The organism is Streptomyces sp. NPDC048671 (assembly GCF_055587045.1).
Genome location: NZ_JBVJHB010000021.1, coordinates 4930 through 116089, shown reverse-complemented (window position 1 = coordinate 116089; position 111160 = coordinate 4930). Strand labels below are relative to the sequence as shown.

Here is a 111160-nt window from a genome sequence, read left to right as displayed (position 1 = left end):
TTCGAGATCGACGTGCTGGAGATCCGCGACCCGGACCCGATCCTGGGCCTGTCGGAGGACGCGCTGCGTGGCCGGCGCATGGCCCTGCTCCAGGCAGCGCTGCTGGAGCACACAGCGCAGCAGAATCTGCACACCACCATGGTGTTCCACCAGCGGGTCGAGGAAGCCGCCGCGTTCGCCGAGCAGATGCCACGCACCGCCGGTGAGCTGTATACCGCCAGTGCCTCCGCGGCGGCACTGGCCGGTGCGCAGGAGCTGCCGGCGTCGTCGATCGCCGCCGAGCTGTACGAGCTAGAGGAAGGCCGTCACGTGCCCCCGGACCGGGTGTGGGCAGACTGGCTGTGCGGCGACCATCCCATCGCGCACCGGCGTGAGGTGATCCACCGGTTCGCCAACGGCATCAACGCGCAGAACCGGCGGGTGCACCGGGCGTTCCTCTCCTCCGTGCGGGCACTCGGGGTCGGGGTCGACATCACCGGACTACGCGGAGTCGAAGCCGTGTGCATCGTCGGCTCGCGCAGCTCCCAGGTCGACGTCGTCCAGAACATCGGACGCGCCCTGCGCCCCAACCCGGACGGCACGACCAAGACCGCGCGGATCATCATCCCCGTCTTCCTCCAGCCCGGGGAGGACCCGAAGGACATGGTCGCCTCGGCCAGCTACCAACCCCTCGTCGACATCCTCCAAGCCCTGCGCTCGCACTCAGAACGCATGGTCGACCAGCTCGCTTCCCACGCCCTGACCCGCGGCACCGGACGGCGGCGCATCCACGTCCGCCCCTCCCCCTCGGCCGGGGCCGGCGAGGAGAACGGGGACATGCCCGCAGAGGCCGGCGAGGAGCAGCAGGAGGTCGACCGGGTCACCTCGGTCGTGGTCAACTTCGCCTCCCCCCGCGACGCCGCCGACATCGCCGCCCTGACCCGCTGCCGCGTCATCCGGCCCGAATCCCTCGTCTGGCTGGAGGGCTACCAGGCCCTGATCCGCTGGCACACCGAGAACGAGATCACGGGCCTGTACGCCGTGCCGTACGACACCGAGACCACCGTCGGCGCGACGAAGGACTATCCCCTGGGCCGGTGGGTCCACCAGCAGCGCAAGGCGCTGCGCGCAGGTGAACTCGACCACCACCGCAAAGAGCTCCTCGACGACGCCGGGATGGTGTGGGAACCAGGCGACGAAGCATGGGAGAACAAACTCGCCGCGCTCCGCTCCTACCGACGGGCCAACGGGCACCTCGCGCCCCGCCAGGACGCCGTCTGGGGCGAGAGCGAAGCCGAGGGCCTAGTACCCATCGGGCAACACATGGCCAACCTCCGACGCAAAGGAGGGCTCGGCAAGGACCCGCAGCGAGCGGCGGAACGCGCGCAGCAGCTGGCCGCGATCGACCCGGACTGGGACTGCCCCTGGCCACTCGACTGGCAACGCCACCACCGCCACCTCGCCGACCTCACCGAGGACGAGCCCGGTGGGGTGCTGCCCGACATCCAGCCCGGCGTGCTGATGGACGGCGACGACATCGGGCGATGGTTGGAGCGGCAGAAGAACCCGAGCACCTGGAAGCTCCTGTCCACCGAACAGCAGGAACGGCTGGCGAAGCTGGGCGTACAGCCCACTGAAGCACCCTCCCCCGCCCCGACGGCAGCGCCCGCGGTGAAGGGGCAGGGCAAAGCGCAGCAGGCATTCCAACGCGGCCTCGCGGCCCTCACGCAGTGGGTCGAGCGGGAAGGCGCAGGCCGGCCGGTACCCCGCAGCCACGCTGAGGAGATCTCGGTCGACGGCGAGACGGAGCCAGTGATCGTGAAGCTGGGCGTATGGGTTTCCAACACCCGCGCGAGGCGGGACAAGCTCGACCAGGAGCAGCGCGACGCGCTCGCGGCGCTGGGCATCGACTGGATCTAACGGTCGTCGGCAAGGTTCGGTGATGATCCGAGACTGGGTCAGGGGCGCGGGGGCGGGATGGTGAGGTACGGGGCGAGTTGGGCTTCGAGGTCGGCGATGCGTTTGTCCATGAAGCGGTTGTTCTGGCGGGCGCTGGTCAGTCGTTCTTGCAGCTGCTGGTTGTCCTGGGTGAGCTGTCGTACGTGCTGCTTCAGTGTGGTGTTCTCCGTGACGATGCGCTGAAGTGAGCCTTCGGGGAGGTCGTGTTCGAGGTCGCGGATCTTGCCGAGGAGCTCTGCGATGCGGGTGCGCTGGGTGCGGATTTCGCGCTGGGCTTGGGCGAGTGCGTCTTCGGCGTTGAGTGCGCGTTCCTTCCAGGCGGGCTGTGCGCGGCTGCCGTTGTTGGAGACTCCGGGGTGGGGTCTGCTTGCTCGATTGGCCCGCTCGATCAGGGCTCTGGCCTGCTGGTTTTGATAGAGGAAGGTGCGTGAGACGCGGGCGGTACGGGCAAGGGCTGCGACGGTGACAGGCGTGTGGTCGCGTGTCATGGCTGCCAGGGCAGTCTGCAGGCGTTGAAGCATCTCTTGGGTGGCTTGGCGGCGGGCTCGTACGGCTGCGTCTGTGCGGGGAGTGCTCATGGCTGCCCTGTGGCGTCGTCGGGGTCCTGCAGTGCTGCGAGGTCGCGGGCGCGGAAGGCGGTGCTCCAGGTGCGGTGGAAGTAGTCCTGGGGGCGCCGCAGGTCGATGGCCAGGGCTTCGTCGAGGATGCCGAGGGCGGCCAGGGCCTGCTCGAGTCCTTTGATGGCCTTGGCGGTGGGTTCGAAGACGGTGTGGAGGTAGTCGGCGGTGGCGTCGTCGGGGGCGTTCTCGGCGATGGAGCGCCACTGTTCGGCTTTGCGTCGCCAGTAGAGGAGGTCTGCGCCGGAGAGGACGAAGTTGTCGCAGTTCTCGCAGTCGAGTTTCCAGGGGCAGGCTCCGCCGTTGACGACGGGTTGGTAGGTGCAGAATCCTCCGTCGGCGGGGGTGCTGCGGCGGGAGAGGTCCAGTGCCAGGGCGAGAGCTGTCTCGCGCTCCATGGGGGTGGTGTCGCCGGAGAGGAGTTCGCCGGGGTTGAGGGCGCCGGGCCCGGCTACCCAGATGGTGTTCAGGACGTCTTCGAGGTCGCTGTTGGTGATCTTCACGTAGTGCTCGGCCATGCGTTCGGAGAGCTGGCCGAGGTAGCGGCGGATGTGGGTGAGTGTGGCGCCGGCGCGCAGCAGGTTGGTGGCCAGGGTGTGGCGGGCCTGGTGGGCGACGTACGCGCCGCCGAGGTCGAGGTCGGAGATCCAGGTCCTGAAGCGCTCGTTGAAGTGTCCGTAGGAGATCGGCTGGCGGCCGTTGGGGTTGCGGATGCGGGACGGGAAGAGGGCCAGGCCGGGGCGTTCAGCGGCTGCTGGGGTGTGGCCGTAGCGCTTTTCGAAGATCTGGAGTGTCTTGGTGCGCCGTGCATCGAGGCGCTGGTACACGGGCTCGGGGATGCGGATGCCCTCGTTGTAGTTGCCGACTTTGGTCTGGTCGTGCCACAGCATGGCCAGGCCGCGGTAGCGGCCGATGCAGTCCAGGCGCAGTCCGACGACCTCGCTGCAGCGGCGCCCGGTGGCGACGATGGTCTCCCAGATGTCCCGCAGGCCCCGGTCGTTGAGGTCGAGTTCCTCCAGGCGGCGTAGGTTGGTCTCGTCCATCAGCGCGCGGGCGACGTCGTCGCTGAAGGGGTTGCGGGAGCGCTGTTTGATGCCGGTGCCGCCGAAGGGGATGGCGGTCAGGAAGCCGGTGTCGATGCCGAGGCGTTCGGCGTGGCCGGCGGTGATGGCGCTGTAGAGCAGCTTGCGGGCTTGGTTGAACACGAACTGGCAGCTCAGATCGGTGACGGTGGGGGATCGTCCGTCGACCAGGAGCATGCCCAGAGATGGCAGGCCGTGGCGGGCGCGGTGGCGCTGGTCGGCGACGAACCGCTCGGCGTGCTCACGGCGCAGCACGGTGGGGTCGTGGCCGGCGTCAGGGGCGTCGGTTTCGAGGAAGACGCCCAGTTCGACGGCGGCGCGGCGCATCTGGTCGAAGGGGCCTCTGGTGCGGGGGCACTGCGGGGAACGGAGCAACTCGGCGAGATAGTCCCAGAGCAGGTCGCGCAGCCACCGCTGGGAGACGGTGGTGATGTCGAAGTTGCTCTGGGCGTTCTTGAAGCGTCGTCCGAAGTGATCGGTCTCCAGGAAGCCGGCGTCCTTGGTGTCCGAGGGGCTGTAGTAGACGCAGCGCAGACCGTTGATGACTTCCCAGATGATCTTGCGGACTTCGGAGTCCATCTGTTTACGGGACAGGTCTTTGTAGCCCTCGTCGTGCAGGTCCATCAGGGACGTGATGCCGCCTCGTCGGCAATGCCTGACGAGATTCCTGATGCCGTTGGTGCTCCACTCGGAGTGCTGCGCGGACTGGGCATGGGTGTGCAGGCCCCACTGGATCTCGGCCCGCAACAGCGGGGACAGGCCATGAAGGTTGACCAGCCCTGGCTGCGTAACCGGCTCCGCAGTGGCGCACCAGGCTCGGAATGCCTTCTCGTCGCCGTATGTCACCGGGAGCGGCTGGCCGTCCTTGAGGGGGCCGCGTGAGTTTTGCGACCGGGCCTCTCCCGGACGGTTGTCGATCTTGTACCGGTTCAGGTGCTGCAGGCACAGCCCCAGTGAGGTACAGGCCAAAAACGGGCAACGGGCCGTGCACAGGCCGTAGCCGGGAAGCGGGTGCTGTGTACGGGCCCAGGATTCGAACCGGGTGCGGTCCATGCCGGCGGCCTCGCCGTACTGCCACCTGGTCTGGTGCTGCAGGCACAGCCGGGTGGTGGGACTGATCGCCGGGCGGTCGGGACAGATCAGGCACCGGCCGTAGTCCACTCCCCGCGCGGCGGGCAGAGCGGTGGCCGCGTCCATGAAGGCGCGCTTGGTCTGCCCCGTCCGCTCGGCCTGCTCCCACTCCAGGTTGTGCGTGTTGCACAGGTTGTGGCTGACCCGGCGGATGCGCAGGCAGCCGTCAACGGCGCACTGCCAGGCGAAGACCGGGTGCTGAGGCGGGATGAAGATCAACGTGTCGCGGAAGAGCGGATCGAATGAAGGGGCCTCTATGAGGGCCGTGAGCAGTTCGAGCCGGTCGCGGCCGACGCGGGTGGTGTCGGTGCGGCCGGGCAACAGCGTCAGAGGGATCACGGCCGTGTCCCCCACACCTGCTCCAGAGCCGCGGTGAACACCGGGTCGTGGACGTCTACGTGGCCGTAGACCTGCTCGACGGTCGCGGCCGAGGCCCAGCCGCCAGCATCCCGCGCGATCACCGCATTGCCCTGTGCGGCGTCCAGCACCGCGGTGGCGAAGCTGTGCCGGAAAGCGTGCGGGACCACCCGGCCGATCTCCACACGGGCCGCGGCCCGGCGCAGCATGCCGCGGGCCGCGGCCGTGGTCCACGGCTGGCCTCGGGAGGGGCCGTGCAGGCTGACCAGGAGCATGCCGTGAGCGGTCTGGGCGGGGTACTGGGTGGTGATGTACTCGAAGTAGGTGTGAACCATCGCCGGACTCACCCGGCGCACCGTCCCACCGCACACAGTGCCGTCCTGCGACGTCCAGGGGGACTTGGTCTTCACCCGGGCCCGGTTGGCGTTGTCCTCACGGTGGCAGATGTGCACGTGCGGCCCCCGGCACTGACCGCACGCGGCCTGCTCGCGCAGGTGCAGGTCGACCAGACGCAGCCCGCACAGCTCACCGATGCGGAAACCGCCGTCGGCCAGCCACGTGACCACCATCCGGTCCCGCGCGCACGAGACCGCCCCCAGCAGCAGATCCCGGGCACCTTCCGGCAGCATCTTCGGGTGCCGTCGCATCCGCTCCGCCGGAGCCAGAGGATTCGCGGGCATGCTGTGCAGGACGTGCCCGAGCATCGCCCGCCGACGGTCCGCCCGCGTCGGCAAACGGGTCACGCGCAGTGCCTCCGCCAGTGCCGGGTTCACGCCGTGGGTGCCCAGGCGGAGGTAGAAGCCCTTGAGGCAGGCCGCGGCGGTCTTCAGTGCGCTGTGCCCGTAGGGGCGTTTCCCTTCGCGCCACGGCATACCGAACGGCCCCGGGTAGTCCGCTCCCAAGGCCGCCATGTAGTGCCGCAGGTCCTCCAGCGACACCGCGCCTGTGTCCAGGCCCGCGAACCGCAGCCACCGCAGATGATCCACCAGCACATATGCGTACGTGCGGTCCGTACCCGCCCGGCAGGAACGCAGGAACCCGTCTGCCTCCGCCACAAGCGTGCAGTCCGTGTCCACGACCGTGTAGGACACCCGACCGTCCCCGCGGACGATCTCCTGCACCCGTAAGTCGCCCACCACCAATCGGCCATCCACCATGTGCCGCCCCTCCGAACCTGGAACCGCCCCGGTGGCAGCACTCCCGCCCCGCGAGTCCACACCCCTCCCCCGCCCCGGCGGACCACTCCACACGAACGTCCCACACACCCAGGTGACAGTTGGTAAAGTCCGTCACCCTCACACGCCAGAACGTTCCCTTGGGTCGCGGTGGGCGGCGATGACGGCGGGCAGGGACGCGTAGGTCGCCACCACCGCCGTCGGCCCGCCGCTCACCTGGGCCGCGATGGCGGCCGGGTCGCTGGTCATGGTGAGTTCCGGGGGCGACACGCCACTATCTTTCTGGGATAGGGAGCACACGCCGATCAGCAGGCCGCGATACCCGGCTTCGCGCCACTTGCGAGCGGTCTGCACCACCAGCACCTTGGTCGGCACCAGCACCAGCGTCGCTCCTTGGGGGCGAGTTCGGCGGATACGCGCTGGGCAGTGAGGATCTTGCCGCTGGCGGAGACCACCGTCATCCGCCGCAGGCTCTCCCCACGGCCGCCCGGATCGCGGCCAGGGCCTCTTGCTGGTGGGGGCGTAACCGCATCGCGCTCCTTCACACGGGTGGCCGTGTTGTGCGGCGGCTGGCATGCCGCAGGACACGGTCGGACCGGCGGGAACAGGCTATATCCCTCGGGCCGCGCCGGGTTACTGGTTCATCTGCGGTCCTGGGCGAGGAGCCTTCAGTTTCCTGGGTGTGTGAGTACGATCCGAGCGGCGGCCGCCTTCTCCGCGTCAGGAGCGATCTTGTACAGCTTCATGAGTTGACTTGCGGCCGCCACGTGACCGAATCGGGCGACCAGGGCGGCGTAGAACTGGGCGAGCGCCTCCTCCAGCGGTAGCCCAGCGTCGTCGCGGACCGCGATGCCGCAGCGGAGCCCGGTCAGGATGAACGGGAGCGAGGAAGTGTTGACCCACGGTTGGGTCAGGACCTGCCAGACCAGAGCTTTGAGGTTCTGGTTCGCCGCCCCGGGCACCGAGGCTCGGGCCAGACCGGTGGAGGCCGCAGCCAGCCACAGGTTGATGTCGTGCGGGCGCTGCTCACTGATGCGGGAGATGCAATCCAGCACGAACGATGCCGCGGACTGCGGCTGCGTCCATGCCAGCGGGCGGGACAGGGCGTTCGCGACGGCTTTGGCCTGCCAGCCGTCGGCAAGGGCCGCGGCCTCATACAGGTCGGTGGAGAAGTCGATGTCAACGTAGTGATTGCGCAAGAGGTCAGCCTTGATGAGCAGAGCCTCGTGGGCACTGAACTGGCCGGCAGCGGTCGTGGCGTCCAGGAGGTCGAGGGTTCCGAAGGCGGGGATGTGCTCAGCACGGGCGATCGCGCGCAGGACCCGGTCGTCGCTCCACAGGACCAGCCCGTGCTCCTTGGCGTAGTCGGGCGCGGTAAGCCACTCCTTACCGCGCGTGCCAGGGAGCGGAAAGCGGCGCAGTTCCGGACGTGGAACACGGGCGACCGATCTGAGGACGTCCACGACACGGACTGACGTGGAGCGCAGCCGCTCCAGGTTCGCCACTTCGTCGCTGCGGACCTCTGCCCGCTGTCCTGCCTCGTCCCAGCCCAGCGTCAGCTCCGTCTGCAGCGCGAGGGACTCCTTCGCGTAAAGGGCGTCTTGGAACAGCTGGTCGGTAGTAACCACTTCCTCCAAGCTGCCGATCAGCCGCTCGGCATGGCCCGGATCCAGCAGTGCCAAGGTGTGGGCAGCGGTTGGATCGATGACCGTGCGCACGGAGCGGGCTGCGGCCACCGCTTCGGCTCCCACGCCGGCGGCCAGGGCATTGCCCGCATAGACGAAACCGGCCCCCCGGCGCAGGCTCAGCTCCGTGTAGCCCCGACCGGTTACCCACGTCAGGGTGCCCAAGGGGAGGTCGCCAGCAGCGACTTTGCTCTGGACTCCCTTGACGTTCTCGTGCGCCTGACGCAATTCGTCAGCAACGTTGACGAGCGGATCATCGTCTGGGCCTAGTGTCACGGCGCGGAACTGGGAGCTGTCGGGAAACCGTTCCAGGTACTCGGCGGTGGCTTCGTTGAGCTGGTCGGCGTCGTTTTCGGACCACCGCTCGGGGGTGCCGGCGGCGCTCAGGTGCAGGGTAGCGATGAACGCGCCGAGGAGTTCCTCGTCATCGGGCCAGCGCTGCATCAGGGCCAGAGCCTGGCCGGCGAAGTTGGCTTCGCTGGAGTGCCTCGCCCCCAACTTCACCCACAGCAGGGCCTCGTGTCCGGTGCGGGGTTCGATGGGCGTGCCTTGGTAGGCCAGGACATTCCAAGCATCCTCGAACAGGCTGCGGGCTACGTGGCAGCGGACCAGCGCCCAACGGGCGTTGTGGTCGTGCGGATCGAGGGCAAGCATGTTCCGCGCCGCGTCGGTGGCCCGGTCGGTGTTGCCTTCCGCTAGCTCCGCCTCGACCAGCAACGCATACATCTCACCCTGTGCAGCCCAGTCCGGACCGGCTAGCGTCAGGGCCTCCCGCGCGCACACTTTCGTCTGCGCGAGCATGTCGGCATGCCGGTAGGCGTCTGCCGCCATGGCCATCAGGAAGGCGTCACGCCAATGCTCCGCACCCGAGCGCAGCGTACGTGCCCGAAGCTCTCGTTCCCCGCTGATCTGGTACCTCTGTGCCAGTGCTAGCACGATGATCCGACTCTTGGTGACGTTGGCGCGCAGCACGGAGAGGTCGCCGGCTGAGCTTGCGGTCAGTGCTCGGGCGATAAGTCTGATCTCGGCGACAATCTCAGGATGGGAGCCTTCGAGGCGGTCCAGGTCGGCCGGTTGCGTCCCGCATTCCGCCATTCCCATTGCGGCCTGGAGTTGTTCCTGCTCGGTGGTGGCCGCGTCCCACACGGCCTGCCAGGCGGCTTGAATCTGCGAGGGCTCGATCTGGCCGTCGGTTTCCCGCTCCAAGATCACGGCGGTGATCTGCGCACGGGCGTAGGCGCTCTCGACCTGGCTCTGGAGGCGTCGAGCCTCATCCACCCGGCCGGTAAGCGCGGCGAGCACTGCGCGGTGCTCGATCAGTCGGGGGTCGCGCGCCTCGCGGGCGAGTGCCTGGCCCTCGGACTGTTCCTGTGCCAGGCCCCAGGCTGTGGCGGCATCTCCGCAGGTCTGGGCTGCCTGCACCGCCACCACTGCGGGTGCCACGCTGTCGCCGAACCATGTCCGGCGGCCGTCGCGGGCTTTGATCGCCAGCGCGAGGGCTTCGCGCGCATCCGCGAGCCGGTGCTCGCTCCGGCCGCGGACAGCACGGTTAAGGAGGATGAGAGCGGACAGATGCTGGATGCCGGACATGATGCCGTCCGGGTCTGCGGCACGCAGCCGGGCCAGGGCGGCGGCGTCCTGGCCCGTGCTGGTGAGGGCGTGGGCTTCCAGGCCGGCTTTGAATGCCCGGGCAGTCCGGGTTTCCGGCTCCCAGGATGCGAGATGGCCCAGAGCCTTCTTCCAGTCGTTGTCGAACAGTGCCAGCATTCCGAGCAGGAGAGGTGAGCTGGGATTGTTGTTCGTGACGAGAAAATCGCGCGCGTCCTGGTCCGTTCCGGCCGCGCTGAGCTGCTGGGCTGCCCGCGCGACCCGCAGATCCCGCGGGAAGCCGCCATCATCGATGCAGCGCTGGAAGAACGTGACCGAAGCCCGGTGGGCCTCGTAGTCCGAGGCGAGTTCGGCCAGCCAGGCGAACGCCTGCGGGGGCGCCTTCTCCATCCAACTCGGAAACCGGTGGGCCCACTGCCTCAAGAGCGCCTTGCGCTCCGTCGGGCAGCTCTGCAAAAGCCCGACTGCCTGCTCCACGGCCGGCCACGCTCCCGTCAGGGCCTGTGCCTCTTCCTGTGCCCGCAGGCTCAAGGTCCGCAGCCCCGTCTGGAAGTCCGTCCGTGCATCTAGACGGCGGAGGATTTCGTGGCTGCTGCCGGCAATTTGCTCAAGCACCGCTACGAGTTCGTCGCGCAGGGCGGTGCACATGCCCAGCAGGTCTTCCTCGCTGAGATCCCGCAGGCCCGCCAATGCGTCCTGACCTTCAGCCTCACGATCGTGTTTCCATCCCTCCAGCAACTCGACCGGGTAGGTGGCGTTGTTGGGGCCGTCGACCGTCTTGTGGTGAGGAGTACACAGCAGCATCAGGTTGCCGAAGCTGTTGCGCTGCTTGACCGTCCAGGACGGATCGAACCGCGGACCACCGCTCTCGAAGGCGCGGATGTGGGCGATCTCCAGGTTGAGCATCGGCTCAGCACCGACCATCCGGATGACTGGCTCGCCACAACCGGGCCAATAGCACGCGCCGCGGGCCAACGTCATCAGCCCGGCGATCGTCGCGTTGGTGTAACTACGACGCGGTTGCGAAGTCACGGCGCCCCCACTCATGTCAAGACGGCCAATCTATCGGCCAGCACTGACAGCACACCTGCACACAGGGCGACAGGCCATGAGGGCGGCCAGCGCGGCAGGTCCCGGTCCGGGCGCTCAGGTTGGAGTTGACCGCGGACGTACCGACGGGCGCGATGGTGATCCTGGCCGCTTCGACCAAGGTGTCGACTACGGGCAGGGCGTTGCAGTGCCTGGTGCGGTAGCACGCGACCGGCGGCGCCGGTCGCGCGGAATCCCGGTAGCCGCTCAGCTGGCCCCGCTCCACCCGCGTGGCGTGACCGGCTGCGCCTCGAACACTCGGCGAGCGGGGCACAACTACAACCCCGAAGGACGAATACCCCCCGCAAGGCCCTCGGGCGGCAGCCCCTCACGGCCACTCCGCATCCGCGGACGCACCTCCCGAGCGAAGCGTCTTCGACGACATCGACGACGACTGAGGACCGCTCGACCGTCGCCAACACCACACACATGTTCATCGCGAAGAACACCAGGCCAACCTCGCCCCGCACATCTCAACGATCGGTAAAACGGACGAGGCACACGGAACCGCCGGTGATCTTGGTCGGCCGTGGGCGGCGATCCACGACAACCAGCGGATCCCGGCAGACTTCCGGCTCTACCTCACCGCGACCCCGCGCATCCTCGCCGCCGCCCGGCCCCAGAAGGGCGCGGACGGCCAGGAGGCGGAGATCGCGACCATGTCGGACGACCCGGAGGGCACCTACGGCGCGTGGCTCGCAGAGCTCGGTCTGAGCGAGGCCATCGAGCGCGAGATCCTCGCAGGATTCGAGATCGACGTCCTGGAGATCCGCGACCCCTCGCCGGTCCTCGGGGAGTCGGAGGAGGCGCAGCGGGGCCGGCGCCTGGCCCTGTTGCAGACCGCCCTGTTGGAGCACGCGGCGGCGTACAACCTGCGTACGGTCATGACGTTCCACCAGAAGGTCGAGGAAGCCGCAGCGTTCGCTGACAAGCTTCCCGAGACGGCGGCCGCGCTGTACATGAACGACGCGTCCGACGCCGACCTGGCGGCTGCGGACCGGCTGCCGAAGTCGTCGATCGACGCGGAGTTCTACGAGCTGGAGGCCGGCCGCCACGTCCCGCCGGACCGGGTGTGGTCGGCGTGGCTGTGCGGCGACCACCTCGTCTCCGAGCGGCGCGAGGCTCTGCGCCAGTTCGCCAACGGCATCGACGCGGCCGGACGCCGGGTCCACCGTGCCTTCCTCGCCAGCGTTCGCGTGCTCGGAGAGGGCGTAGACATCACGGGTGAGCGGGGAGTCGAGGCGATCTGCTTCGCGGACACCCGCGGCTCCCAGGTGGAGATCGTGCAGAACATCGGCCGGGCGCTCCGGCTCAACAAGGATGGCAGCACCAAGGTGGCCAGGATCATCGTGCCGGTGTTCCTGGAGCCGAATGAGGACCCGACCGACATGGTCGCCAGTGCCTCGTTCCGCCCCCTTGTCGCCATCCTCCAGGGGCTCCGCAGTCATGATGATCGACTTGTCGAGCAGCTCGCCTCCCGTGCGCTCACGAGCGGCAAGCGCAAGATCCACGTCCGGCGGGACGATAACGGGCAGATCGTCGGGGCCGGCGGGGAGGGTGACGGCGAGGACCAGGAGGACCACGACACCCAGGCCGCCGCCGAAGCGGCCCTGCTCCACTTCTCCAGCCCCCGCGACGCAGCGACGATCGCAGCGTTCCTCCGTACTCGGGTCTACCGGCCGGAGTCCCTGGTGTGGCTGGAAGGACTCCAGGCCCTGATCCGCTGGCGGAAGGAGAACGAGATCACCGGCGTGCACGCCGTTGCCTACGACGTCGAGGTCGAAGTGGGGGTCACGAAGGACTTCCCGCTGGGCCGCTGGGTCCACCAGCAGCGGAAAGCGCTGCGGGCGGGTGAGCTGGAGGAGCGGCGCAAGACCCTGCTGGACGCCGCGGAAGCCGGGATGGTCTGGGAGCCCGGCGAGGAGGCGTGGGAGAAGAAGCTCGCCGCGCTCCGCTCCTACCGGCGGGCCACCGGGCACCTCGCACCCCGTCAGGACGCCGTCTGGGGTGAGGGCGAGGCGATGGTGCCCGTCGGGCAGCACATGGCCAACCTCCGCCGGAAGGGCGGTCTCGGGAAGGACCCGAAGCGGGCGGAGCAGCGCGCACAGCAGCTGGCCGCGGTCGACCCGGACTGGGACTGCCCGTGGCCGCTGGACTGGCAGCGGCACTACCGCGTCCTCGCCGACCTCGTCGACGCCGACGGCGCCCTGCCGCCCATCGAACCCGGAGTGCTGTTCGAGGGCGACGACCTGGGCAAGTGGCTGGAGCGCCAGAAGAATCCTGGCACCTGGGCACAGCTGTCGACTAAGCAGCAGGAGCGGTTGTCGAAGCTGGGCGTGCAGCCCGCTGACGCTTCGGCCCCCGCCCCGGCAGCCGCTCGTACGACGAAGAGCCCAAGCAAGGCGCAGGCGGCGTTCCAACGGGCTCTGATGGCCCTCACGCAGTGGGTAGAACGGGAAGGCGTGGACCGGCCCGTGCCCCGGGGTGCAGTCGTTGAGGTCGCCATCGACGGCGAGATCGAGCCGGTGATCGTCAAACTGGGCGTATGGATTTCGAACACAAAATCGAGGAGGGATCGGCTGGACGCCGAACAGCTCGCCGCATTCGCGACGCTGGGCATGCAGTGGGCAGAGTCAGTGACGATCCCCCAGGCCGCCCCGGTTCAGCCCGCCGCCGTACAGCCCGCACCCTCGAAGCACCTGGCGCAGCGTGATCACCACGACGAGTGCGACAAGGCCTCCTACGAGGGCGGTACGTGCACCTGCGACCTCATCGAGCAGTACGGGCCGCCCTCCGAACGCGACGACTACTGATTACGCCCGCCCCTGCCGTGCCCCGGACATTGTCAGATGTCCGGGGCACGGCAGGTGGATGGTCGTGCTACGCGACTGCCGTGGCGAATTCCACCGCCGGGATGCCGCAGCCTTCGGGGAGCTCGGCGAGCGGGTGGCGGGGAAGGCCAGAGACGATCCACAGCCGCATGATGTCGTGGGAGACCAGCTGGCCGGAGCCCGTTCCGTCCTCGTTGAGGATGCCGATCTTCAGCAGCATCCGTTGCCCGCACTCCCCCAGCGTCCAGAGGTCTAGGAAGCACGGGCGCCGGCACGTACGGAGGTTGCGGCGCTGGTTCTTCCACCGGAAACTCACGATGCCGTTGGCGAAGGCGGTCAGCGAGAGGGCACCGGAGGCGTAGGCGGAGCGGCCGTCCCAGATCCACACCATGTGGCCGTGGTCCAGTTCGCGTCCCATGATCTTCGTCGGGGACATGCTCGCGTGCTGGATCTCCACCACGCATCCGTCGGCCGCGATCACATCGGCGATGTGGTCTCCGCGCCGCTGTTCACGTTGGGTCGCCGGCACCATGGACTTCCAGTAGTCGTGCCACTGGGTCGAGGAGTAGGAAACGCCGTTCATACCGCTCCTGCCAGAGCCACCAGGTCGGCATCGCTCATGCCGAGTTCCGCGGCGCCGATACCCAGGGCAGCCAGCGCGTCCAGTCCGATCTCGGGGTTCTCCTTGATGCGCTCCTGCGCCCGCCGCAGGGCGCGGAGCTGAGTTTCCAGCTCCGCGTACTGGCCGTCGAGGAGCTTGCGGAACGCCCGACTGTCCTTCTCCTGCTCGCGCAGGTGCTTCTGGTTGCCCTTGATAGCGAGGAGCTGCTTGGTCACCTCCACGATGCGGGCGTGGACCAGGTCGGCGGGCAGGAACGAGCGCTGGCCGGGGATGGTGATCCCCATGTCGGTCCCAGTGCCGCACCCGCCGGGAGCGGGCCCGGAGGATGCTCCGCCGTTGCCGAGACCGGGGATCGGCGGTGTCGTGCCGCCGGGTGCCTTCGTCCCGCCCTCCTTCCCCGGTCCTGCGGGCGGCGGCGTTTCGGTGCCGCTGTGCGCGAATCGAAGCATCAGGTCGTTGTCCAGCGCACCAAGGACGGGGCCGAGGACGACCTTGAAGTACTCAATCGCCGGCAGCTCGCCCGCCTGGACCCCTTCGATCATGAGGTCCATGAACTCGCCGGTCCGCCGGTTCTTGTCACCGTGCTGGGCGAACAGCGGGCCGTAGTTGTCCGTGATCCACTGCCGGGTCGCAGCGGACAGGGAGGTGTAGCGCGAGGCGGTCACCGCACACCCGCCTGTCCGCAGCTGCGGGCCGAGTGCAGCCGCTGCGCCCAGTGCACAACGCCCTCGCACGCCTTCTCCAGCTCGTTGAGCATGGCCTCGTCGGCGATGTTGATGATCTGCTCGGGGTGCATCTCGACCAGGCCGTAGAGCAAGTTCACCTGGCGCCGGAACTGCAGGACCAGCCGGTCGTCGGTCGCCTCAGGGACGGAAGTACTCTCCCTGCTGCCTGTCGCCTGGGTGATCTGGGCGAGGCTGTCGCGGATCTTGAGCTCCGCCATCGGATCGGCCGCGAACGCCTCTACGAGGAACGCCGGGTCCATCACGCTCGCCATCACCGCCGACCTGACATCGGGGCGGTCGAGCTGTTCCACGATCTTCTCGGCGGTCATCGCGGAGGCCGAGTTCGGAATCGGCCGCGCGCCGATCGCTGCGCGGAACTCCTGCGCCGTCACCCGGCGGCGGCCGGGCTCCTGCAGCATCTGCAGCAGGATCTCCCAGCGGTCCTGGCGCCGGCGCTCATGGTCCGCCTTCGCCAGAGCGTTCTCAGCCTCCCGGGTCCCCTGCGGGAGGGAAAACCGCGCAGCCTCGCGAACGACTGAGTAGGACACCGTGACGGCGGACTCGGCCAGGACCTGCCTGAGCGCACGGTCACAGCCTGCGGACACGCACCGGTATTCACGGGCCATGTCGGCAGTGATGCCGATGTCTGCGGCGAACGCCCTGATCAACTCGTGGGCGTCGTTGGAGGGCTTGTCGTTGTCCATCGGCGCGACTTCCAGCAGGAGATCTCCGATCTCCAGGCGCGTCCGTTGCCTCTCGCCCGTCAAGAGGTCATCACGAGCTACGTGCTTCCGGCCGAGTTCCACCTGCTCAGGGGAGTACGCCGTATCTGCTTCACGAGCACTGGGCTCGATCCAATCGGTCATGGCTCGGAACGTAGAGCGAGGCTCTGACAATTCCGGGGGCCGCACCACACGAATGGCCTACCCGATCCCCCGTGGTACTGAAGAAAGTGCACCGAACGGGTTGCGGGGCCGGTGTCGAGTGGACGCTGCTATGGATCGAGAACACCGCCACCCAACTGGGGTTCACCCAGGTCAGAACGAAACACGGTCTCCGTTTCGCCAAGGCTCAACTACGCGGCCTTGGCCGTTTCACTCCCGTGTCCAAGGCGGTTGACCTCGCGGCAGCCTGCCGGAGATCCAGCTCCTGCGGCTTTGTGCTGTCGGTGTCAGTCACCCCAGCCCGTGAGGTGGTGACGGTAATCGCCAAGCCGCGCCAGCACGATGTCCCCATCGGACGTCAGGACGTGGGGCTGGTGTGCACCCATGTCGGCCAGCAGGTCGGATGCGAGGGCGCAGGCGGCGACGACGGCCTCTCGTTTGTCGTTGATGATGGCTGCGAGGTTCGCTGTGGTCTGCGCAGGAGTTGGCGGGAGCGGCGCAGGGGGACCGTCGTGGAAGGCGTCCTCCGATACCCGCAAGTGCACCGGCGCGTCGCTGTCGTCGAAGCGGTGGAGTGCAGTCGAGATCATGAGGTCGCCTGCCGCTCCGGACTCCGCCGCCCAGGCCGCCGATACCTGCACCAGGGCTACGAGGTCGAGCTCCAAGCCGCGGTAGTACATAATCCTGGGGCCTTCGGGGTCGTGCTGACTGCTTCGGATGTTGATCGGCCGTGCCGCGAAGAAGCTGCCGTCCTGGTGGAGCTGGCCGGTGGGGACGCCTTCAAATCGGACTTGCCGTCGGCCGACCAGTACGGGGCGGTGCGGTCGCGCGTTGGTGGTGATCGCTTTTTGGGCGAGCGCGGCGAACCGGTCGAACGCTGCTTCCCGTTCGGTTTGGGTGATCAGGGGGTAGGCGCCTCGGACAGCTGGTACCGCGGCCAGAGTGAGCCAGCCCGGATAGTCGTTCGCCCGGGGGCGGCGCCCGTGCTCTGTGCTGCTCAGGTAGGCCGACAGGTAGCCCAGCCCGGAGGTGCCAACCTGTTGCAGGCGGTCGACGTCGTCGGAGGCGGCCTGGAAGCGGTCGCGGTAGCGCTGGGCGATCTCGGATTCGGCGAGCGTTCGCGTGGTGGTGCCGTGTCGGACGTGCACTCGGAAGTTGTAGTCGTTGCCCGGGGCCGCGACAGCGTGCGGAGTCTGCGTGCTCGGGGGCACGGTGAGGAGCCAGTAGACCTTGCCGACCGCGATGCTCGACTTCACGGAACGCACGCCTACGTGGGGCACGACAGGCTGGACCCAGTTCGCGAGAACCGAGCGGATCCACTCCTCACCCCGCCCCGGGGACGGCTCGGAAGGGGCGAGGGCGTGCGCATGGTCCTGCTTACCGTCGTCGACACCGATGACGACCATGCCGCCGGCGGTGTTGGCCATGGCGCACACATCCTTGGCAAGTTCCTTCTTGCCCGCGTCGGTGCCCTGGTAGAAGTCCTTCTTCCAGTCCAGATCGACGCCTTCGGGTATCTGGCTGTCGACCGCCCGCTGGAGATCGTCCTCGGTGAGGTCGTCGGGGTGTCGTCCCAGGGTGGCAATGAGCCGGGCGGGCAGAGCCATCGGTACTCCAGTGCGTATCCACCATCGTGCTGACGGTTGCCAGCCTGATCACGCTAAGCGGGTCGGCCAGCTGCCACTATGCATTTTCCCGAAGTGCATCAGAGAGCCGCCCATGAGATCGCCCTTGCGGTCTCCCCCGAGAGCCGGGGCGGATGGGCGGATTGCGCCGAACGTTGAATCGATTGAGTGGGCAGGCCACGACCGTCTTCGTCCGTACTCGCCCCCCAGATCTGAAGTCACGCTCATGCCGCCTCAGGACCGGATGTCGTCCCGTGTCGTCGTTTCCTGGAAGAAAGCGCGCAGAGGCTCGTCAATGGCCTGTTCACAGCTGCCGCAGTCGGCAGCGGCGTCGAGACGTGGTGCGAGGTCCTGGCTGTCGTGGGGGGTGAGGATGAGCCAGCGCAGAACAACTTGCCGCACGATCAGCCTCAGCTCACGTAGCTCAGTCTGCCTTTCACTCTCCTCCTGCTCTTTGAGTAGGTCTCCGTGTACATACAGGGATCGCGCGTTGTACGCGTCCCGTACTGCCTTCCTGACGAGCTCGCGCAGGGCTGAGGGGAACAGAGCGGCCGTGCGAGTCTGCATCTTCTTGCTGATGCCGTCGTGCTTATCGTTTGGGCTGGCTATCAGGGCTTCCAGAGCGATGACGTAGTCCAGGTGCAGCTCGTCTATTTCTTGCTCCCACACTTCGTTGTCGCTGGTGGTGCGCTGGTAGGCCTGCAGCAGGTGTCGGGCGGCCCGTTCAAGCCGTCGGGCACGTTTCCTGGGCAGCTTGCGGCCACTGGTTGCGCCGGCCATCACGGCATCGATCCTCGCTGTTACTGCGGAGCAGAAGGCCTGCATCCGCGGCAGATCAGCCGGGGCGAGGTAGAAGCTCCCCGTCTTGCGGTCTTCGAATTCGACTTTCCCGTAGCGGCTCGCAACGGTGTCAATGGTGGTCGGTACGTCGTTTCGGTTCAGTTCGAAGTACCGGCCACGCTCGACTCTGAACACGGCATCGATGTGCAACAGGTCCTCGCTCCACAGGATGAGGGGGAGCAGAGCTCTCCAGTGGCGGGCTTCCGGCCGAGGACCAGCGCTCTCGAACCAGTGGGTTCCTCTGCGATCCGGCGTACGCTCAGGGTTCGGAGCATGGACGAAGGGCGCGCCGCTTAGAAGACCGAGGTCGAGCCCGCCCGGCTGCAAGCCGTGGAGCGCGGGCATGGGGCCCAGCTGCTTCAGTTCGTCGGTGGTGAAGGTCTGCAGGGTGTAATGGCCCAGCGGAACTCGTGCGCCTTCAGGAAGATCGCCGGTCAGCAGCAGCCAGTCCTCGACACCCGTTGCCGACGCCGTACAGAAGGCAACGAAACTATCCACGACCTCTTCCACCGGTACCGCCGCCCCTTGAGCGATCAGACGGGTCGCGTCGCCCAGCCCGGATGCACCCAGAACTACGGGCCATCTGGGCAGCCAGTCACCGGTGAGCTTTCCGTACAGGTCACGGTGCTCCGATATCGGCGCTGTCATGACCACCGCGTTGCTCAGGTCATCCCACTCCGGCCGCTCTGCAAGCGCTGCGTCGGTGACATCCTGGGGGATGGAGGGGAGATGACGTGCCTGCTCAAGCCAGACGAGGGCGGCTTGACGTAGCTGGGAGGTGTCTTCCATGCGGCACGAAACTAGCGCACCCCCACCGCCGGCCACGCTCCTGGCCACATCGCAGCACGCCGACCAGCTCGCCGCACTCGGACGCTGAGCGTGGACGATGCGGGCAGGTGAGGCCGCAGCCGTACGGCATTAGCTTGATCCGCCAGTATGCGGGGACACTGACGTCGCCCTGGGGATGTCACGGTTCCGAACTCTGACGGTAGGCCGGGTGCCGCTGACAGAGCGAGGGGACTCAGGTGCCGAGCTGACAGGAGCGCCACCCGCGCCCGGTGCGGCTGATCAGTCCCAGGTCTTCCAGGCGACCGAGTTGGTAGGCGACCGAGCTACTGCTGGTGAGGCCGACCCGTTCTCCGATCTGGCGGATCGAGGGCCCCTCGCCGTGATCCGCAATCCAGTTTCTGATCACCCGCAGAATCTGGACCTGCCGATCGGTCGGGGCGTCGGCTCTCATGCCGCCCTCGCTGCGCGACGGTCACCGCGGGCCTGACGGCGCAGCTCGGTCCGGTCTGCCGGCCTGCCGGGCGGTTGGGTGTTCCAGAAGGGGTGCCACCAGATGCGGGCGGACAGGAGGAGCAGTCGGCGGCGCAGTGCGGTGTTGCCGTGCTGGCGGAGTGTGGCGAGGGCGTCGTACGTGGTGTTGAGGTCGCGCTGGGCCTGGATCAGGTCGGCGGGGAAGGTGGGGGCATCCATTCCCGTATTAGATCGTGTGTTCGATTTTCTTGTCACGTCTGGACACGCGTGTCCGTGCTCGCTGCCCGATCATCCGCACGACCCTACCGGCGACACCGAACATGGCGGGGCCTGCAACGCACGGCCCTGCACCGGATCCACCCACCTCCATCCAGGGCATCGGCGCAGGTCAGGGGTGAAACGCGCAGGAGCGTTTCACTCGCGTTTCACCGGTGGCGTTTCACTGCCACAGGCTGGTGTTGCACCTGTATGGGCTGCGCAGCGGGCAGGGACTCTTCGAGGTGAAGGCGCACCGATTCCCGTCCTGGTGGACCCCGTGTCACACCAGACTGGTCGCATGACACAGGGACCGAGGGTGTACGGCAGCGAGCGTGATGACCCGGAGCACGGGCCACAGCCCGGCCGCGACTACCGCGAGCTGACCGGTGGGCCGCTGGACGGACAGCTGATCGAGGTGACCGGCTGGACTGAAGAGGAGATCACCACCGGCGCGCACTTGATCACCCCTCATAGCGCATACGGACCGGGCGGGCGGGCCTCCTACGGGCCTGCCTTCAGCCGTCCTGGTGGTCCGTGGGTATGGGAGGGTGACACGCCCTGATCGGCTGAGGGCGCAGTAGACGGACCGGTTGCGGTCTCCAGGCGGTCCAGGCGTGCGTAGAGGGCGCGAACAAGCCGTGCACGGCTCTGGGTGCAGCGGACGGTGCCCTCGATCGTCGTGGACAGCTGGTCTTCTGCCTCGCGCAGGACGACGTCGGCGAGTGCCTTCGGCCCGCTGTCCTTGGGCAGCTGGTCGGCGCGGCGGCGGACGTCGGCGGCGACTGCGCGTGCGTGGCCGGTGAGCTGGAGGGCGATCTGCTCCAGGTCGCGGGTGGTGAGCGTGTCCTGGCCGGTCCATGCGAGGACGGCCGTGACGAGGCACTCGTACGGTTCGCGGTCGAGCGGGAGCTCGGCTTCGATGAGGCCGTCGGGGTCGTACAGGACCGTGTGGGTGCTGGTGTGCATGGTGGGGCCTTGCTGCTGGGGCGTCTTTGCGCGGGTGGCCGGCGGTCACCGCTGGGGGGCCTCGCCGACTCCGTTGTCCTGGTCCTCGCTGTGCTGGCCGAGGAACCGGGCGAAGCCGCGGTCGGCGCGGGCCAGCAGGGCCGGGGAGGGGATTCCGTAGGCGGGCGGCTGGAGGCTGCGGCCCTCCGGGGCCGGGGCGGTGGAGTCGGTGTGTACGCGCATGAGCCCCGCCTCTCCGGCTGGTGGTCCGTCGGTGCCGTCGACGCTACGCACCTACGGTCCGCGCGTTCAACGAAGTTGCGGAGTATTGCGGAGGTTCACTCCAGGGCGTCGATCGCGGCCCGGATGAGCGTGCGGGCGGCGTCGCCGTAGACGGCCATCTCCGCGAGGCCGGCAAACGCCTTGGCGTAGTCGGCGAGCTCGCGTGGCTGCGTCACCTTGATCTCCGCTGTCAGCGTTTCCACCACGGCCATGGTGTCGTCGTGGACGTAGAACGCTTCCAGGGGCCAGACGGTGCGCTGCGCGGTGAACGGGATGATTCCGAGCGAGACGGAGGCGAGCGGCATCACGGCCAAGAGGTGGCGCAGCTGTCCGCGCATTGCCTCGGGGTCGGCGGTGCGGAAGCGCAGGACGGATTCCTCGAGGAGGACGACGTAGCGGTGGCCGCCTTCGTAGAGGAAGCGGGAGCGGGCGATGCGGGCGGCGACCGCTTCGGCGACGTCGTTGGGGGTGCCCTGGAAGCGGGTGATCTGCTCCATGAGGGCGGTGGCGAAGCCGGGCGTCTGGAAGAAGCCCGGCGGGACGTTGGAGACGTAGACCCGGCAGACGCGGGTCCGCTCGTGCAGGGTGTTCCAGTCCTGCTGGACCTTGCGCATGCCGCCCTGGTGCAGGCGGCGCCACTCCAGGTACATGGAGTCGACGGCGCGGGCGGTGGCGACGAGGTCGTCGGCCTGGCCGTCGGCGCCGCACGCCGCACACCATGTACGGATGTCGGTGTCCGAGGGCGCGGCGTCGCCCTTCTGGATGCGGGTGGTCTTCGCGGGATGCCAGCCGCACCGGGCGGAGAGTTCCTTCCCGGTGAGGCCGGCGTCCTTGCGTAGGTGCTGCAGGCGTACCGCGAGTGCTACGCGGGCTCCTTGGGCGCTGGACGAGGGAGAGGCGGGCATCGGCAGATCGAGTCCTAGACGGTGTACTTCTCGTGCGGGATGCCGCGCTCCCACACGGTCTCGAACGCCGTGGCGCACAACACGGTCGCGGCTGAGTCCCTGGTGCGTTCCTTGCCGTCCGATGTCCAGTCGCCGGTGCCGGTGAAGTGGTGGAACTGCACGAGCGTCCCGTCCAGGAGCCAGAAGTCGTTGCCGGGCAGCGGGATGTCGGACGTACGACGGCGGGGCAGCCAGCGCACGTCCTCTCCGGCCTGGAGGTTGAGCGGGGTGATGGCGTGCTCGTAGCGGATGTAGTCGGTGACCGGCTCGGACACGATCCGCGCGCGGCGCATCACCACGCCGCGGGTGACCGCGTCCTTGACGAGCGGCATCCACTGCGGCCAGAACGAGCGGGCCGGATCGAGGTTCGGGACACCGGTGCGCAGGAAGGTCTCGAAGTCGTCCGTCTCGTCGCCGACGGCGTAGACGTCGCGCATCTCCAGGTGGACCGCCGTGTGATGGGTGTCGGCGAGCAGCTCAGCGAACGTCGCGGTGTTCAGCTGCTGCGCGTTCAGCGGCATCGCACGCCTCCTTGAGAATCTGCACCATGCGGAACGGGATCCGGATCACCCGCTCGTGTGCGGGGATTCCGGTCTTGTGGCCAGCTACCCACTCGGTGGAGCCGACCAGGGACTTGAGGAGGGCGTCGGCTTCCTCGCCCTGGACGATCAGGTCCGCGCTCTCCTTTTCCACCCACACCGTCGGCGAGCCCTCTCCGCCGGTATTGGGGTCGATCCCGACAAACCGTAACGTCATCGTGTACTCCCGTGTCGAGTGTTGCGCACAGTTGCGCGCAACGACCGTCCCGCTGCGCCCCTGGCCAAGTCAAGGCTTCGACGCGAGGGCTGCGGGAGACCCGTTCCGTTTCGCTTCGGAGATCTGTGCCAGGACCGCTAACCGGCTAACGCCGCGAGGCTGCGTACACGAACACGGCCACTACGACGGCCACTCCCCCGGTGGCCACGGTCAACGGGTTGGCGAGGCTTGGATGCTCGTGTGTCACGTAGACCAGGATGAAGAAGATAACCGCGAGTAGTAGGCCCAGGATGAGCCCGCTCTCCCTCGGCTCTTGTGGAGATCCGCTCACCGAAGAGCCTCAACGATCCGCCTGTCGAGGACTTCAGCAAGCTCACGCAATGTTTCCTCGCTGCGGAGCTGCTCGAAGATCTGCTGGGCATCGGCCTCGCCCTGGGCACGCATCCTTTCCAGAGCCGACTCCACTTCAGCGAGGGAGCCGCTGCGGTTCTCGCCGTACAACTCACCGATCCGTGCGTAAGAGGTCATCAGGAACGCGCCCATACCAGCCGCCGGATCGGAAATAGCGAGTTTCCCGCTCTTCAGGAGCATCTCCTCGAACGGCGCCAGAGCGCTCTCAACGAGCGCGCGAGTGAGTGAGGACGGGGTGTAGTACGCGGCCTTCGTCGGCTGCGGTGCTGCCGAGCGGACGGTGACGGGTGTTCCGGGCTGAACATCAACGATCACGCTGCCGTCCGCTTCGACGGTCAGCACAGCGTCCCCGACGCGGGCCCGTAGAGCAGGAGCTTCTCCGGTGGGAACGGTCTCGACGTCGGCGTAGAGCTCCCGCAATTGCTTAAGTGCCAGCGTCTTTACGGGGTTGCGCTCCCCTCGTGCCCAGGTCACAGGCGATGGCTGGCCGACCAGATGGGCAAATTCCTCGGAGGGCTGACCGCGGAACCGGACTCGCTGACGGCCAGCCACCAAGTCGTCCTTCACGTATGACCAGTGCCTCCCGTCCGGGGCGCCTGTCACGGTGTCGTAGGCGCCGATCACCTTGCCGAACGCGGTTCCCACAACAACGGCGACACGGGTCGGGTCAAAGTTCGTGAACTTCAATCCGTCCCCGCGCCCGGCAAGCCATGCGCCGAGCACTCCGTGGGCGAGCTCCTCCGGCTCGGCGCCCCGCACGTGCTTGGAGTTGGTGAACAAGGCAAGGTCTCGCTTCACGGCTGCCCCAGCTTTTCGTTGTCAGTGTCACGCCAACGCTAGCGCAGTTATCGCCTATAGATCAGGGAATTACAAAGCGATATACGGAACAGTGTCCTGACAGGCCGACGCACCGCCGAACGGATGTGGGTTATGGCTCCGGGCCCTTGCGCTGGCACGCCGGCAAAGGCCGCGCGGGCTCTTCCCGGTGAAGTCGCGCCGATTCCGCCCCGGTGGGCGCAGCGTCGCTTCAGACTGGCCAGATGTCACAGTTGCCGAGGGTGTGCGGCAGCGAGCGTGATGACCCAGCACCGGGGCCGCAGCCCGGGCTCGACTACCGCGAGTTGACCAGTGGGCCGCTGGACGGGCAGCTGATCGAGGTGACCGACTGGACGGAAGAGGAGATCACCATCGGCGCGTACCTGATCACCCCTCACAGCACATACGGACCGGGCGGCCGGACCTCATACGCGCCTACCTTCAGCCGTCCTGACGGCCCGTGGGTGTGGGAGGGCGACGCGCCCTGACCCCCTAGCCGCCTGCGGTGCCCCAGCCCGGACCGCGTCCTACCCGTCCGTCAGCGTCTCGGGCCGACGGATCTCGCACGTCACGATGTACGACTCCCCCCAACGCAACCACGCCTCCACCCGCCCTCAGAAGCATCGGGTGTAGCGCATGACGAGGGCGCGGGCCTCCGGTTCGGTGAACCCGAGGGCGGTGGCGACCATGCCCCAGGACTTCTCGTCGGTCTCGACCTCGTAGGCGGCGGCCCTGGCGGTATCGGCGCTGATGCCCTCAAGGGTGCCGATGACCTTCAGCGCCGCGAGCGGAGCGTCCGCGGCCAGGGTGTCCAGACGGGTGCGTAGCTGGGTGAGGAGGGCGGTGATGTCGTCGGGAACGGGGATGGTGCGGGCTTCGATGTCGTCGATGTGCTGGTCCCAGTCGGCTTCCGGGCCGGTGGTGTCGTACAGGTCAGGGCCTCCGGCTTCGGTGACCTGCTGCCAGTCCAGGGGGTGCAGATCCGTACCGCGCCAGCCGCACGAGCACGACCCGCGCAGCGCGGTCGCGAGCGGGGCGCGCCGGGTCCCGTCGTAGACCCACCAATCGCTGATCTTGTGGATCTCCGCACCGCTGCCGGTGTCGACGTACACCGGCTTTGGCTCTGCGCCGCCAGCCAGCACCGCTCCCAGGCGCCCCTCATGCGACGCGCCGAACTCCTCGGTCTCCCACATATCCCCTACCCCACTGCCCGATCGTCGGTCCCACTGCTCCGACCCTGCCCGACCCCGGGCGCCGACGAACCCTGAATACCCGAACCGGTGAACCCCAGCCCGGCGGGAAACACAGAACCATCCCCGAGCTTCCGCCGGCCCCGCCCTTCGACCGCTTCGTCGCTCCGGGCCGCCAGGCGCGCCTCGGGCTCGATGCGCTCGGCCGCCAGCAGACGCGGCTGCTCCCTCCCCGGCTGAGCTGTTGCAGGGGTGACCGGTCCGGTGCCGAGACGGCGACGCATCGTGCTCATGAGCACATAGTCCATGATCGCCTCGGGCTCGGCTCCCCGACCCCGGAACTCCTTTTCGAGTCCGGTGCCGTCATGAGCCGGCAGCGTCGTCAGGGGGATCCGGCTCCACCTCGTCTGGGCTGAACGCACAGAACAGGGCGGCCAGGTCCGCGTCCGCGAACGGCCCGGCCCGTTCCTCGATCATCGCGAGGACCTGGGCGCGGGCGATCTTCACCGGTGAGGTCAGGGTGCCCCGGTCACCACGAGCGACCCGTCGCTGATCCGCCGGATCCCGCTGATCCTCAGCGGCGGTGAGGAGTAGAGCAGCGCGCCGCCCCGGTAGAGGTCGTACTGGTAGCTCTTGGCGTACTCCAGGGTCCGGCGCTGCTCGGGGTCAGCATCGGGCAGGGTGAGTTCCACGAAGCCGCGGCCCTCGCGCAGGATCCCCTGGCAGGTGATGGCCCCGGTGATCGTCGTCGTGGTGGTGGTGGTGTCGGTCGTGAGGTGCAGGGTGTCGCCGTGGATCGGCCGTGTCCCGGGGAAGGTCATGCGGGCACCACCGCTTGTGCGAGGCGGACTTCGGCGATCGGCTCCCACCTGATGTGGGCGCCGTCGTGCCACTGCTCCACCAGGTGCAGCCGGTCCACGGCCACCGTCGCGGACAGCGGCTCCTCGATGGCGGCCAGCGCGGCGCGCAGGGTGACGGCGTCGACGTCCTGGGCGCCGTCGGAGGTGTAGGCGAGGGACAGGTGGGGGTAGCGGCTCGGGGCCGGGGTGAAGGCGGCTCCGGTGCGGGCCATCGCCTGGATGAGCATCTCCACGACCGCGGTGAACGGAGTCCCCGGCCACCCACTGATCTCCACCGCTATCGCACCGATGGCGGGCCGGTCGAACGTCAGGGTGAAGGGCTCCACGGTCCGCGCGCGGTCTTCGACGTCCTTCACGAGCGCGTCCAGGTCGACGTCGTCGCGGTGCAGCCCGACCGCGTGCAGGAGCGTGCAGTGGATTCCCTCCAACGGCACACTCCGCAATCCCGGGGCCGGCGGAGCGAAGCCGTCGTACGGGGCAGCAAGAGCAGCGGCCTCCTCCTGCGTCGGCAGGATGTGCCAGTGCAGGTCCCGGCGGCCCACCGGCCAGACGCGCCCCACCCGCTCGAAAAAGCATCCCCCTGTCCGGGCGGCCTTCGCCCCCGCCGCAGAGCCTGCCACGCCCCGGCCGTCGGCGCGGTCGCTTCTCTGCCGGGCTTCATCGCCTCTCAGGACAAGCGCGGCGCGGGCCAGGCCGGCTCCCAGCGCCAGGACGCCCACCGGTCGGCGTCCGCGAACGGGCCGGTGCGCTCCTCGAGCATCGCGAGGACCTGGGCACGGGCGAGGTCCACCGCCTGGTGCTCGGTGTCGGTCACGATGCCCAGCCGCCGAACATGGGCGTACTCGTCCTCATCCTTCCACCGCCAGCTGCTGAGGTCGGGATCGATGACGAGGTCGACGGTCAGATCGAGCGTGTCGAACCCGGTCTCGGTACGGCGGGTGGGGTGCTCAAAGTTGACGTACCAGTTCCTCAGCCCGCCCGCGGTGAAGAACGCGTTGACGCTGAACCACGCCGCCGGCGGCTTCCACAGCAGCAGCTCCGTCTCCTGCCACACCCCGGGCTCGAGCTCCCACTCCCCCGCCGCCATCGCCTCGAACGCCTCGATGCGCACCGTACGGTCGTCCTCGTCGCGGGCCTTGGCGTACAGGGCCGGCCACCGCGCTTGAGCGCCGGGCGCACACGCGCACACCAGCACCTCGCCGGAGTCGTCGACCACCCGAAGCGCCTGCTCGCTCCACACCCGGCCGCTGCGGTGCACATCGCTCCGCACGACCGTCTCCCCCGTCGTGAAGGTCTTCACCAGTGCCTCCCTCGCGAGCCCGGCCGGGATATCCGGCCACGCGGCCACCACCTCAGCGCGCCAGGGCCGGGATGGGCAAGCCCCGTTCGGGGCGGCTTGCCCAGGGGACCTCGCTCAGGCGTCCTCGGCCACCGGCTCCCACAGGGAGCGGGCGCGCCCGCTCCCGTCGCAGTGGAAGCACGAGCCGCCTCCGGGCCTGCTGCGGGCCCAGATTGTGTCGGCGGCGTCCCGGAAGAGCTGGGTGAGCCCGATGGTGTGCTGCGTGTGGATCGGGAGCTCCTGCCGTCTGCTGAGCGTGACCTCCAGCGCGACGCCGGGGCCGGTGAAGTGGGCGCGGGGGAGGTCGGCGGTCATCGCGCGGAGCGTGTCGTTCACCTGCTCCATCGTCTGCGCGCCGGTCAGCTGCACCCGGGCGGCGAGAATGGAGTCGGCGGCCGCGGTGAAGGTCAGCAGCCCGGCCGGACGGGCGAGCGGCCCGACGCGGCCCACCGGGTCGGGGTGGGTGTGCTGGAGCTGGGCCAGGGCGTGCCACAGGTCGCCCGGCAGATCCTGGGGCGGGTTCTCTTCTCTGCTGCGTCTCATGAGACCTGTCTACGGTCTGGCACCGGCGTACAGCCGGGCCCGGGTTGGTCCCTCCCATACGGCGGCGCCGCGACTTCGCGGGCCGTCCCGCCGGGCGGACGCTCACGCCCGGCGGTGGCTTGCCCGGGTCAGTTCCCGCCGACGGGGCGGGCTTCCAGCGCCGTGCGCAGGCGCCTGGCGATGGGCTGGTACTGCCGGACGAAGTCGGGGTCCTTCAGCTGGTCGGGCTCGGGCAGCTGCCTGTGGGAGGCAGGCCGGCGTCCGGCGAACGACCAGCCCAGGGGGCGCAGTCCGGCACGGTCCATGTCCTGGTCGATGCCCGCCAGGTAGGCCGCGTCGACAGGCTCCCCGTTCGACTGCCAGATCACCCCGTCCAAGACGATGGGCAGGTGTGGGAATCCGAAGAGGAAACCCAGACAGCGCTCGCGCAGCACCGCCGCGCTCTGCTCGGGGCTCAGCGGCACACCCTTCTCTTCGCCCCCAGGACCGGGGAGCGCGGTCCTGCAGTCGACGTCCGGGAAGATGTCGATCTCCCCGAGCACGACGTGCGCCGTCGCGTGCTCACGGTCGGGGTAGGACCAGTGCTTCGGCACGAGAACGATCGCGTCATAGGCGTCGAGGGCGTCGGCCACCGCCGCCGTGAGCGGGCTGCGGTCGGGGCGCGGGACGCCGCGGTTGTCTTCCTGGACGGCGCGGCGGGCTTCCCACATACAGGTGTGGCGGGTCAGCAGGCCGGGGCCGTCCGGCGAGGACCACAGCGTGCTGGTCACCGGCTCCGGCGGGATAGCCGGACCGATCTCCTTTTTACGGCGGCCGCGGCTGCGGCCCGCCCCGCTCATGGTCCAGCGCCAGTAGTCCTCGGCTTCCTCGAGGAGCAGAACCCGCTGTCCGCTGTGTGCCCAGGCCGCCGCGATCCCGCCAGCCAGGTGGTAGAGGTTCCCCGAGCGCTCCGCCAGGAACCGCAGGACGTGCGGTGCGCGCGGTGCATCGCCGGTTGTCGCGCTGCGCAGGGCCTCGGTGTACTTGGCTCCGCTCCGGCTCGCCCGGCGGGCCAACTGCGCGGCCGTGGACTGGTTCTTCGGCATGACGTACTCCTCTGCCGGGCCGGGCCACGCCCCCGACTCCGGCTCGTACGACTGCCGTGGACACGACGGAACGCAAGAACGGGAAGGAGCGGGCCCCGCAGGACCTTGACCCCCTCCTCCGGCGGCGTGGCTCCGGAAGCGGGCGGTGATCGGCAGTACGCACTAGCCGGGCAGGACGCTACCCGGCGCAGCCGCACCGACCGAGGCCACAAGCCGCCGGTTCCCTCGAATGGGCGAGGTCCCCGGCGGCCGCGCGCGTGCCGGGCAAGCGAGCAGGCTGCGCAATCACCGGCCGACGGGCTCGCGGTAGCGGTCGCGGCGCCGGGACGGATTGTCGACGCCGATCTCGTACCAGGGCTCGCCGCGCTTCAGCCGGGGCAGGGTGTTCACCCACACCGCCACAGTGATGCCCTTCACCGCGGCGGTGAGCGCCTGGCGGCGGTTGTCGAGCAGGTGCTCCGCCTTCCCCGCCAGGACGACATACAGCAGCGGGAACTGCTCGGAGCGGGTGTAGCGGTGGCGCTGCCAGAAGGGGTACGTGCTCCCGTTGGTGCCGCGGGCTCCCTCCCAGACGCGGTGCCCGGCGTAGCGCTCGTAGTCCCAGACCTCCTTGGCGAGGCGGGAGCGGGACATGGTGCCGTTGTCGAGCTCGAAGAGGCGCACCTCGCTGGTCTGGGTCGGCACGGCGAGGACGGCGTCGGTGTTGAAGCTCAGGCCGGTCTCCTTGATGGCGTGGTTCACCTCCACCTGCCAGTCGGTCAGGTACTCACGGTCTCCGGCCAGGACCGTGTCGGTGTAGGCGAGGATCATCTCGGTGACCGCGACAGCGTGAGGACCGAACCCGGCGCGTACGGCCTTCGCTCCGGTGCCGGCCCTCGGACGCGGCGGCAGCTCATTGCCTTCAGCCAGAGCCTTCTGCCCTGCCACCGTCAGGTTCCAGATCTGCTCTTTGCCCACCTTGCCGTTCGTCTCCGCCAGCCCGAGCTCCGCCAACTTCTTCATCGCCCTGCGCACGTACGACCGGCCATCCGCCTTCTCCCCCGTGATCACCTCCGCTATCTGCCGCACCGTCGCCACCCGCACGCACCCCAGCAACCGCAGCGCATCAGCCCGCACCTTCCTGGCTGTGGGAGTGGACTTCTTCTCCTTCGCTGGTGTCTCAGATGAAGAGAGAGAGGTGTCAGCAGGCCGGGCGGCCCCCTGACGGGCGGTGTGAGCTGCGGTGATGGGCACGACGTTCGAATCGTTCACGGCACTGGACGCGGCACCGGATTCCCGGCCGCCCGACGGGCGCTCAGCACCCCTTGTCCAGGCCGGGCGCGGCTTCGGGTCGGGTTGTGCGGGCGGGGTGAGAGCGGGCATCGGATCCTCGGTTCTCCGGCCGGCGGCCGGTTCGGTGAGCTGGACCAGCTCGCGCGCCGCTGCGCACGAGCTGGTGGCCACCGTGGGGAAGACCCCCTTGTCCGCCGTCTGATCGCCCCGCCCCACCGGCGTCTCCTATGCCCCAAAAACGCCTTGCGCGACCGATCCGTCCGTGACTGACACCACATCTGCGCCCTGGGATTGCCGGTCCTGGTGGGGAGGGAGACCTTTCCCTCCCGAGCGCGGACTCTGTCCACAGGGCCGCAATTGCAGGCTCCTCTTGAAGCCACTGCGATCAGCGCGGCGGCCCGCCAATGAGGAGTTGTCATGCCGCAGAGCCCCGCCAATGCATTGTCCGAACCGCTGACCGAGGAAGCAGTGGCAAGCGCCTTCCGCTACCTCCGGGCGATCCAGACCGGAGACGCCCGGACGGTCGGCGAGCTCGTCGTCGCCGAACCGCGGATGGCGGCCTTCCTCACCGGCATCGCCGAAGGGATCGTCGAGGTAGGCACCTCGCTGCCCGGCCCGGACGACGACGCACCGACATGGGACTCCTTCAGCCTGGAGGCTCTCGGCAAGGTCTTCCTGCGCGCCCTGCGCACCTGGCAGCAGGCCGGACCGGACGCCGCCCCGGGCATCGCCCAGACGGTCATCAACTTCGTCAAGGTGATCCTCTGCGAAGAGCACGACGACATCGCCCACGCCCTGCACCTCTACGAGTCGTGCGCGAGGGGCCACCTGCTCCAGGACGCGCGGGCCGCATCGGCCGCGGCCTGCCCGGTGAACACCACCGCCCCGTAGCGCCCACCAGGTGAGCCGCGCTCATCGCCGCGCACATCCCCTCGCCGCCCCGCCAGTTGTCACGTCCTGCGGCCCTCCGACCAGCGCGAGGGCCCGTACATGAGGAGCCCCCTATGCCCGAGACCACCATGCCGCTCGCCCCGATGACCCCGCACGCGGTGATGAGCGCCTTCAACTACCTCCGGGCGATCGAGGCCGACGACATAGAGGCCGCTGCCGAGTTCGCCGGCGCCGAGCCGCAGATGGCCGCGCTGCTCGTACAGGTCACGGAACGCGTCGTCATCCCGGTCACCACCCTGTCGCACCAGGAACAGGAGGACGTGCCGTGCGACGACTCGTTCGCGCTGTTCGAGCTGGGGCTCTGCTTCCTGGCCACCCTGCGGTCCTGGCACGAGCAGGCCGGCGCCGACGCGGCCCCGGGCATCGCCCTCGCCCTCATCCGCTTCGCCACGCAGATCCTCACCGAGAACCACGAGAACGTCGCCGACATCCTGCACCAGCTCAATGCCGTCGCCCTGGGCCAGGCGATGGAAGCGCACCCGGTGCACCGCACCACTGCGTAGAGCGCACCACCCGATGCCGGTGGCGCGCATCGTGCGCGCGCCACCGGTGGGAGGTGCGGTCCATGGTGCGCACCGTGGACCGCGCCGCGCGCACCGGGTGCGCGCACCTCCCCAGAGGTGCGGTGCTCCGTACGCACCGTGCATCGCGTCGCGCGCATCCGGTGCGCGCACCTCCTGGAAGGTGCGGTGCGGTGCGCGCGCCGCGCGTATCGAGTGCGCGCACCACATCACCGTTCGCCGTCTCGCAGGCGAGGCGGACTCCCATATCACACACCCCCTTGTCCGCGATCTGATCGGCGGCCGGGACTGGCTCTGACAAGGGGAAACGTCCCGGTAGCGAATGTGGTCAAGGAGGAACATGCGGCCTCCCAGAGCTGGACAAGGGGTCTGCGGCCGGCCGAGTCCGACCTGGACAAGGGGTAGGCGACCCGCCGCCCGGAGCTGGACAAGGATTAGGCGAACAGCCGGTGCGCTCGATCCGGGAGGGCTCTCCGCTTCGCGTGCGGTGCGGAACATCGGATGCCGGACATCGGGGTGCGCGCGTGAGTGCCGGACATCGTGGTGCGCACGGTGCGGTGCGAAACATCGAGTGCCGGGCATCGTCATCGGAGGTGCGCACCGGGTGCGGTGCGGAACATCGTGGTGCGCACGGGAGTGGAGTCCACCCGGTGCGGTCCACCCGGTGGAGGCCACTCTCCACTCGGTGGAGTCCCCCGATGCTCTGCATCGGATGCCGGGCATCGTCCACTGGATGCTGAGCATCGTGGGTTCCACTCGGTGGACGATGCCCGGCATCGTCACCACAGCCAGGCGCTGGAGTGCCGCACCCGGGACAGGGCGCGGGCATCGCGTCGCGCGGCGGCGTTGCCGAGCCGGTTCTGCCGGGACCGGGGCCGACGCGACTCCCCTGCGGCGAGGCGGCGCTTCCCGGCGTCCTGGAGCCGCCGCCGCTGCTTGTGCAGCTGCAGCTTCTTCGCCGCTTTCGGCTTCGGCGTCCGGGGCCGCTTCCAGACCGGCTGCCACCCTGCGGGCTCATCGGGCTCGGGCTCCTGGTCCTCGTCGAGCGCGGCGGCCATCTTGGCGCGGGCCGCGCGGGCGCGGGCGACGGCGTCCTGGGGATTGGGGAGTTCTTCCGGGGTGCTCACGCGACTCCTCCTGTGGTTCGGCCCGGCGTGTGCTCGATGCCGGGCTGCTGGTTGTGCGGCGTCGGGGCCGGCGCCGGGGTGGGCTGTGGACGCAGGCCGTGGGCTGCTTCGCGTGCCCGCTTGCTGTCCTGGATCGTGGCGGCCACCTTCGCGGCGGCGGCTTCCATGGTCTGGCGGGTCTGCTCCACCGCGTCGATGCCGGTCTCCGCCTCCAGGAGGCGGCCGGTCTTCGGGCCGGTGTGGAACGGCCGCGGGTGCGACCTCGAGGCAGCGGGCACAGCGACGGCGTACGGCAAGGGGCGGGAGCCCAGGCGCTCCGCACGCCGCGCGGCGCGGACCCGGGCGGCCAGGGCGCCGGCGGCGAGGCGGGCCCGCTCGTACGGGGGCGCGGTGCGCTTGCGGGTCAGCGGGCGCAGCACGGCCTGGTCGTCGGTGTCGTTCGGGTACAGGGCGGACAGGTCGGCGGTCCTCGTCCGGCCCCGGCCGACGGGGCGGGTGTAGTCGTCGACGGCTGTCTGCACGATCTGTTCGTCCAGGCCCGGCTGGTGGGGTCGGCCGCGCAGGACGTAGGAGAGGTGACGGCGGACTTCGGCGAGCAGGTGGTGACGCTTGAACGCCCCGCGCATGACGTACACCACGGCGACGGCGTCGACGGCGGCCAGCACTATGTCGACCACCGGCCGTACCCGCGCCCACACCGCCGCGGCTGCCGCCCGCGCCCGCTCCGCCAGCCGGTCGATGACGTCGGCGCCGAACGCGGCGACCGCCGACTCCCGCCATCGCTCGCGGAGCTCGGACAGCGACCGCAAGTCCTTGCGCTTCGGGGGGCGCGTCCGGTCGGCGGCCTTACAGGCCAGCGCGTACCCGGCCCGCTCCCCGGGCGTATGCCCGTGAGCGTCTTCGTAGTCGGCCACCAGGACGGACAGTGCGTCCTCGATCTGCTGGCGGCGGGTCGACTGCCAGCCGATGAGCCGCTGATCAATCCCCGCAATCTCCATCACGGGCCGGTAGCCGGGCGTCACCTCGCGGGGCTCCCACGCCCACCCGAGCCGGGCGGACACCTCCTCCATGAAGAACAGGAGGTACAGGGTGTCCGCGACGACGATGTTGGCCAGCAGCGAGTCCGCCGACAGATTCCCCCACGTCCCCGCCTCGTCCGGCCGCCGGACGCGAATCGAGATCACCGCATGATCGTGGAGCAGCGGCCTCGATTCCGTGGCTCTGGACTCGTAGTGCCGGAACACGGCGACGATCAGCCCATCCCGGATGGGCTTGCGGTGCTTGCCGTCGCTCCCCCATCGGATCTGCGCGACCGACTCCCCCACCCACGCCAGCGTCTTGTCCACGGAGATGTCCTGGCACAGCTCCAGCACCCGGCGGATTTCGTCTTCGCCGAACGCCCACGCGATGTGTGCCGTCGGCGGCGGCCGGAACGTGAAGTCCATGCCCAGCCAGGGCCTGCGCTCCTTGGCCTTCTCGGTCTTCGGCGACCGATTGTGCTCGATGGGCCTGCCCAGCACGGTCGCCCGCCGGGCCTTCGCGGGATCGTCGCCCGCCTCCAGGCGCTCGCGCTCGATCCGGTCGCCGTCCGGGTGCCGGCCCTCCCCCAGGAGCAGTTCGGCCTGCCGCTCGCTCACCACGTCCCCCGCCGCGAGGCCGACCGCGGCAAGTCCCCGGCCCCGCCAGATCCCGGGCGGGACACCTGCTTCGTCTTGGGCGTCGCGCAGCGCCGTGCCCGCGGGGCGGTGGCCGTCGCCGACCATCACGCCGCGAAAGAGATAACGCACCCCGTCACCCGGACGGAGCTCCGATTTGCTGATCATCGGCACATGAAACACCCGGTTTGACCTGCGCAAAAGCATGATCGGGGGTGCTTCCCGCCGGGCGGGAGGCCATCACCAGATCTTCACCGTGGCGCCCGCCAGGCGGGCCGCCGCAGCAGCCAGAGACGGTAAGCCGCCGACGTGTGCACAGTGCGCCGCATGAACACGAACCGGCTTCACGGGGACCTCTGCCCGCTGTGCCGTCGCCCGCTCACGCGGCGCCCACGGGTCGTCGTGCGCTCGGCTGGCGTGCCGTACCCCACACGAGCCGACCACCTGCCCAACTGCGCCCGCTGACCCGGTCATCGAGCAGAAGTGGAACGACCTGATGAACGACTCCGACGGGAGCTGACGGCGGCCGTGCGATTACTGCGCCCCGACCACACGAGCATCACCAGCCACGAAAACACACGACAACCGACTCCACCGTCATCGAGCACGCACCAGCGCACCGCACCCCCGACAACCCACCGCCCATGACCGCGCAACGTCACCGACGCCCTTCAACACGAGCAGCCACCACCGCCCTCGGCCACCGGTCGGGGGCTTCGTGCTTCCCGGAGGAGTTCGCCGTGCCCACGTACGAGACCCTGCCGCGCTTCACCGCCGACTTGGACCGCCTCACCCCGGAACAACGCCGCAAGTTCCACCAGACCGTGGCGGCCTTCGTCGAGGACCTGCGCGCCGGAGGGCGCTTCCGCGCCGGCCTCCGCATCAAGCGGGTCCAACGGGCGACCGGGATCTACGAGCTCACCTGGTCCATGGGCACCGGCCCCGCAGGGCGCGCCACATGGCAATACGGACCAGCACATCGCCCCGACACCCCGCACGTGATCTGGCGTCGCATCGGCACCCACGACATCCTCACCGGCCCTTGACGCGAAGGCTCCCAGCTACTTTCCCGCGTGAAACCAAGACGGTCCAGCTGAGGCCAGGGGGCTGGCCGCTAGGGTTCGGCCCGCCAGGTTGCACCACCCCGGAGGAAGAGATGACGACGCCGCTGCCTCGGCCGAAGCGTAAGAAGAAGGGCGAGGGCAGCGGGTCCGACGTGATGGTCACTATGGGCTGCAGTGACACCTGCCCTGTCTTCCCCGGCAAGCGTTACTCGACTGGATCTACCGAGATGGTTCAGCACGACTTCGGCATGCGGGCAGGAGACGGGCTGAGCCCTCGTCCGACTCGCGGGGCCCCGGGTGAGGGGGTCCCGCGCTCACGGAGTCGGCGGGCTGCCGGTCAGTAGGCCACGATCGACAGGTTCTCGGCCCATCCGCCCGAGCCGCAGTCCCAGATGGACGCCTGCTCGGTGCTGCCGTTGCGGTGCCCCAAGGTTCCGGTGAACGGTGCGCTGCCCTGGAGCGCGGCGCAGACGCCGTAGACCCGGAACGTCCCGCTGCCGCTCTGGCAGAGGCCAACGGCCCGGTGTCCGTTGTCCGCGGTCCAGGTGACGCAGTTTCCCGCTGCCTGGGCCTGGGGTGCCAGAGCGACGGTTGTTCCCAGCATCGCGGCCACCACGAGTCCTGACGTGCCGAACCACTTCTTCGCCTTGTTCATGGATCTCCCCGGATCGGTGGACTTCGAGCTGGTCGTGGTTCGGCGGGAGGCCAAACCGTCGCGCAAAGCTAGCAATCGGTGGTTCGGGCGTGTATCCGTTCGTGGGATGCTCCGGAAATCCACACAACCGGAGTCTGGAGGTCGGGGCACGGGGCGTGGGACGCCAGGCGGCCCGGACGGCTGCTGGCCCCTGGCGTCGGGCCGTACGTTGATGCGGGCCAATGCAGTCATCACGCCGCTGAAGACGTGATTGACGGCGCGTTTCACTCGGCTCCGGGCAGTCCTTCAGTCCTCTGCGGGGCGGGCGCGGCCTCCAGCCGGTCCAGGCGTTCGTAGAGGACACGGACAGGGCGCGCGGTTCTGGACACAGCGCACGGTGCCCTCGATTGTCGCGGACAGCTGGTTTTCCGCCTCGCGCAGGATGACGTCGGCGAGTGCCTTCGGCCCGCTGTCCTTGGGCAGCTGGTCGGCATGGCGGCGGACGTCGGCGGCGACTGCGCGGGCGTGGCCGGTGAGCTGGAGGGCGATCTGCTCCAGGTCGCGGGGGGGGTGAGCGTGTCCTGGCCGGTCCACGCGAGGACGGCCGTGACGAGACACTCGTACGGCTCACGGTCGAGCGGGAGCTCCGCCTCGATGAGGCCGTCGGGGTCGTACAGGACCGTGTGGGCGCTGGTGTGCATGGTGGGTCCCTGCTGCTGGGGCGTCTTCGCGTGGGTGGTCGGCGGTCACCGCTGGGGGTCCTCGCCGCCGTCGGCTCCGTCGTCCTGGTCCTCGCTGTGCTGACCGAGGAACCGGGCGAAGCCTTCACCGGAACACGGAGTTCCCGTGGAGCAACAACCTGCCGTTCATCGTGGACAATGCGCAAGCGTGCATCGTGTACGCGCCCCTGCACGCGTCGGAGCGCATCCTGGGGGAGTCGCTCACCCCACGAGAGGCTGCCGCGTTGGTGGTGGCCACCCTGCCCGATGACTGCGGCCCGGCCTTCGAAGGGCCGTGGCCCCCACCGAGGAACCCCACCGACTGAACCGGCCGCGGAGGGCTCCTGCCGTTCCCGTCAAACGGCGCTGATGCCGCCCCGAGACGGGTCACGAGCCCTCAGCGAGTAGTCACGTGTCGACCGACGCCGTTGGCGGGCCCCACATCGGTGGGGCCCGCCAACGGCGATGCGCTGAGTGCTTCGCCGTTGGCGGCGGCTACGCCCCTGCGCGCAGGCCTGTGGCGACCTGCTGGAGGATATCTGCGAGCGAGTTTCGCGCGTCGGCGGGAAGGTCTCCTCGCATATCCGCTGTGACGGCATCGACCCCAGCGCTCCGCTGGAAGTAGCGGAGGATGAATGCACTCCGCTGCTCGGCGTCGAGCTCGGTGAACGCGGCATCCATGAGGGCCTCTCCCTGCTGCCGGGACGGAACCCGTACCTCCTGGCGGGCCCCTGCATTCGGTTCTGAGGGTGCAACTGCGGGGCTCCCTACCTCCAGGGCGTCATCGCTTCCCGATGCGGGCGCCATTACGGCGTAATGATCCTGGGCTGGAGGAGCGGGAGCCGGGATGGCTGGGGGCTTGGAGGCTGCGCTCCTCCGTGGAGACTTCTGTTCCTTCTCCTTGAGCTGGTGAAGGTGTGCTTCCTGCTCTTGGGGCTTCTTGTTTCCCACACGCCTCAGCAGCGCTGCGGATTCCTCGCCGGACCGCAGCTTCTCCTTCAGCTCCGGCGTCAAGCTCAGGAGTGCGAGGCGCTGTGACACCCACCCTTGTGAGCGGTGAAGGCGGGCGGCGAGAGCCTCTTGCGTCTTGTGGATCTCGAGGAGTTGCTGGAGGACCTTCGCTTCGTCGAGGGGGTCGAGGTCTTGGCGGTGGATGTTCGCGACGAATGCGGATTCGAGGATCTCGTCCGGACTACTGCCAAGTTCGTCGTCCAGCATCACCTTGATCTCGGTGAGGCCTGCTTCGCGGGCGGCGGCGAGGCGCGTGTTGCCGTCGATGACGACGTACTTGGCCCCCTCCTCAAGATCGTTCTTCCGGTCGGGGTTGCCTTCCAGGTAGGCGAACCGGCTCATGATGCTGATGGCGGTCTTCTGCCCGTGGTCGCGGAGACTCGCTCCGAGATCGGTCAGGTCACCCAGCTCCTCCCGGGGGTTGGCCGGGTTGAGGCTGATGACGTCCACAGGAAGCTTGAGCGGCGGAGGAGCGCCGTCAGTGGGAGCGGCTGCGGCGGCTTCGATCGCGGCGCGGCGGGCGCTGATACCGCCCCTGGCCTGGCCGAATGAAGCACTCGCGCGCAGGGTGTCTGCCTTGCTCATGAGATCTCCCTGGTGAGTGCACGCATGCCGACGGCCTGGTCGCAGCGTGGTGCGTAGGCGAGGAGGGGCCGCTTCAGGCGGACGGCTTCCTTCTGCTCCTTGAGGTCTCCGATGACGCCGACGACCCGGGGATCCTTTATGTCGATCCAGGACTGGAGAGAAGAGGTCGCGATGTAGCCACGGCGTGCGTCGTAGTGGTTGACGACGATGCCGAGGTAGTCGAGCTCGAGGTGCATGTCGGCCCGGAGGTCCTCGATCTGGTTGGTGAGGAGCCCGTAGGCGTCGGCGGAGCTGTCTTCGGCCTGGACGATGATGAGGATGCCAGAGTTGCCGGGGGCTTCGCCGTCGCGGCGCCGTCCGTAGTAGGCGGCGGCGTCCATGCTGAGGCCGAGGCTCGGGGGGCAGTCGATGATGATGACGTCGTAGTCGCCTTCGACCGTTCCGAGGACGCGTTCGAGGGCTGCTTCGCGGGCGCGGACGCTGGAGAGCTTTACGTCGAGCAGGAAAGCGTCTGTGCACGCGGGCAGTAGATGCAGCCGGTCGCCGAAGCGTGGGTCCTCGATGGGGACGATGAGGTTCTTGAGGTCGCTCTTCGCTTCTCCTGCCATGTGCTTGGTGAGGGAGTCGCCCTCGATGGGCAGCGGGTCGTGACCGAGCTGGTTGGTGAGGTGGCACTGCGGATCGAAGTCGACGAGGAGAACGCGGAGTCCGAGTCCGGGAAGATCCTCGTAGTCGAGGGGAGAAGCCGGTTGCGTGTCGGGCTCGACGAGAGCGGCGGCGAAGTGCTTGGAGATGCGTACGGGGTGCAGCTGGTCGCTGTCTTCCGCGAAGGCTTCACCGACGCCGGCGGCGAGCGCGGTCTTGCCTACGCCGCCTTTCTGGTTGCAGATGATGATCCGCTTGGGGTGCTCCGGGCGGACGACGCCTGGGGCGGGGTTGGTGTCGAGCCAGAAGAGTACGGACTGCGTGAGCCCTTGGATGAGCGAGACTCCTCGGGAGGCGCAGGCCTCACGGAACTCGTCCCACTGGCCTGTCGGGAGGAAGGTGGCGAACGGTTTGGCACCCCCCGTGTCGGCAGTGGGGAGGTTCGCTCCGAGCCGGCGCCATGCGGTGATTCCTGCTTCGACAGCATGCTGGATGTCGGTGCCGTGTTGGGCTGCGCGGACCTTCAGGTCTTGCTGCAGGGCGGAGGGCAGCTTGGAAACGACCTTTTCGCGGTCGGCTGCGTCAGGCGAAGTCATGCGCATACCTTACTAACGACACAGATCATCTTCACCGGAGGCGCGTTAGCTAATACCATGAGTGCCCATCAGGGGGCGGTATTACGGCGTAATACCGCGGCCCCGCGCACTCGTTGACCGGGCGCCCGGTCAACGAAAACGGCTCTGCGCCCCTCTGGCGGCCGCGCAACTGACCCCACGTCCGATCACACCACGACTTCCGAGTTCACCCGCGAGAACCCCCATTCTGCAGGTCGCTTTTTTCCCATAAGCGTGCTTCAGCCACCTTGAGCCTCCGCTGGGCGTGAGAACAAGCGCCACGGCGTTGACCAGGAGCACAGACGTGTCGGTGCCATTGGGGGCAGCGAACAGATGGTGGTCACTGGCGTTGAACGGCCCGAACCTCGCAGCGAGACGGTAGCCAGGCATGAGGGTGGTCTCCTGCCCATCCAGTGCGCGGTGACTCGGTCGTGGTCCTGCTGGGCGCGCCAGGTCTGGCTCCATGCCAACGTCGTCGGGTAGGGACAGGCCGACGGCGGCGTGCGGTGTGTCGAGGTGGACCAGGGTGACGACGATCATGTCGGGCCCGTGGTCGCCTCCGGGGCGGGTGTGCGCGCGCTCGGTGAACGGGCCGATCCGTACGGCGATGTCCTGGGCAGTGCCGGGTGCCCAGGGCTGCGGGTTTCGTACGGCGGTGCGCATCGCGCGGAACTGGTCGACGGCGGCTTGGTCCTCGGGGGAGTGGGCGCCGGGCGCGTGCCCGCAGCGGCGGAAGGAGGGCGCTTCATCGGGTGGACTCCTGCTCGGGGGTGCGGTGGGCCCGCCCGGGGGACAGCGTCGGGCTGAGGTAGCGGGCGGCGGTGTCGACGAACTGGTCGTGCGCGTCCTTCGCGGCCTCGCGGGCGGCGGTCAGGTCCTCGGTGGTGGCAAACGCGTCCCGGATCGCGTAGGTCAGCGTGATCATGCGGTCGGCGGCGGCGCGCACGGTCTGGTTCTCGAAGAGGACGCGCAGGGCGACCAGCGGGCGGGTGACGGCGCTGCGGGTCATGTGGCTCGCGCCGCGCAGGGCCTCGATCCGGTCGGGTCCAGCGCCGTTGAGGATGGCGTCGCCGCGCATCCACATCGCCGTGCGGTGGTCGGAGGCGGCGCAGGCCAGTGCGGTGACGGCTTCCAGGCGGTCGCGGCGGATCGCCTCGCCGTGGCTGACTCGTACGGAACGTTCGGCGGCGCGTTCCTGGAACCGGCCGGACACGATGGCGCCCAGCAGGGTGGCGATGACGGCGAGGCCGGCGGTGATGAGGGTGGCTACCATGCGTGGCTCTCCAGAGTGCTCGTGAGGGTGGAGTGCTGGGGGAGTGGCGCTTGCGGCTCGGGGCGCAGCGCGGTGTCCGGCGGCAGCCACCGGTGGGTGCAGTGCCGGCAGCAGTGGACGTGGCTCCATCCGGGGTGGTCGGGTCGCTTGGTGAAGCGGGTGGAGCGGCTGATGCGGGTGCAGGCCGGGCACCGGGACGGGATCGCCATGTCCTCCCGCTCCAGCCATTCGATGGCGATGAAGGTGGCGGGCTGGGTGGTCGGGGCGTCGGGGTCGGCGTCGTCGACGTACCAGGGACAGTCGTCGTCCCGGCCCGCCCTGACGGCCTGGATGTGGGTGCGCCGGATGCCGAAGCGGATCAGGTCGGTGAGTTCGCTGGTGGGCACGATGAGCTCTCCGAGCACGCGTCGGTGGTAGGCGCTGGTGACGGCCAGGACCGTGCGGTCGGTGAGGTGTCCCAGGGCCAGGAGGCGGTCGCTCTCCTCGCCCAGGGCGGCGGCCGGGGTGCCGTGGAGGCGGTCGAAGCCCGGCTCGGTGCCGGACAGGGCGAACATCTCGCCGGGGGCGGCGTCGGTGAAGACGGTCACGAAGGTCTCCTCGAGTTGAGGGGTGGCATCCGGGGCGGCTGGGCTCGTGGCCGGCGGCCGCCCCGGGCCGGACATGGGTGAAGCGGCCCGCCGTGATCGAGGCGGGCCGCTTCGGGGCCGTACGGGGCGCGGCGGCGGTCAGCCGCTGGCGGGGGTGTTCATGCGGAGTTCGGCCAGGGCGATCCCGACCGAGGCGCAGGATCCGGAGCAGAACGTGCGGGCGGGCATGGTGGAGCCCTGGACGTGGATGCGGACCCAGCCGCGGCGCTGGACGCTGCGGCCCGCGACTTCCTGGCCGCACCCGTCGACGGGGCAGTCGCCCGGCGGCAGGATCCGGCGTCCGGGCTGGGAGCCGGACGCGGCGGTGACGTACTGCCCGCCGTACCACTCCCGCTGCTTCTGTGAGCGCTCCTGCACCGGCTTGCCGGTGCGCTGGGCCTCGCGGACGGCGGCCAGGCAGCCGCACTCCTCGGTCGCGGGGACCTTGCGGTAGGTGTGCTGCCGGTAGCCGCGCATGCTGCCGTGGTCGATCCCGGCCTCTTGTCCGATGACGCTCATCGCGCCTCCTCCTTCGGGGCGTTGAGCGCCACGGCCGCGGTCAGGATGTCGGCGTGGTCGAACGCCAGCGGCGGGAGACCGTTCAGCGGCCACCAGCGGGCGGTGCGGGCGTCGTCTCCGGCGACGATCGGGGTGTTGGCGGGGACGGTGGCCACGTACGCGACGGTGACGTACCGGCCGCGCGGGTCGCGGTCGGGCTGGTCGAAGACGCCGACCTGGCGCAGGTCGTCGGCGCTCACGTGGACGCCGGTCTCCTCAGCCAGCTCACGGACGGCGGCGTCCCGGCTGGTCTCTCCGGCGTCGCAGTGACCACCGTTAGGAACAGTTCACGTGTCTCAGGGCCGCTGCTGTCTCATAGATCCCTGTCGGAGAAGCACAAGACAACCGCTGGTAGGGGACCGGCGGTGTCTCACGCTGAGCGGGAGATTTTGCTGTGCTGTGATCTCGAGGTCCAAGGACTCCGTCGGATCAGCGCCGCCGTGGGTGCTTTCAAGCGTCGGCGTCGTGCTTGTGAGCCAGTCCGTTCGCCGGAGCGTGGCCGCCAATCAGGAGGCCAAGCCGGTTCTGCGGCGGCTTGCTCGCTGCCTTCTTCTTCAGCTCGATGGTTTCGCGGTAGAGGTTCGCGGTCACCGTGGCGAGGGCGTCGAGTTTGGCCTGCAGCTCGCCGGCCTTCCTGTTGGCTTCGCGGAGCTTGGCTTTGAGCTCGGTGATCGTGTCATCGCGGCGGACCTCTCCGGGCGCGCGCAGGATGGGGTGGGCAACTTGGATGTCCCATTCCGCCAGGATGTCCTGGGCGCGGTGGACGGTGGCGTGGCTGACCCGGGCCTCACGGGCCAGGTTCTCCTTCGTCAACGCGCCGTCGCTGTGCAGGGGCTCTCCGGCCAGCAATCGGGCCATGGCCTCCCGTAGCTTGTCGGCGGTCGCGGCGGATACCGGCATCAGGTGCTCTCCTTGAGTCGGTCGATCTGTTGGGTGGCGGAGCGGACCTCCGCGAGCCTGGCCACCGCCTGGTCGCGCAGGGGCTTGGAGAGCTTCTTCGTCGAGAACTCCACCAGGTCGGCCTCCTCCATCCGCCAGATCCGTTCGTGAGACAGGGTCAGGACGGAGTTGCGGCAGCGGGTGGGCTGGCAGGCTCCCAGCAGCGGTGCTTGGCCGCGCTGGGCGGGTGGGAGCTGGTTTTGGCACTCCGCGGTGGGTGCGTTCCACATGCAGTGGTTGACCGTGCCCAGGTGCAGGTCGGCGAACTCGTCCCGCAGCAGGGTGATCTCCAGCCGCTCGTCAGCGATCTGGGCTCGCAGGGTCGGGCTCCGGGCGATGGCGGCGTTGACCTTGTCCAGTCCGGCGTGGAAGCGCGCCGCGCCAGGTCCCACCGCGATCGTGCCACCGCTGCGGCGGGTCTTGAGGAGACCCGTGAGCTTGCGGGCCGCCGCGGTCTGCAGGTCGGTGTCGAACTCCTTCGCCCACTTGGCGTCGATCTGTCCGTATGCCCCGGACAGGCGGTTGGCCAGAGCGCGCCGCGCCGCGTGCTTGAGCTGGATGCCCACGGCGATCTCCCCGTCGGGCTGCTGGCTGGCGATGATCGACATGGTCCTGCGGAACATGTGCGGGCGAACACGCCCGCTGGGTATCTCCTCCAGCCCGGTGAGGTGCCGGTTGGCGTTCACCGTCGCGATGAAGACGTCGATGTCGGACGCCGCCTTGATGCCGACGCGCCCCAATTCGACGGGCCCGGTCATCTTCGGCACGCCCAACGTCGCAAACAGGTGGGTGTCGTGCCAGGACAGGCGTTCGGCCACCGCCAGGGTCTGCGCGACAGGCTCGATGATCCACCAGTTCTCTCTCGGCGTTGAGGAGTCCCCCTTCACCTTGCGTGAGCCGATCGCCGGGGCGCCGTAGTGCTGGGTGAGCGCGCCGCGTTGGATCTCCTGGATCTCCGAGTCGCGCATCGCGCTCAGCGCGGCGACGAAGATGTAGCAGGCTGCCCTGAGCATGCGAAGCTCCACGCTCAGCTGCTGTTCGTCGCTCACCACCTGGCGCACGTCCGTCGCCAGGACCTGCAGGACCGCCGCGCGCCGCAGCTGGCCGGCCCGGCCCGTGGGGCTGAAGAGGCTCGCCTTTCCGACCGTATCGAGCACGAGCTCCTCCAGCCTCGACCACACCGGCTCACCCGTACGACGTCTGGCCGCCTCGTCCGCGTGGACGGGGATGAGGTTGGTCGGATCGGCCAACCACCGGTGAAGTGCGGCGTCCAGGGACTGCGGCGAGCGCTTGCGCGACTCCTGGTGGGGAAACTGCGACACCCTTCGCCTGACCTCGAGGGGACCGATGGTCTCGCCCCTGCCGGTCTCCTCGATCATCCGCAGGACCCTCGACCGGCGTATCACGCCCTGTCTGGTGCGGCCGAGGTCGAAGATCTTGTGGCTGGCACCGCCCGTGACGGTCCGGCTGAGCAGAGCCCATATCGGGGCCCCCTGCGGTTGGCACCGGGACTCGTGCGCGCTGAGGGGGACCAGGTTCGCGGGATCAGCCAGCCATTGCTGCAGCAGCTTGTCGTTGCCCGCCTGCGGGATCCGCGGCGAGGGGACGTACTTCGCCAGCCGGTCCGCCTCACGGTCTCGCCGCTCCAGGATGTCCCCGGCGAAGCGGTCGATATAGGCCCAGGCTGCCCGCAGCAGCGGCCACCAGACCTCCGGCGCAATCGAGGGCGTGGACAAGGTGTCGGTCGCCGCGAGCTTGGCCACCTCTGCGTCCGTCTTCCCCGGCCAGGGATCTTCCAGCACTCCAGTGCCGCTCATGACTCCGGAGAACCACACCAAGCGCCGCACGGCACCGACCACGCTGCGTACCGACTCGGGCCCGGCGCCCGACGCGCAGCGGTCGATGTAGCCCTGCCAGTCCTCGGTCGACCACAACTGCAGGTCATCCGGCATGCCCTCCTTAATCGCCCATGCGCCCAGGGCCGCAAGGTGGAAGCACTCTCCGAAGACCGTGACCGGACTCCCCACCTTGCGGACAGGGAAGATCCCCGCATCCCTCAGCACCCGGTGGTGGGGATTGAGCATGCAGAACGCGACCTCCCGCACCCGCAGGTTCCACACCGGGTCGGTCGGGAACACGCACTTCCACGCGTGCGGCTTCCTGTTCGCCGGGCGCCTGAGGCAATCGCAGGGCCATTCGTCGACACGCCCGAACACAGGTCCCTGAACACCGGGGACCTGCCCGGCCATGGCCGTGTAGACCGGCTCGTCGTCGGCGAAGTTGTGCGATGTCAGCCTGCCGAGAGCGGCGGGGGAAATAGGGGCGGTCATCGGTCGTACTCCGTTCGCATGCCCAAGGACAGGTTCAGGCGGATGTCCTGTTCCTTGATCGCCCGGCGGGCGGCGGGCAGGTGTTCGGCGCACTCCTCGAACACTTCGGCCAGGGCCTTGGCCTGGCGTCCCCAGACCGCTTCCCAGACCATGGGTGGCTGGGTCAGGCGCATGTGCTCGATGTGGTCGGACAGCAGCAGTTGCTGCGGCAGCTGGGTAACGAACACGACGGCGTTGCCGCAGATCATGCACATCGCCGGCGCGACGTGGCAGAGCTTGCCCGGGGTGCTGTGCGGGGAGTCCAGGGGGTCCTTGCAGTTGCTCACGCCCATGTCCAGCTCGCCGGCGCTCAGCGCGGCTCCCAGCTCGGCGCTCACGCCCAGCGCCTGGGCGACCTCGGGTTCACCCAAACGGGACTGCGCTTGGGGGGTGACCAGGATTGGCTTGGCCGCGAGCCGGTCGAAGACGAGCTGCTGGGCGCGGTTCATCGCCGCCCCGGCCAGGACGTGGGCGGTGGTGCCGTGGGCGTAGTGCCCCTGGAACACCTGGATGCTGTGATCGTCGCCGGCCATGTCGGACAAGGTGCCGCCCAGCGCGACGACCCGCGTGGTCTTCGCGGTCTTGCGCAGTCGACGCGCCTCGTGCGGCTCGGAGATGTTCAGAACGGCCGCGCCGGACGCGTCGACGTGCGAGGCGATCCAGTGCGTGAAACGCCGCCCCGGATCGACGAACCGGGCAAAGCGGGCATCCATGGTGCTGCGGTTCTCGGCGGCCTCCACCGCGGTGAACAGCCACGGCTCGCCGCCGAACACCTCGCGGGTCAGCGCGGTGGCCTTCACCAGACGCCGCAGCAGACCGGCGACGTCCCACTCGCCGCGGCCCTCGTAGGCGAGCTCTCCCGGGCCCTCGCCCTCCTCCAACGGCCGCTCTGCCAGGTGGTAGTCGGCGCGAACCCGCCCGGCGCGGTTCTTGGCCTGCACGACGCGCACCCCCTGGGCACTGAACTCCAGGTCCGGGACCTGAAGCGCGTGCAGCTCCTCGGTGGTGCAGTCGAGCATCGCGAACAACAGCAACACCCGGAACGGGTGCAGGTCCAGCTCCTGGGGGAACAGCAATCCGTTCGCGGCCCGCATCAGACCGTAGAACCCGGCGAGCGCGCCGCTGCTGGCCGGGCGCACGCCCCGCAGGTCTTCGGGCCAGCCATAGGCGTGAGCCGGAAGGTTCGCGCGGAGACCAGCCATGGTCAGCTCGCGGTGGCGAGCCGCCCAGACCAGGTTCGGCAGTTCCCCCCAGCCGTGCTCGCGCGGATCCTGGCCGGCCGCCAAGAGCTCTCTGCCCCACGTCAGCCGTTTCTCCAGAGCCCGGAGATCCTCCTGGGCCGCGCCCTTCAGGGCCAGGCGCTCAGCGTTGGAGAACTCGTCGAACGGCTGGCTGGTGGCCTTGCGGGGATTGGGGGGAGCGGCCGCGCGTCTGCGGAGCTTGTCCGGCACCTTCGCATCACGCTCAGCACGGTGGTGGACCAGCACCAGCAGGGCCCTGGCGAACTGCCACGGCCGCCCCGAGTCCTGCGGATACTGCGCCAGGAGACCGTTCTCCCAGGCGTAGATGACCTCGGTGAGGTCGATGCGGTCATCGTCCAGGCGGGCATCGACTGGATCCAGGCCCAACGCGGTCAGATACGGGCCGGCGAACGCAGCGAACCGCCGAACTGCCCCCGCGTAGTGGTCGCTGTTCTTCAACGCCGCCTTGTGGTGATAGTCCAGCCAGGTGTCGGCGAGCTGGGCCGCCAGTACCGGGCAGTCGTAGTCGCCCGGATCGATCCGGCTGGCAGTCAGGCGACCCCGTGTCACCCGCGTCAGCTCCCGCACTCCGATGCGGTCCACTGCGCGTACGGCCACAGGGCGCGACCGAACGGCCGCTGCTTGGGGCCGGCGCTCCCCTCGGCGCGGCATCAGGCGACCCAGCCGGTGGCATGGCGAGCGGCCAGGTCCGCGTACGTGCGGTCCTGCTCGTTCCAGTCCCTGATAGCCCTCGCGACCAGCAAGTTCGTCTTCCTCTTGTATGTCAGGTAGCGCATAGTCGACTCCGGTCGGCGGTGCCCGAGAAGCCGCATAACGGTAAGAAACGGATTGCGGGACACGTGGTCGGCCGCGTAGGCCGGCGTGCGGCCGGTGAGGCGGAACTGCTCGGCGTCCTGGGCGATCAGCAGCTCGGTCAGCTGCTCGAGCATGAAGATCGCGAACGTGTGGCGCAGGTCGTGGATCCGGACCCGGCGTGGCATCTCCAGGGGCAGGCCGCATTCGGCGACGATCCGCAGCGTCCGGGCATGGGCGTCGGCGAAGACCTGTTCCCAGCGCTGGCTGCTGATCATCCGCCCGTTGCGGCCGACGAAAAGCCCCATTGCCTCCAGCCCGTGGTCGCCCTCGATGACCGTGATCCTCCGCAGTGGCGCCTTCATCGCCTTGACGGCGTAGGTCCGCCGCCGCCCCTCCCGGATGCCGCTGACCTTCATCGTGCGCAGGTTGACGTCGTCGACGACGAAGAGCTCGCCGCGTTGGCGGTGCAGGTTCCGCGCGGCCTTGCGGATGCAGCCGACGCGCTCGGTCCGCCGGTACCAGTCCAGGTCGCGCAGCATCGCGTCCTGGACCTCGACGGTCCTGGGCAGGCCGAACTTCGCGATCGCCTGCAGCTCGACCTCGCAGGCGGATCCGTCCCGACGCGCAGGACCGACCTCGATGTCGAACAAGGCGCTGAACTCGCGCAGTCGAAGGCCGGTCGTGATGGCCAGGTTGCCCCCGCAGCTGTTCCGTAGCGCGTGCCCGGAGCGGAACGAGGGATCGGCCGACCCGTCGGGCAGCAGTCCGCGAAGGCCCACCCGGTCCAGGAACCACCACTGCTCGAAGGTCAGATGGCGCACATCCAGCTCGGTGGTCGAACCCCAGGCCAGGATGTCCCTGCCGTTCTTCTTGCGGTAGTACGGGCGCCGATCGAGCACCTTCGCCTCGTCGACTGCCCAGTCGTAGAAGCGGTTGATCGTGGCCCGACGGCGCTTCCACGTCGCCGGGCCCATCGGCTCATCGCGGTACTCGGTGCAGTAGTCCCGGTAGGCAATCAGATCGTCCTCATCGGCCGACAGCACATCGGCCGGCGGGTCCAACCGGGCCAGAAAGTCGTCCAGGTCGAGGAAGTCGTAGGCGTAGTCCTGCAGGGACTTCGCCTCCAGCGTCTTGGCCAGTTCGAAGAAGAACGAACAGTGGGGCTCCAGGGGCCGCATGTCCGGCCCGAGGAAGAACGGCGTGCCGTCCTTCAGGGCCTTGTCCCGGCTCGTGTACTGCGCTCCGTCCAGAGTTATCGCGGGTATCGGCTCGTAGGAACGACGTACTTTGCTGCGTGACGTGAAGAAGTAGTCCATGGGTCCTTTGAGACATCGGGATCACCACGAACATAACTAACGCGCAGCTCAGAGGTGTCACCCAAAGGAGCGGGCTGAGACAACTACGAACCCTTTGCATAACCGCCGGCGCAGGCCCATTCGCCCTCGTACGGCGGCCAGTCGCGGTCGATCAGCAGGACGTCGCCGCCGGGCGTCAGGACCACCACGTCGGCGGTGTATCGGATGGTCTCGAACGTCTCGGTTTCGGTCATGTGCACCTCTCGGTAGGGCGGGTCAGCGGGTGGGGGTGTCGGGTGACCACGAGGAACTGGTCGCTGCGGAGGTCCATGACGACGTGGGCGTCGTGGCCCTGGGCGCGCTGGGCGGCGGCGTATTCGTCGGCGGGCCAGGAGCCGCGGGGGTGGCCGGCGGGGAATCGCTCCAGGACGGTGCGGGCGGGCGGGCGCGGCGGTGACCATCAGGCGTCACCGCCGTGCACACGCTCGTGGATGTCGAGCCCGTGCGCGGTGAAGACGGGCACCGTGTCGCTGTCCGCGTCGAAGATGACGACGTAGTCGGCGTACCGGTCGATGACCATCTCGCGCAGGACGGGGACCAGCGCGGTGTCCAGGACCTCCAGGACGTCCACGGTGAGCCGGGCAAGCTCGCCGGGCGTCGACGGCTGGGCCAGGGTGCCGGTGATGCGCAGTGCTGGCTGTCGCGCCGGTCGAGAAGCACACCGGGAGCCGGGATGAGACCCGGCTCGAACGACGGCTTCTTGTCTCGCTTGCGGGTCACGGCCGGAAGTCGGGCAATTGCTGGAAGACCTGCGTCAGCAGATCCGGCGTCGGCTTCCAGGGACCGAGCTGCCCGCCGACAGGGACGGGCAGGGCGAGCTCCTGGACGTCGGTGAGCGTGATGTGCCACGCATCGGCCTGCGCCCACTCGGTGCAGCGCGGGGAGCCTTCGGGGTCCTGGTGGCAGTCGGTGATCCGGGCGACGCCGACCACGGCGCCCGTCACCAGTTCGCGGCCGCGGATCGTGCGGGCGACCAGCGGCAGGCGCAGGGCGGGCCGTTCGATCTGCTGGCTCGCGTGCAGGAGCACCCAGCCGGTTCGCCACGGTCGGGGCCGGTTCTCGATGGTCTTCGCGCCGGTCAGGATCGCGGTGGTCCACGGCTGCCTGATGCTGATGCCGCGGATCCAGTCGCCCTCGGGCAGGGTTACGGCGCTCATGCGGCCCGCCCCCACGTCGCTGTACCGGGGCGCCCGACCCGGCGGCCGTTGATGGACGGCACCGTGACGTGCTGCGCCGTCGCGAGGACCGCGCGGCCGGAGTGCTTGCCGTCGTAGAGGGCGGCGTCGGCGGCCCTCTGCAACACGGTCAGGTCGCGGGAGGCGACCGAGGTCGGGGTCGCGGCGCCGACCGAGGCGGCGACGTCGACGGTGCGGCCGTCGTCCAGGGTGACCGGCGTGTGCAGCATCCGCACCAGCTGCTCCAGGCGCTGCGTACGGCGGTCGGCGGGCAGCGTCAGGACCACGGCGAACTCATCGCCCCCGAGCCGACCGACAGCGGCGCGCGGGCCCGCCCACGCGGTGAGGCGGGCTCCGATCGCGGCGAGCACGGTGTCCCCGGCCTCGTGGCCCATGCCGTCGTTGATCTGCTTGAAGTGATCGGCGTCGACCATGACCACGGTCACCTTGTCGCCGTGGCGGGCCAGGAGCCGGCGGGCGCGGGCGGTATAGGCGTCGCGGCGCAGCAGCCCGGTCAGCGGGTCCTTGTCCTTGGCGGCGATCTGCCGGTACAAGGTGACGGCGTGGACCGCCCAGCCGGTCAGCGGTACGGCTGCGGTGGTGATCAGGAGGATGCGCGGGCCGAACCGGCCCTGAGTGCGCAGGACGGAGTCCATACTGAGGTCTCCCTCTCGTCTCGTACGGGATGGGTGGCCCGGGGCAGTCGTCAGCCGGCAAGCAGGGCGGCTGTCCCGGGGCGGAGCTACAACTCGAAGGCGTGGGGCTTGGTCCAGCGGTAGGGGTTCGTCCAGCGGCCGGCGGTCGCGGCGGGCCAGTCGAGCTCCCAGCCGGGCCGGAATCCGCAGGCACCCCAGCCGTCCGGCCGACCGTGCGGGATCGCGCGCCCGGCCTCCGTCGTGGCGCGTGCCGCGTCGTAGACCTCGTGGGCGATCCGCACGGCGGCGCTGCGGCTGTCGGCCCGGCCGGTGAAGACGTGCAGACCACGCACGCCGGGGGCCTCGGTGCTTCGTATCGGGACGTCGACTTCGAAGTAGGGAAGCGGCATGAGGTCCATCTCCTCTCTGTGTTGAGGGGCCACCGCGACCGCCCCGGACCCGCGTCGGGTCCGGGACAGCACAGAGTGCGCTCAACTCAGGCGGGGGTTCAGCTGGGTGTCGCGGGCACCGCGCGCGGGCCTGAGGGGCGGGCGTGGGCGATCACCGGCCCTGGCGGGGTGTCCCGGGACCAGCGGATGTAGTCGAACGCGTCGGCCACGTAGCTCGTGTTCATCATGCTTCCGGCGTTGTCGATGCGGTCCCTCAGCTCTTCCAGTTGCCAGTCCGCCCGGGCGAGCCGATCAAGAAGCCATTGCGCGTCTTCCTGTGTGAGCTCCGGGCGGGCCTGAAGCTCAGCGATCCGGGCTCGCTGCTCGGAGATGTAGTGGTCACTATCCGGCGTCTCGGGCTTGGGTTCGGTCATGCGAGATCTCCCTGCAAGTGAAGGGCGCCGGGGTCTCCGGCCGGGTGCCTCGGAACTGCGTATCGGGACGTCCGCCTCGAAGTAGGGCAGCGGCAGGACGTCCACCTCCTCTCTGTGTTGAGGGGCCACCGCGACCGCCCCGGACCTGCGGGTGCAGGTCCGGGGCGGCACGGAGTGCACTCAACTCAGATGGGGGAGCTGGCCGATCCGATCGCGTCGCGCAGGTGGGTACGCGCCGAGGCCAGGAGCGAGCGCTGGTCGCCGTCCGGGCTGGTGAGTGCGTCGGTGAGGTAGTCGGCGGCGTGGTCCAGGTCGTCGCTGGCGTCCTCGTAGTGGGGGAGGCGGGAGTCGGCGAGGAGGTCGCGGACCTCTTCGACCAGGTCGATGAACCGGGTCGGGGCGAGGCTGCGCGGCGGTTCGCTGCCGATGAGGGCGGCGAGGTCCGCGGTGAAGCAGGCGTCGAGCGCGGCGAAGGTGTCGGTCTTGGTCAGGACAGCAGCCATCGGGTTCTCCTTGTCAGAGATCGAGCCGGATCGTGATCGGGATGCGCGGGTATCCGGCGGTGGTGTGGACGGTGCGTCGGTGCGCGGTGAGGCCGACGCCCCCGCCCTGGATCGGGAGGTGGCAGTCGGGGCAGCCGCGGAACCAGTCGTCCCCGTCGCGGAGTTCGGCTGGGGTGAGCGGGTGGGGGTGCGCTCCGTCGGCGGCCCGGCTCACCGGGCGTCGCCTTCCGCCGGCTGCCGGTCGCCGAGCGCCAGGAGCTCTGCGGCGAGGTCCGGCGCGGCCAGGATGGTGCGCAGGATCGAGGTGATCCCGTCGCGCTCGATCGGGTTCAGCCGGTCCCACACGGCGTGGGCGTCGCCGTGAGCGCCGACGGTCTTGAGGTAGTCGGCTTCGGTGGTGGCGGTGTGCTGAGCGCCGCACCGCCCGCACCGAAAGGTGGCCTGGTCCCAGCCGCACGCGGGGGCCTTGTTGCTCATTCGCGGATCGCTTCCATGGCCTGCTCTTCGAGGTCGGCGCGGCCCTCGGGGTCGTCGTCCTGGTCGTCGTTGTCGTCCGGGCCGTGGATGGTGCAGCGCACGTCCGGGTCGTTCATCAGCTCGCCGGTCAGGGCGCGCAGGAGGTCGGTGACGTTGTAGACCGGGGCCCACGACTGGCCTTCGCATTCGTCGTCGAAGGGGCAGCCCACCAGGACGTCAAAGCCGATGTCGCCCTCGCCGTCGACGTCGCGGCGCTGGGCGAGGACGATGCGGTCCGCTCCGAGGCGGATCTCTGCGACGCGGTCGCCGTCGGCGAGTTGCGAGCCGTCGCGCCAGTGCCACATCGGCAGGATCTCGGGACCGAAATAGCGGCGGACCAGGAGCAGGTCGCCCAGGCCGTCGCTGTCGTCCCAGCCGAGATCCGCGCGTCGGGCGTCGCTGAGCGGCTGGAGCAGCGCCTGGAGGCGGTAGAGATTCTCCGCGATGACGACGTGGTCGAACCCTTCGGCGGGCAGGCCGGGGAACGCGTCGACCATCGCGGCGTGCTGTGCCCGTACGACGTGTTCGGGCACGCGCCGGTTCGCGGGACGGGCTTCCTGCCGCTCCACGCACACGGAGAGCGGCTTCATTCGGCTTCTCCCTGCGGGTCAAGAGCACGGGTGGCGTAGTAGGTCTGCAGGCCGGCGTTCTCGGTGACGAGGGCCGCGGCCTCGTGCAGCGGGCACGACATCTCGCCGTCGCGGTCCGGCTCGATCCGTTCGGCCGCTTGCGCGGCGACGGTGAGCAGCTGCGTGAGGGAGCCGAAGACGCCGTCCTGGCGGTGGTCCTCGTGGTGGAGCTCGCGCAGGATCTGCGCGAGCTCCTGGGCGCCGACCTCGCCGGTGAGTTCGTCCTCGATCTGCTGGAGGGCGAGCTGGGCGATGCCGACGCTGGCGCGTACCCGGTCGAGGCGGGTACGGGTGCGGCCGGTCACCGACTGGTCGCCTTGGTGGTGGCGATGAGGGCGGCAAGCGTCTCCCAGCCGTGGTGCCAGGCGGAGTCGATGTGGAAAGCGCCGTTGATGCCGTGGTCAGCCAACTGGTAGAAGCCGCCCTTGCCGGTCTTGGTCGCGAGGTGCTCCAGCAGGCCCTTGCCCGGTACTCGGCGGTCGGCGGCGTAGTGGGTACCGAAGGACAGGGCGAGTGCGGTCGCGGCGGCGGCCGGGTGGACCCGGATACCGAGCGCCCGTGCGCCGGCCCCAGTCACGATCGCTTGCGTGGCTGTATAGGTCAGGCAGTGGTGCAGGCAGGCTTTCCGGCCGTCGGCGGTGCCGTGGGTGGTCTTCTCCTGGGTGACCGGGTCCTGGTAGGTGACCGGGTGGTCGTCGGAGGCGCCCTTCACGCGGGCGCAGAAGTCGTTCTGGATCAAGAAGTCGCCGAGTGCGCTTCCGGCGCGGGCGAGTCCGAGTAGGGCGGCGAAGGTGGCGGGACGGTGCATGGTGAAGTCCTGAACTTGAGAGGTTGAGGGGAGCGGGGCCGCCGCCCTAGGGGGTGCTGTCTCCCCGGGGCTGTTCGGCCGGGCTGAAGGGTCGGGAGCCCTGCCAGGACAGGTCAGGGGTGTGGTGAGGCGTGCTTCGGCTTCCAGCGGCCCTCATCGAGGTCGTTGAGCTCGTCGAGATAGCCGTCGGTGGCCAGGCGCATGGTCTCGGCGGTGTGGTGCTGCCTTGCGGCCTGCAGATCGCGCTGGCCGGGCCTCGCCGCTGTGATGTCGTCGGTGATCTCCTGCCGGATCTCGGCGGTGGGCTGGCGCGCGGCTGGGTTCACCAGGGGGCGTCAGTGACGTTCGCCGGGAACGAACGGCGGGGAAGCGGGGCGGGCAGCCACTCGGAGTCGTCGGGGTTGTCGGCGCTCTCGCAGGTGTCGGAGCAGTACGGGCGGGTTCCGTGGAACGGGGCGCCGCAGAGGGTGCATTCGTGTGCGTCTTCGAGTTCCTTCGACCAATCGATGATCACGCTGGGGTCGATGCAGGCGTCGCAGCGACCCTCCTCCGGGTTGGTGACGCCCAGACAGCCGTCGCCGCAGACGTTCCAGCCGATGCTGGTGCAGCCGCAGTTGCACAGCACGGTCGGAGCAGGGGCCGGCGGGTCCGGGACAGAGCGTGTGGTCGCTTCGGTGAGGACGTTCCACAGCCCGGTACTGGGCCCGAAGTCCGGGTCGGCGAGGGTCACCTGGAGGGCGCGCGCAGTGCTCTCCAGTGCCTCGGGGAAGCCGCGCCACATCACTTCGAGGTCCAGGATCCCGAGGGCTCGGCCGAAAGCGGTGTGGCCTTCGCCGTCCATGAGCGTGACCACGGTGCCAGGTCCGCCCTGGTCCGCGTCCTGGACGTCGTTGACGATGACCTCCAGTCCCGCCCTCGCGGCCGCGTCGATCAGCCGGCGCAGCAAGACCGGGTCGGAGATGACCCCCTCGACGGCGGCGCGCTGCGCCCATTCGGTGCCGTGGGTGTCGGTGCTGAAGAGGCCGGGCTGTGAGGCGGTGGTGAGGTAGCCGCCGCGGTTGGCGGTGGCCAGGACCTGTACGTATGGCAGCGTCTCGTCGTCCGGTCCGTACCGCGGCTGGTATCCGGGCCAGCTCTGGATGGTGCCTTCGAGCCAGGCGGCGGTCAGCTGGCCGAGGTCGCGCAGGGTGTGGGCGGCCTGCCACCGCTTGCGGTCGGCTCGGCTCATCCACGGCAGTCGAATCTTCATCGGATGTTCCCCCAGGTCGGGTGGTGGTGTGGTCTTCGAGCTCGGTGGTCAGGCGGCCTTCGTGAAGGTCGGCGGGCTGTAGGAGCCGGGATCGGCGGGGGTTCCGTCGTGGCACTCCAGGCAAATCCCGAGCGAGGTACGGAGGCAGTAGATGAAGCGGCGGCTGCACTCTGGGCAGGTCTGCCGGGCAGCCATGGCCTTGTCGAGCGCGTACTCCTTGGCGAGGGTCATCGGCCGTACGGGCTTGGCCAGGGCGATCTCGTACAGGAAGCCGTTCTTCGGGCCGCGGGTTTCGACCTCTGCGACCACCTGCTGGCCGCCGGGTCGAAGCCCCAACTCCTTCAACTGCCGCTTGGTGGCGAGTCCTTCGGGAGCCTGGTTGCGCTTGTAGATTTCCAGCGTCGCGGTGCTGCGCGGCATCACCAGCTCCAGGTGCCGGGGAGGCGGTGGGGACGGTGCGGGTAGCGGGGGCCGGGGCGCTGCGGGCGCGGGCGTCCGATACGGCGGCGCGGGCGGGGCATGAGCACGAAGGACCTCCAAGAGCGGGCAGGTGGGAGAAGTACGGCCGCTGCGGCGTCCGGGCCGGCCGCCGGGTGAAGGGCTGTGGGGTCAGGGGGTGGTGATGGTGGTGCGGGCGGCGTCGGCGAGGAGGACCGTGAGCTCGTGGCCGGTGTCGACGGCGGCCGCCAGGCGCTCGAGGAGCTCGGGGTCCAGGCCCCGGCTGCGAGCGCCGATCAGCAGGCCCTCCAGGTAGTGGACGTCGGCCAGGACACTGCGGCGGACCTCCAGGACGCCGGGCTGCACATGCAGTTCGTCGACGTTCAGCTGGGCGGCGCCCGCCGCGTGGTCGGCCGCGGCACGGTTGGCGGTCGCGGTCTGCTCGGCCAGCGCCGCTTCGAGCGGGCCGGGATCGGTGTAGGCACGGGGCCAGCCGGGAGAGGCGAGGGCGGCCAGGGCCTGCTTGAGGGTGCGTCGGACGGACACGGTGACCTCCGGAAAGCGGGCAGAGGAGCGCCCCGCCGACGGAGAACGTCGGCGGGGCGCGTTGGCACGGCGCGGACGGTGTCCGCGGGTCGTACGGCGGGCGGCCGGTCAGTGCGGCTGGGGAAGGATCCGGAAACGGACGGTGCCGGTGTGCTCGTCGGTCCGGGCGGACAGGAGGTCGCTCTGCTCGATCGCGAGCGCTTCCAGCTCGGTCTGGATCCACTCGTAGGTGCGCTGGAGCTCCATGCGTCCGGAGTCGAAGTCGCTGAGGTCGACGTCGGTGTACTGGTGCGGGTCCCGGCGGCGCGGCATGGCCCGCACCCAGGAGTGCAGGAGACGGCGGGCCGCGCTCTCGTCGGGGCGGGCCGGGAGCTCGCGGGGCAGCGCCCGGCAGGTGCCCGCGTGATCGTTGGCGGCCCCCGCGGCCGTCGTCAGCGTGTACCGGATGTGCGAGTCGTAGTACTTGGTGCGGGTGCTCAGGAAGTGACAGCCCAGGCAAGCGACCAGGTAGTAGCTGTTGCCGTAGGGGTCCTGTCCGGTGCCGGCGACGAGGACGACGGCGTGGGCCTGGTTGTAGTACCGCTCGGCGACGGGGAGGCCCTCGGGCTTCCACCTCTCGCCGATCTCCGGCCACACCGTCGGTACGGGGTCTTCCGCCGGAGGGGCGGGTGGGGCGGACCTGCGGGTGAAGATGCCGGTGAGTGCCACGGGCTGGTCTCCTTCGTGTTCAGGGGGTGAGGGTGTGCGGGCAGTGCTGCGCCCCGCCGGCTAGAGCGTCGGCGGGGCTTGGGGCCTCCACGTTCGCGCTGCGCGGCCTGACCCTGCGCCCGTCGCTGTTCATCCCGGCGGTAGGCCAGAACGGCGAACCCGGTGGCGATGGTGCGGCCGTCGGCCGGGGCGGGGCGACGTGCTGTGGGTCGTCGGCTGAGACCCGCTGCTCCGGGCGGCCTGCGCCGTACTCGACTCCCGGCCGTGGGGGCGGGGTTCGAGTACGACGCGGGTTGCTCGGTGTTCAGCGGACGTCGTTGCGGGTGCGGGCGAAGAACATGCCGCGTGTGGTGCTGTTGTTGTGGATCTCGGTGTGCTGGCTGACCGGGCCCTCGTAGACGGTGTGATTGTCGGCGGAGCGGGCCTTGCTGATCGCGCAGCCGATCGCGGTGGCAGCCATGGCGACGCCCGCGAACGGCAGGGTGACCGTGAGGACCCCGGCGAGCGTGACGGAGGCCAGGCCCTGGAGGACCAGCCAGGCGCAGCAGCCGAGACCGACCGATCCGGCGCCGACGCCGATGCTCGCGACGGCGATCCCGGCCGCCCATGCGGGCACGATCCGGTGGTCGGGCTGCGGGACGGGCGGGGTGGTACCGAAGGCCGGCGGCTGGGTGTCGTCGCGGAACGCGGTGGGGTGGTGGCGTACGGGCTTGCTCGCCCAGTCGTCGAGCAGGCGGCGGGCTTCGGCCGCGGCCTCGGATTCGGGCATGCCGGGCTGGGTGTGGTGCAGGGGGTCCATCGGGTTTCTCCGATCACGCGAAATGGGGGGCGCCCTCCTGGCCGTGGTGGCCGGGAGGGCGCGCGGGGGAGGGCGCCGCCGAGGTTCGGTGTCCGGCGGCGCCCTTCGGTTTCGTGCGGCAGGGGAGTTGGGTGCTTGCGGTGGGTAGTCACCGCGCACGTCCCGGGCATCCTCGGGACCGGCAGGCGCGGGCGAAAGGGGAATCGGGTGGAGTTCGTCTTCGATTGCGGTTGGTGCGGTGGGGACAACTACTTCGTGGGCAAGCAGGTCGGCTTCTGGGTCGACCGGTGGGAGGTGCCCTCGGAGTGGGACTGCCGCTTCTGTGACGGCCTCAACTACACCCCCGACCCGCCGTGGACAGAGGCGTAGTCAGATGCTGGAGATCCAGCCGGTGACGGTGCCGATCTCGGTGGTGATGAGCGGAGCGGCACCGGTGGAGGCGAGGAAGAAGCCGAACCCGGCGCAGGCCAGGGCGGGCAGGAGGCGTACGGAGCCGCCTCGGATGAGCACGAAGACGAGGATGCCGAGCAGGACGACGGCGGAGATCGATACGGCCACGGGGTGGTGTGTCCTTCCAGGTGTGAGCAGGGCCCGGCCGGGATACGGCCGGGCCCTGCTGTAGGGGTGGTGGGGGGTGGGGTCAGACGCCGGAGAGGTGTTTGATGGCCTCCAGGGCCTGGCGGGTGGAGGTGACGGTGTCGCGGCGTGCGGCGGGCTTCCCCCCGCCCCGGGGCTTGCCGCCGCCCTTCCGGGGGGCGCCGGCCCCGTCTTCGTCGTCGCCCGGCTCGTCGCCGAACTCGCCGGGCCGGGGCGGCTCGTTCCAGTCGAACCACAGGTCGCATGCTTCGAGCTCGCGGATCTCGTGGTCGGTCAGGGTGGCGATGGTGTCGGGGAAGTAGCCGTCGATTCCGGCCTTGAAGTTCATGAACAGGGTGCGCAGGACCTCGGGCTGCTTGCCCTCGACGATCCAGCCGGCACCGCCGGTGTTGGAGTCGGCGGGCGGCTCGGGCTCACCGGCCATCACCCGCTCGATCCGGCCCTCCTCGGCAGCGGAGAACGAGCGGGGGAGGGGGTCCGGGGTGTGCTCGGAGGGGATGCCGAGCGCCTTGAACATCTCGCCGACCTTCTTCGGCGCCACCTTCAGCACGACCGGGATGCAGTTCTCGCGGAGGTTCTCGCACAGCAGCTGCGTGAATCCGTCCTGCACGTAGATGGACTGCCCGGCCACCTTCAGGCCGACCCCGTACTTGCGGCCCTTGACTGACACCATCTCGGCGAGGTCCATGATCTCCGCCCCGTAGTCGCCGTTGCGGGCGGCGGAGAGGAACTCGTCGAGGTAGGCGGACAGCATCTTGTAGGGGCAGCCCGGCCGGGTCGGGTCCCACTCGTGGACCTGGCCGTCGTCCCACGGCATCTCGCCGCGGATCTCCATCAGCTCGACCATGACCCGCAGGAGCCGGATCATGTAGAGCGCGCCGACGCCGTAGCGGGCGGTGTGCTTGCCGAGTGCTGCGGTCTTCTCGTCCGGTGCCTCGGTGGCCAGCATGACCACGGCTCCGAAGAGGGCGTCGGCTGCGACGTGCAGGCCCATCAGCTGGGTTTTTCCGCCGCCGGACGGGGCGACGAACAGGCCGTGGGCGGCGCCCCGGTCGGTGTAGACGCGGTTGCGGGCTGGCTGTCCGTTGCCGAGGTAGCCGGTCACCCACCGGCCGTCCTTGTCCGGGGTCAGCAGCTCCCTCGTGGCGGGGAAGATCTGCGCGAGCGGGCTGGAGTCCCACAGGGAGACCAGGACCTGGTTGCCGTCGACCGTGACGAAGAGGCGGCCTTCGTCGTACTTGGTCTTCAGCGCCGCGGCCAGAGTGTGCTGGTTGACGCGCGGCTCACCCAGTTCGTCGGGGACCTGGGCGATGTAGTGGGTGACCTTCCGCTCCTGGTCGCGGACCTTCTTCACGAACTCCGAGCCGGGCACGGGCCCGCGGTCTGCGCCGATCCGGTCGGCCCACCACTCGTGGGTGGTGGGGGCCTTGCTGCGGCGCTCGTTCAGGTCGGGGGTGACGTGGACTTCCTTCCAGCCGGGGCCGCCCTCACGCCCGTACTGCCGGGCCACCTCCTCGATCCGCACGTCGCTGACGTCGACACCGAACGCCGCGGCGACGGCCTCATCGGTGAGCGCGGAGATCGGCCGCCCGGCCTCGGAGGCACGCAGCAGCAGCGACAGGTCGTTCGGCATGCCGGGGTGCGGGGTGGCGGTGGCGACGATGGTGCGGCCGGGCATACCGCGGGCCTCCCACAGCATGCGGACCTGCCGGGTGAAGGCGTCGGCGCCGTCGTCCGGCTGCGCCGGGGACGGTTCCGGGGCAGCGGCGCGCAGCTGCGGCGCGGGGGCCGGGGCGGCGAGAGCGGGACGGTGACGGCGGCGGGCGTGCCGGGAGAAGGGCATCACCAGCAGGCCGGCCGCCGCCCACCCGGCGGCCAGAACACCGTCCAGGCACCACGGGCCCCAGCCGATCGTGTACCGGGCGGCGATGTCGACGGCGGCCGCGAACACCAGCGGCGACCAGCGCAGGGCCCTGCGTCCCGCCCCAGGCTCGTCGCTCTTGCAGGCCAGGACCCAGCCGCCGACGCCGGCCGCGCCCGCCACCTGCACGACCGTGTTGACGGGGCTGTCGGCGAAGAGGTTCGGGGCCGCGGCGAGGACCGGGGCGGTCACGGTGTAGAGGGTGCGCTCTAGGGCGACGCTGCGCGGCACGGACACGGGGTTCTCCTTCGGGGTGTGGCGATGGGCGGCTCCTCCGTCGTGGAGAGGCCGCCCATCAGGGGTTTCGGTGGGTCCGGGGTTAGTGGGCGAGGAAGCCCGGTTTGGGGGTGCGCTCCTTGCGGCTGGAGCGGACGGTGTCCAGGCCCTCGTACAGCCGCGCGTGCGTGGCCCGAGTGTCGTGGGCGAGGCCGGAGACCTCCTGGGCCGTCTCGTGGAGCTTCTTCACTTCGACGGCGGCGCCGCCCAGGGCGACGGACACCTGGTTGGTCATCTCGATGAACTTGCGGTCCAGTTCGGCGTTGGCGATGTCGACGGCCAGGCCCTCGGAGCGCTGGGCGTTCATCCGCATGCCGCGCAGCAGCGTTTCGAGTTCGTTGCTGGCCAGGTCCATGGCCGTGCCCAGCGTCTTGAGCTTGTGCTGGACGGCCTTGTAGCGGTTGTCGCCGTCCGTCCGGGCGGCGGCACCGCCGCCGGTGGTGGGTGCAAAGTCACTCATCGGCGCACCTCCTTTCTAGTCGTGGTGGGCGGCGGAGGAGGCGTGGGCCAGGCCCGCGTCGTCCATGGCCTGGATGTCCTGGCCGTAGACGCGGCCGACCGACGTGGCGGCGATCCGGGCGGACTCCGAGGCGATCTCGCACTCGGTGGCGCAGCGTTCGGCCAGCTGCTTCATGCGGGACGCGGCGTCGGCCAGGTCGGTGATCTGATCGACGATCTCGGTGGCGATGTTGTGGTCGCCGATCAGGTCGGCCGCCATGTCCCGCAGGGCGTCGGCGACTTTGCCGAGCGCGGCGGCCAGGTCCTGGGCGCGGTCCTTGTCGAGTGCGGCGGCGATCGCGATGTTCACGATCTCCATCAGGTACTCGCCGAAGGTGATGTCGGTGCGGTGCTTGGCCGCCATCCGGGCCTGGCCCGACGCGGGCTTGTTGACCTCCGATGCCACGGGGTCCTCCTGTGCTGTGGGTCGGCTGGTGCCGGGACGCTGGGTGTGGGGCTCCGGGGCCCGGGGCAGGCCCGCCGGGCTGTTGACGTTCGCTCCGAATGGGTCTGACGGGTCATCGACGATGACCGCGTCCCAGATGTCCTCCTCCGCCTGTTCGGACTTCGGGGATCGGGTCGGGCCGTCAGGACGGTCCACCGTGACGTCACCGAGGTCCTCGGGCCGAAGCGGTGAGGGCTCTTCCGGCTCACCGTCCTTGGCGGCCTTGGTGAAGAAGTCCCTCATTGCTTCCTTGAAGGAGCGCACGTCGTCGTCATCGTCGTCATCGTCGTCGTCGCTGTCGTCGTCAGGAGGGTTCTTGACGTCGTCGGGTGCGGGGCCCGCGTCCGTCCCTGTGCCGTTCTTCACGTCCGTGTCCCCGGTACCGTCAGACGGCTCCTCACTGCCCTTCTTGCCGTCGTCCGGCTCCGGCTCCTTGGTCGTGGAGTCGTCCTTCGGACCGTCTGAGGGCTTCTCTGGGACGTCCTTGGTCAACTGCAACTTCTTGGCCGTGGCCTCGGAGTCCTTGCCGCCGGTGGCGTCCTTGGGTTTACCGTCCTTCGCGGCCTTGTCCTTCTCCGCCGCGCGGCGCTTGTCCCAGCGCCGCTGCGCCTCCTCGGCCACGGCCGTGCCCAGGGTGGTGCGGTCCCCGGCGGTCTTGGCAGCCTCCCGCTTCGCTTTCCTCGCGGCCTTCCGCTCGGCTTTCGCCGCCTGGCGTTCCTCGCGCGCTGTCTGGGCGGCGGCGCGGTCCTGGTCGCGGTCCTTGCTGCGGTCGGCGAGGCTGGCGGCCTGGCCGGCGGCGCGCCGCTGCTGGCGTGCCGCCTGGCGTGCGGCGGCGCGCTCCTGGCGGCCGCGGGCCCGCTCAGCCCTGGGGCTAGTGGCCGGCGCGTCCGTCGATGTGCCGCCGTCGCCCTTCGAGCCGCCCTTGCCGGTCCCGGAGCTTCCCGAGCCGTTCTTGCCGCCGGAGCCGCCCGAACTGCCCTTGCCTGCACCGGCCTTGCCCGACCCGGAGCCGCCAGAGCCGTTCTGACGGCCTTTCGGGCCGCCGGACGACTCATTGCCCGTCGAGCCGCCCCTACTGCCGCCAGCAGGGCGATCAGCGCCCTTGCCGCCACCCTTGGGAGAGTTACCGCCCCCGGAACCGCGACCGGAACTGCCGGACCCGTTCGTTCCCGCGCCCCGGCCGGAGCCGCCAGAACTCCCGCCGCCCCCGCCGCCGGCCTTCGAGCGGCCCTTGTCGGCGCCCATACCGGAGCTGGAGGACCGCGCCGCGTCGGCCTTGCCGCGCGCCGCCACCCTGTCGGCCTTCGATTTCATCCCCGCGGTGTGGAGTTTGGCGTTCTGCTCCATCATCGCGGTTTCCCTGGCGGTACGGGCTTCCAGAAGGGCGGTCTTGCGCGCAATTTCCGCTTCACGGAACGGCGCTTCTCCGGCATGCCGGTCCCGCGCCATCTCCAGGCGGATTTCCACCCAGTCCCCGAGACGGTCGGCAAGAGAACGGGACTGCCCGTATTCACCTTCCGCATTTTCTTCGTCGCCGGAATCCGGGGTGTCGGGCATTCCCGTTTCCCGCAATGCGGTCTCCGGGGAAATAGGCCCTCGGATTACCGGGATTTCCATGGTGGTCTCCTCCGGGGACTCCGGAGGAATACCAGCTGCCGTGCTGCTGGCGGGCGGTTCGGAATAGAAGAGATCCCCGCCGTCGGGGGCGTCCGGCATTCCGCCGGAATCACTGCCCCGGGTGGGGAGGTTGATTACGTTGCTGTCGGTGTCGTCGGACACGCGGCCCCTCCTCCTGGGCTTGACAGTCGGCACCGGCCTCGCGTACACGCGCGCACGCCACGCGCGGCACGCGACACGCGCGGCACGCGTTGGGATCACCGAAGGGCCGCCCCCGGCGATCGGGAGCGGCCCTTCATGCGGGGCGCGGGGAGCTAGCCGGAGTGGCGGCTGTAGACGTTGTGCAGGGCGAGCGCGGCCTCACGGATGAACTCCGTGTTCCCGTCGCGGTATGCCTGGGTGCCTCGGATATTCACAATCCGGAGCCACGCGTAGAAAGTGCCGAGATCCTGGCCGTGCTGCGCAATCAAATCCTGTTTGATTTTGCGCTCGTGTTCCGCACGGTTGAAATCCTTCCGCTCTGCTTTCGTGAGCGGGCGACCTGCACTCACGCCGACTCCCTGCGATCCAGGTTGTAAATCGACGTGGGACCACCATAGCCCGAATTCGGGCTCTGCGCACCCTGCTGACCCGAATTTTCCGGGGCGGCCTGGAGCGTCGGGCTGTTCTTACGCGCCTTGAGCTGCTCCTTTTCCTTCCGGCTTTTCTTGACCTCCTTCACCTTTTCGTCGTGGGCGTGGCGCTTGTGGGCACTCTTTTCCAGTCCCGAAGTAACACCCCTGAGGTTCTTGAGAATGTCGTTCAGGGACTTTTCCACCGGGAAGGACCGCAGGAAGGCCTGGCCCATCCTGTCGCCCTCCACGCGGGTTCCACGGCAGTGCACCCGGGCCTCACGCTGGAGGATCTCCAATTGGGCCTGCATGTCCAGCACCACCCGGTTGAAGTCCGCGAGGTAGTGCGCGTAGGCGGCGGGGTTCTGCGCGATCTCGCGCAGCGCCGCGTTCGGGTCGTCGAAGAAGGGCTGACCGTTGTTTTCGGTGCTCACGGGGTCCTCCGTGGGGGTCGGATCTGCTGTACGCGGGGGCTGTGGACTGCTTCCGGCAGACCGTCGGATGGGCTGGTTACTTGTCCGCGTCCTCGGAACGGGGACGCGCGGTTGGCCTGCCGGCCATGGCCGGCACCGGTCCGCGCTCGGCGTACGAGCGCGGACCGGTGGCGACTATGAGCGGCAGGGTGTCGTGCGGTCGGTCCGGTCAGCGGACCGTGTGCTGCTTGAGCGCGACCGCGATCTGTCCGGCGCGGTCCGTGGCGATGGTGCCGCCTTCGGTCCGGACCGCCTTGGCGATGTTGGTCCGGTTCAGCGACTCGTTCGCGGTCCGGAGCCGGTCCAGTGCGGTCCGCTCCAGGTCCGTGAGCGTGATGACCGTGCGGTCCGGACCGCCTTCGTCGCTACGGTCCGGACCGATTGCGCTGTCCGGGACTTCTTGGTTCGCCGGGCCGGTCCGGTCCGGTTCCTGCGGTCCGGGGGTGGCATCGGTGGTCCGGACCGTCACCCTGCGTGCAGCCGTCGTGCTCTGGCTGGCGGGCACGGTCCGAGGTCCCCGGTCCGGACCGGGGCCGGTCGGCAGGTCAGCGCTCTGCGGTCCGGCCGGACCGGGCTCCAGCGCGAGCGCCGGTCCGCCGGTCCGGTCCGTGGCTCCAGCGGTCCGGACCGGACCGTGGACCGCGTGGCGATCAGCCGGACCGGACCGGACCGCATACCCGCCGTGCTGGACCGGGCGGACCGGAGCGGGACTTTCCAGCGGTCCGTGCCGGTCCGTGCGGGTCAGGAGGAGAACGGTGGGGATGGCGGCCGGTCCGTGATCGTCGGCCCCGATGCGGGGGACTACGACCCGGTGCAGGGCCAGGCCGGTCCGGACCGCCTTGCGGTCCGCGAGCTGTGAACCGGCTGCGGTCCAGGCCCGGTCCAGCGTGGTCAGGCGCGGGTCGGTAATCGCGAGAGACCAGGCGGTGAAGGAGTGAACCGGGTAGCGGAACCAGCGGACCGCCCCGATGGAGGGACGGGCCTTGGCGACCCTGCCATCCTCACGGAGCTTGCGACGGTGGATCAGCGAGGCGTACAGCTCCCACAGCACCATCCCCACGATGCTCATCGCGGCGAACGCGACGGCCTTCGGCGTGAAGTGCCAGTAGGTGATCTGCTCCGTCCACTCCTGGGCCGTCGCGTCCCAGACCCGGCTGCCGGCCACGGCCTGCCCGGAGGCGTGCCAGAAGTTCATCACCGCCGCCCCAAGGGCGAAGATCCAGGTGGAAACCCGGTAGAGAGTGCCGGAGTCGCCGCCCTGGCGGGCCTGGTGGTACATCCACCCCACAAACGCGGTGCTGAGTTCCCAGGCGGCGGCGAACAGGATCGTGAACGGGACGACCCAGCCGAGGATGTCCTCGGCGAACCCGGCCTGTCCCGTCCACGCCACCGCCATCGGCGCCGTGATCGGCCCGATCACCATCAGACGCTCGGAGTTGACCTTCACGAACTTCTTGACCCGCTCCGTACGGGTCGGCTTCCCGGCCCGGGACGCAGCCCGCAGGTCCCGGGCCTTCGCCTTCCGCTCGTCCCGGGCGCTGTGCCGCTCTTCGCGGGCCTGGTCCTTGAGTCGCTTGCGTTCCAGGGCCCGCTCGGTGCGGTCGGTGGCGCGCTTCATCCGGGCAGCGGCCTCGGCCGCCTTGTCGTCGGCGGCCTTCAGCGTGACGTCCGCGTCTGCTTCCCGCAGCCGGGCCTGTGCCAGGGCCTGTTCGGCTTCCTTGAGCTCCGTGTCCCGTTTGGTGCGGGCCGCGGCCAGGATCCGGTCGGCCTCCTCGCGGGCGGTGCGGGTCAGACGCTCGGCATCCTCGGCTGCCGTCGTCCGCAGCCGGCTGATGTCTTCCTTGGCCAGCGTGCGTGTACGGGCCGCGTCCGCGCGGGACGCCTCCCTCTCACGGGCGGCGTCCTCACGTACCTCGGCGGCCGCCTTCTCCGCCCCGGCCCGTACCTGCGCGGCCTGGCCGTCCGCGCTCTCGCGCATCCGGTCGGCTTCGCCCCGCGCCCGCTCCAGCACCTGTTCGCCATCGGTGGTGGCACGGGTGCGGGTCTCAACCGCAGTGCTCTCCGCCCCGGCCAGCAGCTCCGTGCGCATGGTCTCCGCGTCGGCGAGGGCCTTCGCGGCGGCCTGTACGGCCTCTGTGCGGAACTGCTCCGCCTGCGCGGCCGCCGTGGTGGTGACCTCCTGCGCCTGACGGCGGGCTTCGGCGAGCAGCTGCTCGGCAGCCGCGTTGGCGGCGGCGAGGACCTGGTCGGCCTCACCGGTCGCCGTCGTCGTGACGGTGTCGGCCTGGCGGCGCGCGTCGGCGAGCAGCTGCTGCGCCATCGCGTCGGCGTCGGCACGGACATGGTCGGCATCGGCGGCCGCGGTGTTCACGGCGTCGATGCGCACCTGGTCGGCGTCGGCCTGGGCGGCGTCCAGGATCCGAACCTGATCGGCGTTGGCGGCTTCGGTGATCGAGGCTGCCTCGGTGCGGGCGCCGTCCAGCAGTTCGGTGGCGCGGGCCTCGCCGTCGGCGAGGATCCGCGCGACGTCGTTGGCGGCCAGGTCCCGGAGGTCGGCGGCGCGGTCGGCGGCGTCGGCCAGGACCGGGTCGGCCTCCGAGAAGATCAGCGGCACCGTCTCCTCGGGAGCGGCGGCCTGGGCAGGAACGGAGACCGGCTTCGCCGGTGCCTTGGCGCGCCCGGTGCCTCGGGGCTTCGTGTTCGCCGCAGGCTGGCGCCGGCGGCGGGTGGCGGGCTTGGTGGCCACGGGGTGTCCTCTCTCTTCCGGGCGCCTCGTGCAAGAAGGGCACCGTGGATCTACGGCGGTGGGTAAGGTCGTGACCAGGCCCTCCGGGGCCCCGGCAGCTTGAATGCCGGGGACTCGGAGGGCCGTTGTGCTGGGTCGGTCAGTGCTGGGCGGGCAGCGTGGCGGCGCCCTGCGCGAGGTGCTGGCGCAGCCAGGCGACGGCGGCCGGGGTCATCGCCCCGGTGTCCGTCTCGCTCAGCGGTGCGGTGTCGACGTCGTGCATCGCGTCCGTCGCCGGGAGCGGCCGCATGTAGTCGGGGTCGATCCCGGCGCGGGCGCGGTTGCCGCTCAGCTCCGTCAGGTCGTAGAGGAGCTTGCCGTTGTGGACGTTCGTCCAGGACCGCTCCACCCGGCCGACGAACGTGTGGCCGGGCTGACCGAGCCAGAACCGCTCGACGTCGCGGAACAGGACCATGTCCCCCTTGATGTAACGGGTCTGCGGTCGTACGGCGGGCTGCGTCTGCGGCTGCTGTGCCATGTGCTCTCCCTGGTATCGCGTTCACCGGCGCGGGGCCAGCTGGTCCGGGCTATTCGGCTCCCCACCGCCCTGCCCGCGCCGTCTGGTTCGACGGTCCGGGCAGGGGAGGCAGTCGGCAGGCCGACGCATCAGTGCACCCAGCGGCCGTCCTTGATGACCTGGCGGCCGTCCTTGAGCGTGAGGTTGGTGATGAAGGCCGACAGGGTGGTGCCGTCCAGCGCGCGGCGCGTGTAGTCCGTCGCCCACACGTCCTCGCCGTCCCGGCTACCGAAGAGGTAGACCCGGGTCTCATAAGCGGGCTCCAGGCCGGCCGCCGCATGCTCGGCCCGGGACTCGCTGGGCAACACGAGCGTGCCGCAGTTGTCGTTGAAGCCGATCAGGAACAGGTCGCGGACGTCGAAGCCGCGCACGTCCAACACGCTCAGGACCGGCTCGGTCGCTCCGTGGGTCAGAACGGTGTTCGGATGCACCTTGATGAAGCGGTTGGTCGCGAATCGGATCATGTCGTAGGCCACGAGGACCCTCCTGTCGTCGGTCCGGACTGTCCGGCTCCCCGTCACCGCCCGACCCGGCCGCAGGGGTGCGGTGGTCAGCGCGGGCGGATCAGGCAGCCGTCAGGCCGTGGCGAGGGGCCGGTGCGGGGCGATGATCTGGCCGTCGGGCAGCAGCTCCCTGGTGTCCTCGAACACCAGTACGGCGTTGCAGAGCAAGTTCCAGCCCTGCTCCGGGTGCGCGGCCACGACGTGCGCGGCCTCGCGGTCCGAGCTGTCGGCAGACGGGCACTTCGGCGTGTGCGTGCACAGCGAGTCCGGCAGACGGAGGGTGCTGGTGGGGATCGTCGCGGTGTCGAGCTGGTGGCTGCTTTCCATGGGGCTCTCCTGCGGGGAGGAAGGCGGTCCCGGGATTTTCCCGGGTTGGAGACGTGCTGGAAGGCCAGCTTCCCGTCGTGCGGACTGCCGTTGTGCGGCGGTGCTGCGGGACGGGCAGGGAACTGCCCGCGGCTCCCGTGGGACGGGAGCCGCGGGCGGTGTGGGGTTCAGCGGATCAGGCAGCTGTCAGGCCGTCAGGCGACTGCCGGGCGGGGCCGCCGGTTGCAGGTCCGGGCGTGCTCGCGGGCGAATTCGCGGGTCACCTGGAGCGTCCAGGCGTACTCGCCGCAACCGGTGCAGTCGCTGCTCAGCGAGCCGTCGGCGTCCCGATGGAGGTGCACGGTGGCCCCGGCCGGGGTGGGGTAGCTGTCGATCGGGACGAGGGTGGAGACGGTGGTGGCGGTCATGGTGTTCCTCTCTGCCAGGTGGTGCGGAGGTGGGTGAGGTAGGAGTCCTGGAGCCGGGCGAACTCCTCGAAGAGCGGGGTCCCGGCCGGACAGTGACGCCCGGCGGTGCAGTCCGTGCAGCCCTTGCGGTGGGTGCGCCAGATGTCGCTGGCGGCCATGTAGCGGGTATGGAGGTCAGCGGCCACAGGCAGCTCTCTGTGCAGGGGAGGGGTGGGTGTCGGCTGCGGGGTACCCGGCGTCCCACGCCCTCGCGGCGGCCGTGGCGGCCGCCGCGAGCAGGGCGAGGGTGATCGGGTGGCGCAGGCCGGACACGGTGATGGCCCGGACCGCGTACTGCTGGGCGATCCGGGCCGCTCGTATCGGATGAGGCACGACGCGTCGGCTACTTCTGACCGGTGCCGGAACAGCCCTGGCAGGTCTGCATCTCGACACCCTGGTAGGGAGTGCCGTCCGCGCCGACGTGGTTGACGGTGACCATCTGCTGGCCACTCCCGCCGCAGGAGGTGCAGCTCACCGGGCCGCCCCCGTCCGGGCAGTGGCCGCGGACGCCGGGGCGGGCGCGAAGCCGGGCGGGCAGTTGCTGGGGTCGCAGTTCCACCGGGAGCACACCGGGCAGGCGTCGGCGTCGTTCATCGACGGCCAGTGCAGGACGAGCACGGGCTGGCGCACGTACCCGGGGGCCATCTCGGCGAGCGTGCGGCGTGCGCGGCGGTCGGCGGACCGGGCACGGTCGTCGCCGTCGGCCACCAGCTGGTGCACGACCTGGTGGAAACGGTCGTCCTCACGGCCAGTGCCGCCGGTGGCCCCGGCTCGCGGCGCCACAAGGGCGACAACGCCGGTGCACCGGCACGTCTCGAAGCTGCCGTGGCAGGTCGGGCACGTGCCGGTCAGCGCGTCGGAAAGCGCGGCCCGGTACGCGGGCCGAACCTGAGTGGATGTCATCCTGTGCATGCGTAGATCCCCTTCGCTGGAGGGTGAGCTGCGAAGACGGCCCCCGGGGTGCATCCCGGGGGTTCGTCGTTTTCCGGGGCCGGTTGGGCTCCGGAGCTGCTGTACGAGCCAGCCACGGCCGCCGCCACACCGATCAACTCGGTGTGGCGGCGGCCGTGGTCGTTCGTCTCGGAGCGGGCCGACTGCGCTAAGCGGCCCACTGAAGACTGGCGACCTCCAGCGGTCGGTCGGCGCACATCGCGGCCAGATCCGGGGTCGTCATCCCACGGGCCTGTGCCCCAGCCCAGACGAGACGCGGTGAGACCGCACCGCACAGTGTCTGCAGGGGGCCCGCGCAGAAGCTGGCCATCAGCGCAGGGTCGGCGGCGTGTGCTACCCCGGCCTGTTTGCTGGCTTTCAGAGCCTCTTCATAGGTCATCAGTGTCTCCAGGCGATCGGTTCGATTTGCCGCATTGGACTGCTGTACGAGCAGCCACGGCCGGTCACCCCGTTTCGTCGGGGTGACCGGCCGTGGTCGTTCGTCGTCGGGGATTCGGGGTCAGAACGAGGTGTGCGTCCAGGCCGGGAAGCGGTCTGCGCATCGTCCGCAGTGGGGTCGGCGGGTGATCTGGCACCATCCGGCAGCGACCGCGTCGACGAGGCTGGCCTCGGTAGCGCCGCAGTGCTCGCACTTGAGCTGGCCCTTTTCCGGCTGCTCGGCAGCCGGGCGGGGGACCATGCGGTCCAGGGGGACTTCGGGGCCCTCGGTATGGCGCACGCCCTCCGGAACGGCACGACGCAACTGGTCGGCGTTCTGCACTGCCGGGAGTACGGCAGCCCACCCGGCCTCGCGCTTCGGGGCGGCCTTGGCGTACTCGCGGTCGAACCGGCGGCGCTCCTGGGCGAAGAACTCGCGGACGGCCTGTCGCTTGGGCTCCTGGCGGAACAGCCGGAGGAAGGTGACGGCCAGGCGCTCACCGTCGGGGCAGGGCAGTGTCTGCCCTGTCCGGTCCGTGGCCTCGCCCTTGCAGGCCAGGCACTGCTTCTGGTGCTGACGGAACGTCCTGCGGACCTGCTCCGCGCTGAGCGGGACGGGCTTGAGCTGGCTCGCGGCAGCGACGCCGCTTGTCTTGGGCTTGGGCAGTACCTTCGTCGGCCGGCGGGAGGCGACCGTCGCGGACACCTCGGTCCGCTCGGTCAGTTCCGCCCGCCAGGCGTCGATCGCGGTGTCGAGGGTGATCCGGCGGTTGCTGCTGGAGCAGCGGCGGGGGGTGGTGGTGGTGCGGTCGTGGTACGGGGTGGTGTGGTGGGGGACCAGCACCGGTGTGCTGAGGATTCCGGTGATCGGCGTCCAGTTGCTGCAGGTCGGGCAGATGACGTGTTCCTTGCCCGGCGTCAGGTTGATCTCGTCGGCCTTGAGCTGAGAGGCGACGATCGCCGGGAGCGGGCTGACGTTCTTCGTCCGGGTCTTCCGGCGGCGCTTGCGGGCCTTGGGCTCCGCAGTGGTCGTGGCCATGAGGGACTCCTCCGGTAGAGGGGAGAGGGGGCTGCGTCGCGGGTGAACTCTCCGACCGGCAGGCCTCCGACCGAGGTCGGCGTCCTGGCTGATCGGACAGCGCATCAGCGCTGCGACGTGCGGTAGGAGGCATCCGGCCTAGTGGCCGGCCCAGGGGATTTGGTGGAGCTATCAACCCTGGTCCTCCCCTTCGGGGAGGCGCTTCCTGCGGTGATGCAAGTCGTGACTACTCCCTGCGCTCAGCTACTCGCCCTGCGCCGGGAACACCTTGATTAGAGCCCTCTCCCAGGGGGTTCGTCAACCTGTCTAGCTAAGTAGCTTCTCGACATCGCCATGACCTGCACTTTTACTCAGACACATAGGCGTTTCGTCGGGCCCCCAACCGATCCATGTCGCGCCCGGCTTTCGGGAAACAACTAGACATGCAATGCTGTGCGGACCGGCAGCGAGAGACGCTCGCTGTATTGGGATCGGAAGGGCAGGGGATGGTGACGAAGAGAGAGCCCGGAAAGGTCGAGCGGATCGCCGCTGACATCCGGGACAAGATCGAGCGGCGCATACTCGCGCCGGGGTCCCGCCTGCCCGGCGTCCCGCAACTCCAGAAGCAGCACGACATCGCCTACCAGACCGCCCGAGAGGTTTACGGGCTCCTGGAGGACGAAGGTCTCGTGTTCTCTCGGCGCGGCAAGGGAACGTTCGTGTCCCTGGTGATCGGGAAGATGATGTCCGACCGCACCAGGCGGTACCTGCCCGCGCTGCGTGAGGCCGGCGGCGCGGTCGGTGCCTTCGAAGCCGAGATGAGGGCCATGGGCCTCGAGCCCAAGGACGCCATCGTCACGATCGGGCGGGACGTCCCGCCGAAGAAGGTCGCTGACATCTTCGAGATGCACCACCGGGCGAAGACTTTGAAGCGCGAGCGCATCATGCCGGTCGGCATTCCTGGTGACGCCGGGGCATTGGAAGTCGTCCAGGTGGCGACGTCTTGGTTCCCGCCGGATGTCGTGGACGCCTGCCCCGTGCTTGCCGAGTACGAGACCGGCACCGGCGGCAGCAAGTCCCGCATGGCAGAAGTCGGCTTCCGGCAGGTACGTCTGCGCGAGGAGATCGAAGTCAGGTCTCCCTCGAAGGAGGAGGCCATAGCGCTCGGCATCCCTGCTGAACAGGCAGTCCTGGAAATCACCCACAAGGGACTGACTGCCGAGGGTCGGATCGTGGAGATCTGCCTCCATGTACTGCCCCGCTCGAAATGGAAGCTCGCGTACGAGTGGGTCATCGACTCACCGGAAACCGGCTGAGTAGCAAGAACTCCCGTGCTGACGTCGCAAGCGCCAGAACGGATCGAGCATCGACTACCACACCAGCAAGGAGCATTCAGCACATGGCTAGCAACCGAATCGACGACGACGGCGTGATCCTGCGCGACGCGCGGACCCGGTACACCACCGGCCAGCGCGAAGAGAACGGCGCCCGCGGAGCGTTCGACGCTGAGCTGCGCCGGTCCGGCCGCAGCCCCCGCACGGAGGTGACGGTCAGCCGTGCCGCCGCGCCGGCGGATGTCGCGGAGCTCCTGGGCGTCGACGGCGACGTCGTCGTGCGGGCTCGCGAGATGTTCGACGGTGAGCGCGTCATCCAGCTCGTCACCACGTACATCCCGGCCGACGTTGCGGAATCCGCAGGCATCGAACAGGAGGACACCGGTGTCGGGGGCATCATCAGCCGGATGAAGGAAGCCGGGTACGACCAGGGCGACACCGCTACCGAGGACGTTGAGCTCCGCAAGGCGACCCTGGAAGAGGCCACCCGCCTCGGGCTGCCCGAGGGCACTGAGGTCCTGACCATCAACCACATCGGCGCGACGGCTGATGGCCGCGTAGTCGAGGTCACCCAGCACATCCTGGGGAAGGGTTGGAAGCTGCGCTACGCCGCTCCGCTCGCCTGACACACCTCCGAGAGCGGCGTCCCGGTCTCGCCGGGGCGCCGCCGCCGGCCCTTCTGGACTTCTGGAAACGGACCCCCCGAATGAACGAGCAGCGCCTCACCGCCCCCGAGCTGGTGGAAGAACTCCGCAGCTCCCTGGATACCGACACGGGGTGGATTCCCGCGCTCGCGGGCGTCGAAGGGCCGAATGGCCTTCCCGAGGGCACTGGTCTCACCGAGGTAGCGGGAGCGCTGCGAGACTTCGCCGCCGCGGACATCCCGGCCTCCGTCGCTCGCCAGTTGGAGCGCGCCGCCGAATCGGCAGCGTCGGCCCTCGCGGAAGACGGCAGCAGCACGTACGGGTACCTCGGGACGGCATACGCGTACGTGTTCCAGGCCCAACGTTCTGCCTCGGACATCGCGCCGTAGCACGCAGGGAAGATCCGCTGACTCCGATCCCCATGGCCGCAGCAAAGGAGGAGCCGTGAAGCACCATCTGCTGCACTCGATGCTTCTCCGATTCGCCGACGCCGGATGGACTCGGCATACGCCGTTCGCCTCCCCCTGGGACATGGATCGACTCTTGTGAACGGCACACACCGTGCGCCCCTTGAGACGCTGCGCAAAGTGACGACCGCCGGTGACATCTGGAATGTCACCGCCACTTGTCACCTCCGCGCGATCAAGGGGCCGTGCCATGCTCGGCCGCAGAAGGGCCGGCCTCCGCTCCGCGGGCACCACTCCGACGGACCACAGGCTGCGCCGCTGGACCGTACGGGGAAGGGGAACGGCGATGGATGATCGTCCTGACTGGGCACGCCGGATGGTCGAAGAGCGTGCTGCGCGCGACTGGTCGCAGGCCGACGCGGTGGATCGGCTGATGGTCCGACTCCCCGAGGACCATGAGGTCAGCAAGCAGGACATGTTGCGTCAGTGGAAGAGGTGGGAGCGCGGTGACGCACAGCCGACGAAGTACCAGTCGGCCATCACTGCCGTCTTCAACACGACGACTGGTGCCTTCTTCCCTGAGCGGGGCCGTCGTGACGGGCGAGCCGAGATTTTGCAGGTCAGCGGCATGGACATCGTGGACATCATCGCTCGGCTGCGCGCTTCCGACGTCGATGTGGCCACCCTGGACGCTCTGCGGATCACTGCGGACCGGTTGTGCTGCGAGTACGCGTACATGCCCGCCGACCAGCTGCTCCTTGATGGAAAAGCCTGGTTGGCGCGGGTCGTGGGCCTCCAGCACCAGCGCGTGAGTCTGGCGCAGCACCGCGACATCATCGCGCTCGCCGCGCGTGGCGGGACGGTTCACGAACAAGCGTCCCGTCAGGCGGGAGCAACAGGGTTACGAGTCGGCGAGCGCTGGAGCTGCCGCTCGAAATCTGTTCCGATTCAGGGGCACCAAGGGGTTCTACCTGCGCGTTCTCACGTCAGGAGCAGGACTGTCACCAGCGGAGGGAGGGAGGGAGGGAGGGGAGTCAGATGGGGGCGATCGGCGTCTCGCGCAGCAACACGCTCGTTCTCGTTACCGAAGATCGTCGGGATCATGTATCTTTTTGGCAATCATTCCCTACGGTGGAGGTCCCGATGTCTGATCCGCTGAGGCGAATTGACGCCCTGGTGGAGGAGGACAACACCCTCCCCGCGCTCCAGGTCCGGCGGCAGCTCCGGCTCGCCGCCGGCCTCACGCAGTCCGAAGTCGCTGAGGCCATCGGCGTCAAGCGCCTTGCGATCGCTCGCTGGGAGGCCGGGGCCACCCAGCCTCACCGCGGGAACCGTCGCGCGTACGCGCACCTTCTTCGGAAGCTGGCAGAGAAGTATCCGGACGCCGCCATCGAGGGAGCGTCCGATGAGGGATGACTTCGCGGTGCCGCCCGTTTTCGGGTTCGCCGACTCCGCCTTCGGTATCGAGGGGGTCGGGATGACCTAGGTCATCGGCCGCGCGCGCCAAAAGAGTGGACTGGTAATCCACTCCGGCCTCGCGCGGCCCGTCAGCGCCGACCACGCATGAATCAGGTCGGCTGCCTGGTCCCGGTTGGCGCCGGTTCCAGGCTCCAGCTCACTGAGCTGGTTCTTCAGTAGCAGTACCGCATTCCAGCAGTACCCCGCCTTGGTAAGCGGGTCGTTCCACTCGGCTGTCAACCGAGCGCTCCACCCGGTCCGTGAGGACCGAGCTTCACCGCAGTCGCCCCACTGGTAGGGGGCGTCCGCACGTTCCACCGGCCCTTGGTAAGGCCAACGGAACTCCGCACGACCGGCCCAAAAGCCGTCCGCACTACCCGTCCGAGTCGCCACAGGAGGAAGAAAGTCCCGCCTCTGGTTCGTCGTCCGGTGCCCGCTCCTCACGGAGGGGGCACCCACACATCCACACGAACGGATGGGCCCAGCCCCGCTAGGGGCTCGGTCGGTCCACGCATATGGAAGTTGGTCTCTTCATAGTGCCCGATCTGGTGTCCCTCTGTCAGCTTGGCTCTGCCCGATTCACCCCGGTTCAGGTCCGGCGATCGTCCCGTGTGACGGGATTCGCGCCCGACTTCTCCCCTTCCAAGCGATTCGTGCAGGAAGAGGGTCTTCCGGTAGAAAGCTACAACTGCGGCGTTTTCGGAATGGGATCGCGAAGCGCCGCCACGGTGTCCGCCGCCCCGTCGAACGGCTCTCGCCGGTCCGATCCCATTGTCCACAGGCCCGCCGCCGATCTCCGGACTCTGTCCACAGGGGAAATCCCCCAGGCTGCCGGGATGATCGTTCGCCCCTGCCTGCCTGCGTCCGCGCACCGCCGTGTCGTGGCGGTGGGCCGGTGAGCGCCGTGGCGGCGTCGGGCGCCGTGCTGGACAACCCTTTGTGGGACGACGTCGACAACTCGGTCGATGAGGCTTCGTTCGGGCGTCCGCGGGCCCGGCTTCGGCCGGTGCAGCGTGGTGCGCGCACGCGCTTCGGGCCTCTTCCCGCCCAGGCCGGGCCCGCACCGAAGCGCAAGGCCGGGCACCCGCTTGCCCTGCGCAGGGGCACCTGTGCGCGGCTGAAGGGTGCGGTCCGTGCGCTGCTGGACACCGATGGTCTGACTGGTATGCCGGATCCGGTACGTCTGGCTGTGGTGGTGCTGGCGTCGCGGACACCGTCGGAGTCGGGTGAGGTCGAGATCCGGACGGCGGAGCTGGGCCGGTGGATCGGTCTGTCCAAGTCCCGTACGGCTACGGCGGTCGTCCCGGCTCTGCAAAAGTGCGGTCTGGTCACGGTGGAGACGGCGGAAGGGGAGTTCAACCAGCACGACGGGCTGCTGTGCCGGGTGCAGCCCATGTGGGCGGCCCAGGATGTGGTGGGGCACCCGCTGAACCTGGCGAAGAAGGAGCTCGCAACGTTCCTGGCGCTGATGGAGGCCGTGATGGCCCCGGGCTGGGCGCACAGGGACGGCTCGGTCACTCCGGCCGGGCTGCTCGGTTGCCGTACGGGCCGGGGCGCGGCGACGGACCGGTTGGCGCTGCTGTTGCTGGTGCTGGAGGCGCGGGAGAACGGGTGGGTGCGGCAGCGCGGCGGCAGCGTGGATACCCGGCGCGGCCGCCCGGTGGCGACCCTGGCCCGGCTGCTGGGCTGCACCGTGTCAGCTGCAGAACAGGTGCTGGAGCGACTGGAGGACATGCAGCTGGTGCTGCGGCCCCGGATGAAGACGGTGTCCAAGCTGAACCAGCGCAGTCGGCTGGTGGTGCCGGCCGTCGCCGCCGCGCACGGCCGCAGGACCGCCGCCCACGTCCAGGAGGAGCGTGTGGAGGCTCCGGATCCCGATTTTTCAGACCCCGACGATGCGGCAGGGCCTAGTGAAGCCCCGGAGACCGGGGAAACAGTGCAGGTCAGCGACGCGGAGGAGGTCGGGAGGGCTGAATTCGCAGAGCCCGACGTTACGGCAACCCTTCACACTGATCACCCCTACCTGGTTACTCCCGTCGTTCCTCCGCAGCTTGATTGTGGCTTTTCCGGCGAAGGCCGTGGGGCTGAAGGCCGTCGGCCGGAGCGCGTGTGCGTGCGCGAGGACCAGGCCGCCGAGGGCGAGACCGGTGCTGCCTGGTCGGCGTCGCCGGTAGCTGAGGGCGGCCCGCTTCGCGGGGAAAAGCCGAAGGATTCCCCGGTCGATGAGCGGGTGGAGAAGCGCCCTGCCGGGGCTAGTGTCAGTGGCCGACCGAAGGCCGCGGGGTGGGAAAAGGCGCAGCAGCAGAAGCGGGTGGCCCTTCCGGATGATCTTCGTCTGCGGGTAGCCCTGGGGCCGGTCTCGTGGCTGTGGGAGCGGCTGAGCAGCTGGCAGCAGGACCGGGTGGAGGAGGTTGCGAAGACAGAGCTGGCCTGTTTGGAGGGCCTGCTGGCGGTGCCGGGTGGTGCGCCGCGGCTGCTGGCTGACCGGCTCACCAACCGCCTGGAGGAGACCGGCTGCGAGGCCCTAATCAACAAGCCGTTCGGATGGCTGATCGGCCGGGGTCTGGTGCGGCGGCCGTCGTGCTCGGACCGGCGCTGCGACGACGGGATCCGCCTGGACACCGGTGGCGGGTGCGAGAACTGCGGCAACGTGGTGCACATCCGGCGGGCCCGGCGGGCGAAGACCGCGGCGCAGATCGAGCGGGAGCTGCCCCACCTGGGCGACGACGAGCGCCGGCGCGTCCTCGAGGAGCGGCTGCGTGAGCAGGCGGCCATCGAGGCGGAGGACCAGGTGCGGCGTCGCGAGCAGGCCCGTGCGGAGAAGTCCCGGCGCGAAGAGTCCCGGACGGCTGACCAGGAGCGGGCGGAGCGCGAGCGCGCGGCCGCGGCTGCCGCTGACGCGGTCCGTCAGGCGCTGGCGTGCGAGGACTGCGGGCAACAGCAGGCCTGTGGGCTGTGCGAGGGATGCGGCTACCGGCGCCGGACCGAGGCCCTGATCCTGGAGGCCGGGATGGTCGCGGCCACATGGTCGGCCGACCTCGCCGACCCGGGCGACATCGACGCCGTCGCCGCCGATGTCCGGGCCTCGCTGACAGCTGATACCGAGCGCGCCCGGCGGGCGTTCCTGGACTCGGCACTGCCCGGAGAGCTGGACGCCGACCCGATTGGCGCGGCGGCCGTGCTCGCTTTCGGCGCGCTCCGGGCAGTGGAGGCGGCGCTGCCGGAATTCCGCAGCAGAGCGCTGGGGCGGCTGGGCCGGACCGAGGAAGCTGACGCGGAAGCCCGGCGGGCCTACAAGACCGAGCAGGGGCGGCGCTGGTTCCGGCACAACCCGAACGGTGCGGACGCCGTCGCCGCTGCGATGAAGGCCGCCGACACCGCCCGGGAGCGCACTGCCGAGTACCTGCTCGCGACCAGGCTGAAGCAGCTGCGCGAGGCCGCTGCCCGGACCGAGCAGGCCGTAACCGCGCCGTGGACGGACCGGCTGCCCGAGCTCGCCGCCCGCCAGCTGGCCAGCGACACGGCGGTGATCGCATGACCACCGAGACGGAGCCGAGCGGCGTCGACCTCGCGCGCCAGGCCCTGCTCGCTGCCCGGGAAGCGGCGAAGAAGAACGGCGCCCAGACGAAGAAGCCGAAGCGGCGTCCCGGCACCGTCGTACGGCGTGATGGCCGCGAGCCGCTCGGGCTGGGGAGCGCGATCAGCCGGATGATGACGGAGGACGTGTGACTCATACGGCGAGCAGCGGTCAGTTTCTACGGGCGCCAAACGGTTAACTCCAGCCATCTCCATTTATAACGGCCCCCGCTGCTGGTGGTGGCCGCTATTGTCCGCAGCTTCTGGATCCGGGGGAAAGGGCGGAATGTGTTCCGGTTGCAGGCGTTGCAGCGGTTCTGGGCAGTGACGATGTGGGACTTCTTTGAGCCAGACAGCGCAAGGGTCTATCGCAGGGCTGTGTCGGATGCCCTGGCCGAGCCCGCTACGGCGCAGCTCTTGGGCAAACGCCCGGGCGTGGACCGCGAAAGTGTCCAGGCCGCCCTCCGTGAGATCCACTACGTTCGCTTTGCCACCAGCCAGTGTGCGCCGGGCCCGCGGGCTATGTTCGAGACAGCGTCCGCAGACCTTGAGGAGATTGCTGGCAAGCACCGCCAAGTGGCGGCCGAGTCCGAGTGGAACTGGCTGGCGGTCTGCCTGTCGATCGCAGCGGCCATTGTCAGCGCCTTCATCTTCGGCGGCGTGTTCTCGGCCCTGGGCCTCCTGGCCGCCACCGTAGCCGCCATCACCATCCTCTACTTTCGGGGCACCGCGGTCTGGTTCAACCTCCGCCACAGCTTCCTCGCCGCTGGTTACGGCGTCGCCTGGCTGGCCCAGCGTGTGGAACTGGGAACCCTCGCTGTCCGGTGGGGTGAGGCTCTGCGCGACGACGCGGCCCGCCTCCTGGTGCAGCCCCTCGTCCGCCACATGCTCGGCCCCGACCCCGACTCCCTGTTCATGCCGGACGGCCACGACGGCCTGCGCACCCCCCGGGCCCGCGGCTACCTCGTCGACACCGAGTCATCCGGCCATCTCAAACGCAAGCTTTCTCACCTGGAGGACGGCACTATCGCGGTATGCGGCCCGCGTGGCGCCGGCAAGACCACGCTCCTGGAACAACAGGTTGTGACCGCTGGCTTCGGTGTTCTGGCCCAGGCACCCGCCACGTACACCCCTCACGAGTTCCTGCTCACTCTGTCGGTCCGCCTGTGCCGCACCTACATGGCCAAGCATCGGGCCGAGATTCCCGAGTTCACCCGGCTCTCCCCCTTCGGCCGCTTCCTCAAGCGAATGCGGAAGCGAGCCGGACGCCTTGGCCGCTGGGGGGCCTACGCACTGCCCGCCACAGCACTGTTGATCCTCTCGTTCTCCAGCCCGGTCCGCGCCCTCTACACCCGCTACGCCGAAACCCTCGCTCAGTTCGCCGTCCGGCAGGCTCACAGAGCCGCGGACCTGGCCCTCGGCATCTGGCACGGCCAGGCCGTCGCGGCCAGCGTCATCGCCGTCTTCGTGGCCTTTGGCCTGTGGAATGCCCGGAATACCTCCTGGATTCCACGCTTTCTGCGCCTCGTCACGACAAAAGGCTGCCTGTTCCTCGGGGCACTCCTGATCGTCGGAACGTTCTTGAGCGTCCTCGTCGACTACGGCGACATCTCTGTCCATTTTTCTCTGAGGCCCCTGAACCTGACCACGGACCCGGTCCCGCAGCCGCTGGACAAGCAACTCCCCTGGGAGGCGCTGATCCGCGCCGGCCTGGTGCTATCGGTGTGGGTCCTCTTCGCCAGGGCCCGCGACTCCGGCATCGAGTTCCCACTCGGCAGCCGTCACATCCACCTGCGGAGGATCTTCACCCCGCTGACCACCCTGGCTGGCGCATGCACGCTGCTCTACCTCGCCCAGGACCCCGACACCTACCGCCTCGTCGCCGACGAGGCAAACCCCCTCCGGCTCGCTGCCTTCACCGCCGGGACCCTCCTGAGGCGCGTCGACGACTGGGAACCCCGGCCCCGCGAACCCGAGCTCGTCTCGCGCTGCCGCGACTACCTCTACCGCCTCCAGACCATCCAGTCCTCAGGCAACACCCTGACCACAGGGATCTCCCAGTTCCTGAGCCTCGGCACCACCCACAACACCTCCCTGTCCACCGTCCCCCCGAACTTCCCCGAACTCGTCGAAGATTTCCGCGCCCTCCTGCGTCTCATCGCCCACGAATACGCTGAACAGGGCAAAACCGTAATCATCGCCATCGACGAGCTCGACCGCCTCGGCTCCGACACCAACGCACTCGCCTTCCTCAGCGAGATCAAAGCCATCCTCGGCATCCCCCACGTCCACTACCTGCTCTCCGTCGCCGAGGACGTCGGAGCCGCCTTCGTCCGCCGCGGCCTCCCCCACCGCGACGTCACCGACAGCTCCCTCGACGACATCATCCACGTCCAGCCCAGCACTCTCGCCGAATCCCGCACCGTCCTCGCCGAACGCTCCGCCCTCACCACTCCCTACACCCTCCTCGCCCACGCCTTCTCCGGCGGCATCCTGCGCGACTTGCTCCGCTACGCCCTCCAGATCCGCGAAATGCAGGAGAGATCCCGCTCCCACGAACTCGCCGAGATCTCCCGCCACCTCATCCTCGAAGAGCTCTCCGAAACCCTCGCCGGCTTCCGCACGCTCCTGAGTAAACGTCAGTGGACCCCCGACACCGAAGGCACCCTCAGCACCTTCCGCATCCTCGGCGGCCACCTCCGCAATCCCTGCCCCTGCAATATCCACCCCCTCGCCCACGGACTCGAGCAACTCGCCTACCACCCCCTCACCGGTCACCACCCAGTCCCGAACACCTCCGACACCCTCAGCGAAGACACACACCAGCTCATCGCCGAAGCCTCCGCCTACGCCTACTTCTCCCTCACCCTCCTCGACATCTTCAGCACCACCGGCTTCGACGAACGCCTCAAACAAGCCCAGACCCAAGGCTTCCCCGGAGAACCCGAGCGCCTTGCCGAAGCCCGCCAGGAACTCGGTATCTCCCCCTACAGCGCCCGCACCCTCATCACCGACATCCGAAAAGCCTGGTCACTGCCCCTCAGCCCGGATCCCAGCGGACCCATCCCCCCGCAACGCACCGCGAGCTGCGCAATCCACCCCGCCACCTGACCGACCCTATGATCCTTTGGCGAAGCTTCCTCTTGATCGTGGGCACCTGGGGAGACTGGGAGATGAGGTTCCAGAGGAAGTAGTGCCACGTGGGGGCGCGGCGGCCAGTGATTCCGGGGGCCCCAGAATCCGTGTAGCTCAGGAGCAGTGGGTCAGTGCTCCTGGGTCGTCCCTTGTGGGCCTTGCCGACGTGGCGTCCGAGGAAGAGGGCCGTGTACTAGGGCCTGTATTGGGTTGTCACGCGGAAGGAGGAGCGGGGCTGGATGCGTGCGATCGCAAGGCGCCGGAGCGCCCTGGTAGCTCCGCTACCAGGGCGTTTCGGCAACGCTGTGAGCGGGCGAGCCCAGCCCCGTGACGCCGCGGGACAACCCAATACAGGCCCTAGATCTCATGCTCGGTGATGGTGGCGTAGTCGATGCGCCGGCTCCGATGACCAGGTCCGTGTCCAGCGCCGTCGTCAGGCGGGCGTGACCGGGACCGCCGGCCTGCGCCGGGCCCGCCCCGAGAAAGCGGCAGCCCGCCACCCGCACCGCAGTCGTTGGAGCGGACCGCGTGACGTATGAAGCAGGGTCAGGATGTCTGTGTCTGCGCGGGTGCGCCGTCCAGGGAGTCGAGGAGCTCGCCGAAGGTGAGCTTGGTGTCGTCGTGCTCGAAGGTCATGGCGGTGGCGAGCGCCTCCCACCGGCCGGTGGTGCGCCCGCAGTGTTCCAGCAGGGCCGTCAGCGCGATCTCGGGTCCGTGGCGGGTGAGAACTTCGCCGGCGGGGATCTGGCGCAGATGTTCCAGGGTGTGGTGGCGGGAGCTGAGGAGGGCTCGGTAGACCTCGGAGCGGGAGAGGATCTCACCGGTGGCGGGGGAGTCGAGCCAGGACTGCAGGACGGCTGCCGGGTCGGGGTGCTGGTCGAGGTCGTCGTCACTCAGCAGCCGCAGCACACCGTCGTCCTCGCCCTCGGGGCAGGGACGGCCGCTGCCGTCTCCAGGAACCAGTCGGGGCCGTCGACCTTCTCGGCGATCCAGGCCAGCTCGGCGGGGTGCAGCACGGTGAGGACATCGGTCACGGCGGCGTGCGGAGTGTGCGGGTTCGCGGCGAGAGCGGCCAGAGTCTGGGCCCGGCGGTGTTCGGAGTGGCGTTCCAGGAGCCGGGCCAGCCGATCGTAGTCGGCGCGCAGTGTGTTGTCGACGATGCGGATCAGGGTCCGGCTCGGTGCGGGAGAGACCACGGCCGGCGGATCCAGAGCGGCGAGCTGAGCGCAGGCGCCCGCAAGGTGGTCAGGGTTGGTGCTGAGCAGGGCCAGATCCTCGGCGAGCCGACGGACACGTCCGTCGAACTCGTAGTCGTTGGCCCGCTTCTCGGGCAGGCTGAGCAACTGGCCGCGGACCACGGCCGCGTCGGCGGCCACGTGCAGCTGCTCGGCGGCGAGGCCGGCCAGGCGCGGGTTGTTGTCGACGCGGCAAGCGATGTGGTGCAGGGTCCTGCGGGCGGTCACCTGCGGGTTGGGCAGGTCGGCCAGCTCGGGCAAGCACAACGCGGGCAAGCAGGCCCGCAGCAGGTCCTCACTGAGAGCGGAGGCCAGCTCTTCGGCGGGGAGTGTTTCGCCGGAGTCTTCCTCGCCGGGCGGGTAGCCGGCGGCGTAGGTTCGGGCGTCTTCCCGGGCCTGGGTCTCGGCCTGGTCCAGGAGCAGGTGCTGGACGGCCGCCCCCAGCGTGGGATGCGCGACCAGCTCCGCCCACCGCTCGGGACACCGGGCGAGCATCGCCCAGGCGCTGCGACCTCCCAGTTCCAACGACCAGTCATTCGCGTACCCGGACATGGCCTCCCAGCCCTCTTCGGGTTCCGGGTGGAGCAAGTACGCCGCCAGCGGGGTGAGGGACGCCTCGAGCACGGCGTCGAACAAAGGCTGCGGCACCGGCGGGGGCGGCGCGGCTCCTTCCTTGCGGGTGTACCGGTCAAGGTCCCAGTCCCCCACGACCCGCTCCACCTCGTGGTCGGCGAGGCGTGGCAGGAGCGCGACCGCCGCCTCAACCTGCCCGGGGCGCCGGGCCAGGGCGGAGACCAGCCCGGCCCACAGGCGACGGTGGCGCAGGATGGCCGGCACGTCGGTGCAGAGATGGCGTCAAGCGTGGACCGAGGGCGGTCCACGATCCCTGCGATCGCAGGGGCCTGCATCGCTGCCGCGACTGAGCGAGAAGCAGTTCGCTCAGCTGGAGTCGGAGCTGGCCAAGGGGCCGGCCGCGCACGGCTGGGAGGACCAGCGCTGGACTCTGAGCCGTGTGAAGACGGTGATCGGACGGCGCTTCCACCTCACTTACACGATCCAGGGCGTACGCAAGTTGTTGGTGCGTAACGGCTGGTCCTGCCAGGTTCCGGCCCGTCGTGCCATGGAGCGCGATGACGACGCGGTGGCCGGGTGGGTCAAGGAGGTGTGGCCCCGCGCGGAAGACTAGCGGCGGCTCGTGGAGCCTGGCTGGTCTTCGAGGACGAAGCCGGCTTCTCCATGACGCCGTCGCATGCCAAGACCTGGTCCCAGCGCGGCCGGACCCCGGTGGTGCGGGTCCGCGGCCGCTCTCGCAGACGTATATCGATCGCCGCGCTGACCTGCTACAAACCCGGCCACCGATCCCGGCTGATCTACCGGCCGCGACGGGACGACGGCCGGCGCGACGGGCGCAAGAGCTTCTCCTGGCGCGACTACCGGGACCTTCTGATCGCAGCCCACCAACAGCTCGGCGGCCCGATCGTCCTCATCTGGGACAACCTCAACGTGCACAAAGCCGCAGGTCTACGGGAGTTCGCCGCCTCCCGGGACTGGCTGAACATCCTCTACCTGCCGGCTTACGCACCCGACCTCAACCCAGTCGAAGGCATCTGGTCCCTGCTACGTCGCGGCTGGCTCTCCAACGTCGCCTTCTCCACGCCAGAGCACCTCATCCGCACCCTCCGGAGCGGCGTACGGCACATCCAGTACCGCAGCAACCTCATCGACGGCTGCCTCACCGAGACCGGCCTGACCATCAAATCCGCATGACGACACCACGAGTTAAACCTCAGTAGTCCGGGAAAGCGCCGGCCCCGATCAACGCTGCTCATCTCCAGCGCCGCCGTGAGGCCGCCACCACCGAGGCAGCCGCCGCGGAACGTGCCGCCCGGCAGGCCGGAACCGCCGCCTTGGTTCCCAACGCGCCCCTTCCGCTGCGCACCACCGCTTGACCAGCCCCCAGCAGTTGCGTGCGTTCGCGGTCATCACGTTCGCGGAGCAGATGGGCATCGCGCTGACCGAGGAGGAGCTGGCGGGGCATCTGCGGCACCACTCGGGCAGATACCGGCCGGAACTCGGGACCGCTCGCGCTTATACACCGAAGGAAAGGAAGAAGGAATTCCGCATACTCGGTGGAGGGTCTGCATCGATAGAAAGCGATCCTGAAGCCTGGCGAAGGGTGGCGAATAGCAACGTGGGTTCATGTCGCCGGACTGGTTCGGTAAGACTGTCCGATGACAAGCCTCACACCCTCCCCGGGACGTCGATACACAATCGCACCCAGGGAAGGTGTCAACGGGGCCGGTTGCTGCGGGCCTTTAAGCGAAGGTTCACGATAGGCGAACCGAACGGCACGCCCAAGGCCCCGACTCACCCGACCAGTAAGGAGAACGACGCACAGGACCCGGTGTCCTTCAGCGCGTCTGACCTGCAAGATCTCTCTTCTTCACGAGGCCGGCGCTCAGTTCCTCGGCGCGGCGCTCTTCGCCGGGGCCGGTGCGGCGCTCGCGGCCTGGCGCCGCCGCCGCACGTCGCGTCATCAGAACATTGACCAGAGCGGCGAATAAGCCGCACCCTGATTTACCCCGGAGTAATTGACATGAGTAATTCAATGGATGATCCAGTTTTTGTCAACCGTCAGACGACAAAAAGCGTCAGCCAACGGACGACAAAGTGCGTCCGGCCTGAAGCCGAAAGCAACAGGCGCTACGCGTGGCAGCACTTGGCCACACCTCAGAAACCGACAGGATGGATGGGTGAGATGGCCAACGTCACGGGCCTTCTGCCTTCCACCGGGGAACTCAGCGAGATCGCGGAAAAGCTCGACAGAATCGCGAGGCTGATCGAGCTCGATGCCACAGAGGAACTGAGCGAGACCGACCTCTTAGCCGGGGTTCTCGTTCTCCGTTGCCTGCGCGACAAGCTCCAGGAGGACGAGAGGCGGGTCATCTCGGCAGCCAGGAGAAGGAAGATCACCTGGAGCCGCCTGGCCGTAGCCATGGAACTCGGCAGCCGCCAGGCCGCCGAACGCCGCTACCTCCAACTGCGCACCGACCTGGACGAACTCGCGGGACGGCGGTTGACCCAGCAGAACCGTATCGAATTCGCCCGCGACCAGCGGGGGCGGCGAGCGGAACGCGCCTGGGCGACGGACCACGCCATCGAGATCCGCGCCCTCGCGCTGCGGCTTCTGCAACTTCCCGACCTTCAGGGACGGGCCGACCGATCCCTCAGCGTCCAGAAGTCCCACGTCTTCGAGGTCAGGAGCGCTGAGCATGCCGGCCAGCCTCTGCCTGACGGGCCCGTCCCTGCGGTATGGCCAGTCCGTCTTCGCGAAGCGTTCGAGGCCGATGCCGCCCTACAGGCTGCATCGAAGGAAAACGATGTCCCGCTTCCGGCGGCCCGGCTGAAGGCAACCGTTGTCGCGGACGCCATTCACCAACTTTCCGGGCTCCTGGCGACCGCTGCCAACCCTGCCAACATCGAACTCCGCGACCAGGAAGATCTGGGCCACGCCATTGCGGAGCTCTACACCAAGGAGGGTGCCCCCGCCCTCCCGTAGTGGTCTCCGGGGCACAGACCTGCCAGACCGCCACCGTCACTGAGACCGGACAGGGGAGCGTGGAAGTCGGATCGGCCCAGTCACTGCCTTCACGACCGAAGCGGTGGTTACCCGTCGGCAGGAGCGGCTCCAGACGTCGCCACAAACAAGGCACCGAGCTCACCGGCAGCACCCTGCTCCACGCCCGGATGACGCTACCGCGCACCCGGTGAACCGGTGAACACCGATGGGGGCGGTCCCGCACCGGGGCCGCCCCCATCGGCATGTTCCGCCGCGCGTCTCCCGAAATCGAGTCCGTACGGTATTCGTACGGTCAAAGTACGTGAATCTTACGGTTCATGGGGTAGAGTGTGGGTCAGGAGGTGTTCCATGTCCGAGATGTTCGATGCGGTCGACGCGCTGGTCGCGTCCCGCTCTGCCCTGCCGTCGGCGGAGGAGCGTAAGCGGCTGCGGGTCGCACACGGCCTGACGCTGGACGACGTCGCCGGCGCTCTCCAGGTGCGCCGGGCCACGGTGTCCGCCTGGGAGTCGACCAAGAAGCCGACCGAGCCGCGCGGCCCGGAACGCGAGGCGTACGCGCGACTGCTCAAGCAGCTCGCGGAGCTCTACCCGGCCCCGGTGCCCGCCACGTTCACCGGCACCCCGGCCCCGGCGGAAACCCGTCCGCTGTCCACAGGTCCGGCGTCTGAGGCTGCGGTCATGACTACAACCGAGAACACCCAGACCACTGCCCATGCTCCCGTCGCCGCTGCTCCGGCCGCCGCGCTCCGCCCGGCGAGCACCACCAGGCCGACGTCGCGTCGGCCGGGTGCGAAGAAGGCGGCCCCGGCCGCGACTCCGGCGGGCGAGATGGACCAGCGGTTCGAGAACGGGCCGCTGGCAGTCGTCGATGTCGAGGACGGGAAGGTGCTGGCGTACTGCGTCGGCGGCCTGGTCCTGGACGTGCCCGCCAAGTCCCTGCCGTCCCTGGTGGACTGGACCCTGAAGGAGGCGAAGCTGGGTCAGCCGAAGCTGTCCGGCCCGGGAAGGCCGGCCGACCCGCTGCTCGTACTCACCGAAGCCGCCCTGGAGCGCTACGGCCTGCCCCTCTCGTTCACGGAGAAGGAGAAGGACGCCGGGCGGATCCCGGAGGGCCACAAGGTCGTCAAGCAGCTGATCCGCGCGGACTGGAAGTTGACGAAGCGCGGGTTCGGGCCGTGGGCGAGGATCTACCGTCCGGCCAAGGGCTCGGACCGCCAGTGCGTGCAGCTGTGCATCCCGTCGTGGAACGCACTGGACCCCCGGTTCTGGGGCGACGCCGCTCACCTTCCGCCGGCGGAGCTCGCCCGCGTCCTGGGTGCCTACGCGTCGCGGGTGATGACGCCGCGCGGCTCCACCGCCGTCACCAGCCTGGAGCTGATGACCGCCCTGCACCCGCCGACCCACGCCGTACGCGATGAGGAGACCGGCGTCCTGCGGCAGGCCGACGAGAAGACGCCCGGATCGCTGGGCACGGACCCGGTGGACTGCGCGCCGTGCGAGGCCCCGGACGGGCACCCGGTGCTCAACAAGCTGGAGCTGCCGCGCTTCCACGTGCGCGGCCCGGCGGAGAAGCTGTTCGAGGAGGCATACGACTGGGCGCGGCCGATGACCGATGACGAGTGCACCCTGCGCCATCTGGTCGGCCTGGACGTGAACATGGCCTTCGCCGCCGGCGCGAACGGCCTGAACGTCGGCCTCGGTGAACCGACGCACGCCAAGAACCCGGTGTTCGACCCGAAGCTGCCCGGCTCGTGGCTGGTCGACCTGTCCCACGTCGACCTGTCCCGCGTGAAGGCCGGCAAGGAGTGGGTGGAACTGGACGGCAGTCTGTTGCCCTCCCCGTTCACGCCGAAGGGCGACCGCCCGACGGGCCCGGCCTGGTACGCGACGCCCACCGTCGCCTACGCCCAGGAGCTCGGCTACGACGTGACACCGACCGAGGCGTGGGTGCGGTACGAGAACGGCCGCTACCTGGACGGCTGGTACCAGCGGCTGCGTGACGCCTACCTCGCAACAATGGCCGACTTCGGCGTCGACGCCGACCTGTCGCCGCAGGACTTCCTCACCGCGATGGACGGCTACAAGGAGCGCGACCCGGAGCTGACGATCGTCATCACGGCGATCAAGGCGACGGTCAAGGGCGGCATCGGCAAGCTGCGCGAGCGCCCGCGCGGGGAGGGCTGGCGGCCGGGCGAGCGGTGGCGGGCCCTGGAGCGCCCGACATGGCGCCCCGACATCCGGGCGGCGGTCATCTCCCGCACCCGGATCAACCTCCACCGCAAGATCGTCAAGCACGCGGCGTTCACCGGGCAGTACCCGATCGCGATCCTGTCCGACTGCGTCGTCTACGCGGCCAACGGACCGAGCCCGCTGGACTTCCTGCCCTACCGAGAGGGCAAGCCGCTGCCCGGTGGGTTCAAGCTCGGCATCAACCCCGGCCTGGTCAAGCACGAAGGTACCCAGACCGTCCTGTGGGGCGAGGAAGTCCGCGAGCGGTTCAACGCCCCGGAGCTCAACCTCGCCCGGTCCATCAAGGACGGCACCGTCAGCACCGCCGACAACGGAGAGTAGGAGAAGGCCACGATGAGCCTGATCGGGGACGGCCTGGAGAAGGCGGTGCAGAAGGCGTTCACCCGCCCGGCACCGAAGAGCGCCGGTGCGCAGATGCGGTACCTGGTCAAGCAGTTGGGCGGCACCAAGGCGGTCGCCCAGATGCTGCGAGTATCCCAGCGCACCGTCGAGCGGTACGTGAAGAACCAGATCAAGAAGCCCCGCCCCGACCTCGCCGCGCGCATAGAGCGCGAGGTGAAGAACCGGTGGCAGCCGCAGATCCGGGCCAAGGCCAAGGCGAAGGCCGCGTCCACGGGCGGCATCGTCATCGATACTCGGGCTCGCATGGGCTACACCGCGCCGATCGGATCGACGGACCAGGACCGCATCCGGCACCTGACCATCGCCCTGCCCCCGATCTACGCCGCCCGCCTCTTCGACGCCCAGGAGCAGGGTGCCAGCGACGCCCGTCTCCAGGAGATCGCGGCCGAAGCGCTCAAGGAGGTCTACTTCCAGGACGGCGGCCGCCGCGCCGGTTCCCTGGACGAGGTCCGGTTTACGGACATCGAGCACCTGGAGTTCGACCTGTAGGGCTGCCCCGAACAGTAGGCTGGCCCGGACCAATTGGTCCGGGCCAGCTCTTGTGACTGAGCGCTTCAGTTGGCGAGTGAGTGTGTGAGTTGGCGAGTGGAGCGTGCTGCATCGACGGTTCGGGCGAGCTGGGTGGCGTAGGCGTCGAGCAGCGGCTTCATCTGTCGGTAGAAGGGCACCTTGTTCTGCCGGAGCCAGTGTCCGATGGCGAACCGGTCCAGTCTCCATGGCGCGTCGAGCTCGGGGTCGTTTCGGGCTTCCGTCGGCTTGGGTGCGAACTGGGTCTCGCCTTGGGTGACTTGCGTCCAGAGGTAGGCGGTGACGGCGAGGCGTGCTCGGTCGTCGGAGATGTAGCGGGGGCTGGGTCGGCGTTCCAGTTGGTTGGCGATCTGGCGCCATGCCTGTGGTGGCAGTGCCCAGTCGGCGAGGAGAGTGCGGCGGTGCTGGTAGTCGATCAGCGGTGACGAGGCGAGTTCTGCGGCGATCGCGTCCAGGGCTCGTTCGTATGCTTCCGGGGTGCCCTGGCGGCGGGGCCATCTGGTGATGGGCCCGCCCAGGCCGTGTCCGGCGAGTCGGATTCCGAGGAATTCAGCGGCCTCGGGGACGGTCCTTCCGAGGGCTCGCCGGGCAAGGAAAGCGGAGGTGGTGCGCCGTAGGACGGACATGCTGCAGGCCTCGGTGAAGGCGCCGAGGTGGGCCTCGGCCCATTCCAGGGGAGGAACGCCGGAACGTGCTGGGGCCGTAGTCGAGGCCGCGGTGGGGCAGCCGGCTTCCGCCCCTGCCGTGTCTGCGGTGGGTGGAGACAAGGTATTCCGCGGCGTTCCGGAACCTCTCGGAGCACTCGTCCTGGTAGCGGCGGTAGGTGCTGTCCCAGCTGCGGTGACGCTTCGGTTCGATGCCGCTGCGGGTGCGGTTTTCGACCGGCGTGAGGGGAGCCAGTGCGGTTCGCAGGTCAGCGGCCGCCAAGATGGCGTCGGCGGCGAGGAGGATGCTTGCGCAAGCGCGGGCATCCTGGGGCGGTGCACTGGCGTGGAGCGAGTGCGAAGGGTCCTGGCGGCCCGCCAGCACCAGGTCGGTGCGGTGGGTGTCGACGCCCGGTGTGGATGGGCGGGCCTTCGGCCAGGTGATCATGACGAGCCCGCTGACCATCTGGAGGTCGGTGAAGTACTCGCTGGCCGTGACCGCCGGAGTGTCCGGGCTGAGCATGGCGGTGATCTGCATCTGCAGTTCGGCGAGTTCGCTGGGCAAGGGCCCACCCGGTTCGGGCTGTGGCCGGTCCAGGCGGGCTCCGCAGAGTTGGGCTGCCCGTCGTGCTGGGGACGATCCGTGGGCGAGGGGCGCTCTGCACTGGGCCGGGTGCAGACCGGCGATGGTCGGCCGGGGAATCAGCACTCCGGGTCGGCCGGAGATGGATTGCCGGCAGTCAGGGCAGGCATGTTCGAGGAAGCGCTGGTGGTGTGAGCACGCGAAGACGACGGGCAGTCTCCAGTCGGTCTTCCATGGGCCGCCGTGGTCCGTCTGCAGGGAGGTTCCGTCCCCGGCGAGGCAGTCGGGGCAGTAGCGGGCGGCTGCGGGGAAGAGCCAGTCCAGTGCGGGGATGCGTTTGCCGGTGCGGGCGACGTTGAGGCTGTGGACGATGGGCGGGTAGCGGGGTGCGAGCGGAAGAAGGGTCAAAGCGGCGGCTTCGGCTTCGGTGAGCCTGGTGGCCGTCCGGAAGTCGTTCATCCGCTGGGCCGGCAGCTCGAGGGAGAGGGCGGTGCGGGTGACGGCCTGGGTGTTGGCCTGGATGTCGACCAGGCCGGTGCGGCGCAGGACGGTGTCCGGGGCGATGTCGAGGCGGTGGGCGAGCCGCATCACGTAGCTGGCCAGAAGTTCTCCGGCCAGCGGGTCCAGGCTCCGGGGCAGAGGCGTGATCACCGGGCGCCTTCCTGAGCTGTGCCGAGGGGGCCGCGGTCGTCGAAGACGGTGTTGCGGCCGCGGCGGGAGCGCTGGCGGGGGGCGGGCTTTTCGGGGACGTTGGGGACTTCGCCGGCGCCGGCGTCGCGTCGGTCGCTGTCGCGCAGGTCGATGGCGATGTGCTCCAGGATTTCTTCGTCCAGGCGTTCGCGGCCGGAGTCGATGGCCTCGCGGCAGCCGTCTTCGATGAGCCGTTCCAGGAGCCCGACGACACCGTTGGTGCGGTGGTAGAGGTACTCGGGCATCGTGCCTTCGGTGAGCATGCCGGGGCCCGCGTCCAGGAGCCGCAGACCGCTCTGGACTCCGTGCAGGTGCTAAACCCAGGCGGAGATCTGCGGTGCGGTGCTGTAGTGGAAGCGGTCCAGTTCGATCAGGTCGAAGCGCCGTTCGGTCTGGGTGGCCTCCAGCCCATGAGCCTTGGCATGCCGGGACGGGGCAGGCGCCACTGTCCGGTGGCGGGTTCGTGGCGTCCTTCGCGCAGCAGACCGGAGCCGGGGATGTCGACGCCGACCAGGACCAGAGTGACGTTCATGCTCATGAACGCGCGGATCAGGTCGAGGGTGTCCTGATCGTCGGCCCGGTGCATGCGAAGCCTCGTGATGTCGTCCAGGATCAGGACCTTGGTGCCGTGGTCCCGCAAGGAGGCTGTGACCTGGCGGATCAGGTCGGGCAGGTCCGGGCGCGTGTCGATCGGCGCGTCGAAGAAGTTCAGGATCGCTTTGCAGGTGCTCTTCGGTTTCGCGGTCACCGGGGTCTGGACGTAGGCGACCGGGATGTGCAGATCGCGGCTGCCCGGGCGGGCGTCGGGGTTGAGGTAGTCGTGCAGGGCGAGCCACCGCTCCTCGAAGGCGGCGGCGATCTCGCAGACGCATTCGGTCTTGCCCTGGTAGCCGCCGCCGGAGCCCATCACCCCGGCCCGGGTGGTGGGCTTGATCTTCAGCGCGTTGGTCTCGATGCGACCGCTGAGGAGTTTCTCCACCGTCCGGCTCATCGGGGTGTCCAGCAGCTGCAGGTTCGCGTGGGTGGCCGTGCGGTGCAGGTTGTGCAGCATCTTCTTGCGCCGGCTCAGCAGGCCGAAGGCCGCGCGGTCCATCACCGGCGCCGGGACGAACAGCTTTCGGGTGCGGCACCAGTGCTGCCAGCCGGCCGCTGTGTCGCGGGCCGGCGCGGGGCCGGTCAGGACGAACGGCAGCGTCTCCTTCTCGCCGGTCACTTCGGTCCTTCCTGCGCTGGTGGGGAGTCGGGCTCGTCGTCGGCATCGGGCAGCATGAACAGCGAGCGCTGACGCAGGCCGTCCCCGAGCCGGGGCGGTAGGGCGAGCGGAGCGTCGACCGCGGCTTCGCGCCGGCGGCGCCGTTCCGCGTCGACGGCCTGCTGGTTCTGGCGGACGAGCTCGGCCGGCCGCGGCGCGACGGGCAGCGACGTCAGACCCGTTGGGGCCGCCCGGTCGCGTTCGGCGGCCCGGGCGCGGGCGACTTCCCGGGCTCGCTCGCTCCGCTCGGTCTTGGTCATCTGGCTCGGCCAGGAGCCGACCGGAGAGCGAGCGCCGATCAGGTCGAGCAGGACGGGCAGTAGTTCGGTGTCGTCGCGGGGCTTCAGCCCGGCCCGGGCGGCCTCCCGCAGGACCTGCTGTACTCGCGCGTCGGAGAACGCGAGGATGTCCTCGCCCCTGGGCAGCCCGTTCCAGGGCAGGGGATGCCACTCTCTGGTGAGCTCGATGAACACCTGCCGGCAGTCACGGGGATCGCGGTGCACGACCCACTTGCCGCGGTGCCGGCCGCTGCGTGGAGAGGGAAGCGAACCGAGCCCGGCCAGGACGGGATGGTCACCGCCATACCAAAATCCGCCGATCTTGACCCCGCGACGGCCGTGGACCTTCACGAAGTGAGCGGGCAGAAGGCGGTGGTAGAGACTCGCGTCCGGGATCTGCAGAGCGATCCCGTCGCGGGCGGCCGCCGTCGCGAACAGCGTGTTCGGGCTGTGCCGCCCACCGGGATCCCAGGCGGGCGCGTACTGGTCCAGCCTGCGGTTCTGCCAGATCCCCACGATCCAGGTAGCCAGCAGATGCTCTGCCTCATCCACGGTCCAGACCGCGTCCTCCTCCGGATCGGCGCCCCGGTCCGCCACGTCCCGTCCGCGATAGCCCAGCAACAGCTCCAGGAGCAGCGACTGGATCCCTGAGAACGCGCGTTCGCAAGCCGCCTTGTCCTGAGCTCGCATCACCCTCGCTGGCAGCACCACCGTCCCCAGCGTGCGGGCGACCTGCACCAGGTGATGGTTCTTGTAGACGCTCCCGTGATCGCTGGTCACCGTCTCCGGGGCGAAGAACGGCCGTCCGGCGACCGGATAGCCGGCGAACTCGGTGACCAGCGCGGACGGGACGCCGGGGTAGTGCCACTCCATGTCCGGTGTCCAGGCCGGCCGCATCGGCAGCGGCAGCATCACGTCCCGCAGCAGCATCGCCACCTCGATGGAGGAGTCCGATTCCGGGGTGAGCCGGAAGGCGGCCAGGGAGTGCGTGAACGCGTCCAGTGCGAGGGTGAGGTCGACAGAGATCGGCTCACCGAACACGTCATCGCGCAGCTTCACCGCGAACGGCGTGGTGTCCAGCACGACCACCTGGCCGGGACGGGTGATCGTCACCGTGGAGCCCCCGGTGTCCACCGCCGCAGCCGAGCGGAGATAGCGCTGGCGTCCCCCCTCGGGCCCGAACCACTCTTTCCAGACCTTCAACAACGTCGTGTAGTGCGGGATCTTCTTCTCCGCCTCCGTGCCGAACTTCTCCCGCACGAACTGGTGGATCATCCGTTCCTTGGTCTTCATCCCGACCCGGGAACGGTGCAGGCACTCGGCATGGACCGCGTGGATCGCCTCCGCGACCTGCAAGGTGATCTTGCGGTGCCCCCGCAGCACCGGGGTGAGGCGGCCGTCCGCCAGCCCCATGATCCCCTGATCAGGCCAGGCGGCGGACCAGCGTTGCAGCGTGCGCTCGCTGATCTGCCCCAGGCCCAACTGGCGGGCGTCGTCCGGGTGCAGGGCCTTCAGCTCGGCCACCTTGGCGAGCCGGCGCTCGGTCAGCGTGGTCCGCTCCGGGTCGTACTCGGGCCGGGGTTCCCCCTCCTGGGGCCAGTGCCGGCTGCCGCTGCGGAAGCCGCTCTCGGCCTCCAGGAAGTGGGCCACCCTCAGCCGGAGGCGCTTCTGGTCATCGGCTTTCAGGTCCTCGAACCGCGTGGGCTGCTGCTTGTCATCCATCATGGCCTCCCACCGGATAGACCCACGTCTCATCACCGAACGGCTGGGCCAGGTCGACGGCCATCCGCCGGTGCCAGAGGAGATGGACCGCATGGGTGCGGGCCACCGCCGGAACGTGCGTCTGCTCCACCAGCTCGGCGAACAGCCACGGACGCCGACGGACCACTGCCATCAGCTGCGGCTCGAGCCCCAGAGGGTCGGCCATCGGGCGGCGCCGCACCGACAACGCGTCGATCCCCGTCAGCACCTGCCGACGCCAGCCGGTCACCACCATGTAGCGCCAGCCCGCAGCGGCCGCCACCTGCGCGGCCGCCGCGAACCGCACCTCGTCCTCCTCGCCGATCAAGCCCCCCGGACGCACGTCCACCAGCCACGAGGCCCCCGCCGCGAGCACGAGGAAGTCCGGAATGTGCAAGCCCTTGCCCTCCGAGGAGGAGAACCGCAGACGGAACGGCTGCGACAGCACCTCGTCGAATCCGCCGACGAAGTCCAGGACCAGCAGCAGCCAGCGCTCGGCCAGACTCTCGAAACCGTGCTGCCGGCCGGTCGAAACCAGGCACTCCAGCCCGGGCCGGTGACGCTGGCCCGTCCTCCAGGAGAACCGCCGCACCGGCGCCGACGCCATCGCCGGCCCGGCCGAAAGGTCCTTCACCGGGACGATGACGTCGGACTTCGCGACCTTCCACGTCACCGTCCACGTACGCGGCCAGCCCGGCCCCAGATCCAGGCACTCGGTGGCACGGTCGGGCAGCGCGTACGGCAGCACAAGGTCGTCAAGGCGGCAGGCATGGGACCACACCGGACCTGCCTGAACCTCGACAACCTGTACGTCGCCCATGGCGAGAGCACACCGCAGAGCAGACGCCGTACGCGGGGAAAGGTCCAAACCAACATCAACAACTGGGCCGTACCGGTACCCTGCTCAACTCGCCAGACGAAGTGCTCACGCGGAAGGGAAAACCCTGGGGTCAGCTCCGGTCTTGCGCGTACTGAGCTGCGTACCAACTGGAGTCGATAGCGGGGTTGCTCAAAGCTCCCCAGAACCGGTCGTCAGGTATCGGTGGCAGTGGCGGATTGCCCAGGTCCGCATGCAGATCCGCACGCCAGTCGACAGTGAAGCGACTCCGGATCTCCGCGCTCCCGCACACGGACCTGTAGGGGGACCCCCAGATCCCAAGGGCTATCTTCTCCGCGGCCCACCTGAGAGCGCGGTCTCGGCCGGTGTCAGCCTGCGCAAGCACCGCGCGCAGGCGCAGGGCGAGCGGATCGGTCTGGTCCGGCCGTGGAGGGGCCTCACCGCGCTCCCACGCGTTCAGTGCTGCCTCGACCTCCGGGTAGTTGTTCAGGCCTGTTTCGACCGCCAGTCTGCGCAGTTGCTTTTGCGCGGCCTCAACGACCTGTTCGTACGGCAGGGTCGCGATCAGTGCACCGAGTTCCTCGTGTCCGTCCAGGTAGCTCACGTGGAGGAGGTCGGTGGGCCTGTGGGACAGGTCCAGCTCTGGCAGCTGCTCATCCGGTGCGGGAAGGGGCTCGTCGGCACTGTACTTCGGCCTGGCAAGCAGAGGCGCTTCCCGGAACAGCCGGCCGTTGAACGTGACGATACCGGCGTCCTGGCCGCGCTCAAGCTGGTCGGCCTCTTGGGCCAGATACTCGCCCAGCGAGTCGGCCTCCCCGAAACTGGTGCCGGTCTCGTCGAAGAACCGCCCGACCGCGCCGAAGGAGTCCCGCCCAGTACGGCAGTCCACCAGAAGGCCGTCCGACGTCACGTCGTACGAACCGAACTTCACGTAGCCGTGAAGCCAGTAGCCCTCGGCCTCCCCGTCGATACCTTGGTCGATGCCGCGCATGAACCCGGTGTCCCCGAAGATTCCGCTCACCCCGAGCAGCCGGTCGCCCGAGCTGAACCGGAAGGTCTCAGGTCCCTCCAGCGCCCCGTTGTGTCGGAGAAGGGAAGCGACCAGGTCCGGAGGAAAGGCGACACCGAGTTTCTCTTGCGCTGCCGCGATCTCGTCGTCCCCTGCGGGCGGCCGTAGCGTGGCGAAAGTGCGGGGCGCGTGCTCGCGCAGCCACGCGTCGATGCGAGTCCATGAGGCCTGGACTAGGTCTGCTGTCATAGGGCTGACCCTAAAGTCCGCCACTGACAGCTTGATCGTCGCTCATCGGTCTTGTCCGCCGTGTTGGCGTTCAGGCCAGCAAATTCGAGTGGCCCCTTGTCCCGGCTCACCAAGCCGTCGACACCGGATGTTCGGTCACCGACTCACGCGCTCACTCGCCAAGTGAAGCGCTCAGTCACACTTACGGGTTCGGGCCCTTGCTGCTGCTCCTAGCTTTGCCGAGCCGGTTGTCAGACTCCGCTCCTAGAATGCGGCCGTGGACCGAGACTGGATGCGACAGCAGCTTGAGGCGTTTACTGAACTGACCCTGCGCTACGAAAGCAGTACAAGGCCGGGCGACTACATAGGTGACCGCGCGCTGTATGAGCAGCTGCACCGCGCCGAGCCAACGGTCAAGCAGATCCTGCGGCTCCTGGACCCGCAGCTTGCCGAAAAGATCAACCTTGATCAGATGGCGGGCGAAGCCATGGCCCGCCATGAGGTTCACCGGGGCCTGGGCATTCTGGCCGACATGGACGAATGGGCCGCCCGTCTCGTACCGAATGCACCCACCCTGCCCGCCGACCAGTTCCACCCTTGGGTGTGGGAGCCGGCCGCCCCGCTGTGGGGCGCAGACGCCCGGCAGGACGCCGTCCTAACTGCAGCCGGCACCATCAACCGCCGACTCCAGCAGAAGCTGGAACGCCACGACATCGGCGAGACGGACTTGTGCATGCAGGCCTTCGACATGAAGGACCCCGTCCCAGGCAAACCACGCCTTCGATTCGACGGCGACCGCAACACACCGACCTGGCGCGCCCGCCAGGACGGCGCCAAGTACCTCGCGGCCGGCGCCTTCCTCGCCCTGCGCAACGTTGCCGCTCACGAGGATGAGGTGACCTGGACCGAACAGGAAGCGCTGGAGCACCTGGCGACCCTGAGCGTCCTGGCCCGCTGGATCGAGCAGTGCACTGTGGAGCGCGCCGCCTAGACCCAGATCTCGTGCTCGTTACGGTAGTGCGGCCACGGCCGCCCGACCTGACGTGCGGCAAGGACGTGCTTGATGCCCGCAGCCCACGAGCCTGGTTGCAGGAGCTCCATCAGATAGCGGTCCAACTCGGACCGGCGCATCTGCAGCGTCCATCCCGGCGTCATCGTCAGACCGCCCGGCAGTGCCACGGACCGCAAGCGTTCCTGCTGGTGGATCTCCATGATGACCTCACCCTGCTGGAGGTCCGCATTGCCCGGCGGGCGGACCCAGCGCGCGTCCAGGCCAGTGGCCTGGAGCAGGCGGGCCAGTACCGGACCGGAGGTCTCCACGGTCGCCACCGTGTAGTCACCGATCAGCCGGGCGCAGGCCACCGGATCCAGCGGGTAGTTCGCCCAGGGCACCCGCAGCGGGTCGCGGGCCGTGCTGTCCAGGCTGGTGACGTGGATGTTGTAGTCCTCCCGGCCGGCCGCGATCCCAGCCTGTTGCAAAGCACCGTCGACGACATGCTGATGATGCTCGTTGAACTGCTCGGAAGACATGCCTTGCTGGGCGCATGCGTACTGGTCGACGACAAACAGGGCCCGGCTGCCGGACACCGGCGTGGCGTAGATGCCGTCGGCTGCGGCCCGCTCCAGGGCGTCGCGCAGCACGTCCAGGTGGGTGCGCAGCGGCAGGTCCAGGTCGTAGAGGAGTTCCGAGGCGTTCTCCCCAGGCAGCGGGCCGCCGTCCAGCACCGCCGCGCGGGCCTGGTTGATTCGCCGTAGCTGCGCGCCCCTGCTGTTCTTCGGGTTGGTCTTGATCTCTTGCGTGCGAGGCGGGTGCACACCGTCCCATACCGTCATGTCGCCGATGCGCAAGCAGTTGGTCAGGTCGTGCAGGAGCGCGAAAGCGCCATCCTCCTTGCAGGCCCTCTCGAAGTGTTCGAGTTCTGCTGCCAGGCCCGCCTTGCCGTACATCGGCCCGGGCGACTGATTGCGGCACAGAGCGAGGATGAACGGACGATGGAAGCCGAAGACCCGCCAGGCCAGCGCGTCACCAACCGAACGCAACTGGCGAGCCAGCCGCTCGCACACGTCGTGCTCGAAACGCCAGGTAGCGATGTCTGCGGGGTCACGGTCTGACTGGAGCTCCGGGACCTCCCGGTGCGGCTGCTTGCCGTTGCGCATCCGGGTGACGGCACGCTTGAACTCCCAGCGATCCTTCTCCACCTCCAGCAGGCGCGTGAGCAGGTTCCGTTGAAAATCGGCCCCGGCCTCCACCGTCTCGCAGGCGCGGAGCTGTTGGATGAGCTGGACCAGGACCGGCTGCATCGCCTGATGGCGAGGGTGCATCACCATGTCGTCGGGGCTGTAGGAGTCGGCGTGGAACAGGCTCATCGTGCAAGTGTGGCGATCACTGCGTTCCGGTGCTGTGCTTTTCCGAACCGCCGAAGCCGGGAGCCTGGACGAGGTCCGGTTCACGAACATCGAGCACCTCCGGCCCCTGAGTCTGGGAAGGCGATGTGCCCTGACCGCTCCCTCGGGCATCCGTGCGCTGAGATCCGCCGCCAAAAATCGGGGGACTCCCGCAATTGGGAAAGTCCCCCATTATGCCGTAGTAGGAAGCCAGCCGGGGCGGAGGCGGATCTTGGCTCGCGTTGGGGTGCCGACTGCCTCAAGAAGCCCCCTGGCACAGGACCAGTGGTTGCATCGAAGTGAACGTGGCCACCGAAGAACCTCGCGTTGACGAAGCTCACGTCGCCACCCAAAAACTCCGCGTTGACGAAGCTCACCTCGCCACCAGAGAACACTGCAGCGCCCGGCCGACCCTCCACAACCGCAGCTCCCGGTCGCCCGGCGCAGACGGCGATCTCCGATCGACTGTCATGACGATGAGGACAAGCCCCGTAGAACAATGGTTGCACTACCCGGGGGAGGGGGATGCGTCGAGGAGGACTGGGGCGCTTCGGGCTTTCCGACGCTCTCCCGTGCCAGCTCGTCTCCCTGGTGCGAGCACGTCATCCGCGTATGCGACGACATCTCCCGATTGAACGGCCGTTGTCAGTGCACGGGTCTAGGCTGCGGCCAACAACGGTTCTGAGGGGGGCTGTTCGTGGAACTTGATCCGCAGCGCTTTTTTAATTCCCAGCAGCGTCAGGTGCTCTTCTCACTTGCCGATGGGCTCTGCGAGCTCTGCGGCAAGGAGCTCGGGATCGGATGGCACGCCGACCATCGCATCCCGTGGGTCTCTGGTGGGCCGACGACGATCGAGAACGGACAAGCCCTGTGCGCAGGGTGTAACTACAAGAAGGGGCGGGAGATGCAGTTCCAGGACACGTTCAAGCCGCGGCCGTTTCAGGCCGACGTCATCACTCAGGTCATCGATGGCATTGAGTCGGGCCGAGACCGCACGGTTGTGCTCGCGTCCCCGGGGTCAGGCAAGACGCTGGCCTATCTGTCCTTGGCGACACGTCTCTTCCGTGAGGGCCGTATCGATCACATCGCAGTGTTCGTGCCTCGCGTCGCGCTGGCACAGCAGTGTGAGGTCGAGTGGCAGCACCTAACCCCAGACCGGAAGGACGGAGGGCTGTGCCTGCTCTTCGAATCGCCACGCTTCGGGAAGATCTGGCATCGCACGAATGAGGTGCCGCTGACCGCACAGAAGGGCACCGGGTTTGTAGCCACGTACAGTGCCTTGGCGACGAGCGAGTCCATCTTCATAGAGTGGGCTGCCAAGCATCAGGGACGCTTCCTGCTCATCGCCGACGAAGCGCAGTTCTGCGGGGACGACAGAGACGGTGACGGCGGAGGGACACGCGCCGGCACCCTGATCCAAAAGCTGCACGGCTTCGCTCTGCACAGCCTTCTGCTGACCGGTACCCCATACAGGGCCGACAACAAGCCTCTCGTGCTGGCGGACTACGAAGATGCCCTCCCGGGCGACCCGAAGGGGCTGCGCCCGCTGGTCAAGCATGCGGAAGCCACCTACGCGGACGGCATCGCGGAGAACTATCTCCGTACCTTCGAGCTCTCGCGCACTGACGGCTTGGTCTCGCGGCGCACCCTCGGTGACTCCGACCGGGGGAGCGGGGAGTCCCTGCTCACGTACAACCTCTCCGACGACGGCGACAACCTGGCTGATGTGCTCCGGGATCCTAAGATCTGGGAGCCGCTGGTCGACCAGGTGGTCGCAAAGGTTCGGGACAAGCAGAAGTTCAATGCCGCCTACCGTGGGTTGATCTCCTGCATGGGGCAGAATGAGGCGAAGAGGGTGCAGAAGTACCTTCAGGAGCGTCACCCGGGCCTGCGGGTGGGCCTCGCCGTCTCGTCGGATACGGAAGCTCCTCGGGCGCTGAAGGAGTTCCGCTCCCTGCCGATGGACATTCTGGTCACGGTCCGTATGGCCTTCATCGGGTACAACTGCCCGGAGATCACCGTGGTGGGGATCCTCACCCACTACCGCGATCGTGGGCATCTCATGCAGCTGGTCGGCCGAGGCCTTCGAGTGTGGAGCGGCATGCCGCCCCGCGAGCAGTCCTGCCTGATCATCGCGCCGGATGACCCGAAGATGCAGGAGTTCCTCGAGCATCTACGCGGTGAGAAGGAGGAAGGGCTCCGTCGCGTCAAGGAACGCGAGGAGGCCGCAGAAGTCGGGGAGTCGCCAGACAAGGGGCAGCTTGCTTTCTCCTATGTGGAGTCGGCAGTGGCGACTACGGTCCGCGCGGCGAGCAATGACACCGACGTCGACTCGGACGAACTGCTGCTGATCGAGTCCATCAAGGTCGAGGTGCAGTCCGCCGAGGACGCCACCAAGTTCGCCCAGTTCTTGGAGATCTATGGAATCCGGACCAAACCGGCTCAGGATGTGCCAGGCCCTCGCCGCGAGCAAGACACCGGGCTCATCGTTCAGATGCCTCAGCCGCCTCGCACGGACAAAGAGATCATCGAGGACGTCCGGAGCAGGACTACGAGCGCCATCACCAAGTATCTTCACGCCCGAGGGGTGGCTCCGGGCTCTCCTGGCTACCAGGACGCCGTAACCAAAGCCACCTTTAGGGTCAATGAATCCGCAGGCTTCACCGCGAAGACGGCCAACACCGTGGATCGCGCCGAGAAGCGGCTCAAGGCCGCGCTAGCCCTGAAATAGGAGGGCAACATGTCCGTACGCGTAGATTCGAACTCGCAGCTCACACCCGAGCAGGAGCGTGTCTACAGGCTCCGGAACGCTGCGGAGCGCGACGGCGGCACACCCGGCGGGTTCCTTGAACTGCTAGCCGCCGTGGTGGCTGACGAGACCTGGCGACAGATCCCTTCCGGGGTCAGCTCCTCAGACCCGTTCGCCTCATTCGCGGAGTTCATCGAGGCGAAGCCACCTTTTGGCCTCGGGCAGCGCGTCGAGGACGTCCACGTCCTTCTACAGATGCAGCACCCCCATGAGGCGGCTACTGAGTTCCGCTCGAAGATGGACGCCATGCGCTCCGAGGTCCGCAGGCTGCTGGCCCAGGACGGCGTCACCGGATACTCGGAGCAGCAGCGTGACCGCGATATCCAAGCCTGGGCTGCGTTGGACAAGTCGGGCAGTTGGTGGCTGGCGTTCTTTGTCGTGTGCCAGGTGCGCCCACAGTCTTCAGGTTCGACGGCGCAGGGTGAGGGGAGGGCGGCCAAGGCGAAGATCTCTGCCAACGAGTTCGCCCGGCGGGCAGGGACGAGTGCCGATCGGGTCCTGCGTTACTACAAGGCGTGGGAAGCAGCGCATGCAGCTGGTGCTGTAGTCCACAGCGCCGATCAGCTCTTCCCCGGGCATGAGCCCGTCGAGCTACCGCCGGCCGAAGACTGGACCTTGTACTACAGCAGCCGCCGGAGTGCTTCTACAGACCGAGGTGCGTTGATCAGTGCTGCGGCAGAGGCGGAAGGTATCAGGCCGACCAAGGCCTTGGAGGTCGCTGAGAACCCCACAGCGCTCCGTGCTGCCATCCTCGCCGACCCCAGGACAGCGGATGCGGCGCGCACCGCGCTCAAGGCCCTGACTATGGAGGAGCGGCGGTCTGAGCACCTTGAGTACGTCCGGGCAGTTGCCGAGGAGGGTAAGGCGCAAGCAGCCTCCGGGCAGCTGATCGAGTTGCCGGAGCAGATCAGGGCACAGGTAAGCGAACAGCTTGCATCCGTTGCGGACGCTCCTACCGATTCTGACCTGGTGACGAGCGCATACGACCTGGTGCAGGAGCTCGTGAAGCAGGTGGTGGAGGCTGATCCGGAAGCGCACGCGACGGAACAGCGAGCACGGTTTCAGACCGCGCTCAAGGCCACGCGCAGAAGTATCGCGGCCATCGATCCGGCCAGTCTGCCGGACGTGGTAGACGACGGGCTTCGTGAGGAGATCAGCGCGCTGCAGAAAGTCGTGAATGATCTCGTAGCGAGTATCGCCCGTCACGAGTAGAAGCGGGCTATCGACGGCTGTTCCCACACCATGTGTGGGAACAGCCGTCAGGCATGTCGGTCCGCGAAAACGTCACCGCGCCGCACGATGTAGTGCCGCTCGCACACTTCAGGGTCACTCACCAGCGTGGTGTCGCCGACCTGAATCCACCCCCGCCAGTACGCCGCGCCCCCATGGTTCTCTCCCATGCAGCGGCAGATGCAGTCGTCGCCCTGTGCGTCCTGGCACCTCTTGTCGCACCTCTGGCGGGTTGAGAATTGCAGGCGGACGTCGATCACTCCGAATTTGTCGGCCATCGCCTCGACGAGCGTGCGTAGATGGGGCTGGGCTATCTCCCACCGTTTCGGCTCAACATCCGGGTTCCAGATAGGACGAATGCGGTCGCCCAGTTCGGAAAGAATCCAATTTCGGTTCGAACCGCCCGCGTACGGCATCCAGGCGTGCAACCGGCCCTCACCTATCGAACGTCGGACCCACGGTCTCCTCATGTGCTTCCCCTCCCCAGAGATGCCCCCTTAAGGCATGCCCTGATGATCCTCCGCCGTTCCCGCCGAAGGCACGGGTTCAGCAGGATCGGTCAGCAGGCCTTCCTGACGCCGCCGGCCCTTCGCGCACGCCGCGCTGCTCGCCGTACCCGACGAGCTGGCGTTCACGGCCCGGATCGCCACCACCGAGCCCGAAGCCGCCAGTGCGCTCGTCGCGTTTGTCACCCGCGTCGAAGGAACCCAGGCGTTAGCGACGGCCAGGAGGTGGGAGTCGCGGGCCGGGAAGAGCAGGACGACCGCCCGTCACCCTCCTCCGGTGCTGGCGTTGTGCCGGGCATGGACTGGACGCAGCTGCTCAAGGAACTCGCCGTCGCGGTGGAGGTGGGTGGCGAGCCTACGCACCGCCGGGTCCACCATGGCCGAACTGGCAGCGCAGGCTCTCGCGGCTAGCGCCCCGAGTCCGCCCGACGGCCGCTCCTGGTGAGGGCGGGCCTCCCTCCGCGGCAAGAGCTGCGTCGACGTACGCCCGCACGAGCTCGGTCGTCTCGGGGGCCGTGACGTCCTTCGTCCAGCGGCTGGATGAGTGCCAGCGGCACGTCATCTGGAACTGACCGCCGCCGTTAGCGTGCTGCTGCTTGAGTTCGGCGTACGGCTGTGTGTGGCAGCGTCCGTGCTGCTCGGTCTCCTCGAGGTGGGCGCGGACGACGTCCAGGCGGAACCTGGGTGGCAGGGTGCGGTGGTCCAGGCATCCTTGGCATTCCAGGAGGTGCTGGGTGCCGCCGGTCTGGAGGAAGCGGTAGGGGAGGCTCTTGCACTCGCGGTTGTTGCAGCCGCCGCAGAGCGGGGCCCGGACGTGGCCGTGTTCGTGGCAGTGGTCCCAGACCGCCGCCTGGCGTTCTTTGCACAGGTGGCACAGGTAATCGTCGGGGCGAGTGCCACGTCGGCGGGCCGAGTCGTACTGCACTCCGCGCAGGTGGCCAGTGTAGGACTGGAAGGCGGCTCCGGAGCATGGCGGGCACCGGGTCACGTAGCCCTTGCTGATGGATGACCGCCAGCCGCCCCACCAGGGGCCCTTGAGGCCGCAGGAGGAGCAGACCCGGGCCTGGTCGACCAGTTCTTCCTCGCGTTGCGCCCAGCGGTCCAGGAGCTCGATGTAGGCCCGGGGCAGGAGCCACTGCTTCCCGAACCAGGTCAGCAACTCCAGCAGGCGGGTGCCGCCCATGTTCCGCGTGTGCCGGTAGCGGTTGCTCGCCGCGACGAACTCCTCCCAGTCCAGCCCTCCGGGGAGCCCGTTGTCCCCGATCTGCAGGTAGCTGTCGCACCACTCCTCGTACGGGCGCCCCTCGCGCAGCGCCTTGTCGCGGGCCCGGCCGCACATCCACGACATCAGGCACTGTCGCCAGTCGGTGCGAGACCGCTCTTCCCTATCGCTCTCCCCGACGGCGTGGTACGCGGGCAGCTGCACCACGGCCAGCTCCTCCAGGTCCAGGCGCAGCTCCGCCAGCGTCTGCCCGGCGCGGCGGATGTCCCGCTCGACATACCCCCAGCGGCCCTTGTGCTTGTAGCAGCGCACCGCCACGTCACCGAAGAGGACGTAGTCGTACTGCGCCAGGCCGGACATGTGGACGAGCTCGTCGGGATCCAGCGGCACCATGGCGTTCTGTGTCAGGTCCGCAAAGAGAGAGCGCGCGTACTCTCGGCTAATCAGCATGAACGGATAGTGACAGTGGGCACTGACAACGCCCGCTGTACGCAGGTCAGTCGGGGAGGGACGGCTTCTGCTCCCAGAACCAGCCGTGGGCGGCCATGCCCTCCTTCGTCCAGTCCATCACCAGCAGAGCGCCCTCCTTGGCCCGGGTGGTGTCGCGGCCATGGCCGTTGGCGAAGAAGCGGATCAGGGCCCCGGCGGCAGGCCGGTCCGCGTCGCAGGCCGCGCACAGCTCCAGGTGGATCGGCCGTCCGTGCTCATCGTTCTGCGGCATCACGATGCTGGTGAGCAGGGCTCCGCGACAGCGCGAACACTGCGGCAGCTGGTCAGATGTCACAACTTGGTCCATATGGAGCTCCCTTGCTCATAACGTGAGTCTCCACCCAAGACTCGGTTACCTGCCGCGTCAACCCTCGCGACCCGGGAGGACCCCGCCTTCACGGTCGGCCGGCCGCGGCAGTCGTCGCCGATGCCGACGGCTCCCTCTGTCCACAGGCGCTCGCTGGCTTGATGATCTGCATGAGCGATCACGAGCAGCAGCAGCCGGCCCCGCGCCACGGCAAGGTTCAGGAGGCCCTCGCGCGGGCGGAGCGGAAGGTCTTCACCCGGCCCGCGCCGAAATCCGCAAATGCACAGGTGAAATTCCTCCTCACGCGGGTGAAGGGGTCGACCAAGGCCCTGGCGGAGCGCCTGGGCGTCTCACGCCGCACAGTGGAGCGCTACCGGGCCGGGAAGCTGACGGCTCCGCAGAAACGCCTCCAAGCCGCATTGGTGGAGAAGACGGAATCCGAGTGGCAACCGCAGGTCAGGGCACAGGCGCGCGCGGCGGCGTCCACGTCCAGAGGGATGATGGTGGAGGTGACGGCGTACTTCGGGTTCACGTGCACCGGCAGCTCGGACGATGGCCGCGAGCGGCAGATCACCACGGACATCTCGCCCACCTACGTGAAGCAGCTCCTGGAGCTCCAGGAGGCCGGTGCGACGGAGGAAGATCTGCATCCGATCGTCGCGGAGGCCATCACCGAGTCGTATTTCACGGAATGGGGCACACGGGCCGACGGACTGCGCGCGGATTTCACGTCCGTGTCCTCAATTTCCTTCCGGTTCTAACCCGGCCGAATTCCACGCCTGCTATAAAACAATCTGGTGGGCCGCCGTGCGGCGCTCTGGCGGCGGCCCGCTCCCGAATCCACACGATGAATGCGAGACCGAAGATGACACGGTTCTGGCCGCCCGGTGAGACCACCCGCCGACCGCTCGCCCCGCGGCTCGCCGCGTTCCGCGAACCGGTCGACCCCGCCCGCATCGGCCGCCGCGTCGTACGGCGCCGGGCGAAGGGCATGGACGCGGGTGCCGTCGCGGCCGCCCTCGAGGTCGCCCGGTTCGACGCCCGGCAGGGTTCCCGGCACGAGGACCTGGCCGACGACGCCCGTGGCCCGGCGGAGCTCGCGGAGTGGGAACGCATCGATCAGCTGCTCGCCGCCGCGGCGCCGGGCACCGTCTACGAACCGGACGTCGACGACGTCGTCCGGGCCGAACTCGCCGCCGACGCCGCGGCCGCCGACGCCCGGGAAGCCGAGCTGCGCGAAGCCCAGCGGATCGCGGCCCGCGCCGACAAACTCCAGGCGCTGCGCGAGCTCGGCACCCTGGGGCAGACCGAGCCCCGGCACGGTGACGAAGCCGTACGCGACGAACTCACCCGGCGAGCCGGCGGCTACGTCCAGGCCGACGTCGACGCCTGGCTCGCCCACGCCCTGGCCGCGCACCTCGGGCACTACCGCGACCCGGCCGCCCACGAGGAAGCCACCGGTCTCCTGACGCCCCCGCTACTCGCCCACGCCGCGCTGCTCACCGAGCTCTCCCACCTCGCCCCGGGCGTCGGCGTCGACCAGCTGGCGTTCGCGGCCCGGCTCGCCACCACGGAGCCCGAAGCCGCCGGCGCCCTCGCCGACTTCCTCGCCCGCACCCGCTCCGAGGCGAACTGACCTCACCAGACCGGCCCGTTCCGACCAGTGTCACGCTGACAGAAAGTGACTGTCACGCTCCTGCGCGATGTCAGATCTTACGTGTTACGCCGCCCTGATTCTGCCCCCTTTTGTCCGTTTCTTGGAGCGGTAGAGGTCTCCAGAGGCCGTTTTCGGGGGTGGAGCGTGACACTCAAGATGGAACATCCCGCGCACTCGTGAGTAGTACGGAGCGTAGTTACGGCCCGGGTTCCGGCGGAGTGCTCCCGGGCCCGCCTGCCCGGCGATACCGTGGTGAGACACCGCCAGTTCCGCCCTCTGGAGCCCTCGATGAGCGAACAGCCGGCCACCCCCGCCGACACCGCCGCCCGGCAGCTGGAGCCCGCGGCCGCCGACGCGGTGCGCGCGTACGCGGCCAAGACCCGCGCCGACGCGGACCGGTTCGCCGCCGTCCTGGAGGACATCGCCACCAACGGCCTGCCCGACCCCGAGCAGTGCACCCCATGGGAGGAACTGCGCGAGGCACACCTCACCCGCCTCGCAGCCCAGCGCCCGGCCGTCGCCTGATGCCCACACCGCACAGCCCGCGCCGCGCCCGGATCACGTTCTCCGACTCCGCCGCGAAGCAGCTGGAGAGCATCACCACCGAGGCGGACATCCACGCCCTGGACCGCGCCCTGGTCGTCGTCTCCGTCAACCCCGAGGTCGGCCAGCCGCTCCCCGGAACCGCCGCCGGCCCCCAGCTGCGCGAGTACGCCGACGACGTCGAACGCGTCAGGATCTTGTACTGGGTTTCGGTGCTTCAGAAGATCATTATCTAGTGTTGTTGGGTGTTTTTAGCAGCTCAAGGGGTTGGTTCGGGTTCAGCCACATGAGGCATGTGTGTGGGCGCTGGGCCGGGGTCCTATGGTTCAGCGGCCCCGGCCCAGCGCCCTGTGGTCCGGATTCGGGGCTCAGACGAGGTGCTCCAGGAGCCAGGTGGTGAGGGAGCGAAGGGTGCCGGAGACGGCACCGCGCAGGACTGCTCCGACCAGGGCCAGGCGTTCACGGCGGGTCAAACGCGTGCGGGACATGAGGTCCTCCACGGGAAGTGTGGTGAGTGGGCGAGGCAGCCGGCCGGCTTGCTGTCCACCCTGAGACCCCAGGAGAGATCGACTCCAAGTTGCGATGTGCCGTCAACGGGGTTTGCCATTACCGCTGTTCACGCCACGCGGGGTACGGGATCGGGGAGGATGGTGCGATGAGTGGCGACAACGTGGATGGCCGGTCCGGCCTGAAGGAGAACTCGAAGCGGCCGCAGCCGCTGAAGCAGCTGACGCGGGAGCCCGTGGGGTGGCCGCCGGCGCTGAGAGAGCTTAAGGAGTTGCTGTACGAGGTGTACGTGGCGGCTGATGCCCCCAGCCTGGATGACATCGCCGGGGCCGTCGCCGCCGACGACAAGCTGGCCGGGGCGCCGAGCCGGGACACGGTCCACCGCATCCTCACCAAAGCGTCCATGCCGCCCAAGCGGGCCGATGTGGCCGCCATTGCCACGGTTCTTGCCCGCCGGGCCGTCTGGGATGCGCCGGCCCTGACCGGGCGGGTGTGTGAGCTGTGGGGGCGAGCGCGGATGGCGCAGGGCGTGGGGCGCCCGGTCAGCGACTTCCGGAACGCTGAACGGCTCCTCCTGGACGACGGCCTGGGGATCCATCCGGCATTGGACACCGATGGCGCTCACGACGGGTTCAGTGTCCTGCCCGCCTACATCCGGCGGGAGCACGACGCCCGCCTTGGGAGGGTGGTCGACGACGTCCGCCTTGGGAGGGTGGTCGACGACACGAGGATAAGGCGCAGCGGAATCGCGGTTCTGGTCGGGGACTCGTCCACGGGCAAGACCCGTGCTCTGTGGGAGGCGGTGAGGGGGTTGCCGGACGGTTGGCGGCTGTGGCATCCCCTCAGTCCCACGGCTCCGGAGGCGCTCCTAGCCGCGCTGCCGGACGTTGCCCCGTATACGGTGGTGTGGCTCAACGAGGCTCAGCACTACCTGGGCGCGGATCCGCTCGGTGAACAGGTCGCGGCGGGGCTGCGGGAGTTGCTGCACGATCCGTCACGGGCCCCGGTGCTTGTCCTGGGCACCTTGTGGCCCAAACACTGGGACACCCTGACGGGCCGCACCGACCTTGACCGGCACGCCGTTGCCCGGGGTCTGCTGAGCGAGCACAAGATCGACGTACCGAACGCTTTCACCCCGGCAGATATGGCCGCACTCGACGCCGCCAACAGTGCCGATCCCCGGCTGAAGGCAGCCGCCGAGCGCGCAGACGATGCACAGATCACCCAGTACCTGGCCGGAGTCCCCTACCTGATGGAGCGCTACCACGCAGCGAGGGGAGCCACTCTGGCTCTCATCCACGCCGCCATGGACGCCCGCCGCCTGGGCGCCGGCCTTCATATCCCTCACGACTGGCTCATCGACGCCACCACCGGCTACCTCACCGACACCGAATACCACACTCTCGACACCGACTGGCAAGACCAGGCCCTCAAATACGCCATCACCCGCTGCAACGGCATCCCCGGCATCCTCACCTGCATCGACCCCAGCGACACCCGCAACCAGCGCACCCGCCGGCCCGGCCATCTACCGCAGGGGCCGCACTACATGCTCACCGACTACCTCGACCAGCACGGCCGCCACGAGCGCGCCGAACTCATTCCGCCGATCAATTTCTGGCAGGCGGCTGCTCGCCATGCCCACCCCACCGACCTGGCCGCACTCGGCCGGGCTGCCTGGGACCGCGGTCTGTACCGCGACTCCGCTCAACTCCACAAAAGGGCCACTACCCATGGCGACACGCACACCGCAGAAATCCTTATCGAACACCTTCACACCTTCCACCCCATCGACCACCGCCCTGCCCAATGGGCCGCCGCGCACGCCTCCCTCGATGACCCGGCCGCCGTCGCCGGGCTGCTGGAGGCGCTGCGGGAGGCCGGGGCGGACGAACAGGCCGCCGCACTGGCGGAGCGGGCCGCCACGCACGCCCCCCTCGACGGCCCGGGCGCCGCCGCCCTGCTGCTGGAGGCGCTGTGGGAGGCCGGGGTGGACGAACAGGCCGCCGCACTGGCGGAGCGGGCCGCCACGCACGCCCCCCTCGACGACCCGTACGCCGTCGTCTGGCTGCTGGAGGTGCTGCGGGAGGCCGGGGCGGACGAACAGACCGTCGCACTGCTGGCCCGCGCCCCCGCCGCGCACGCCACGTTCGACAGCCCGCACGCCATCGCCCAACTGCTGAAGGCGCTGCGCGAGGCCGGGGCGGACGAACAGGTCACCTTGCTGGCGGAGCGGGCCGCCACGCAGGTCAACCCGCACGCCGCGTGGCTACTTGAGGTGCTGCGGGAGGCCGGGGCGGACGAACAGGCCGCCGCACTGGCGGAGCGGGCCGCCGCGCGAGCCTCCCTCGACGACCCGTACGCCGTCGCCGAGCTGCTGAAGGTGCTGCGGGAGGCCGGGGCGGACGAACAGACCGCCGCACTGCTGGCCCGCACTCCCGCCGCGCAAGCCTCCCTCGACACCCTGGACGCCATCGCCCGGCTGCTGAACGCGCTGCGGGAGGCCGGGGCGGACGAACAGGCCGCCGCACTGGCGGAGCGGGCCGCCGCGCGAGCCTCCCTCGACGACCCGTACGCCGTCGCCGAGCTG

Annotated in this window: 114 protein-coding genes and 3 pseudogenes (1 of these 117 cut by a window edge); 30 read left to right on the top strand and 87 right to left on the bottom strand. The window is 69.2% G+C overall.

From position 1 onward, the window contains the following. Positions 1-1899, top strand: the 3' portion of a protein-coding gene (locus ACZ6S6_RS33685; protein ID WP_469708771.1) for a helicase associated domain-containing protein. The gene continues 777 nt to the left of window position 1, outside the view; the window shows 1899 of its 2676 coding nt (coding positions 778-2676); its start codon lies beyond the left edge, outside the window; it ends in the stop codon at positions 1897-1899. Positions 1900-1937: 38 nt separating this feature from the next. Here the strand turns inward: ACZ6S6_RS33685 and ACZ6S6_RS33680 are convergent, their stop codons facing one another. The 5 genes from ACZ6S6_RS33680 to ACZ6S6_RS33660 all read right to left on the bottom strand — a co-directional run bounded on the left by ACZ6S6_RS33680 (position 1938) and on the right by ACZ6S6_RS33660 (position 10625). After that, on the bottom strand, positions 1938-2516 hold the full coding sequence (locus tag ACZ6S6_RS33680; RefSeq protein WP_469708769.1) for a DUF6262 family protein: 579 nt from the start codon (positions 2514-2516) through the stop codon (positions 1938-1940). Further along, a complete protein-coding gene (locus tag ACZ6S6_RS33675) occupies positions 2513-5107 on the bottom strand; it encodes a tyrosine-type recombinase/integrase (protein WP_469708767.1) in 2595 nt (864 codons plus the stop codon). The genes ACZ6S6_RS33680 and ACZ6S6_RS33675 overlap by 4 nt, the downstream gene beginning before the upstream one ends. Continuing rightward, entirely contained in the window at positions 5104-6282 is a 1179-nt protein-coding gene (locus tag ACZ6S6_RS33670; RefSeq protein WP_469708765.1) for a tyrosine-type recombinase/integrase, read from the bottom strand. Before ACZ6S6_RS33670 ends, ACZ6S6_RS33675 begins: the two co-directional genes overlap by 4 nt. Positions 6283-6420: 138 nt before the next feature. Continuing rightward, positions 6421-6681, bottom strand: coding sequence for a hypothetical protein (locus tag ACZ6S6_RS33665; RefSeq protein WP_469708763.1), 261 nt, complete (start codon positions 6679-6681; stop codon positions 6421-6423). A 287-nt stretch (positions 6682-6968) separates the two neighbouring features. Then, positions 6969-10625 (bottom strand): PIN domain-containing protein, encoded by a 3657-nt coding sequence (locus ACZ6S6_RS33660; protein ID WP_469708761.1) that lies wholly within the window; start codon positions 10623-10625, stop codon positions 6969-6971. A gap of 716 nt (positions 10626-11341) precedes the next feature. Here ACZ6S6_RS33660 and ACZ6S6_RS33655 point away from each other — a divergent pair. Continuing rightward, a complete protein-coding gene (locus ACZ6S6_RS33655) occupies positions 11342-13495 on the top strand; it encodes a helicase associated domain-containing protein (RefSeq protein ID WP_469708760.1) in 2154 nt (717 codons plus the stop codon). Positions 13496-13562: 67 nt separating this feature from the next. Here the strand turns inward: ACZ6S6_RS33655 and ACZ6S6_RS33650 are convergent, their stop codons facing one another. The 7 genes from ACZ6S6_RS33650 to ACZ6S6_RS33620 form a co-directional block, all read right to left on the bottom strand. Continuing rightward, complete coding sequence (locus ACZ6S6_RS33650; protein WP_469708758.1) at positions 13563-14096, bottom strand: hypothetical protein; 534 nt, start codon at positions 14094-14096, stop codon at positions 13563-13565. After that, a complete protein-coding gene (locus ACZ6S6_RS33645; RefSeq protein ID WP_469708756.1) occupies positions 14093-14800 on the bottom strand; it encodes a hypothetical protein in 708 nt (235 codons plus the stop codon). Before ACZ6S6_RS33645 ends, ACZ6S6_RS33650 begins: the two co-directional genes overlap by 4 nt. Further along, positions 14797-15726, bottom strand: coding sequence for a hypothetical protein (locus tag ACZ6S6_RS33640; RefSeq protein WP_469708754.1), 930 nt, complete (start codon positions 15724-15726; stop codon positions 14797-14799). Before ACZ6S6_RS33640 ends, ACZ6S6_RS33645 begins: the two co-directional genes overlap by 4 nt. 305 nt (positions 15727-16031) lie before the next feature. Continuing rightward, positions 16032-17351, bottom strand: a complete 1320-nt coding sequence (locus ACZ6S6_RS33635) for an AlbA family DNA-binding domain-containing protein (RefSeq protein WP_469708753.1) — start codon at positions 17349-17351, stop codon at positions 16032-16034. Between the two features lie 252 nt (positions 17352-17603). Then, entirely contained in the window at positions 17604-18998 is a 1395-nt protein-coding gene (locus ACZ6S6_RS33630; RefSeq protein WP_469708751.1) for a hypothetical protein, read from the bottom strand. Between the two features lie 232 nt (positions 18999-19230). Continuing rightward, positions 19231-19449, bottom strand: coding sequence for a LexA family protein (locus tag ACZ6S6_RS33625; protein ID WP_469708749.1), 219 nt, complete (start codon positions 19447-19449; stop codon positions 19231-19233). Continuing rightward, the gene (locus ACZ6S6_RS33620) at positions 19446-19688 is read right to left on the bottom strand and encodes a hypothetical protein (RefSeq protein ID WP_469708747.1); all 243 of its coding nucleotides are present in this window, start codon (positions 19686-19688) and stop codon (positions 19446-19448) included. Before ACZ6S6_RS33620 ends, ACZ6S6_RS33625 begins: the two co-directional genes overlap by 4 nt. Before the next feature lie 337 nt (positions 19689-20025). Between ACZ6S6_RS33620 and ACZ6S6_RS33615 the strand changes: the two genes are divergently transcribed. Further along, on the top strand, positions 20026-20289 hold the full coding sequence (locus ACZ6S6_RS33615; protein ID WP_469708745.1) for a hypothetical protein: 264 nt from the start codon (positions 20026-20028) through the stop codon (positions 20287-20289). Here the strand turns inward: ACZ6S6_RS33615 and ACZ6S6_RS33610 are convergent. The 6 genes from ACZ6S6_RS33610 to ACZ6S6_RS33585 all read right to left on the bottom strand — a co-directional run bounded on the left by ACZ6S6_RS33610 (position 20229) and on the right by ACZ6S6_RS33585 (position 23863). Beyond that, on the bottom strand, positions 20229-20693 hold the full coding sequence (locus tag ACZ6S6_RS33610; RefSeq protein ID WP_469708744.1) for a DUF6415 family natural product biosynthesis protein: 465 nt from the start codon (positions 20691-20693) through the stop codon (positions 20229-20231). The genes ACZ6S6_RS33615 and ACZ6S6_RS33610 overlap by 61 nt on opposite strands. Positions 20694-20738: 45 nt before the next feature. Next, positions 20739-20915: a hypothetical protein gene (locus ACZ6S6_RS33605; protein WP_469708742.1), complete on the bottom strand. Its 177-nt coding sequence runs from the start codon at positions 20913-20915 to the stop codon at positions 20739-20741. A 95-nt stretch (positions 20916-21010) separates the two neighbouring features. Then, positions 21011-21859, bottom strand: coding sequence for a helix-turn-helix domain-containing protein (locus ACZ6S6_RS33600; RefSeq protein WP_469708740.1), 849 nt, complete (start codon positions 21857-21859; stop codon positions 21011-21013). A 14-nt stretch (positions 21860-21873) separates the two neighbouring features. Next, positions 21874-22419, bottom strand: coding sequence for a DUF6879 family protein (locus ACZ6S6_RS33595; RefSeq protein ID WP_469708739.1), 546 nt, complete (start codon positions 22417-22419; stop codon positions 21874-21876). Beyond that, positions 22376-22654 carry a hypothetical protein gene (locus ACZ6S6_RS33590; protein WP_469708737.1) on the bottom strand — a complete coding sequence of 93 codons (279 nt, stop codon included), beginning with the start codon at positions 22652-22654 and terminating at the stop codon, positions 22376-22378. Before ACZ6S6_RS33590 ends, ACZ6S6_RS33595 begins: the two co-directional genes overlap by 44 nt. Positions 22655-22981: 327 nt before the next feature. After that, positions 22982-23863 carry a hypothetical protein gene (locus ACZ6S6_RS33585; RefSeq protein ID WP_469708735.1) on the bottom strand — a complete coding sequence of 294 codons (882 nt, stop codon included), beginning with the start codon at positions 23861-23863 and terminating at the stop codon, positions 22982-22984. Positions 23864-24105: 242 nt separating this feature from the next. Here ACZ6S6_RS33585 and ACZ6S6_RS33580 point away from each other — a divergent pair, with 242 nt between their 5' ends. Continuing rightward, the gene (locus ACZ6S6_RS33580) at positions 24106-24369 is read left to right on the top strand and encodes a hypothetical protein (RefSeq protein ID WP_469708734.1); all 264 of its coding nucleotides are present in this window, start codon (positions 24106-24108) and stop codon (positions 24367-24369) included. Between the two features lie 126 nt (positions 24370-24495). On the opposite strand, the gene ACZ6S6_RS33575 is transcribed toward ACZ6S6_RS33580, so the two are convergent. From ACZ6S6_RS33575 to ACZ6S6_RS33540, 8 genes are all read right to left on the bottom strand, one after another. Beyond that, positions 24496-24993: a hypothetical protein gene (locus ACZ6S6_RS33575; protein WP_469708732.1), complete on the bottom strand. Its 498-nt coding sequence runs from the start codon at positions 24991-24993 to the stop codon at positions 24496-24498. Positions 24994-25434: 441 nt separating this feature from the next. Continuing rightward, positions 25435-25578, bottom strand: a complete 144-nt coding sequence (locus ACZ6S6_RS33570) for a hypothetical protein (protein ID WP_469708730.1) — start codon at positions 25576-25578, stop codon at positions 25435-25437. An 8-nt stretch (positions 25579-25586) separates the two neighbouring features. Further along, positions 25587-25892, bottom strand: a complete 306-nt coding sequence (locus ACZ6S6_RS33565; protein ID WP_469708729.1) for a hypothetical protein — start codon at positions 25890-25892, stop codon at positions 25587-25589. Next, positions 25889-26359, bottom strand: coding sequence for a 2'-5' RNA ligase family protein (locus ACZ6S6_RS33560; protein WP_469708727.1), 471 nt, complete (start codon positions 26357-26359; stop codon positions 25889-25891). Before ACZ6S6_RS33560 ends, ACZ6S6_RS33565 begins: the two co-directional genes overlap by 4 nt. A 239-nt stretch (positions 26360-26598) precedes the next feature. Beyond that, entirely contained in the window at positions 26599-27231 is a 633-nt protein-coding gene (locus ACZ6S6_RS33555; protein ID WP_469708725.1) for a ribonuclease FAU-1 family protein, read from the bottom strand. 114 nt (positions 27232-27345) lie between these two features. Further along, a complete protein-coding gene (locus ACZ6S6_RS33550) occupies positions 27346-27813 on the bottom strand; it encodes a hypothetical protein (protein ID WP_469708723.1) in 468 nt (155 codons plus the stop codon). A 128-nt stretch (positions 27814-27941) separates the two neighbouring features. Then, positions 27942-28898 carry a hypothetical protein gene (locus ACZ6S6_RS33545; protein ID WP_469708722.1) on the bottom strand — a complete coding sequence of 319 codons (957 nt, stop codon included), beginning with the start codon at positions 28896-28898 and terminating at the stop codon, positions 27942-27944. Between the two features lie 285 nt (positions 28899-29183). After that, positions 29184-30014 carry a replication-relaxation family protein gene (locus tag ACZ6S6_RS33540; protein ID WP_469708720.1) on the bottom strand — a complete coding sequence of 277 codons (831 nt, stop codon included), beginning with the start codon at positions 30012-30014 and terminating at the stop codon, positions 29184-29186. Positions 30015-30587: 573 nt separating this feature from the next. Between ACZ6S6_RS33540 and ACZ6S6_RS33535 the strand changes: the two genes are divergently transcribed. Then, entirely contained in the window at positions 30588-31061 is a 474-nt protein-coding gene (locus ACZ6S6_RS33535) for a hypothetical protein (RefSeq protein ID WP_469708718.1), read from the top strand. A gap of 113 nt (positions 31062-31174) precedes the next feature. After that, on the top strand, positions 31175-31624 hold the full coding sequence (locus tag ACZ6S6_RS33530; protein ID WP_469708716.1) for a hypothetical protein: 450 nt from the start codon (positions 31175-31177) through the stop codon (positions 31622-31624). 797 nt (positions 31625-32421) lie between these two features. Here the strand turns inward: ACZ6S6_RS33530 and ACZ6S6_RS33525 are convergent. Next, entirely contained in the window at positions 32422-32769 is a 348-nt protein-coding gene (locus ACZ6S6_RS33525) for a hypothetical protein (RefSeq protein WP_469708714.1), read from the bottom strand. Continuing rightward, the gene (gene mobF / locus ACZ6S6_RS33520; RefSeq protein WP_469708712.1) at positions 32766-34592 is read right to left on the bottom strand and encodes a MobF family relaxase; all 1827 of its coding nucleotides are present in this window, start codon (positions 34590-34592) and stop codon (positions 32766-32768) included. Before mobF ends, ACZ6S6_RS33525 begins: the two co-directional genes overlap by 4 nt. A gap of 572 nt (positions 34593-35164) precedes the next feature. On the opposite strand from mobF, the gene ACZ6S6_RS33515 reads away from it, so the two are divergent. After that, positions 35165-35470 carry a hypothetical protein gene (locus tag ACZ6S6_RS33515; RefSeq protein WP_327340844.1) on the top strand — a complete coding sequence of 102 codons (306 nt, stop codon included), beginning with the start codon at positions 35165-35167 and terminating at the stop codon, positions 35468-35470. Positions 35471-35825: 355 nt separating this feature from the next. On the opposite strand, the gene ACZ6S6_RS33510 is transcribed toward ACZ6S6_RS33515, so the two are convergent. Both ACZ6S6_RS33510 and ACZ6S6_RS33505 read right to left on the bottom strand, forming a co-directional pair. After that, positions 35826-36143, bottom strand: coding sequence for a hypothetical protein (locus tag ACZ6S6_RS33510; RefSeq protein ID WP_469708710.1), 318 nt, complete (start codon positions 36141-36143; stop codon positions 35826-35828). Between the two features lie 263 nt (positions 36144-36406). Continuing rightward, positions 36407-36823, bottom strand: a pseudogene (locus ACZ6S6_RS33505) (DUF6415 family natural product biosynthesis protein). 134 nt (positions 36824-36957) lie between these two features. Here ACZ6S6_RS33505 and ACZ6S6_RS33500 point away from each other — a divergent pair. Beyond that, positions 36958-37167, top strand: a pseudogene (locus ACZ6S6_RS33500) (DUF6193 family natural product biosynthesis protein); the annotation flags it as partial. A gap of 169 nt (positions 37168-37336) precedes the next feature. On the opposite strand, the gene ACZ6S6_RS33495 reads toward ACZ6S6_RS33500, so the two are convergent. The 11 genes from ACZ6S6_RS33495 to ACZ6S6_RS33445 all read right to left on the bottom strand — a co-directional run bounded on the left by ACZ6S6_RS33495 (position 37337) and on the right by ACZ6S6_RS33445 (position 49067). Then, positions 37337-38437: a ParB/RepB/Spo0J family partition protein gene (locus tag ACZ6S6_RS33495; protein ID WP_469708708.1), complete on the bottom strand. Its 1101-nt coding sequence runs from the start codon at positions 38435-38437 to the stop codon at positions 37337-37339. Further along, positions 38434-39678 (bottom strand): ParA family protein, encoded by a 1245-nt coding sequence (locus ACZ6S6_RS33490; protein WP_327340847.1) that lies wholly within the window; start codon positions 39676-39678, stop codon positions 38434-38436. Before ACZ6S6_RS33490 ends, ACZ6S6_RS33495 begins: the two co-directional genes overlap by 4 nt. Positions 39679-40441: 763 nt before the next feature. Next, positions 40442-40969, bottom strand: coding sequence for a hypothetical protein (locus tag ACZ6S6_RS33485; protein WP_469708706.1), 528 nt, complete (start codon positions 40967-40969; stop codon positions 40442-40444). Further along, on the bottom strand, positions 40963-41556 hold the full coding sequence (locus ACZ6S6_RS33480) for a hypothetical protein (RefSeq protein WP_327340849.1): 594 nt from the start codon (positions 41554-41556) through the stop codon (positions 40963-40965). The genes ACZ6S6_RS33485 and ACZ6S6_RS33480 overlap by 7 nt, the downstream gene beginning before the upstream one ends. Before the next feature lie 138 nt (positions 41557-41694). Beyond that, complete coding sequence (locus tag ACZ6S6_RS33475; RefSeq protein WP_327340850.1) at positions 41695-42114, bottom strand: hypothetical protein; 420 nt, start codon at positions 42112-42114, stop codon at positions 41695-41697. After that, positions 42111-42377 (bottom strand): NUDIX domain-containing protein, encoded by a 267-nt coding sequence (locus ACZ6S6_RS33470; RefSeq protein ID WP_469708774.1) that lies wholly within the window; start codon positions 42375-42377, stop codon positions 42111-42113. Before ACZ6S6_RS33470 ends, ACZ6S6_RS33475 begins: the two co-directional genes overlap by 4 nt. A gap of 226 nt (positions 42378-42603) precedes the next feature. Next, positions 42604-43053 (bottom strand): hypothetical protein, encoded by a 450-nt coding sequence (locus ACZ6S6_RS33465; RefSeq protein ID WP_469708703.1) that lies wholly within the window; start codon positions 43051-43053, stop codon positions 42604-42606. Next, the gene (locus tag ACZ6S6_RS33460; protein ID WP_469708701.1) at positions 43053-45422 is read right to left on the bottom strand and encodes a hypothetical protein; all 2370 of its coding nucleotides are present in this window, start codon (positions 45420-45422) and stop codon (positions 43053-43055) included. Before ACZ6S6_RS33460 ends, ACZ6S6_RS33465 begins: the two co-directional genes overlap by 1 nt. Beyond that, on the bottom strand, positions 45419-47305 hold the full coding sequence (locus ACZ6S6_RS33455) for a hypothetical protein (protein WP_469708699.1): 1887 nt from the start codon (positions 47303-47305) through the stop codon (positions 45419-45421). Before ACZ6S6_RS33455 ends, ACZ6S6_RS33460 begins: the two co-directional genes overlap by 4 nt. Before the next feature lie 68 nt (positions 47306-47373). Then, the gene (locus tag ACZ6S6_RS33450) at positions 47374-48834 is read right to left on the bottom strand and encodes a site-specific integrase (RefSeq protein WP_469708698.1); all 1461 of its coding nucleotides are present in this window, start codon (positions 48832-48834) and stop codon (positions 47374-47376) included. A gap of 83 nt (positions 48835-48917) precedes the next feature. Beyond that, complete coding sequence (locus ACZ6S6_RS33445) at positions 48918-49067, bottom strand: hypothetical protein (RefSeq protein WP_469708696.1); 150 nt, start codon at positions 49065-49067, stop codon at positions 48918-48920. A gap of 35 nt (positions 49068-49102) precedes the next feature. On the opposite strand from ACZ6S6_RS33445, the gene ACZ6S6_RS33440 reads away from it, so the two are divergent. Then, positions 49103-49270, top strand: a complete 168-nt coding sequence (locus tag ACZ6S6_RS33440) for a hypothetical protein (protein WP_469708694.1) — start codon at positions 49103-49105, stop codon at positions 49268-49270. Positions 49271-49273: 3 nt separating this feature from the next. Here ACZ6S6_RS33440 and ACZ6S6_RS33435 read toward each other — a convergent pair whose 3' ends face one another. From ACZ6S6_RS33435 to ACZ6S6_RS33355, 17 genes are all read right to left on the bottom strand, one after another. Then, complete coding sequence (locus ACZ6S6_RS33435) at positions 49274-49444, bottom strand: hypothetical protein (RefSeq protein ID WP_327340852.1); 171 nt, start codon at positions 49442-49444, stop codon at positions 49274-49276. Positions 49445-49589: 145 nt separating this feature from the next. Further along, a complete protein-coding gene (locus ACZ6S6_RS33430) occupies positions 49590-50030 on the bottom strand; it encodes an ASCH domain-containing protein (protein WP_426018593.1) in 441 nt (146 codons plus the stop codon). Continuing rightward, entirely contained in the window at positions 50027-50704 is a 678-nt protein-coding gene (locus ACZ6S6_RS33425; protein ID WP_426018591.1) for a GGDEF domain-containing protein, read from the bottom strand. Before ACZ6S6_RS33425 ends, ACZ6S6_RS33430 begins: the two co-directional genes overlap by 4 nt. A gap of 86 nt (positions 50705-50790) precedes the next feature. Further along, positions 50791-51093, bottom strand: a complete 303-nt coding sequence (locus ACZ6S6_RS33420; protein WP_469708691.1) for a hypothetical protein — start codon at positions 51091-51093, stop codon at positions 50791-50793. A 98-nt stretch (positions 51094-51191) separates the two neighbouring features. Continuing rightward, the gene (locus ACZ6S6_RS33415) at positions 51192-51506 is read right to left on the bottom strand and encodes a hypothetical protein (RefSeq protein ID WP_327340854.1); all 315 of its coding nucleotides are present in this window, start codon (positions 51504-51506) and stop codon (positions 51192-51194) included. A 185-nt stretch (positions 51507-51691) separates the two neighbouring features. Then, on the bottom strand, positions 51692-52009 hold the full coding sequence (locus ACZ6S6_RS33410) for a hypothetical protein (protein WP_469708689.1): 318 nt from the start codon (positions 52007-52009) through the stop codon (positions 51692-51694). A 13-nt stretch (positions 52010-52022) separates the two neighbouring features. Beyond that, a complete protein-coding gene (locus ACZ6S6_RS33405) occupies positions 52023-52223 on the bottom strand; it encodes a hypothetical protein (protein WP_469708687.1) in 201 nt (66 codons plus the stop codon). After that, a complete protein-coding gene (locus ACZ6S6_RS33400; RefSeq protein WP_469708685.1) occupies positions 52220-52486 on the bottom strand; it encodes a hypothetical protein in 267 nt (88 codons plus the stop codon). The genes ACZ6S6_RS33405 and ACZ6S6_RS33400 overlap by 4 nt, the downstream gene beginning before the upstream one ends. After that, on the bottom strand, positions 52483-53115 hold the full coding sequence (locus tag ACZ6S6_RS33395) for a hypothetical protein (RefSeq protein WP_469708684.1): 633 nt from the start codon (positions 53113-53115) through the stop codon (positions 52483-52485). The genes ACZ6S6_RS33400 and ACZ6S6_RS33395 overlap by 4 nt, the downstream gene beginning before the upstream one ends. Further along, entirely contained in the window at positions 53112-53459 is a 348-nt protein-coding gene (locus ACZ6S6_RS33390; protein ID WP_469708682.1) for a hypothetical protein, read from the bottom strand. The genes ACZ6S6_RS33395 and ACZ6S6_RS33390 overlap by 4 nt, the downstream gene beginning before the upstream one ends. Beyond that, positions 53456-53962, bottom strand: a complete 507-nt coding sequence (locus tag ACZ6S6_RS33385; protein WP_469708680.1) for a hypothetical protein — start codon at positions 53960-53962, stop codon at positions 53456-53458. Before ACZ6S6_RS33385 ends, ACZ6S6_RS33390 begins: the two co-directional genes overlap by 4 nt. 113 nt (positions 53963-54075) lie before the next feature. Beyond that, a complete protein-coding gene (locus ACZ6S6_RS33380) occupies positions 54076-54288 on the bottom strand; it encodes a hypothetical protein (RefSeq protein ID WP_469708678.1) in 213 nt (70 codons plus the stop codon). Further along, the gene (locus ACZ6S6_RS33375) at positions 54285-55190 is read right to left on the bottom strand and encodes a DUF6919 domain-containing protein (RefSeq protein WP_469708677.1); all 906 of its coding nucleotides are present in this window, start codon (positions 55188-55190) and stop codon (positions 54285-54287) included. The genes ACZ6S6_RS33380 and ACZ6S6_RS33375 overlap by 4 nt, the downstream gene beginning before the upstream one ends. Before the next feature lie 69 nt (positions 55191-55259). Further along, positions 55260-55631, bottom strand: coding sequence for an RRQRL motif-containing zinc-binding protein (locus ACZ6S6_RS33370; RefSeq protein WP_469708675.1), 372 nt, complete (start codon positions 55629-55631; stop codon positions 55260-55262). Between the two features lie 189 nt (positions 55632-55820). Then, a complete protein-coding gene (locus tag ACZ6S6_RS33365) occupies positions 55821-56195 on the bottom strand; it encodes a hypothetical protein (protein WP_469708673.1) in 375 nt (124 codons plus the stop codon). A 108-nt stretch (positions 56196-56303) separates the two neighbouring features. Beyond that, positions 56304-56903, bottom strand: a complete 600-nt coding sequence (locus tag ACZ6S6_RS33360) for a hypothetical protein (protein ID WP_469708671.1) — start codon at positions 56901-56903, stop codon at positions 56304-56306. Positions 56904-57207: 304 nt separating this feature from the next. Continuing rightward, positions 57208-57702, bottom strand: a complete 495-nt coding sequence (locus ACZ6S6_RS33355) for a hypothetical protein (RefSeq protein WP_469708670.1) — start codon at positions 57700-57702, stop codon at positions 57208-57210. 207 nt (positions 57703-57909) lie between these two features. Here ACZ6S6_RS33355 and ACZ6S6_RS33350 point away from each other — a divergent pair, with 207 nt between their 5' ends. Beyond that, on the top strand, positions 57910-58071 hold the full coding sequence (locus tag ACZ6S6_RS33350; protein WP_469708668.1) for a hypothetical protein: 162 nt from the start codon (positions 57910-57912) through the stop codon (positions 58069-58071). Here the strand turns inward: ACZ6S6_RS33350 and ACZ6S6_RS33345 are convergent, their stop codons facing one another. The 16 genes from ACZ6S6_RS33345 to ACZ6S6_RS33270 form a co-directional block, all read right to left on the bottom strand. Next, on the bottom strand, positions 58072-58260 hold the full coding sequence (locus tag ACZ6S6_RS33345) for a hypothetical protein (protein ID WP_469708666.1): 189 nt from the start codon (positions 58258-58260) through the stop codon (positions 58072-58074). It abuts the gene before it with no gap. An 82-nt stretch (positions 58261-58342) separates the two neighbouring features. Next, complete coding sequence (locus ACZ6S6_RS33340; RefSeq protein ID WP_469708664.1) at positions 58343-60457, bottom strand: chromosome segregation protein ParM; 2115 nt, start codon at positions 60455-60457, stop codon at positions 58343-58345. An 82-nt stretch (positions 60458-60539) separates the two neighbouring features. Next, the gene (locus ACZ6S6_RS33335) at positions 60540-60956 is read right to left on the bottom strand and encodes a conjugal transfer protein TraB (RefSeq protein ID WP_469708663.1); all 417 of its coding nucleotides are present in this window, start codon (positions 60954-60956) and stop codon (positions 60540-60542) included. A gap of 15 nt (positions 60957-60971) precedes the next feature. Next, entirely contained in the window at positions 60972-62789 is a 1818-nt protein-coding gene (locus ACZ6S6_RS33330; RefSeq protein WP_469708661.1) for an ATP/GTP-binding protein, read from the bottom strand. 581 nt (positions 62790-63370) lie between these two features. Further along, positions 63371-63607 (bottom strand): hypothetical protein, encoded by a 237-nt coding sequence (locus tag ACZ6S6_RS33325; protein ID WP_469708659.1) that lies wholly within the window; start codon positions 63605-63607, stop codon positions 63371-63373. After that, positions 63604-64101 (bottom strand): hypothetical protein, encoded by a 498-nt coding sequence (locus ACZ6S6_RS33320; protein ID WP_469708658.1) that lies wholly within the window; start codon positions 64099-64101, stop codon positions 63604-63606. The genes ACZ6S6_RS33325 and ACZ6S6_RS33320 overlap by 4 nt, the downstream gene beginning before the upstream one ends. A gap of 208 nt (positions 64102-64309) precedes the next feature. After that, entirely contained in the window at positions 64310-66886 is a 2577-nt protein-coding gene (locus tag ACZ6S6_RS33315) for a hypothetical protein (protein ID WP_469708656.1), read from the bottom strand. A gap of 139 nt (positions 66887-67025) precedes the next feature. Beyond that, the gene (locus tag ACZ6S6_RS33310; RefSeq protein WP_469708654.1) at positions 67026-67403 is read right to left on the bottom strand and encodes a hypothetical protein; all 378 of its coding nucleotides are present in this window, start codon (positions 67401-67403) and stop codon (positions 67026-67028) included. A gap of 128 nt (positions 67404-67531) precedes the next feature. Then, positions 67532-67918 carry a hypothetical protein gene (locus ACZ6S6_RS33305; RefSeq protein ID WP_469708652.1) on the bottom strand — a complete coding sequence of 129 codons (387 nt, stop codon included), beginning with the start codon at positions 67916-67918 and terminating at the stop codon, positions 67532-67534. A 99-nt stretch (positions 67919-68017) separates the two neighbouring features. Then, positions 68018-68206 (bottom strand): DUF5999 family protein, encoded by a 189-nt coding sequence (locus tag ACZ6S6_RS33300; RefSeq protein ID WP_469708773.1) that lies wholly within the window; start codon positions 68204-68206, stop codon positions 68018-68020. Between the two features lie 260 nt (positions 68207-68466). Beyond that, the gene (locus tag ACZ6S6_RS33295; protein WP_469708651.1) at positions 68467-68679 is read right to left on the bottom strand and encodes a hypothetical protein; all 213 of its coding nucleotides are present in this window, start codon (positions 68677-68679) and stop codon (positions 68467-68469) included. After that, positions 68676-68837 (bottom strand): hypothetical protein, encoded by a 162-nt coding sequence (locus ACZ6S6_RS33290; RefSeq protein ID WP_469708649.1) that lies wholly within the window; start codon positions 68835-68837, stop codon positions 68676-68678. The genes ACZ6S6_RS33295 and ACZ6S6_RS33290 overlap by 4 nt, the downstream gene beginning before the upstream one ends. 16 nt (positions 68838-68853) lie before the next feature. Then, positions 68854-69051: a hypothetical protein gene (locus ACZ6S6_RS33285; protein ID WP_469708648.1), complete on the bottom strand. Its 198-nt coding sequence runs from the start codon at positions 69049-69051 to the stop codon at positions 68854-68856. A 10-nt stretch (positions 69052-69061) separates the two neighbouring features. Next, the gene (locus ACZ6S6_RS33280; RefSeq protein ID WP_467650313.1) at positions 69062-69193 is read right to left on the bottom strand and encodes a hypothetical protein; all 132 of its coding nucleotides are present in this window, start codon (positions 69191-69193) and stop codon (positions 69062-69064) included. Further along, complete coding sequence (locus ACZ6S6_RS33275; protein WP_469708646.1) at positions 69190-69621, bottom strand: hypothetical protein; 432 nt, start codon at positions 69619-69621, stop codon at positions 69190-69192. Before ACZ6S6_RS33275 ends, ACZ6S6_RS33280 begins: the two co-directional genes overlap by 4 nt. A 547-nt stretch (positions 69622-70168) precedes the next feature. Then, positions 70169-71125, bottom strand: coding sequence for a hypothetical protein (locus tag ACZ6S6_RS33270; RefSeq protein ID WP_469708644.1), 957 nt, complete (start codon positions 71123-71125; stop codon positions 70169-70171). A 464-nt stretch (positions 71126-71589) separates the two neighbouring features. On the opposite strand from ACZ6S6_RS33270, the gene ACZ6S6_RS33265 reads away from it, so the two are divergent. The 8 genes from ACZ6S6_RS33265 (at position 71590) to ACZ6S6_RS33230 (ending at position 81634) form a co-directional block, all read left to right on the top strand. After that, positions 71590-72420, top strand: a complete 831-nt coding sequence (locus ACZ6S6_RS33265) for a GntR family transcriptional regulator (RefSeq protein WP_469708642.1) — start codon at positions 71590-71592, stop codon at positions 72418-72420. Positions 72421-72503: 83 nt separating this feature from the next. Further along, positions 72504-73064, top strand: a complete 561-nt coding sequence (locus tag ACZ6S6_RS33260) for a UTRA domain-containing protein (RefSeq protein ID WP_469708640.1) — start codon at positions 72504-72506, stop codon at positions 73062-73064. An 80-nt stretch (positions 73065-73144) separates the two neighbouring features. After that, entirely contained in the window at positions 73145-73471 is a 327-nt protein-coding gene (locus ACZ6S6_RS33255) for a hypothetical protein (protein WP_469708639.1), read from the top strand. Positions 73472-73835: 364 nt separating this feature from the next. Then, a complete protein-coding gene (locus ACZ6S6_RS33250) occupies positions 73836-74648 on the top strand; it encodes a hypothetical protein (protein ID WP_469708637.1) in 813 nt (270 codons plus the stop codon). Beyond that, complete coding sequence (locus ACZ6S6_RS33245) at positions 74633-74905, top strand: helix-turn-helix transcriptional regulator (protein ID WP_469708635.1); 273 nt, start codon at positions 74633-74635, stop codon at positions 74903-74905. The genes ACZ6S6_RS33250 and ACZ6S6_RS33245 overlap by 16 nt, the downstream gene beginning before the upstream one ends. Before the next feature lie 937 nt (positions 74906-75842). Next, entirely contained in the window at positions 75843-78485 is a 2643-nt protein-coding gene (locus ACZ6S6_RS33240) for a hypothetical protein (RefSeq protein ID WP_469708633.1), read from the top strand. Then, positions 78482-78676: a hypothetical protein gene (locus ACZ6S6_RS33235; protein ID WP_469708631.1), complete on the top strand. Its 195-nt coding sequence runs from the start codon at positions 78482-78484 to the stop codon at positions 78674-78676. The genes ACZ6S6_RS33240 and ACZ6S6_RS33235 overlap by 4 nt, the downstream gene beginning before the upstream one ends. 87 nt (positions 78677-78763) lie before the next feature. Continuing rightward, positions 78764-81634, top strand: coding sequence for a P-loop NTPase fold protein (locus ACZ6S6_RS33230; RefSeq protein WP_469708629.1), 2871 nt, complete (start codon positions 78764-78766; stop codon positions 81632-81634). Positions 81635-82204: 570 nt separating this feature from the next. On the opposite strand, the gene ACZ6S6_RS33225 is transcribed toward ACZ6S6_RS33230, so the two are convergent. Both ACZ6S6_RS33225 and ACZ6S6_RS33220 read right to left on the bottom strand, forming a co-directional pair. Continuing rightward, positions 82205-82567, bottom strand: coding sequence for a hypothetical protein (locus ACZ6S6_RS33225; RefSeq protein ID WP_469708627.1), 363 nt, complete (start codon positions 82565-82567; stop codon positions 82205-82207). Continuing rightward, entirely contained in the window at positions 82552-83730 is a 1179-nt protein-coding gene (locus ACZ6S6_RS33220; RefSeq protein ID WP_469708776.1) for a hypothetical protein, read from the bottom strand. Before ACZ6S6_RS33220 ends, ACZ6S6_RS33225 begins: the two co-directional genes overlap by 16 nt. Here ACZ6S6_RS33220 and ACZ6S6_RS33215 point away from each other — a divergent pair. The 4 genes and pseudogenes from ACZ6S6_RS33215 to tpg (ACZ6S6_RS33200) all read left to right on the top strand — a co-directional run. Then, positions 83717-84660, top strand: a pseudogene (locus ACZ6S6_RS33215) (IS630 family transposase); the annotation flags it as partial. The gene ACZ6S6_RS33220 and the pseudogene ACZ6S6_RS33215 overlap by 14 nt on opposite strands. Before the next feature lie 991 nt (positions 84661-85651). Continuing rightward, entirely contained in the window at positions 85652-86452 is an 801-nt protein-coding gene (locus ACZ6S6_RS33210; RefSeq protein WP_469708625.1) for a hypothetical protein, read from the top strand. Between the two features lie 369 nt (positions 86453-86821). Beyond that, entirely contained in the window at positions 86822-89044 is a 2223-nt protein-coding gene (gene tap / locus ACZ6S6_RS33205) for a telomere-associated protein Tap (RefSeq protein WP_469708623.1), read from the top strand. Positions 89045-89056: 12 nt separating this feature from the next. Further along, complete coding sequence (gene tpg / locus ACZ6S6_RS33200; protein WP_469708621.1) at positions 89057-89614, top strand: telomere-protecting terminal protein Tpg; 558 nt, start codon at positions 89057-89059, stop codon at positions 89612-89614. A gap of 65 nt (positions 89615-89679) precedes the next feature. On the opposite strand, the gene ACZ6S6_RS33195 is transcribed toward tpg (ACZ6S6_RS33200), so the two are convergent. From ACZ6S6_RS33195 to ACZ6S6_RS33165, 7 genes are all read right to left on the bottom strand, one after another. Then, positions 89680-90279, bottom strand: a complete 600-nt coding sequence (locus ACZ6S6_RS33195) for a hypothetical protein (RefSeq protein ID WP_469708619.1) — start codon at positions 90277-90279, stop codon at positions 89680-89682. Continuing rightward, complete coding sequence (locus ACZ6S6_RS33190; protein WP_469708617.1) at positions 90203-91531, bottom strand: TniQ family protein; 1329 nt, start codon at positions 91529-91531, stop codon at positions 90203-90205. The genes ACZ6S6_RS33195 and ACZ6S6_RS33190 overlap by 77 nt, the downstream gene beginning before the upstream one ends. After that, on the bottom strand, positions 91528-91833 hold the full coding sequence (locus ACZ6S6_RS33185; RefSeq protein WP_469708615.1) for a hypothetical protein: 306 nt from the start codon (positions 91831-91833) through the stop codon (positions 91528-91530). The genes ACZ6S6_RS33190 and ACZ6S6_RS33185 overlap by 4 nt, the downstream gene beginning before the upstream one ends. A gap of 107 nt (positions 91834-91940) precedes the next feature. Further along, on the bottom strand, positions 91941-92783 hold the full coding sequence (locus tag ACZ6S6_RS33180) for a TniB family NTP-binding protein (RefSeq protein ID WP_469708613.1): 843 nt from the start codon (positions 92781-92783) through the stop codon (positions 91941-91943). Beyond that, complete coding sequence (locus tag ACZ6S6_RS33175; protein WP_469708612.1) at positions 92780-94825, bottom strand: transposase; 2046 nt, start codon at positions 94823-94825, stop codon at positions 92780-92782. Before ACZ6S6_RS33175 ends, ACZ6S6_RS33180 begins: the two co-directional genes overlap by 4 nt. Beyond that, the gene (locus tag ACZ6S6_RS33170; protein ID WP_469708610.1) at positions 94815-95660 is read right to left on the bottom strand and encodes a TnsA-like heteromeric transposase endonuclease subunit; all 846 of its coding nucleotides are present in this window, start codon (positions 95658-95660) and stop codon (positions 94815-94817) included. The genes ACZ6S6_RS33175 and ACZ6S6_RS33170 overlap by 11 nt, the downstream gene beginning before the upstream one ends. Positions 95661-95790: 130 nt before the next feature. Beyond that, a complete protein-coding gene (locus tag ACZ6S6_RS33165; protein ID WP_469708608.1) occupies positions 95791-96936 on the bottom strand; it encodes an SMI1/KNR4 family protein in 1146 nt (381 codons plus the stop codon). A 256-nt stretch (positions 96937-97192) separates the two neighbouring features. Between ACZ6S6_RS33165 and ACZ6S6_RS33160 the strand changes: the two genes are divergently transcribed. Then, on the top strand, positions 97193-97906 hold the full coding sequence (locus ACZ6S6_RS33160) for a TIGR02391 family protein (RefSeq protein WP_469708606.1): 714 nt from the start codon (positions 97193-97195) through the stop codon (positions 97904-97906). Here ACZ6S6_RS33160 and ACZ6S6_RS33155 read toward each other — a convergent pair. Further along, positions 97903-99282 (bottom strand): hypothetical protein, encoded by a 1380-nt coding sequence (locus ACZ6S6_RS33155; protein WP_469708604.1) that lies wholly within the window; start codon positions 99280-99282, stop codon positions 97903-97905. The two genes, ACZ6S6_RS33160 and ACZ6S6_RS33155, sit on opposite strands and share 4 nt — an antisense overlap. Positions 99283-99997: 715 nt before the next feature. On the opposite strand from ACZ6S6_RS33155, the gene ACZ6S6_RS33150 reads away from it, so the two are divergent. Together ACZ6S6_RS33150 and ACZ6S6_RS33145 are read left to right on the top strand one after the other, a co-directional pair. Continuing rightward, positions 99998-102031 carry a DEAD/DEAH box helicase family protein gene (locus ACZ6S6_RS33150; RefSeq protein ID WP_469708602.1) on the top strand — a complete coding sequence of 678 codons (2034 nt, stop codon included), beginning with the start codon at positions 99998-100000 and terminating at the stop codon, positions 102029-102031. Between the two features lie 9 nt (positions 102032-102040). Continuing rightward, the gene (locus tag ACZ6S6_RS33145; protein ID WP_469708600.1) at positions 102041-103321 is read left to right on the top strand and encodes a hypothetical protein; all 1281 of its coding nucleotides are present in this window, start codon (positions 102041-102043) and stop codon (positions 103319-103321) included. Positions 103322-103368: 47 nt separating this feature from the next. Here the strand turns inward: ACZ6S6_RS33145 and ACZ6S6_RS33140 are convergent, their stop codons facing one another. From ACZ6S6_RS33140 to ACZ6S6_RS33130, 3 genes are all read right to left on the bottom strand, one after another. Beyond that, entirely contained in the window at positions 103369-103767 is a 399-nt protein-coding gene (locus ACZ6S6_RS33140) for a hypothetical protein (RefSeq protein WP_469708598.1), read from the bottom strand. A gap of 433 nt (positions 103768-104200) precedes the next feature. After that, complete coding sequence (locus tag ACZ6S6_RS33135; RefSeq protein WP_469708596.1) at positions 104201-105517, bottom strand: endonuclease domain-containing protein; 1317 nt, start codon at positions 105515-105517, stop codon at positions 104201-104203. Between the two features lie 46 nt (positions 105518-105563). Then, complete coding sequence (locus ACZ6S6_RS33130) at positions 105564-105851, bottom strand: DUF6300 family protein (RefSeq protein WP_469708595.1); 288 nt, start codon at positions 105849-105851, stop codon at positions 105564-105566. A gap of 182 nt (positions 105852-106033) precedes the next feature. On the opposite strand from ACZ6S6_RS33130, the gene tpg (ACZ6S6_RS33125) reads away from it, so the two are divergent. From tpg (ACZ6S6_RS33125) to ACZ6S6_RS33105, 5 genes are all read left to right on the top strand, one after another. Continuing rightward, positions 106034-106624, top strand: a complete 591-nt coding sequence (gene tpg, locus ACZ6S6_RS33125) for a telomere-protecting terminal protein Tpg (protein WP_469708593.1) — start codon at positions 106034-106036, stop codon at positions 106622-106624. Between the two features lie 104 nt (positions 106625-106728). Continuing rightward, positions 106729-107499, top strand: coding sequence for a hypothetical protein (locus ACZ6S6_RS33120; RefSeq protein WP_469708591.1), 771 nt, complete (start codon positions 106729-106731; stop codon positions 107497-107499). Positions 107500-107808: 309 nt separating this feature from the next. Further along, positions 107809-108045, top strand: coding sequence for a hypothetical protein (locus ACZ6S6_RS33115; protein WP_362453826.1), 237 nt, complete (start codon positions 107809-107811; stop codon positions 108043-108045). After that, entirely contained in the window at positions 108045-108299 is a 255-nt protein-coding gene (locus ACZ6S6_RS33110) for a hypothetical protein (protein WP_469708589.1), read from the top strand. Before ACZ6S6_RS33115 ends, ACZ6S6_RS33110 begins: the two co-directional genes overlap by 1 nt. Positions 108300-108718: 419 nt before the next feature. Continuing rightward, the coding region (locus ACZ6S6_RS33105; RefSeq protein ID WP_469708588.1) for a hypothetical protein at positions 108719-111160 on the top strand (2442 nt) is incomplete at its 3' end.

Excerpts from the sequence above, each read along its gene's own strand:
- ACZ6S6_RS33465 (WP_469708703.1), bottom strand. The coding sequence starts at position 43,053 with ATGCCGGTATCCGCCGCGACCGCCGACAAGCTACGGGAGGCCATGGCC.
- ACZ6S6_RS33165 (WP_469708608.1), bottom strand. The coding sequence starts at position 96,936 with ATGACAGCAGACCTAGTCCAGGCCTCATGGACTCGCATCGACGCGTGG.
- ACZ6S6_RS33120 (WP_469708591.1), top strand. The coding sequence starts at position 106,729 with ATGACACGGTTCTGGCCGCCCGGTGAGACCACCCGCCGACCGCTCGCC.
- ACZ6S6_RS33475 (WP_327340850.1), bottom strand. The coding sequence starts at position 42,114 with ATGAGCGTCATCGGACAAGAGGCCGGGATCGACCACGGCAGCATGCGC.
- ACZ6S6_RS33640 (WP_469708754.1), bottom strand. The coding sequence starts at position 15,726 with ATGACCGATTGGATCGAGCCCAGTGCTCGTGAAGCAGATACGGCGTAC.
- ACZ6S6_RS33625 (WP_469708749.1), bottom strand. The coding sequence starts at position 19,449 with ATGAGAGCCGACGCCCCGACCGATCGGCAGGTCCAGATTCTGCGGGTG.
- ACZ6S6_RS33385 (WP_469708680.1), bottom strand. The coding sequence starts at position 53,962 with ATGCACCGTCCCGCCACCTTCGCCGCCCTACTCGGACTCGCCCGCGCC.
- ACZ6S6_RS33680 (WP_469708769.1), bottom strand. The coding sequence starts at position 2,516 with ATGAGCACTCCCCGCACAGACGCAGCCGTACGAGCCCGCCGCCAAGCC.
- ACZ6S6_RS33425 (WP_426018591.1), bottom strand. The coding sequence starts at position 50,704 with ATGGACTCCGTCCTGCGCACTCAGGGCCGGTTCGGCCCGCGCATCCTC.
- ACZ6S6_RS33245 (WP_469708635.1), top strand. The coding sequence starts at position 74,633 with ATGTCTGATCCGCTGAGGCGAATTGACGCCCTGGTGGAGGAGGACAAC.
- ACZ6S6_RS33135 (WP_469708596.1), bottom strand. The coding sequence starts at position 105,517 with ATGCTGATTAGCCGAGAGTACGCGCGCTCTCTCTTTGCGGACCTGACA.
- ACZ6S6_RS33275 (WP_469708646.1), bottom strand. The coding sequence starts at position 69,621 with ATGACATCCACTCAGGTTCGGCCCGCGTACCGGGCCGCGCTTTCCGAC.
- ACZ6S6_RS33535 (WP_469708718.1), top strand. The coding sequence starts at position 30,588 with ATGCCGCAGAGCCCCGCCAATGCATTGTCCGAACCGCTGACCGAGGAA.
- ACZ6S6_RS33295 (WP_469708651.1), bottom strand. The coding sequence starts at position 68,679 with ATGACCGCCACCACCGTCTCCACCCTCGTCCCGATCGACAGCTACCCC.
- ACZ6S6_RS33630 (WP_469708751.1), bottom strand. The coding sequence starts at position 18,998 with ATGGAAGACACCTCCCAGCTACGTCAAGCCGCCCTCGTCTGGCTTGAG.
- ACZ6S6_RS33355 (WP_469708670.1), bottom strand. The coding sequence starts at position 57,702 with ATGGACCCCCTGCACCACACCCAGCCCGGCATGCCCGAATCCGAGGCC.
- ACZ6S6_RS33445 (WP_469708696.1), bottom strand. The coding sequence starts at position 49,067 with ATGACCGAAACCGAGACGTTCGAGACCATCCGATACACCGCCGACGTG.
- ACZ6S6_RS33635 (WP_469708753.1), bottom strand. The coding sequence starts at position 17,351 with ATGGCTCTGCCCGCCCGGCTCATTGCCACCCTGGGACGACACCCCGAC.
- ACZ6S6_RS33375 (WP_469708677.1), bottom strand. The coding sequence starts at position 55,190 with ATGAGCCGAGCCGACCGCAAGCGGTGGCAGGCCGCCCACACCCTGCGC.
- ACZ6S6_RS33415 (WP_327340854.1), bottom strand. The coding sequence starts at position 51,506 with ATGACCGAACCCAAGCCCGAGACGCCGGATAGTGACCACTACATCTCC.
- ACZ6S6_RS33430 (WP_426018593.1), bottom strand. The coding sequence starts at position 50,030 with ATGAGCGCCGTAACCCTGCCCGAGGGCGACTGGATCCGCGGCATCAGC.
- ACZ6S6_RS33310 (WP_469708654.1), bottom strand. The coding sequence starts at position 67,403 with ATGGCACAGCAGCCGCAGACGCAGCCCGCCGTACGACCGCAGACCCGT.
- ACZ6S6_RS33145 (WP_469708600.1), top strand. The coding sequence starts at position 102,041 with ATGTCCGTACGCGTAGATTCGAACTCGCAGCTCACACCCGAGCAGGAG.
- ACZ6S6_RS33290 (WP_469708649.1), bottom strand. The coding sequence starts at position 68,837 with ATGGCCGCCAGCGACATCTGGCGCACCCACCGCAAGGGCTGCACGGAC.
- ACZ6S6_RS33495 (WP_469708708.1), bottom strand. The coding sequence starts at position 38,437 with ATGAGCAAGGCAGACACCCTGCGCGCGAGTGCTTCATTCGGCCAGGCC.
- ACZ6S6_RS33250 (WP_469708637.1), top strand. The coding sequence starts at position 73,836 with ATGGATGATCGTCCTGACTGGGCACGCCGGATGGTCGAAGAGCGTGCT.
- ACZ6S6_RS33335 (WP_469708663.1), bottom strand. The coding sequence starts at position 60,956 with ATGAGTGACTTTGCACCCACCACCGGCGGCGGTGCCGCCGCCCGGACG.
- ACZ6S6_RS33410 (WP_469708689.1), bottom strand. The coding sequence starts at position 52,009 with ATGGCTGCTGTCCTGACCAAGACCGACACCTTCGCCGCGCTCGACGCC.
- ACZ6S6_RS33545 (WP_469708722.1), bottom strand. The coding sequence starts at position 28,898 with ATGCCGAAGAACCAGTCCACGGCCGCGCAGTTGGCCCGCCGGGCGAGC.
- ACZ6S6_RS33185 (WP_469708615.1), bottom strand. The coding sequence starts at position 91,833 with ATGCTCACCGAAGGCACGATGCCCGAGTACCTCTACCACCGCACCAAC.
- ACZ6S6_RS33605 (WP_469708742.1), bottom strand. The coding sequence starts at position 20,915 with ATGCGCGTACACACCGACTCCACCGCCCCGGCCCCGGAGGGCCGCAGC.
- ACZ6S6_RS33330 (WP_469708661.1), bottom strand. The coding sequence starts at position 62,789 with ATGATGGAGCAGAACGCCAAACTCCACACCGCGGGGATGAAATCGAAG.
- ACZ6S6_RS33580 (WP_469708734.1), top strand. The coding sequence starts at position 24,106 with ATGTCACAGTTGCCGAGGGTGTGCGGCAGCGAGCGTGATGACCCAGCA.
- tpg (WP_469708621.1), top strand. The coding sequence starts at position 89,057 with ATGAGCCTGATCGGGGACGGCCTGGAGAAGGCGGTGCAGAAGGCGTTC.
- tpg (WP_469708593.1), top strand. The coding sequence starts at position 106,034 with ATGAGCGATCACGAGCAGCAGCAGCCGGCCCCGCGCCACGGCAAGGTT.
- ACZ6S6_RS33650 (WP_469708758.1), bottom strand. The coding sequence starts at position 14,096 with ATGAACGGCGTTTCCTACTCCTCGACCCAGTGGCACGACTACTGGAAG.
- ACZ6S6_RS33255 (WP_469708639.1), top strand. The coding sequence starts at position 73,145 with ATGAACGAGCAGCGCCTCACCGCCCCCGAGCTGGTGGAAGAACTCCGC.
- ACZ6S6_RS33615 (WP_469708745.1), top strand. The coding sequence starts at position 20,026 with ATGACACAGGGACCGAGGGTGTACGGCAGCGAGCGTGATGACCCGGAG.
- ACZ6S6_RS33395 (WP_469708684.1), bottom strand. The coding sequence starts at position 53,115 with ATGAAGCCGCTCTCCGTGTGCGTGGAGCGGCAGGAAGCCCGTCCCGCG.
- ACZ6S6_RS33115 (WP_362453826.1), top strand. The coding sequence starts at position 107,809 with ATGAGCGAACAGCCGGCCACCCCCGCCGACACCGCCGCCCGGCAGCTG.
- ACZ6S6_RS33610 (WP_469708744.1), bottom strand. The coding sequence starts at position 20,693 with ATGCACACCAGCACCCACACGGTCCTGTACGACCCCGACGGCCTCATC.
- ACZ6S6_RS33655 (WP_469708760.1), top strand. The coding sequence starts at position 11,342 with ATGTCGGACGACCCGGAGGGCACCTACGGCGCGTGGCTCGCAGAGCTC.
- ACZ6S6_RS33460 (WP_469708701.1), bottom strand. The coding sequence starts at position 45,422 with ATGACCGCCCCTATTTCCCCCGCCGCTCTCGGCAGGCTGACATCGCAC.
- ACZ6S6_RS33595 (WP_469708739.1), bottom strand. The coding sequence starts at position 22,419 with ATGCCGCTGAACGCGCAGCAGCTGAACACCGCGACGTTCGCTGAGCTG.
- ACZ6S6_RS33600 (WP_469708740.1), bottom strand. The coding sequence starts at position 21,859 with ATGCCCGCCTCTCCCTCGTCCAGCGCCCAAGGAGCCCGCGTAGCACTC.
- ACZ6S6_RS33620 (WP_469708747.1), bottom strand. The coding sequence starts at position 19,688 with ATGGATGCCCCCACCTTCCCCGCCGACCTGATCCAGGCCCAGCGCGAC.
- ACZ6S6_RS33155 (WP_469708604.1), bottom strand. The coding sequence starts at position 99,282 with ATGAGCCTGTTCCACGCCGACTCCTACAGCCCCGACGACATGGTGATG.
- ACZ6S6_RS33370 (WP_469708675.1), bottom strand. The coding sequence starts at position 55,631 with ATGCCGCGCAGCACCGCGACGCTGGAAATCTACAAGCGCAACCAGGCT.
- ACZ6S6_RS33260 (WP_469708640.1), top strand. The coding sequence starts at position 72,504 with ATGGCTAGCAACCGAATCGACGACGACGGCGTGATCCTGCGCGACGCG.
- ACZ6S6_RS33565 (WP_469708729.1), bottom strand. The coding sequence starts at position 25,892 with ATGACCTTCCCCGGGACACGGCCGATCCACGGCGACACCCTGCACCTC.
- ACZ6S6_RS33400 (WP_469708685.1), bottom strand. The coding sequence starts at position 52,486 with ATGAGCAACAAGGCCCCCGCGTGCGGCTGGGACCAGGCCACCTTTCGG.
- ACZ6S6_RS33490 (WP_327340847.1), bottom strand. The coding sequence starts at position 39,678 with ATGACTTCGCCTGACGCAGCCGACCGCGAAAAGGTCGTTTCCAAGCTG.
- ACZ6S6_RS33530 (WP_469708716.1), top strand. The coding sequence starts at position 31,175 with ATGCCCGAGACCACCATGCCGCTCGCCCCGATGACCCCGCACGCGGTG.
- ACZ6S6_RS33420 (WP_469708691.1), bottom strand. The coding sequence starts at position 51,093 with ATGCCGCTTCCCTACTTCGAAGTCGACGTCCCGATACGAAGCACCGAG.
- ACZ6S6_RS33170 (WP_469708610.1), bottom strand. The coding sequence starts at position 95,660 with ATGGGCGACGTACAGGTTGTCGAGGTTCAGGCAGGTCCGGTGTGGTCC.
- ACZ6S6_RS33510 (WP_469708710.1), bottom strand. The coding sequence starts at position 36,143 with ATGAACAAGGCGAAGAAGTGGTTCGGCACGTCAGGACTCGTGGTGGCC.
- ACZ6S6_RS33270 (WP_469708644.1), bottom strand. The coding sequence starts at position 71,125 with ATGGCCACGACCACTGCGGAGCCCAAGGCCCGCAAGCGCCGCCGGAAG.
- ACZ6S6_RS33485 (WP_469708706.1), bottom strand. The coding sequence starts at position 40,969 with ATGGTAGCCACCCTCATCACCGCCGGCCTCGCCGTCATCGCCACCCTG.
- ACZ6S6_RS33590 (WP_469708737.1), bottom strand. The coding sequence starts at position 22,654 with ATGACGTTACGGTTTGTCGGGATCGACCCCAATACCGGCGGAGAGGGC.
- ACZ6S6_RS33670 (WP_469708765.1), bottom strand. The coding sequence starts at position 6,282 with ATGGTGGATGGCCGATTGGTGGTGGGCGACTTACGGGTGCAGGAGATC.
- ACZ6S6_RS33110 (WP_469708589.1), top strand. The coding sequence starts at position 108,045 with ATGCCCACACCGCACAGCCCGCGCCGCGCCCGGATCACGTTCTCCGAC.
- ACZ6S6_RS33235 (WP_469708631.1), top strand. The coding sequence starts at position 78,482 with ATGACCACCGAGACGGAGCCGAGCGGCGTCGACCTCGCGCGCCAGGCC.
- ACZ6S6_RS33195 (WP_469708619.1), bottom strand. The coding sequence starts at position 90,279 with ATGTCCGTCCTACGGCGCACCACCTCCGCTTTCCTTGCCCGGCGAGCC.
- ACZ6S6_RS33550 (WP_469708723.1), bottom strand. The coding sequence starts at position 27,813 with ATGAGACGCAGCAGAGAAGAGAACCCGCCCCAGGATCTGCCGGGCGAC.
- ACZ6S6_RS33175 (WP_469708612.1), bottom strand. The coding sequence starts at position 94,825 with ATGATGGATGACAAGCAGCAGCCCACGCGGTTCGAGGACCTGAAAGCC.
- mobF (WP_469708712.1), bottom strand. The coding sequence starts at position 34,592 with ATGATCAGCAAATCGGAGCTCCGTCCGGGTGACGGGGTGCGTTATCTC.
- tap (WP_469708623.1), top strand. The coding sequence starts at position 86,822 with ATGTCCGAGATGTTCGATGCGGTCGACGCGCTGGTCGCGTCCCGCTCT.
- ACZ6S6_RS33450 (WP_469708698.1), bottom strand. The coding sequence starts at position 48,834 with ATGGACTACTTCTTCACGTCACGCAGCAAAGTACGTCGTTCCTACGAG.
- ACZ6S6_RS33210 (WP_469708625.1), top strand. The coding sequence starts at position 85,652 with ATGGCCAACGTCACGGGCCTTCTGCCTTCCACCGGGGAACTCAGCGAG.